Source organism: Ruegeria sp. AM9 (assembly GCF_056540565.1).
Genome location: NZ_JBQFWY010000010.1, coordinates 1 through 108,932, shown reverse-complemented (window position 1 = coordinate 108,932; position 108,932 = coordinate 1). Strand labels below are relative to the sequence as shown.

General features: G+C 61.3%; 113 protein-coding genes. 62 read left to right on the top strand and 51 right to left on the bottom strand.

The features are described 5' to 3' along the window. Window positions 1-44 precede the first annotated feature (44 nt). Together ACR0DO_RS15960 and dapD are read left to right on the top strand one after the other, a co-directional pair. Window positions 45-962 (top strand): threonine/serine dehydratase, encoded by a 918-nt coding sequence (locus ACR0DO_RS15960; RefSeq protein ID WP_480560180.1) that lies wholly within the window; start codon window positions 45-47, stop codon window positions 960-962. A 107-nt stretch (window positions 963-1,069) separates the two neighbouring features. Continuing rightward, complete coding sequence (gene dapD, locus ACR0DO_RS15955; RefSeq protein WP_480560178.1) at window positions 1,070-1,897, top strand: 2,3,4,5-tetrahydropyridine-2,6-dicarboxylate N-succinyltransferase; 828 nt, start codon at window positions 1,070-1,072, stop codon at window positions 1,895-1,897. Between the two features lie 52 nt (window positions 1,898-1,949). On the opposite strand, the gene ACR0DO_RS15950 is transcribed toward dapD, so the two are convergent. After that, window positions 1,950-2,285 carry a cupin domain-containing protein gene (locus ACR0DO_RS15950; RefSeq protein WP_421596740.1) on the bottom strand — a complete coding sequence of 112 codons (336 nt, stop codon included), beginning with the start codon at window positions 2,283-2,285 and terminating at the stop codon, window positions 1,950-1,952. Window positions 2,286-2,379: 94 nt separating this feature from the next. On the opposite strand from ACR0DO_RS15950, the gene ACR0DO_RS15945 reads away from it, so the two are divergent. Then, a complete protein-coding gene (locus tag ACR0DO_RS15945; RefSeq protein WP_480560176.1) occupies window positions 2,380-2,736 on the top strand; it encodes a hypothetical protein in 357 nt (118 codons plus the stop codon). 95 nt (window positions 2,737-2,831) lie between these two features. Here ACR0DO_RS15945 and ACR0DO_RS15940 read toward each other — a convergent pair whose 3' ends face one another. Next, window positions 2,832-3,890, bottom strand: coding sequence for a transporter substrate-binding domain-containing protein (locus ACR0DO_RS15940; protein ID WP_170447139.1), 1,059 nt, complete (start codon window positions 3,888-3,890; stop codon window positions 2,832-2,834). A gap of 199 nt (window positions 3,891-4,089) precedes the next feature. On the opposite strand from ACR0DO_RS15940, the gene dapE reads away from it, so the two are divergent. From dapE to rnr, 3 genes are read left to right on the top strand one after another with little or no spacing between them, the layout of a single operon-like run. Next, a complete protein-coding gene (dapE, locus tag ACR0DO_RS15935) occupies window positions 4,090-5,229 on the top strand; it encodes a succinyl-diaminopimelate desuccinylase (RefSeq protein ID WP_480560173.1) in 1,140 nt (379 codons plus the stop codon). 3 nt (window positions 5,230-5,232) lie between these two features. Further along, entirely contained in the window at window positions 5,233-5,808 is a 576-nt protein-coding gene (locus ACR0DO_RS15930; RefSeq protein WP_480560172.1) for a TIGR04282 family arsenosugar biosynthesis glycosyltransferase, read from the top strand. 47 nt (window positions 5,809-5,855) lie between these two features. Further along, window positions 5,856-8,114, top strand: a complete 2,259-nt coding sequence (rnr, locus tag ACR0DO_RS15925) for a ribonuclease R (RefSeq protein WP_480560170.1) — start codon at window positions 5,856-5,858, stop codon at window positions 8,112-8,114. Here rnr and ACR0DO_RS15920 read toward each other — a convergent pair. Continuing rightward, a complete protein-coding gene (locus ACR0DO_RS15920) occupies window positions 8,105-8,491 on the bottom strand; it encodes a DUF1801 domain-containing protein (protein WP_480560168.1) in 387 nt (128 codons plus the stop codon). The two genes, rnr and ACR0DO_RS15920, sit on opposite strands and share 10 nt — an antisense overlap. 111 nt (window positions 8,492-8,602) lie before the next feature. Between ACR0DO_RS15920 and ACR0DO_RS15915 the strand changes: the two genes are divergently transcribed. Then, window positions 8,603-9,901, top strand: coding sequence for a lytic murein transglycosylase (locus ACR0DO_RS15915; RefSeq protein ID WP_480560166.1), 1,299 nt, complete (start codon window positions 8,603-8,605; stop codon window positions 9,899-9,901). Between the two features lie 768 nt (window positions 9,902-10,669). On the opposite strand, the gene ACR0DO_RS15910 is transcribed toward ACR0DO_RS15915, so the two are convergent. Both ACR0DO_RS15910 and ACR0DO_RS15905 read right to left on the bottom strand, forming a co-directional pair. Next, window positions 10,670-12,067, bottom strand: a complete 1,398-nt coding sequence (locus ACR0DO_RS15910; RefSeq protein WP_480560164.1) for an aspartate aminotransferase family protein — start codon at window positions 12,065-12,067, stop codon at window positions 10,670-10,672. 75 nt (window positions 12,068-12,142) lie between these two features. Continuing rightward, window positions 12,143-12,826 (bottom strand): GntR family transcriptional regulator, encoded by a 684-nt coding sequence (locus ACR0DO_RS15905; protein WP_480560162.1) that lies wholly within the window; start codon window positions 12,824-12,826, stop codon window positions 12,143-12,145. A gap of 140 nt (window positions 12,827-12,966) precedes the next feature. Between ACR0DO_RS15905 and ACR0DO_RS15900 the strand changes: the two genes are divergently transcribed. The 5 genes from ACR0DO_RS15900 to ACR0DO_RS15880 all read left to right on the top strand — a co-directional run bounded on the left by ACR0DO_RS15900 (window position 12,967) and on the right by ACR0DO_RS15880 (window position 18,250). Then, window positions 12,967-14,052 carry a polyamine ABC transporter substrate-binding protein gene (locus tag ACR0DO_RS15900; protein ID WP_480560160.1) on the top strand — a complete coding sequence of 362 codons (1,086 nt, stop codon included), beginning with the start codon at window positions 12,967-12,969 and terminating at the stop codon, window positions 14,050-14,052. A gap of 67 nt (window positions 14,053-14,119) precedes the next feature. Further along, window positions 14,120-15,247, top strand: coding sequence for an ABC transporter ATP-binding protein (locus tag ACR0DO_RS15895; RefSeq protein ID WP_480560235.1), 1,128 nt, complete (start codon window positions 14,120-14,122; stop codon window positions 15,245-15,247). Continuing rightward, on the top strand, window positions 15,247-16,137 hold the full coding sequence (locus ACR0DO_RS15890) for an ABC transporter permease subunit (RefSeq protein WP_170447223.1): 891 nt from the start codon (window positions 15,247-15,249) through the stop codon (window positions 16,135-16,137). Before ACR0DO_RS15895 ends, ACR0DO_RS15890 begins: the two co-directional genes overlap by 1 nt. Next, the gene (locus ACR0DO_RS15885) at window positions 16,134-16,952 is read left to right on the top strand and encodes an ABC transporter permease (protein ID WP_170447117.1); all 819 of its coding nucleotides are present in this window, start codon (window positions 16,134-16,136) and stop codon (window positions 16,950-16,952) included. Before ACR0DO_RS15890 ends, ACR0DO_RS15885 begins: the two co-directional genes overlap by 4 nt. Beyond that, entirely contained in the window at window positions 16,949-18,250 is a 1,302-nt protein-coding gene (locus ACR0DO_RS15880; RefSeq protein WP_480560158.1) for an NAD(P)/FAD-dependent oxidoreductase, read from the top strand. Before ACR0DO_RS15885 ends, ACR0DO_RS15880 begins: the two co-directional genes overlap by 4 nt. Window positions 18,251-18,253: 3 nt before the next feature. Here ACR0DO_RS15880 and ACR0DO_RS15875 read toward each other — a convergent pair whose 3' ends face one another. From ACR0DO_RS15875 to ACR0DO_RS15865, 3 genes are read right to left on the bottom strand one after another with little or no spacing between them, the layout of a single operon-like run. Then, the gene (locus ACR0DO_RS15875; RefSeq protein WP_480560156.1) at window positions 18,254-19,120 is read right to left on the bottom strand and encodes a phosphotransferase family protein; all 867 of its coding nucleotides are present in this window, start codon (window positions 19,118-19,120) and stop codon (window positions 18,254-18,256) included. A 53-nt stretch (window positions 19,121-19,173) separates the two neighbouring features. After that, window positions 19,174-19,839: a flagellar hook capping FlgD N-terminal domain-containing protein gene (locus ACR0DO_RS15870; RefSeq protein ID WP_480560154.1), complete on the bottom strand. Its 666-nt coding sequence runs from the start codon at window positions 19,837-19,839 to the stop codon at window positions 19,174-19,176. 2 nt (window positions 19,840-19,841) lie between these two features. Then, window positions 19,842-21,074: a flagellar hook-length control protein FliK gene (locus ACR0DO_RS15865; protein WP_480560152.1), complete on the bottom strand. Its 1,233-nt coding sequence runs from the start codon at window positions 21,072-21,074 to the stop codon at window positions 19,842-19,844. Between the two features lie 111 nt (window positions 21,075-21,185). Between ACR0DO_RS15865 and ACR0DO_RS15860 the strand changes: the two genes are divergently transcribed. The 6 genes from ACR0DO_RS15860 (at window position 21,186) to ACR0DO_RS15835 (ending at window position 24,873) form a co-directional block, all read left to right on the top strand. Further along, window positions 21,186-21,467 carry a rod-binding protein gene (locus ACR0DO_RS15860; RefSeq protein WP_170447111.1) on the top strand — a complete coding sequence of 94 codons (282 nt, stop codon included), beginning with the start codon at window positions 21,186-21,188 and terminating at the stop codon, window positions 21,465-21,467. Then, window positions 21,451-21,810, top strand: coding sequence for a flagellar biosynthesis protein FlgN (locus ACR0DO_RS15855; protein WP_480560150.1), 360 nt, complete (start codon window positions 21,451-21,453; stop codon window positions 21,808-21,810). Before ACR0DO_RS15860 ends, ACR0DO_RS15855 begins: the two co-directional genes overlap by 17 nt. 210 nt (window positions 21,811-22,020) lie before the next feature. Beyond that, complete coding sequence (locus ACR0DO_RS15850; RefSeq protein WP_170447107.1) at window positions 22,021-23,232, top strand: flagellin N-terminal helical domain-containing protein; 1,212 nt, start codon at window positions 22,021-22,023, stop codon at window positions 23,230-23,232. Window positions 23,233-23,309: 77 nt separating this feature from the next. Continuing rightward, window positions 23,310-23,684: a flagellar biosynthesis regulator FlaF gene (flaF, locus tag ACR0DO_RS15845; protein ID WP_480560149.1), complete on the top strand. Its 375-nt coding sequence runs from the start codon at window positions 23,310-23,312 to the stop codon at window positions 23,682-23,684. Further along, window positions 23,684-24,085 carry a flagellar biosynthesis repressor FlbT gene (gene flbT / locus ACR0DO_RS15840; protein WP_480560147.1) on the top strand — a complete coding sequence of 134 codons (402 nt, stop codon included), beginning with the start codon at window positions 23,684-23,686 and terminating at the stop codon, window positions 24,083-24,085. Before flaF ends, flbT begins: the two co-directional genes overlap by 1 nt. Further along, window positions 24,082-24,873 (top strand): DUF1217 domain-containing protein, encoded by a 792-nt coding sequence (locus ACR0DO_RS15835; protein WP_480560145.1) that lies wholly within the window; start codon window positions 24,082-24,084, stop codon window positions 24,871-24,873. The genes flbT and ACR0DO_RS15835 overlap by 4 nt, the downstream gene beginning before the upstream one ends. 42 nt (window positions 24,874-24,915) lie before the next feature. Here ACR0DO_RS15835 and ACR0DO_RS15830 read toward each other — a convergent pair whose 3' ends face one another. The 3 genes from ACR0DO_RS15830 to ACR0DO_RS15820 all read right to left on the bottom strand — a co-directional run bounded on the left by ACR0DO_RS15830 (window position 24,916) and on the right by ACR0DO_RS15820 (window position 27,554). Next, window positions 24,916-26,487, bottom strand: coding sequence for a DUF427 domain-containing protein (locus ACR0DO_RS15830; RefSeq protein WP_480560143.1), 1,572 nt, complete (start codon window positions 26,485-26,487; stop codon window positions 24,916-24,918). Between the two features lie 106 nt (window positions 26,488-26,593). Further along, window positions 26,594-27,295, bottom strand: a complete 702-nt coding sequence (locus tag ACR0DO_RS15825) for a winged helix-turn-helix domain-containing protein (protein ID WP_480560141.1) — start codon at window positions 27,293-27,295, stop codon at window positions 26,594-26,596. Continuing rightward, complete coding sequence (locus tag ACR0DO_RS15820) at window positions 27,267-27,554, bottom strand: hypothetical protein (protein ID WP_480560139.1); 288 nt, start codon at window positions 27,552-27,554, stop codon at window positions 27,267-27,269. Before ACR0DO_RS15820 ends, ACR0DO_RS15825 begins: the two co-directional genes overlap by 29 nt. 176 nt (window positions 27,555-27,730) lie before the next feature. Here ACR0DO_RS15820 and ACR0DO_RS15815 point away from each other — a divergent pair, with 176 nt between their 5' ends. From ACR0DO_RS15815 to ACR0DO_RS15800, 4 genes are all read left to right on the top strand, one after another. Beyond that, a complete protein-coding gene (locus ACR0DO_RS15815; RefSeq protein WP_170447094.1) occupies window positions 27,731-28,219 on the top strand; it encodes a hypothetical protein in 489 nt (162 codons plus the stop codon). Between the two features lie 110 nt (window positions 28,220-28,329). Then, window positions 28,330-28,947, top strand: a complete 618-nt coding sequence (locus ACR0DO_RS15810) for a ribonuclease HII (RefSeq protein ID WP_480560137.1) — start codon at window positions 28,330-28,332, stop codon at window positions 28,945-28,947. A gap of 107 nt (window positions 28,948-29,054) precedes the next feature. Next, window positions 29,055-30,155 carry a site-specific DNA-methyltransferase gene (locus ACR0DO_RS15805; RefSeq protein ID WP_170447090.1) on the top strand — a complete coding sequence of 367 codons (1,101 nt, stop codon included), beginning with the start codon at window positions 29,055-29,057 and terminating at the stop codon, window positions 30,153-30,155. A 144-nt stretch (window positions 30,156-30,299) separates the two neighbouring features. Beyond that, window positions 30,300-31,688, top strand: coding sequence for an adenylate/guanylate cyclase domain-containing protein (locus ACR0DO_RS15800; protein WP_480560135.1), 1,389 nt, complete (start codon window positions 30,300-30,302; stop codon window positions 31,686-31,688). A 78-nt stretch (window positions 31,689-31,766) separates the two neighbouring features. On the opposite strand, the gene ACR0DO_RS15795 is transcribed toward ACR0DO_RS15800, so the two are convergent. Further along, window positions 31,767-32,903, bottom strand: coding sequence for an alkane 1-monooxygenase (locus ACR0DO_RS15795; protein ID WP_480560133.1), 1,137 nt, complete (start codon window positions 32,901-32,903; stop codon window positions 31,767-31,769). Window positions 32,904-32,962: 59 nt separating this feature from the next. Then, entirely contained in the window at window positions 32,963-34,018 is a 1,056-nt protein-coding gene (mutY, locus tag ACR0DO_RS15790; protein WP_480560131.1) for an A/G-specific adenine glycosylase, read from the bottom strand. Between the two features lie 81 nt (window positions 34,019-34,099). Here mutY and ACR0DO_RS15785 point away from each other — a divergent pair, with 81 nt between their 5' ends. Together ACR0DO_RS15785 and ACR0DO_RS15780 are read left to right on the top strand one after the other, a co-directional pair. Next, window positions 34,100-34,606: a DciA family protein gene (locus ACR0DO_RS15785; protein WP_170447083.1), complete on the top strand. Its 507-nt coding sequence runs from the start codon at window positions 34,100-34,102 to the stop codon at window positions 34,604-34,606. A 14-nt stretch (window positions 34,607-34,620) separates the two neighbouring features. Beyond that, entirely contained in the window at window positions 34,621-35,283 is a 663-nt protein-coding gene (locus ACR0DO_RS15780) for a DsbA family protein (RefSeq protein WP_170673099.1), read from the top strand. Window positions 35,284-35,322: 39 nt separating this feature from the next. On the opposite strand, the gene lpxK is transcribed toward ACR0DO_RS15780, so the two are convergent. Genes lpxK through ACR0DO_RS15760 form a run of 4 tightly spaced genes read right to left on the bottom strand, consistent with a single transcriptional unit; the run spans window position 35,323 to window position 39,673 of the window. Further along, window positions 35,323-36,321 (bottom strand): tetraacyldisaccharide 4'-kinase, encoded by a 999-nt coding sequence (lpxK, locus tag ACR0DO_RS15775; protein WP_480560129.1) that lies wholly within the window; start codon window positions 36,319-36,321, stop codon window positions 35,323-35,325. Beyond that, window positions 36,308-37,543, bottom strand: a complete 1,236-nt coding sequence (locus ACR0DO_RS15770) for a 3-deoxy-D-manno-octulosonic acid transferase (protein ID WP_480560127.1) — start codon at window positions 37,541-37,543, stop codon at window positions 36,308-36,310. Before ACR0DO_RS15770 ends, lpxK begins: the two co-directional genes overlap by 14 nt. Further along, window positions 37,540-38,340 carry an inositol monophosphatase family protein gene (locus tag ACR0DO_RS15765; protein ID WP_480560125.1) on the bottom strand — a complete coding sequence of 267 codons (801 nt, stop codon included), beginning with the start codon at window positions 38,338-38,340 and terminating at the stop codon, window positions 37,540-37,542. Before ACR0DO_RS15765 ends, ACR0DO_RS15770 begins: the two co-directional genes overlap by 4 nt. Further along, the gene (locus ACR0DO_RS15760) at window positions 38,327-39,673 is read right to left on the bottom strand and encodes a TldD/PmbA family protein (protein ID WP_480560123.1); all 1,347 of its coding nucleotides are present in this window, start codon (window positions 39,671-39,673) and stop codon (window positions 38,327-38,329) included. Before ACR0DO_RS15760 ends, ACR0DO_RS15765 begins: the two co-directional genes overlap by 14 nt. Before the next feature lie 213 nt (window positions 39,674-39,886). Between ACR0DO_RS15760 and ACR0DO_RS15755 the strand changes: the two genes are divergently transcribed. Further along, on the top strand, window positions 39,887-40,567 hold the full coding sequence (locus ACR0DO_RS15755; protein ID WP_480560121.1) for an FkbM family methyltransferase: 681 nt from the start codon (window positions 39,887-39,889) through the stop codon (window positions 40,565-40,567). A gap of 44 nt (window positions 40,568-40,611) precedes the next feature. Here ACR0DO_RS15755 and ACR0DO_RS15750 read toward each other — a convergent pair whose 3' ends face one another. Further along, window positions 40,612-42,135, bottom strand: a complete 1,524-nt coding sequence (locus tag ACR0DO_RS15750; RefSeq protein WP_170673111.1) for a DUF2125 domain-containing protein — start codon at window positions 42,133-42,135, stop codon at window positions 40,612-40,614. A gap of 139 nt (window positions 42,136-42,274) precedes the next feature. Here ACR0DO_RS15750 and ACR0DO_RS15745 point away from each other — a divergent pair, with 139 nt between their 5' ends. The 3 genes from ACR0DO_RS15745 to ACR0DO_RS15735 are packed head-to-tail and all read left to right on the top strand — an operon-like array spanning window position 42,275 to window position 44,357. Further along, window positions 42,275-43,018: an SDR family oxidoreductase gene (locus ACR0DO_RS15745; protein ID WP_480560119.1), complete on the top strand. Its 744-nt coding sequence runs from the start codon at window positions 42,275-42,277 to the stop codon at window positions 43,016-43,018. Beyond that, a complete protein-coding gene (locus tag ACR0DO_RS15740) occupies window positions 43,015-43,623 on the top strand; it encodes an enoyl-CoA hydratase/isomerase family protein (RefSeq protein WP_480560117.1) in 609 nt (202 codons plus the stop codon). The genes ACR0DO_RS15745 and ACR0DO_RS15740 overlap by 4 nt, the downstream gene beginning before the upstream one ends. Beyond that, window positions 43,620-44,357, top strand: a complete 738-nt coding sequence (locus ACR0DO_RS15735; protein WP_480560115.1) for a VOC family protein — start codon at window positions 43,620-43,622, stop codon at window positions 44,355-44,357. Before ACR0DO_RS15740 ends, ACR0DO_RS15735 begins: the two co-directional genes overlap by 4 nt. Here the strand turns inward: ACR0DO_RS15735 and ACR0DO_RS15730 are convergent, their stop codons facing one another. Next, a complete protein-coding gene (locus tag ACR0DO_RS15730; RefSeq protein ID WP_480560113.1) occupies window positions 44,358-44,654 on the bottom strand; it encodes an HNH endonuclease in 297 nt (98 codons plus the stop codon). It lies immediately after the preceding gene. 48 nt (window positions 44,655-44,702) lie between these two features. Between ACR0DO_RS15730 and ACR0DO_RS15725 the strand changes: the two genes are divergently transcribed. Next, on the top strand, window positions 44,703-45,887 hold the full coding sequence (locus ACR0DO_RS15725; protein WP_480560111.1) for a TIGR03862 family flavoprotein: 1,185 nt from the start codon (window positions 44,703-44,705) through the stop codon (window positions 45,885-45,887). Here the strand turns inward: ACR0DO_RS15725 and holA are convergent. The 4 genes from holA to ACR0DO_RS15705 all read right to left on the bottom strand — a co-directional run bounded on the left by holA (window position 45,879) and on the right by ACR0DO_RS15705 (window position 50,477). After that, window positions 45,879-46,907: a DNA polymerase III subunit delta gene (holA, locus tag ACR0DO_RS15720; RefSeq protein WP_480560109.1), complete on the bottom strand. Its 1,029-nt coding sequence runs from the start codon at window positions 46,905-46,907 to the stop codon at window positions 45,879-45,881. The genes ACR0DO_RS15725 and holA overlap by 9 nt on opposite strands. Beyond that, window positions 46,904-47,395 (bottom strand): LPS assembly lipoprotein LptE, encoded by a 492-nt coding sequence (gene lptE, locus ACR0DO_RS15715; RefSeq protein WP_170447057.1) that lies wholly within the window; start codon window positions 47,393-47,395, stop codon window positions 46,904-46,906. The genes holA and lptE overlap by 4 nt, the downstream gene beginning before the upstream one ends. Continuing rightward, complete coding sequence (leuS, locus tag ACR0DO_RS15710; RefSeq protein ID WP_480560107.1) at window positions 47,382-49,916, bottom strand: leucine--tRNA ligase; 2,535 nt, start codon at window positions 49,914-49,916, stop codon at window positions 47,382-47,384. The genes lptE and leuS overlap by 14 nt, the downstream gene beginning before the upstream one ends. A 72-nt stretch (window positions 49,917-49,988) precedes the next feature. Further along, window positions 49,989-50,477, bottom strand: coding sequence for a DUF3576 domain-containing protein (locus ACR0DO_RS15705; protein WP_480560105.1), 489 nt, complete (start codon window positions 50,475-50,477; stop codon window positions 49,989-49,991). Window positions 50,478-50,761: 284 nt separating this feature from the next. On the opposite strand from ACR0DO_RS15705, the gene ACR0DO_RS15700 reads away from it, so the two are divergent. Together ACR0DO_RS15700 and ACR0DO_RS15695 are read left to right on the top strand one after the other, a co-directional pair. Next, window positions 50,762-51,823 (top strand): porin, encoded by a 1,062-nt coding sequence (locus ACR0DO_RS15700; protein WP_480560233.1) that lies wholly within the window; start codon window positions 50,762-50,764, stop codon window positions 51,821-51,823. A 103-nt stretch (window positions 51,824-51,926) separates the two neighbouring features. After that, complete coding sequence (locus tag ACR0DO_RS15695) at window positions 51,927-52,586, top strand: YggS family pyridoxal phosphate-dependent enzyme (RefSeq protein ID WP_480560103.1); 660 nt, start codon at window positions 51,927-51,929, stop codon at window positions 52,584-52,586. Here ACR0DO_RS15695 and ACR0DO_RS15690 read toward each other — a convergent pair. After that, complete coding sequence (locus tag ACR0DO_RS15690) at window positions 52,570-53,070, bottom strand: L,D-transpeptidase family protein (RefSeq protein WP_480560101.1); 501 nt, start codon at window positions 53,068-53,070, stop codon at window positions 52,570-52,572. The two genes, ACR0DO_RS15695 and ACR0DO_RS15690, sit on opposite strands and share 17 nt — an antisense overlap. Next, window positions 53,067-54,161, bottom strand: coding sequence for a GTP cyclohydrolase II (ribA, locus tag ACR0DO_RS15685; protein ID WP_480560099.1), 1,095 nt, complete (start codon window positions 54,159-54,161; stop codon window positions 53,067-53,069). Before ribA ends, ACR0DO_RS15690 begins: the two co-directional genes overlap by 4 nt. 161 nt (window positions 54,162-54,322) lie before the next feature. On the opposite strand from ribA, the gene ACR0DO_RS15680 reads away from it, so the two are divergent. Continuing rightward, on the top strand, window positions 54,323-55,009 hold the full coding sequence (locus ACR0DO_RS15680; RefSeq protein ID WP_170447042.1) for a response regulator transcription factor: 687 nt from the start codon (window positions 54,323-54,325) through the stop codon (window positions 55,007-55,009). Window positions 55,010-55,185: 176 nt separating this feature from the next. On the opposite strand, the gene ACR0DO_RS15675 is transcribed toward ACR0DO_RS15680, so the two are convergent. Then, window positions 55,186-55,725: a hypothetical protein gene (locus ACR0DO_RS15675; protein WP_480560097.1), complete on the bottom strand. Its 540-nt coding sequence runs from the start codon at window positions 55,723-55,725 to the stop codon at window positions 55,186-55,188. A 127-nt stretch (window positions 55,726-55,852) separates the two neighbouring features. On the opposite strand from ACR0DO_RS15675, the gene ACR0DO_RS15670 reads away from it, so the two are divergent. From ACR0DO_RS15670 to ACR0DO_RS15655, 4 genes are all read left to right on the top strand, one after another. Then, complete coding sequence (locus ACR0DO_RS15670; RefSeq protein WP_480560095.1) at window positions 55,853-56,641, top strand: exodeoxyribonuclease III; 789 nt, start codon at window positions 55,853-55,855, stop codon at window positions 56,639-56,641. Between the two features lie 76 nt (window positions 56,642-56,717). Further along, a complete protein-coding gene (locus tag ACR0DO_RS15665) occupies window positions 56,718-57,635 on the top strand; it encodes a tetratricopeptide repeat protein (protein ID WP_480560093.1) in 918 nt (305 codons plus the stop codon). A 27-nt stretch (window positions 57,636-57,662) separates the two neighbouring features. Continuing rightward, window positions 57,663-58,304: an LON peptidase substrate-binding domain-containing protein gene (locus ACR0DO_RS15660; protein ID WP_421596793.1), complete on the top strand. Its 642-nt coding sequence runs from the start codon at window positions 57,663-57,665 to the stop codon at window positions 58,302-58,304. Further along, window positions 58,301-58,486: a Trm112 family protein gene (locus ACR0DO_RS15655; RefSeq protein WP_170547011.1), complete on the top strand. Its 186-nt coding sequence runs from the start codon at window positions 58,301-58,303 to the stop codon at window positions 58,484-58,486. Before ACR0DO_RS15660 ends, ACR0DO_RS15655 begins: the two co-directional genes overlap by 4 nt. Here the strand turns inward: ACR0DO_RS15655 and ACR0DO_RS15650 are convergent. Next, a complete protein-coding gene (locus ACR0DO_RS15650; RefSeq protein ID WP_480560091.1) occupies window positions 58,483-59,709 on the bottom strand; it encodes an FAD-dependent monooxygenase in 1,227 nt (408 codons plus the stop codon). The two genes, ACR0DO_RS15655 and ACR0DO_RS15650, sit on opposite strands and share 4 nt — an antisense overlap. An 88-nt stretch (window positions 59,710-59,797) precedes the next feature. Between ACR0DO_RS15650 and ACR0DO_RS15645 the strand changes: the two genes are divergently transcribed. From ACR0DO_RS15645 to ACR0DO_RS15630, 4 genes are all read left to right on the top strand, one after another. After that, window positions 59,798-61,126, top strand: coding sequence for an amidase (locus tag ACR0DO_RS15645; RefSeq protein ID WP_480560089.1), 1,329 nt, complete (start codon window positions 59,798-59,800; stop codon window positions 61,124-61,126). Window positions 61,127-61,235: 109 nt separating this feature from the next. Beyond that, on the top strand, window positions 61,236-62,417 hold the full coding sequence (locus ACR0DO_RS15640; RefSeq protein ID WP_480560087.1) for an aminotransferase class I/II-fold pyridoxal phosphate-dependent enzyme: 1,182 nt from the start codon (window positions 61,236-61,238) through the stop codon (window positions 62,415-62,417). A gap of 14 nt (window positions 62,418-62,431) precedes the next feature. After that, complete coding sequence (locus ACR0DO_RS15635; RefSeq protein ID WP_480560085.1) at window positions 62,432-65,320, top strand: DNA translocase FtsK; 2,889 nt, start codon at window positions 62,432-62,434, stop codon at window positions 65,318-65,320. 39 nt (window positions 65,321-65,359) lie between these two features. Next, on the top strand, window positions 65,360-65,956 hold the full coding sequence (locus ACR0DO_RS15630) for a LolA family protein (protein WP_480560084.1): 597 nt from the start codon (window positions 65,360-65,362) through the stop codon (window positions 65,954-65,956). A gap of 12 nt (window positions 65,957-65,968) precedes the next feature. Here the strand turns inward: ACR0DO_RS15630 and ACR0DO_RS15625 are convergent, their stop codons facing one another. Continuing rightward, complete coding sequence (locus ACR0DO_RS15625; protein WP_170447022.1) at window positions 65,969-66,550, bottom strand: transglycosylase SLT domain-containing protein; 582 nt, start codon at window positions 66,548-66,550, stop codon at window positions 65,969-65,971. 264 nt (window positions 66,551-66,814) lie between these two features. Between ACR0DO_RS15625 and hspQ the strand changes: the two genes are divergently transcribed. Further along, window positions 66,815-67,141 carry a heat shock protein HspQ gene (gene hspQ, locus ACR0DO_RS15620; RefSeq protein ID WP_170328114.1) on the top strand — a complete coding sequence of 109 codons (327 nt, stop codon included), beginning with the start codon at window positions 66,815-66,817 and terminating at the stop codon, window positions 67,139-67,141. Window positions 67,142-67,166: 25 nt separating this feature from the next. Here hspQ and ACR0DO_RS15615 read toward each other — a convergent pair whose 3' ends face one another. From ACR0DO_RS15615 to ACR0DO_RS15605, 3 genes are all read right to left on the bottom strand, one after another. Next, window positions 67,167-68,744, bottom strand: coding sequence for a gamma-glutamyltransferase family protein (locus ACR0DO_RS15615; protein ID WP_480560082.1), 1,578 nt, complete (start codon window positions 68,742-68,744; stop codon window positions 67,167-67,169). Window positions 68,745-68,955: 211 nt separating this feature from the next. Next, entirely contained in the window at window positions 68,956-69,396 is a 441-nt protein-coding gene (locus tag ACR0DO_RS15610) for an ATP-binding protein (protein ID WP_480560080.1), read from the bottom strand. A gap of 32 nt (window positions 69,397-69,428) precedes the next feature. Beyond that, window positions 69,429-69,767, bottom strand: a complete 339-nt coding sequence (locus tag ACR0DO_RS15605) for an STAS domain-containing protein (RefSeq protein ID WP_480560078.1) — start codon at window positions 69,765-69,767, stop codon at window positions 69,429-69,431. A gap of 102 nt (window positions 69,768-69,869) precedes the next feature. Between ACR0DO_RS15605 and ACR0DO_RS15600 the strand changes: the two genes are divergently transcribed. Together ACR0DO_RS15600 and ACR0DO_RS15595 are read left to right on the top strand one after the other, a co-directional pair. Continuing rightward, on the top strand, window positions 69,870-71,042 hold the full coding sequence (locus ACR0DO_RS15600; protein ID WP_480560076.1) for a thiolase family protein: 1,173 nt from the start codon (window positions 69,870-69,872) through the stop codon (window positions 71,040-71,042). 72 nt (window positions 71,043-71,114) lie between these two features. Next, window positions 71,115-71,564 carry a GAF domain-containing protein gene (locus tag ACR0DO_RS15595; RefSeq protein WP_480560074.1) on the top strand — a complete coding sequence of 150 codons (450 nt, stop codon included), beginning with the start codon at window positions 71,115-71,117 and terminating at the stop codon, window positions 71,562-71,564. Window positions 71,565-71,580: 16 nt separating this feature from the next. On the opposite strand, the gene ACR0DO_RS15590 is transcribed toward ACR0DO_RS15595, so the two are convergent. Beyond that, complete coding sequence (locus tag ACR0DO_RS15590; RefSeq protein WP_480560072.1) at window positions 71,581-71,856, bottom strand: DUF1294 domain-containing protein; 276 nt, start codon at window positions 71,854-71,856, stop codon at window positions 71,581-71,583. Window positions 71,857-71,973: 117 nt separating this feature from the next. Here ACR0DO_RS15590 and ACR0DO_RS15585 point away from each other — a divergent pair, with 117 nt between their 5' ends. The 9 genes from ACR0DO_RS15585 (at window position 71,974) to rarD (ending at window position 82,516) form a co-directional block, all read left to right on the top strand. Next, complete coding sequence (locus ACR0DO_RS15585) at window positions 71,974-72,543, top strand: XRE family transcriptional regulator (RefSeq protein ID WP_170447008.1); 570 nt, start codon at window positions 71,974-71,976, stop codon at window positions 72,541-72,543. Window positions 72,544-72,620: 77 nt separating this feature from the next. After that, the gene (locus tag ACR0DO_RS15580; protein WP_170673175.1) at window positions 72,621-73,001 is read left to right on the top strand and encodes a GFA family protein; all 381 of its coding nucleotides are present in this window, start codon (window positions 72,621-72,623) and stop codon (window positions 72,999-73,001) included. A gap of 16 nt (window positions 73,002-73,017) precedes the next feature. After that, on the top strand, window positions 73,018-75,465 hold the full coding sequence (locus ACR0DO_RS15575; RefSeq protein WP_480560070.1) for a GcvT family protein: 2,448 nt from the start codon (window positions 73,018-73,020) through the stop codon (window positions 75,463-75,465). 17 nt (window positions 75,466-75,482) lie between these two features. After that, complete coding sequence (locus tag ACR0DO_RS15570; RefSeq protein ID WP_480560069.1) at window positions 75,483-75,959, top strand: cupin domain-containing protein; 477 nt, start codon at window positions 75,483-75,485, stop codon at window positions 75,957-75,959. Window positions 75,960-75,971: 12 nt separating this feature from the next. Beyond that, on the top strand, window positions 75,972-77,024 hold the full coding sequence (locus ACR0DO_RS15565) for a zinc-binding dehydrogenase (protein WP_480560068.1): 1,053 nt from the start codon (window positions 75,972-75,974) through the stop codon (window positions 77,022-77,024). A gap of 13 nt (window positions 77,025-77,037) precedes the next feature. Beyond that, entirely contained in the window at window positions 77,038-77,931 is an 894-nt protein-coding gene (locus ACR0DO_RS15560) for a homocysteine S-methyltransferase family protein (RefSeq protein WP_480560066.1), read from the top strand. A gap of 10 nt (window positions 77,932-77,941) precedes the next feature. Beyond that, window positions 77,942-78,907 (top strand): helix-turn-helix domain-containing protein, encoded by a 966-nt coding sequence (locus ACR0DO_RS15555; RefSeq protein WP_170446998.1) that lies wholly within the window; start codon window positions 77,942-77,944, stop codon window positions 78,905-78,907. Window positions 78,908-78,996: 89 nt separating this feature from the next. Continuing rightward, window positions 78,997-81,450 carry a GcvT family protein gene (locus tag ACR0DO_RS15550; RefSeq protein ID WP_480560064.1) on the top strand — a complete coding sequence of 818 codons (2,454 nt, stop codon included), beginning with the start codon at window positions 78,997-78,999 and terminating at the stop codon, window positions 81,448-81,450. Between the two features lie 133 nt (window positions 81,451-81,583). Further along, complete coding sequence (rarD, locus tag ACR0DO_RS15545) at window positions 81,584-82,516, top strand: EamA family transporter RarD (protein WP_480560062.1); 933 nt, start codon at window positions 81,584-81,586, stop codon at window positions 82,514-82,516. Here the strand turns inward: rarD and ACR0DO_RS15540 are convergent. Both ACR0DO_RS15540 and ACR0DO_RS15535 read right to left on the bottom strand, forming a co-directional pair. Beyond that, the gene (locus tag ACR0DO_RS15540) at window positions 82,507-83,211 is read right to left on the bottom strand and encodes an SGNH/GDSL hydrolase family protein (protein WP_480560060.1); all 705 of its coding nucleotides are present in this window, start codon (window positions 83,209-83,211) and stop codon (window positions 82,507-82,509) included. The genes rarD and ACR0DO_RS15540 overlap by 10 nt on opposite strands. Window positions 83,212-83,213: 2 nt before the next feature. After that, a complete protein-coding gene (locus ACR0DO_RS15535; RefSeq protein WP_421596817.1) occupies window positions 83,214-83,624 on the bottom strand; it encodes a nuclear transport factor 2 family protein in 411 nt (136 codons plus the stop codon). A gap of 98 nt (window positions 83,625-83,722) precedes the next feature. Here ACR0DO_RS15535 and ACR0DO_RS15530 point away from each other — a divergent pair, with 98 nt between their 5' ends. Next, entirely contained in the window at window positions 83,723-84,370 is a 648-nt protein-coding gene (locus ACR0DO_RS15530; RefSeq protein ID WP_480560058.1) for an RluA family pseudouridine synthase, read from the top strand. 3 nt (window positions 84,371-84,373) lie between these two features. On the opposite strand, the gene ACR0DO_RS15525 is transcribed toward ACR0DO_RS15530, so the two are convergent. Further along, window positions 84,374-84,559 (bottom strand): hypothetical protein, encoded by a 186-nt coding sequence (locus tag ACR0DO_RS15525; RefSeq protein ID WP_480560056.1) that lies wholly within the window; start codon window positions 84,557-84,559, stop codon window positions 84,374-84,376. A gap of 103 nt (window positions 84,560-84,662) precedes the next feature. Between ACR0DO_RS15525 and ACR0DO_RS15520 the strand changes: the two genes are divergently transcribed. From ACR0DO_RS15520 to ACR0DO_RS15510, 3 genes are all read left to right on the top strand, one after another. Beyond that, a complete protein-coding gene (locus ACR0DO_RS15520; protein ID WP_480560054.1) occupies window positions 84,663-85,355 on the top strand; it encodes a helix-turn-helix transcriptional regulator in 693 nt (230 codons plus the stop codon). 118 nt (window positions 85,356-85,473) lie between these two features. Further along, window positions 85,474-86,145 (top strand): YiaD family glycine zipper/OmpA-like lipoprotein, encoded by a 672-nt coding sequence (locus tag ACR0DO_RS15515; RefSeq protein ID WP_480560052.1) that lies wholly within the window; start codon window positions 85,474-85,476, stop codon window positions 86,143-86,145. Between the two features lie 116 nt (window positions 86,146-86,261). Then, on the top strand, window positions 86,262-86,804 hold the full coding sequence (locus tag ACR0DO_RS15510) for an NADPH-dependent FMN reductase (protein ID WP_480560051.1): 543 nt from the start codon (window positions 86,262-86,264) through the stop codon (window positions 86,802-86,804). A 34-nt stretch (window positions 86,805-86,838) separates the two neighbouring features. On the opposite strand, the gene ACR0DO_RS15505 is transcribed toward ACR0DO_RS15510, so the two are convergent. After that, window positions 86,839-87,285, bottom strand: coding sequence for a GNAT family N-acetyltransferase (locus ACR0DO_RS15505; protein WP_480560049.1), 447 nt, complete (start codon window positions 87,283-87,285; stop codon window positions 86,839-86,841). Between the two features lie 26 nt (window positions 87,286-87,311). Next, the gene (locus ACR0DO_RS15500; protein ID WP_480560047.1) at window positions 87,312-88,352 is read right to left on the bottom strand and encodes an NAD(P)/FAD-dependent oxidoreductase; all 1,041 of its coding nucleotides are present in this window, start codon (window positions 88,350-88,352) and stop codon (window positions 87,312-87,314) included. A gap of 49 nt (window positions 88,353-88,401) precedes the next feature. On the opposite strand from ACR0DO_RS15500, the gene mnmC2 reads away from it, so the two are divergent. Beyond that, complete coding sequence (mnmC2, locus tag ACR0DO_RS15495; RefSeq protein ID WP_480560045.1) at window positions 88,402-89,067, top strand: tRNA (5-methylaminomethyl-2-thiouridine)(34)-methyltransferase MnmC2; 666 nt, start codon at window positions 88,402-88,404, stop codon at window positions 89,065-89,067. Continuing rightward, a complete protein-coding gene (locus tag ACR0DO_RS15490) occupies window positions 89,064-89,933 on the top strand; it encodes a DMT family transporter (protein WP_170446972.1) in 870 nt (289 codons plus the stop codon). The genes mnmC2 and ACR0DO_RS15490 overlap by 4 nt, the downstream gene beginning before the upstream one ends. Here the strand turns inward: ACR0DO_RS15490 and ACR0DO_RS15485 are convergent. Then, the gene (locus ACR0DO_RS15485; RefSeq protein ID WP_480560043.1) at window positions 89,907-91,871 is read right to left on the bottom strand and encodes a lytic transglycosylase domain-containing protein; all 1,965 of its coding nucleotides are present in this window, start codon (window positions 91,869-91,871) and stop codon (window positions 89,907-89,909) included. The genes ACR0DO_RS15490 and ACR0DO_RS15485 overlap by 27 nt on opposite strands. Before the next feature lie 133 nt (window positions 91,872-92,004). On the opposite strand from ACR0DO_RS15485, the gene dapA reads away from it, so the two are divergent. Then, window positions 92,005-92,877, top strand: a complete 873-nt coding sequence (gene dapA / locus ACR0DO_RS15480) for a 4-hydroxy-tetrahydrodipicolinate synthase (RefSeq protein ID WP_480560041.1) — start codon at window positions 92,005-92,007, stop codon at window positions 92,875-92,877. Between the two features lie 73 nt (window positions 92,878-92,950). On the opposite strand, the gene ACR0DO_RS15475 is transcribed toward dapA, so the two are convergent. The 7 genes from ACR0DO_RS15475 to pdxR all read right to left on the bottom strand — a co-directional run bounded on the left by ACR0DO_RS15475 (window position 92,951) and on the right by pdxR (window position 102,927). Then, entirely contained in the window at window positions 92,951-93,838 is an 888-nt protein-coding gene (locus ACR0DO_RS15475; RefSeq protein ID WP_480560039.1) for a dimethyl sulfoxide reductase anchor subunit family protein, read from the bottom strand. Beyond that, window positions 93,838-94,587 (bottom strand): 4Fe-4S dicluster domain-containing protein, encoded by a 750-nt coding sequence (locus tag ACR0DO_RS15470; RefSeq protein ID WP_480560037.1) that lies wholly within the window; start codon window positions 94,585-94,587, stop codon window positions 93,838-93,840. The genes ACR0DO_RS15475 and ACR0DO_RS15470 overlap by 1 nt, the downstream gene beginning before the upstream one ends. After that, window positions 94,584-97,403 carry a molybdopterin oxidoreductase family protein gene (locus tag ACR0DO_RS15465; protein WP_480560035.1) on the bottom strand — a complete coding sequence of 940 codons (2,820 nt, stop codon included), beginning with the start codon at window positions 97,401-97,403 and terminating at the stop codon, window positions 94,584-94,586. The genes ACR0DO_RS15470 and ACR0DO_RS15465 overlap by 4 nt, the downstream gene beginning before the upstream one ends. 27 nt (window positions 97,404-97,430) lie before the next feature. Beyond that, window positions 97,431-98,462 (bottom strand): YeiH family protein, encoded by a 1,032-nt coding sequence (locus ACR0DO_RS15460; RefSeq protein WP_480560033.1) that lies wholly within the window; start codon window positions 98,460-98,462, stop codon window positions 97,431-97,433. A gap of 71 nt (window positions 98,463-98,533) precedes the next feature. Continuing rightward, on the bottom strand, window positions 98,534-99,556 hold the full coding sequence (gene pta / locus ACR0DO_RS15455; RefSeq protein ID WP_480560031.1) for a phosphate acetyltransferase: 1,023 nt from the start codon (window positions 99,554-99,556) through the stop codon (window positions 98,534-98,536). A 5-nt stretch (window positions 99,557-99,561) separates the two neighbouring features. Then, the gene (gene xsc / locus ACR0DO_RS15450; protein ID WP_480560029.1) at window positions 99,562-101,340 is read right to left on the bottom strand and encodes a sulfoacetaldehyde acetyltransferase; all 1,779 of its coding nucleotides are present in this window, start codon (window positions 101,338-101,340) and stop codon (window positions 99,562-99,564) included. A 126-nt stretch (window positions 101,341-101,466) separates the two neighbouring features. Beyond that, a complete protein-coding gene (gene pdxR, locus ACR0DO_RS15445; protein ID WP_480560027.1) occupies window positions 101,467-102,927 on the bottom strand; it encodes a MocR-like pyridoxine biosynthesis transcription factor PdxR in 1,461 nt (486 codons plus the stop codon). 135 nt (window positions 102,928-103,062) lie between these two features. Between pdxR and ACR0DO_RS15440 the strand changes: the two genes are divergently transcribed. Both ACR0DO_RS15440 and ACR0DO_RS15435 read left to right on the top strand, forming a co-directional pair. Next, window positions 103,063-103,371, top strand: a complete 309-nt coding sequence (locus ACR0DO_RS15440; RefSeq protein WP_058283064.1) for an ArsR/SmtB family transcription factor — start codon at window positions 103,063-103,065, stop codon at window positions 103,369-103,371. Next, window positions 103,364-104,395: a permease gene (locus ACR0DO_RS15435; RefSeq protein ID WP_480560025.1), complete on the top strand. Its 1,032-nt coding sequence runs from the start codon at window positions 103,364-103,366 to the stop codon at window positions 104,393-104,395. The genes ACR0DO_RS15440 and ACR0DO_RS15435 overlap by 8 nt, the downstream gene beginning before the upstream one ends. Window positions 104,396-104,433: 38 nt before the next feature. On the opposite strand, the gene ACR0DO_RS15430 is transcribed toward ACR0DO_RS15435, so the two are convergent. Together ACR0DO_RS15430 and ACR0DO_RS15425 are read right to left on the bottom strand one after the other, a co-directional pair. Then, a complete protein-coding gene (locus ACR0DO_RS15430; RefSeq protein WP_480560023.1) occupies window positions 104,434-104,877 on the bottom strand; it encodes a hypothetical protein in 444 nt (147 codons plus the stop codon). Further along, window positions 104,877-105,638 carry a DUF1013 domain-containing protein gene (locus ACR0DO_RS15425; RefSeq protein WP_170446947.1) on the bottom strand — a complete coding sequence of 254 codons (762 nt, stop codon included), beginning with the start codon at window positions 105,636-105,638 and terminating at the stop codon, window positions 104,877-104,879. The genes ACR0DO_RS15430 and ACR0DO_RS15425 overlap by 1 nt, the downstream gene beginning before the upstream one ends. Before the next feature lie 130 nt (window positions 105,639-105,768). Between ACR0DO_RS15425 and ACR0DO_RS15420 the strand changes: the two genes are divergently transcribed. Then, entirely contained in the window at window positions 105,769-106,410 is a 642-nt protein-coding gene (locus tag ACR0DO_RS15420; protein ID WP_480560021.1) for a ribonuclease T2 family protein, read from the top strand. On the opposite strand, the gene ACR0DO_RS15415 is transcribed toward ACR0DO_RS15420, so the two are convergent. From ACR0DO_RS15415 to ACR0DO_RS15400, 4 genes are all read right to left on the bottom strand, one after another. Beyond that, a complete protein-coding gene (locus ACR0DO_RS15415; protein ID WP_480560019.1) occupies window positions 106,407-106,907 on the bottom strand; it encodes a hypothetical protein in 501 nt (166 codons plus the stop codon). The genes ACR0DO_RS15420 and ACR0DO_RS15415 overlap by 4 nt on opposite strands. Further along, a complete protein-coding gene (locus ACR0DO_RS15410; protein ID WP_480560017.1) occupies window positions 106,904-107,647 on the bottom strand; it encodes a hypothetical protein in 744 nt (247 codons plus the stop codon). Before ACR0DO_RS15410 ends, ACR0DO_RS15415 begins: the two co-directional genes overlap by 4 nt. A gap of 138 nt (window positions 107,648-107,785) precedes the next feature. After that, a complete protein-coding gene (recR, locus tag ACR0DO_RS15405) occupies window positions 107,786-108,379 on the bottom strand; it encodes a recombination mediator RecR (RefSeq protein WP_170446939.1) in 594 nt (197 codons plus the stop codon). Between the two features lie 64 nt (window positions 108,380-108,443). Further along, window positions 108,444-108,788 carry a YbaB/EbfC family nucleoid-associated protein gene (locus ACR0DO_RS15400; protein ID WP_170446937.1) on the bottom strand — a complete coding sequence of 115 codons (345 nt, stop codon included), beginning with the start codon at window positions 108,786-108,788 and terminating at the stop codon, window positions 108,444-108,446. Window positions 108,789-108,932: the final 144 nt, after the last annotated feature.

Sequence of the window (108,932 nt, the reverse complement as noted above, 5' to 3'; positions counted from 1 at the left end):
GCTATAGGGTTCGCGGCCAGAGCGCCAGTCACGGAAGAACAACAATGAATTGGAAGAGCGAAATTTCAGCCGCCGCCAACCGGATCACCGGGTATGCGCAGGTGACGCCGGTGATGGAAAGCACGGCCTTGGGGCTGAGCTATCCGGTCGGGATGAAGCTGGAGCATCTGCAACACACCGGCAGTTTTAAAGCGCGTGGGGCGTTCAACACGTTGCTCAGTATGGACGTGCCCGAGGCGGGCGTTGTGGCCGCATCGGGCGGCAATCATGGTGCGGCGGCGGCCTTTGCGGCGCGGTCCTTGGGCTATCCGGCGAAAATCTTCGTGCCGGAAATTGCGGGGCCGTCCAAAATCGCCCTGATCGAACAGACCGGTGCCAATCTGAGCGTGGTGCCGGGTGAGTATGCCAACGCACTGACCGGGGCGCAGCAGCACGAAGAGGCGACGGGCGCAATGCAGATCCATGCCTATGACGCGCCCGCCACCGTGGCCGGGCAGGGTACCTGTTTCGCCGAGTGGGAGGCGCAGGGCCTGCGGGCCGACACCGTTCTGATCGCCGTTGGCGGCGGCGGATTGATCGCCGGGGCGCTGGGCTGGTTTCAGGGCGCACGCAAGGTTGTTGCGGTTGAACCCGAGACCTCCTGCGCGCTGAACGCGGCCTTGCAGGCGGGGGCGCCGGTGGATGTCACGGTCTCGGGCATTGCCGCCAATGCGCTGGGCGCGCGGCGGATCGGGTCGATCTGTTTCGGGCTGGCGCAGGGGGTGACTTCGGTTCTGGTGCGGGATGAAGCCATCGCCGGGGCGCAGCAAGCCCTGTGGCAAGCGCATCGGATTCTGGTGGAACCGGCAGGTGCGACGGCGCTGGCGGCGCTGCTTTCGGGGGCCTACCGGCCTGAACCGGATGAGCGGGTGGCGGTGCTGATCTGCGGCGGCAACATCTCTCCGGACCCGCTGGGCGCTTAAAATCGCCGCAAACAGCCGCAAAGCGCGCGTTCTGCGTCGCATTGCAGCCAGTTCTTCGCTTGCGTATAGGCAACACCAACGCAAACAGATTCTGCAGGGAGCCGCAAATGTCCAACGCGCAACTGGAAGCCGCCATCGAAGCCGCCTGGGAGGCGCGCGACACCATCACCCCCGCCACCACCGGCGAGACCCGTGAAGCGATCGAAGACACGCTGAACGCGCTGGACAGCGGCTCGCTGCGTGTGGCCGAAAAGCTGGACAGCGGTGACTGGTACGTGAACCAGTGGGCCAAGAAAGCGGTTCTGCTGGGCTTTCGCATCAAGGATATGGAAATCCAGCACGGCGGTCCTCAGGCTGGCGGCTGGTGGGACAAGGTGGACAGCAAGTTCGCCGGTTGGGGTGAGAACCAGTGGCAGGCCGCTGGCTTCCGCGCCGTTCCGAGCTGCGTGGTCCGCAAATCGGCTTACATCGCGCCGGGCGTGGTGCTGATGCCGTCTTTCGTGAACCTGGGCGCCTATGTTGACGAAGGCACCATGGTTGATACATGGGCCACCGTGGGGTCCTGTGCGCAGATCGGCAAGAACGTTCACCTGTCGGGTGGCGTCGGTATCGGCGGTGTGCTTGAGCCGATGCAGGCAGGTCCGACCATCATCGAAGACAATTGCTTTATCGGTGCACGCTCCGAAGTGGTCGAGGGCTGCATCGTCCGCGAAGGCTCGGTTCTGGGCATGGGTGTGTTCATCGGCAAGTCGACCAAGATCGTCGACCGCGAGACCGGTGAGGTCATGTATGGTGAAGTGCCGCCCTATTCGGTGGTGGTCGCCGGGTCGATGCCGTCCAAGAACAATGTCAGCCTGTACTGCGCGGTGATCGTGAAGCGGGTGGACGAGAAGACCCGCTCGAAAACCGGCATCAACGAGCTGCTGCGCGACTGATCCGAGCGCAGATCAGACAGGGGCCGCAGCATCGCGCTGCGGCCTTTTTTGTTTACCCTTTGACCGGGTAGCGGTCAGGCTCCTCGAACACGTCGATCACCCGCGTTCCGGCCTTGATCTTGCCGCCATGCTCTACACCGGACGGGATCGAGTAGCTGTCGCCGGGGCGATAGGTTCTGGTCTCATCCCCAATGGTCAATTCCACCGCACCCTCGATCACCGTACCCCATTGTGCCTTGTGCGAATGCGCGGGCAGTTCGAAATCCTTGAGGAAGGTAAAGAACGCCACCAGCCCCGCATCCGACCGGATCACCGCGGATTGCACCACGTCCTCGGGGAAGGGTACATCAAGGCTGGGAAAGTCGGTGATGAAATCCGGGTACGCCATGGAAAGGTCCTTTGCGGTTTATATCCGGGCACTATGAACGCGCAGGCGACGTCCTGCAATTGCCGACCGCTTGACCGTGGGCGGGCGCGCGGCTATGGCCCCCAACATGGAAAAGCAAAAGAAACCCTCTCGTCAGCAGGTTTACACCCTGCTTGTGCAGATCGGCCGCAAGGATGGCGACGGCCTGCCCGAAGGCGCAACCGGGGCGGCGCTGATGTGTTTCGCCAGCGGTGTGGACGAGGCCGAGGCGGTGCGCGAAACCGTGGCCATCCTGAAACAGGCCGATACCGCGCCGCTGGATGTCACCGGCTATGGCACCCTGGCCGAGCGCGAGGCGCAGGGCCATGATATCGACCCCGATGAACGGGCGCTGATGCAGCGGGCCTTGGATGAAAACGCGGTAATCGTCGCGCAGATGACGCCGTTTTTCGGGGATGAAGAACAGGCCTAAGGCGTTTTGCGTTTGCAAAGCATCGAAATACGCTGCCTCTCTTTTCGGTCGAACGCGCATTTCAATGAGATTGTGTCAGCGAAACCGCTAAACGCCTAGTTCCGCACCCCGAACCACTTGCGGTAGATCTCGTCATAGGTGCCGTTTTCGCGCAGCGACAACAGCGCCTGGTTGACCTCTTCAACCCGAGGCGAACCGGTCGGGAAGGCAATTCCATAGCTTTCGCGCAGGAAGACACCGCCGGTCATAGTGGCGATCCGGCGCCCCTCGTGCGAGGCATAATAGGACAGGATCGGCGCGTCAAAGACCGCAGCGTCCAGTTCCTTGTCCTCGAAGGCGGCCAGCATCTCATCAAGGCCGGAATACCCGACGAATTCGATCTCGCGCCGGTTCAGGAAACTGGCGGCGGTGGAATCCGTGATCGTACCGACCTGCTTGCCGTATAGATCGTTGACCGAGTTCACGCTGCCGCTGATCGCATCCACCGTCATGACCGAAGTGATGCGCGCCGTGAACACCGATACGATGAACAGGGATGAGACCACCAGAATGACCCCCAGCAGGCGACCGAACGGGGTGCGAGGCATCCGTTCTTCGAACCCGCCATTCACCACCAGGTTCAGCGCCCACCAGAAGGATGGGAACCAAGCCTCGTTCAGCTTGCGGTCGAAATAGGGCTGCGAGCGGCGTTCGAACGTCCACATCAACATGCCGCCGCCCAGCAAAAGGGCAAAGGCCAGGCCGATGGCGATGAACAATTCGCGCGACAGCAGCGCATGCAGCAGCGACGGCTGGCGCGTGGCCTCGGACGGAACCATGATCTGCAATCCGGCCTCGAAAATCGGCTGGCTGAAGTCCATCTGCGTTTCACGCGCAGCGGTGATCGAGATGTTGGCGATGGCCAGATCGGCGGACCCGTCCTGCACCGCGCCCAGCATGTCGTTGAAGGTCCCGACCCGGTCGACCGAATACTCCCAGTTCAGTGCCTCGGCCAGCGCCTCGAGCAGGTCCATGGAAAATCCGGTCTGGGCCCCGTCTTCGACATAGGAAAACGGAGGGCGGGTCACCGTGGTGACATCCAGCGTCTGGGCCCGGCTTTGCTGTGCAAGAACGGCGAAGGTCAGCCAGACCAATGCGAAAAGCGCGCGTATCATCTTCAAATCACCTGTTTCGCGGGGCTCTAACGCAGATTTGAACGGTGCAGCAAGGTGGTCGCAGGGTAAAGACCTGTGTTTTGTTCAGGTGTCAGGGTGATATGCGGGGAAAAAAGCCCTCAGATTTGGGCGGGCAGGGGTTGGCAATTGGCTCAATTCGTTGAATCTGTGCGCGCAAACGAACCAAAGGGGCCTTGCCATGACAGATCCGGTAGAATTGACAGCGGCCCTGACCCGTTGCCCATCGGTCACACCCGAGGAGGGTGGCGCCCTGGTTCTTTTGGAACAACTGCTGTCCGATGCGGGGTTCGACTGTACCCGCGTCGACCGCGGCGGCATCAGCAACCTGTTTGCACGCTGGGGCGAAAAGGGCCACGCGCGCAGCTTTGGGTTCAACGGCCATACTGACGTTGTGCCGGTTGGCGACGAGGCCGCCTGGACGATGCCGCCCTTTGGCGCCGAAATCCGCGATGGCGTGATGTATGGGCGCGGCACCACCGACATGAAATCCGGCGTCGCGGCATTTGCGGCGGCAGCCGTGGATTTCGTGCGTGATACGCCGCCCAACGGCGCCGTGATCCTGACCATCACCGGTGATGAAGAGGCCGATGCACTGGACGGCACCACGGCGCTGCTGGATTACATGGCCGAAGCCGATGAGAAGATGTCGGTTTGTCTGGTGGGCGAGCCGACCTGCCCGAATACCATGGGTGAGATGATGAAGATCGGCCGCCGCGGCTCGATGACCGCGTGGTTCACCGTGACCGGCGTGCAGGGCCATTCGGCCTATCCGCACCGGGCGAAAAACCCTTTGCCTGCAATGGCGCGGCTGATGGACCAGCTGGCCAGTCACGAACTGGATCGCGGCACGGACCATTTCGACGCCTCGACGCTGGCGGTTGTGAATATCGACACGGGCAACGAAGCGACCAATGTGATCCCGGCGCAGTGCAGCGGGGCGGTGAATATCCGGTTCAACGATCTGCACTCGGGCGCAGGCCTCAGCGAATGGCTGCGGACCGAGGCGCAAACCGTGGCCGAAACCTATGGTGTTGAGGTCGGTGTGCGCATCAAGATCTCGGGCGAAAGTTTCCTGACCCCGCCCGGCCCGCTGTCTAATCTGGTGGCGCAGGCGGTTGAGGCGGAAACCGGTATCCGGCCCGAGATGTCCACGACGGGTGGCACTTCGGATGCGCGGTTCGTGAAAAACCACTGCCCGGTGGTTGAATTCGGCCTGGTCGGTCGCACGATGCATCAGGTGGATGAATGCGTTGAGGTGGCGCATATCGAACAGCTCAAGGCGATCTACACGCGCATCCTGCGGGACTATTTCGCCTGAGTGATGCAGCGCACTCTGGTCATCATGGTCAAGGAGCCACGCCCGGGGCGGGTGAAAACCCGGCTGGGCCGCGATATCGGCATGGTCGGTGCGGCGTGGTGGTTCCGGCAGCAGACCCGGTCGCTGATCCGACGGCTGCGTGACCCGCGCTGGCAGATCGTGCTGGCGGTGTCCCCGGATCGCGAAGGGCTGACCAGCCGCATTTGGCCTGCTGACCTGCCCCGCGCGGCGCAAGGGCGCGGTGATCTGGGTGACCGGATGGCACGGATGCTGCGCGGTATGCCAAAAGGACCGGTCTGCCTGATCGGTGCCGATATTCCGGGTATCACGCGCGGGCATATCGCGCGGGCGTTCAAGGCCTTGGGGCGGGATCAGATGGTGTTCGGCCCGGCTCCGGATGGGGGCTATTGGCTGGTCGGGGCGCAACGATACTGTGCGCTGCCTCAGGGCCTGTTCCGCAATGTGCGCTGGTCGACCGAACACGCCCTGGCCGACACGTTGGCCTCTGTCCCCGGCACGCGCGTGGCCCTGCTGGATCAGTTGCGTGATGTCGACACGCTGGCCGATCTGAAACCCTGATCCTTTTTAGTCATGACGCGGTCGCATCCCCGTGCTAGGCCGGAATCATGACTCGCATCCCCACCAAGCAAGAGGTCCTCGACTGGATCTCGGCGAACCCCACCCTGACCTCGAAACGCGATATCGCCAAGGCCTTTGGCATCAAGGGCGCTGACCGGATTGATCTCAAGCGTATCCTCAAGGAACTTGAGGCCGAAGGGCATCTGGAAAAGCGCAAGCGCAGCTATCGCGACCCGGATCGCCTGCCGCCTGTCAGCGTGTTGCAGGTGAAGGCACCGAATGCGGATGGCGACCTGTTTGCGCGCCCGCTGGAGTGGCATGGCGAGGGGGTCGAGCCCATTGTCCTGATCATCGCCCGTGCCAGCGATCCGGCGCTGGGCGAGGGCGACCGTATTCTCGCTCGCCTGACAGTGGTGCATGAGGAAGACCACAACTACGAAGCCCGCCTGATCCGCCGGATCGGAACCAACCCGCGCAAGATCGTGGGCATCTTCCGCAAAGGGGCCGAGGGCGGGCGCATCGTGCCAATCGACAAGACTGGCCAGACCGAGTGGCTGGTCGCCGATGGGGCCGTTCTGGGGGCCAAGGACGGTGAGCTGGTCGAGGCCGAACAGGCAGGACCCAAGAACCGCATGGGCCTGCCGCGCGCGCGGATCGTGGAACGGTTGGGCGACCCGTCTGCGCCCAAGGCCGTGTCCCTGATCGCAATTCACCAGCACGGCATTCCCGATGATTTCCCGGACAAGGTGATTGCCGAGGCCGACAAGGCCAAACCCGTCGGCCTGAAAGGCCGCGAAGACCTGCGGGACATGCCGCTGCTGACCATCGACCCCTCGGATGCGCGCGATCATGACGACGCCTGCTATGCGCATGCCGATGACGATCCGAAAAACCCCGGCGGTCATGTGATCTGGGTCGCCATTGCCGATGTCGCCGCCTATGTGCAGCCCGGCACCGCGCTGGACCGAGAGGCGCGCAAGCGCGGCAATTCCAGCTATTTCCCCGATCGCGTGGTGCCGATGCTGCCGGATCGTCTGTCGGGCGATTTGTGTTCGCTGCACGAGGGCGTTCCGCGCGCCTGTATCGCCGTTCGAATGCAGATCGACGCGGATGGCAACAAGATCGGCCACCGGTTTGTGCGCGGCCTGATGCGGTCTGCCGCTTCGCTGCACTATGCCGAGGTGCAGGAGGCCATCGACGGCACCCCCAACGACCGCACCGGGCCGCTGCTGGAACCGGTGTTGAAACCCCTCTATGCCGCTTACGCCGCGCTGAAAACCGCGCGGGCCGTGCGGCAGCCGCTGGACCTGGACCTGCCGGAACGTCAGATCGTCCTCAGCGATGCGGGTGAGGTGACCAGCGTGGCCTTCCGTGAACGTTTGGACGCGCATAAACTGATCGAGGAGTTCATGATCCTCGCCAATGTGGCCGCCGCCGAGACGCTGATCGCCAAACGCCGCCCACTGTTGTTCCGCGTGCACGAAGAACCCGCGCCCGAGAAACTGGAAAGCCTGCGGGAAACGGCGCAGGCGGCGGGGCTGAACCTCGCCAAGGGGCAGGTGCTGCAAACCCGCCACCTGAACGCGCTGCTCAACGCCGCCGCCGGGACCGAAGACGCCGAGTTGATCAACCTGACCACCCTGCGGTCGATGGCACAGGCCTATTACAACCCCGAGAATTTCGGCCATTTCGGACTGGCGCTACGGAATTATGCCCATTTCACCTCGCCTATCCGCCGCTATGCCGACCTGATCGTACACCGCGCGCTGATCTCGGCCCATGGCTGGGGCGAGGACGGGCTGACCGAGGACGAAATCGGGCGGCTGGACGAAACGGCCACCCATATCTCGGACACCGAGCGCCGCTCGATGATGGCCGAACGCGACACGACCGACCGCTACCTGGCGGCCTATCTGAGCGAACGTGTGGGCAATGAATTCTCGGGCCGCATCAGCGGGATCGCCCGGTTCGGCGCCTTCGTGAAGATGGACGAAACCGGCGCGGACGGGCTGGTGCCTGTGCGATCATTGGGGCGCGAGTTCTTTCATTTTGACCGAGAGGCCGGAACCCTGATGGGCTCAGACACCGGTCTGATCATCGCCATCGGTCAGCGCGTCACAGTTCGATTGACCGAGGCCACACCTGTGACCGGCGGGCTGGAGCTGGAATTGTTGTCCATCGATGATCAGGCGCTGCCCCGTGGGCGTGCACCGAAAGGGCGGCCAACGCGGCGCAAGGCGGTCAGTACCAAGCGCAAGAAAGACAAGATCAAACGCAAGGTCGAGCGCAAACGCCGTCAGAGGTGATAGGTTAGCGCTCGCGCAATCAGCCAGCCGTGGCGCGCCGGGTCGATCTGCGCGGGCTCGCTGAATAGCACGGCCCGGTTGCCATCCAGCTGATCGTCACCCGGAAAGGCCGAGGTGAAATCGCCCATCAACCGGCTTTGGCAATGCACGAACAGTGCAAAACACGCGGATTTATGCGCGCCGACCCGGATCGTCGAACCCTTCGGGGCCAGATAGGCGGGCTGCCCCCAACGCAGCGCCTCTTGCAGCGGCTGCGCAGCGGGCAGGGATGCGGCGGTGTCAAAGATCAACTCGCGCAGGATCAGCGCGCCGGCACGGGCGTTCTCGGGCAGGCTATCATAGGCGGCAGCCACTTTGGGATCGGTAAAAGGTGTCATGTCAGCAGCTTATCCGGTTTGACCCGGCAGGTCAGAAGTTTCGGCCTGAGTACTTTGTGAATCCCGCATTTTGCGCTATTCTGGCCCCGAGCAGTAATCAGGAATTTCGGAATGCGTAAATGCACAAGTGGCGTTATTGCCGCTGCATTATGGGCATCCATTGTGCAGGCGGAATCCCTCAATACAGCGGATGGGTCTCAGACCTTTCAGCTGGCCTCGGCCGATCTGACTGTGTCGTTGCGACCGGTTCTGCGGCCCTCAGCGATGGAGTATCGGGTGTCGACCGAAGGAAACGCGCGATTTCAGGCGTGGCTGGGGGCGTTTCGGGACCGGGCGCTTGCGCAGGGCATTTCCACCGATACGCTGGATCGGGCGCTGGCCGGTCTAACCTATGACAAGAAGATCATCGAACGTGACCGCAATCAGGCCGAGTTTTCGAAACCGATCTGGGAGTATCTGGATTCTGCCGTCTCGGACACGCGCGTCGCCAATGGCCGCGCCGGGCTGGAGCGCTACAACGCGACCCTGACCCGGATCGAGGCGCGGTATGGCGTGGAAAAAGAAGTCGTCACCGCGATCTGGGGCCTTGAGACCGCGTTCGGTACGTTCCGGGGCAGTGATCACACCATCCGCTCGCTGGCGACGCTGGCCTTTGATGCGCGGCGGGCGCCGTTCTTTGAAACCCAGCTGGTCGCTGCGTTGCAAATCATTCAGGCGGGGGATGTCAGCCCCGGTCACATGGTCGGCAGCTGGGCGGGTGCGATGGGTCACACGCAATTCATGCCAACCTCATACCTGGATCATGCGGTGGATTTTGACGGTGACGGGCGGCGGGATATCTGGTCGGACGATCCGACCGATGCGCTGGCCTCGGCCGCTGCGTATCTGGCGCGGCACGGCTGGACCAAAGGCCAGCCCTGGGGCGTTGAAATACGCCTGCCCGAGGGGTTCGAGTATGCCACCGCCAAACGAGACCATACATTGCTGCCGTCGGACTGGGCCAAACGCGGCGTGGTCGGGCGTGACGGCAAACCGGTCCCGGATTACGGGCACGCCGCCATCCTGCTGCCTGCGGGCGGGCAGGGCGTGGCGCTGATGATCTTCGACAATTTCCGCGTGATCGAGGCATATAACGGCGCCGACGCCTATGTGATCGGCATCGGCCACCTGTCCGACCGTCTGGCCGGGCGCGCGCCGTTTCAGGCCGACTGGCCCCGCAGCGACCGGGTGCTGAGTTTCACCGAGAAAAAGGAATTGCAAACCCGCCTGACCGAAGCCGGTTTTGATACGCAAGGTATCGACGGGCGCACCGGGCCAAACACGACCGACGCGGTGCGGGCGTACCAATTGGCGCAGGGCTTGCTGCCGGATGGTTATGCCAGTTTGAAGCTGTTGCAGCGGCTGCGGTGATTTAGCGAGGACTGTCTTTAGGGACGCTGCTAGCTACCAGTAGAGAGAGCTGCGCTATCTGCATATAGACCCATGCTTGTCCCCTTGCCGGAGATGATGATCGTATCGCCACGCCTGACGGTAGTGACGAGTTCTTCAGGCAAATTGCAGAATCTCTGCCATGGCGACGGAACTCCATCTAAATAGATTGAGTACGGGCACCGACCTTCCGATCTCGGGTTGCCACCCCAGTCTGCAACATATGACAGTTCTATGTCCTGCCCAGCGAGTTTGGCAACTATCATAGGGACACCATAAGTGATTGGCCCCATGCCGCTAAGTAGAACAACAAAAATCGGCAGAATACTCAGACTAATCCCGTCCCAGAGGACTTTGGATCTTTCGGACGGAGAGCTCTGTTTTTTCCACAGCCTGAACCACATTGCGCCTAAAAAGCAGGACATAGCAATGCCAAGAGCAATGTCCAAAGAGCGAGCCTTGGTAACCCAGTCGGGAGACGGGAAATACTGAACTCCAAAGTAACCTTGGAAGATGTTTAGTCCGCACAGCAACACAAAACTGGCATATACAACAGTGACCCATAGCGGAGGGCGGGGTCTGCGTTTGCGTGGCGGAGGGGTGTCAGGCATCAAAAACCGGAGCTAACAAGACTGCTTCCGAGGTAAGTCAACCATATGGGTTTTGTAAAGCGCTGAGTACAGTGTTGGGTTGAAAAAGGGCAGTTGTTGAACCAACCGCCCGTGCGATCTTCTTATCCAGGCCGATGACCTACGCTGCCGCCTTCATCAGCCCCTGCGCTGTGATCTCGGCCTGTGCCTCGTCCAGCGATTTGTGGATGCGCACGAACATCTCGTCGATATCCGCAGAGGTCAGGACCAGCGGCGGAGAGATGATCATCCGGTCGCCCACATGACGCATAATCAGGTTGTTGGCAAAGCAGCGCTCACGGCAGATATAGCCGACCGTGCCGGGCTCGGAGGCGAATTTGGCGCGGCTGGCCTTGTCCGGGGTCAGGGCGATGGACGCCATCATGCCGACGATCTTGGCCTCACCCACCAGCGGGTGATCGACCAGCGCCTCCCATTTCTGTTTCAGGTAGGGCGCAGCCACGTCGCGGACGTGATCGACGATCTTTTCTTCTTCGAGGATGCGCAGGTTTTCCAGCGCCACGGCGGCGGCGACCGGGTGGCCGGAATAGGTGTAGCCGTGGTTGAACTCGGTGCCGCCGATAACCTCGGCGATCTCGTCATTGACGATGGACCCGCCGATCGGCGCATAGCCCGAGCTGAGACCCTTGGCGATGGTCATGATATGCGGCCTGATGCCCACGGTTTCTGACCCGAACCAGTTGCCGGTCCGGCCAAAGCCGCAGATCACCTCATCGGCGATCAGCAGGATATCGTATTTGTCGCAGATGCGCTGAACTTCGGGCCAGTAGCTGTCGGGCGCCACGATCACGCCGCCTGCGCCCTGTACGGGTTCGGCGATGAAGGCCGCGACGCGGTCCTCGCCCAGCTCCAGAATGGCCTCTTCCAGCTCGCGCGCACGGGCTAGGCCGAAGTCCTCGGGCGTCATGTCGCCGCCTTCGGCCCACCAGTTCGGCTGGTTGATGTGGTGGACATTCGGGATCGGAATGCCGCCCTGCGCGTGCATCCCGGCCATCCCCCCCAGCGAGGCCGACCCCACGGATGAGCCGTGATAGGCATTGTGGCGGCTGATGATGATGTTCTTGTCGGGTTGGCCTTTTTCAGCCCAGTAGGTGCGCACCAGGCGGATGTTGGTGTCGTTCGCCTCGGACCCGCTGCCGGCGAAGAACACGTGATTCAGATCGCCCGGCGCCAATTCGGCCAGCTTTTGGGCCAGCGCGATGGCGGGTACATGCGTGGTTTTAAAAAAGGTGTTGTAGTAGGGCAGTTCCCGCATCTGGCGGGCGGCGGCCTCTGCCAGTTCGTCGCGGCCGTAGCCGATATTGACGCACCACAGGCCGGCCATGGCGTCCAGAATCTCTTCGCCTTCGCTGTCGGTCAGGTAGACGCCTTTGGCACGAGTGATGACCCGCACGCCGTCTTGCCCAAGCTCGGCATTGGTGGAAAACGGGTGCATGTGGTGGGCGGCATCCAGTGCCTGCAATTCGGCGGTGGGCATGTGATTGGTGATGGTGGACATCCGGAAACCTCCTGAAAGAGCGGTCGGCACTCACAATATGATCAAATTTTTTTCTGTCAATCGAATCGCATGAATCTAGCCCTGGCTCAGGGCGTCGACCATCAGTTCCATACCCTGTTCAATGTCCTTCGCAGTGGCTTTTGCCACCCCTTCGGCATCCTGGGCGCGCAAAGCGGCAAGGATATCCTTGTGCCAATCCGGCAGGCTCTGCGTGCCAAACCGGCCACAAACCACCCGCAGAGACGGCCCGAATCTGAGCCACAGCCGCTCGGTCAGATCACTGAGGATCGGGGCGTTCGCGTGGGAATAGAGTGTCTCGTGGAAGCTGTGGTTCAGACGCAGATAGCCGCTGACGTCCCCGTCGGCGATGGTGCGGTCCAGCTGCTGGTCGAGGCGTTCAAGACTGTCGATATCCGCACTGCTCATATTCGTGGCTGCGCGTCTGGAAAGTTCTGATTCCATTGACAATCTGGCAAAAATCATCTGCTCGACATCGCCCGCTGAGAGCAATGGAACGCTGACCCTGCGATTGCCCTGAAACACCAGCGCGCCATCCGAGATCAGGCGTCGAATCGCCTCGCGCACCGGGGTCATTCCGACCCCCAGAGATTCAGTCAGACCCTGTATGGTGACCGGCTGCCCCGGCACCAATTCGCCGAACATGATCTGTGCTTTCAGGGTTTGGTACACCTGCTCATGCGCGGGTCGTTTTTCACCCTCTGCCTTCGTTCCTGATGCCTTATTTTTGATCAAATCCAATTGGTTTGCCCTGTTTCCGATGATGTTAACTTGCCAGGTGCCTGACCTTTTGAAACCATACGCTGGATCGGGGGAAAACGCAAAACTTGATCAAATCCAAAAAAACGGGAAAATACCCGTACACTTGCAGGGAGAAAAAAATGTCAATCAAAACGCTGACGATGACCGCGGTCATCGCATTGGGGACTTCGGCGGCCTTCGCCGAAGAGGTGCGTGTCTACAACTGGTCCGACTATATCGACGAGGATCTTCTGAAGAAATTCGAGGAAGAGACCGGCCTGACGCTGATCTACGATGTGTTCGACAGCAACGAGGTTCTGGAAACCAAGATGCTGGCCGGGGGATCGGGCTATGACGTGGTGGTCCCGACCGGCAGCTTCATGAGCCGCCAGATCCAGGCGGGTGCGTTTCAGGAACTGGACGCGGCCAAGCTGTCAAATATCGGTAATGCGTGGGATGTCATTGCCGAACGCGTCGCGCAATTCGATCCCGACAACAAGCATTCGGTCAACTATATGTGGGGCACCACCGGGTTGGGCGTGAATGTCGGCAAGGTCAAGGAAGTGCTGGGCGAGGATGCGCCGCTGGATTCGATGGAGTTGATCTTCAACCCCGAGAACATGGAGAAACTGGCCGCGTGCGGCGTCTATTTCCTGGACGCCCCGGATGAGATGGTACCGGCGGCGCTGGTCTATGCGGGCCTCGACCCGAATTCGCATGAAAAAGACGATATCGCCAAGGCCGAAGAGGTTTTTGCCGCCGTCCGGCCTTACGTGAACAAATTCCACAGCTCGGAATATATCAACGCGCTGGCCAATGGGGATATCTGCGTGGCCGTCGGGTTCTCGGGCGACGTGCTGCAGGCGCGGGACCGTGCGGCCGAGGCCGATAACGGGGTCGAGATCGCCTACAACGCGTTCAAGGAAGGATCGCAGATGTGGTTCGACCAGCTGGCGGTGCCGGTTGATGCGCCGAACCCGGACGGGGCGCATAAGTTCATCAACTTCATGCTGGACGCCCAGAACATGGCCGCCGCATCGAACTATGTTTACTACGCCAACGGCAACAAGGCGTCGCAAGAGTTTCTTGCGGAGGATGTGATCGGTGACCCCGCCGTCTACCCGTCGGCAGAGGCTATGGCGAACACCTATATCAAGGGGCCTTACCCGCAGAAAACCCAGCGCGTCGTGACGCGCATGTGGACCAAGATCAAATCGGGCACCTGATCCGATTACGCGCAGGGCGGTTGGGACCGCCTTGCGCCTTTTTCAGCTTGTCGAAACGGGGGCCGCTTTGAACTCTGACGTCTTTGCGCCGTGGGAAGACCCACAGGCGAAACCTTTGATCCAGTTCCAAAATGTCACCAAGCGGTTTGGTGATTTCACGGCCATCGACAATCTGTCTCTGGGCATTTTCGAGCGCGAGTTCTTTGCCCTGCTGGGGCCGTCGGGTTGCGGCAAGACCACCATGATGCGGATGCTGGCCGGGTTCGAAAAGCCGACCGAAGGCCATATCATACTGGGTGGTCAGGACATCGACCCGATCCCGCCGAACAAGCGGGCGGTGAACATGATGTTCCAGTCCTACGCGCTGTTTCCGCATCTCAGCATCTGGGACAACATCGCCTTTGGCTTGCGCAGGGACAGCATGCCCAAACATGACCTTGAGGACCGTGTCGAGGAAATGCTGCGCCTGACCCGGCTGGAGCAATTCGCCCGCCGCAAACCGCACCAGATTTCCGGCGGGCAACGTCAGCGGGTGGCGCTGGCGCGGTCTCTGGCCAAGGCGCCGAAGCTGCTGTTGCTGGACGAACCGCTGGGCGCATTGGACAAGAAATTGCGGCAGGACACGCAGTTCGAGTTGATGGATATTCAGGAAAAGACCGGCACAACTTTCGTCATCGTCACCCACGATCAGGAAGAGGCGATGACCGTCGCCAGCCGCGTGGCCGTTATGGATCAGGGCAAGCTGATGCAGGTCGCGACGCCGGATCGTATCTATGAGAACCCGAATTCGGTCTATGTCGCGGATTTCATCGGTGACGTGAACATCATCGAGGGCCGTGCCTCGTCCGGTGGTGAGGATACCTATCAGATCGAATGGGCCGAAGGGCAGTCGCCCTTGACCGCGACCTCGGCCCGCGATTTTTCCAACGGACAAACTTGCCATATTGCGATCCGGCCCGAGAAGGTGACGATCTCGGCAGATCGTCCGGCAGACGCGATCAACGCGGTGCAGGGCAAGGTGCATGACATCGCCTATCTGGGCAATCTCTCCACCTATCACGTCGAATTGCCGAACGGCACGATCATCAAGGCGCAGACGGCCAACACCCGCCGCATCTCGCGCCGGTCGTTCACATGGGAAGACCCGGTCTGGCTGTCCTGGACAGCAACGGCTGCGGTTCTGCTGGCCAACTGATGCGCCGCGCGTTTCTGATTGCCGTTCCCTATGTCTGGCTGTTGGCGCTGTTTCTGGTGCCGTTCTTCATTGTCCTGAAAATCTCTTTGTCGGACAGTGAATTGGCGATCCCGCCTTACACCCCGACACTGGACCTGTCGCAGGGCTGGGCCGGGATCAAGGATTTCTTCAGCCAGCTGGATTTCGAGAACTTCGTCTGGCTGACCGAGGATGATCTGTATTGGAAAGCCTACCTCTCCAGCGTAAAGATCGCGGTGATCTCGACCTTTTTGACGTTGCTGGTGGGGTATCCCATCGCTTATGGCATGGCACGTGCGCCTGCGGAATGGCGGCCGACGCTGATGATGCTGGTAATTCTGCCGTTCTGGACCTCGTTCCTGATCCGGGTTTATGCGTGGATGGGCATCCTGTCGAACGAAGGCTACCTGAACCAGTTTTTGCTGTGGACGGGCATCATCTCGACCCCGTTGACCATCCTGAACACGCAATGGGCGGTCTACATCGGCATCGTCTATACCTACCTGCCCTTCATGATCCTGCCGATCTATTCATCGCTGGAGCGGATGGACGGATCGCTGATCGAAGCGGCTGAAGACCTTGGCTGCTCGCGCCTTGAAGCCTTCTGGCTGGTGACCATCCCGCTGTCGCGCCCCGGCATCATCGCGGGTTGCTTTCTGGTGATGATCCCAGTGATCGGCGAGTTCGTGATCCCCTCGCTGCTGGGCGGTTCGGGCACATTGATGATCGGCAAGGTGCTGTGGGAGGAGTTCTTCTCGAACCGCGACTGGCCGGTGGCCAGCGCCGTAGCCGTGGTGCTGCTGCTGATCCTCGTGATCCCGATCGTGCTGTTCCAGCGCAACCAGCAGAAACAGGCGGAGGCAGAGCAATGAACAGGATGAGCTGGTTCAACGCCGTGTCCCTGACGCTGGGGTTCGCCTTCCTCTATATCCCGATGATCATTCTGATCATCTTCAGCTTTAACGAAGGCAAGCTGGTTACCGTCTGGGCCGGGTTTTCGACCAAATGGTATGGCGAAGTGGTCCAGAACCAGGCGTTTCTGGACGCGGCATGGGTAACAGTGCGCGTTGCAGTGTTCTCATCAACGCTGGCGACCATTCTGGGTACCGCTGCGGCTTATGTGCTGGTGCGCGGCGGGCGGTTCTTTGGCCGCACGCTGTTTTCCGGCATGATCTATGCGCCGCTGGTGATGCCCGAGGTGATCACCGGCCTTTCTTTGCTGCTGTTGTTCATCGGCATCGGGCTGGATCGGGGCATCCTGACCATCGTGCTGGCCCATACGACCTTTTCGATGTGTTTCGTTTCGGTTGTCGTCTCCTCGCGCCTCGTGACCTTCGATCAGTCGCTGGAAGAGGCCGCGCTGGACCTGGGCTGTTCTCCGGCGCAGGCGTTCCGGCTGGTGACCTTGCCGATTATCGCGCCCGCGGTGATTTCGGGCTGGCTGCTGGCCTTTACCCTGTCGCTGGATGATCTGGTGATCGCGTCCTTTACCTCGGGGCCGTCGGCCACGACCCTGCCGATCAAGATATTCTCGGCTGTGCGTCTTGGGGTTAGCCCCGAGATTAACGCGCTGTCCACGATCATGATCGGGATTGTGACGGTGGGGGTCATCACCGCGTCGCTGATCACGAAACGCGCGATGATGCGGCAAAAGCAGGATGAAATGGCCGCCGCGCGCACCGAATGAAACGGCTGTTTTCCGACTATGCCTATGGCCCCGGTCCCCGGACCAATTGTTGGTGGGATGAAACGATTGCCAGCCCGGATTGGCCGGTGTTGCACGGCGGTCTGAGCACCGACGTCGTCATCATCGGCGGCGGTTTCACAGGCCTCTCGGCGGCGCTGCATCTGGCTGCGGCCGGCGTGTCGGTCGCTGTGCTCGAAGCCGAGACGCCGGGTTGGGGCGCATCCGGGCGCAATGGAGGGTTTTGTTGTCTGGGCGGGTCAAAGCTGAGCCATGACGCGATGACCCGCCAGTTCGGAGAAGCTGCCGCAAAGAGCTATGCCCAAGCCGAAGAAGACGCCGTTCACCTTGTCGCTGATCTGCTCAAGACCCATCGTATTGATGCCGACGTTCATTCGCAGGGTGAGACCCAGTTGGCCCACACTGCGCGCGCGATGGAGAAATTGCGGCGGCAGGCCGAGGCATCGGGCACGCTTCATGAACCGGGTGATCTGCCGGGGCTTGGCTTTGGTGAGGGGTTCCACGGCGGCTACACCAACCCGGTCGGATTTGCCCTGAATCCCAGAAAATACCTGTTCGAACTGGCGCAGGCGGCCCGGTCCCGCGGCGCGGATCTGTTCCAGCAAAGCGCCGCGCAATCTGTCCTTAAAACGCAATCCGGTTTCGAAGTTCAGACCGACTCGGGTCGGATCAGGGCGCAAAGCGTGCTGATCTGCACCAACGGCTATTCCAGCGAGGACATCCCGCCCTGGATGGCGGGTCGTTATTTGCCCGCCCAGTCCACGGTACTGGTGACCCGCCCCCTGTCCGAGGCTGAGGTGCAGGCGCAGGGCTGGACCTCGGATCAGATGGTCTATGATACCCGCCATCTGCTGCACTATTTTCGTTTGATGCCCGACCGACGGTTTCTGTTTGGAATGCGCGGAGGGCTGCTGTCCTCTTCAGGGGCCGAGGCTGCCATTCGGCGCAAGGTCATAAGGGATTTCAGGCGGATGTTTCCGGAATGGTCGGGCGTTGAAGTGACCCATATGTGGTCGGGCATGGTCTGCCTGTCGCGGGGTCTTACGCCATATGCCGGTCCTGTGGCGGACAAGCCGGGGATGTTCGCCGGGTTTGCCTATCACGGAAACGGGGTGGCGATGGGCACCTATTGCGGGCGCGCGCTGGCCCGGATGGTTCTGGGGCGGGATGCTGGGTTGCCGGCCCCCGTTGCACATGAGCCGCAGCGGTTTCCGCTTGGGCGTTGGCGTCGTGCTTTGATGCCACCCGCTTATGCTGTGATGGCGCTTGCGGATCGGTGATGGTCAGAGCGTTGCCAGCTCCAACTCCAACCCTTCGGCATAGTCGGCCGCGCCATTTTCGATCCGCCACAGGCAATAGGCCGCCATTCGCCATGCGTACCATCGGCGCAGTGTCTGATACCGTTCCAGCGTATCCGTGTGGCCGTAGGCGGACAAGAACTCACGCTCTTCTTCCCGCGTCAGAGCCGCGCCCCGGTAAAGGTGTTGCATCGCCGGGGACAGGAACAAAGCCAGGTCCTCACAAGGATCACCCTGCGCCGGGCACTGCCAGTCGATAAGGGTCAGGCCGGACGGTGAGGTCAGAATGTTCCCGGCAACCGGATCGCCGTGGATCAGGCAGGTGTTGGTGGTCGGTGGCACTTGCCCGTCGGGCTGTAATTGGTCCAGCCGAAGCCGTGTTGGTGAAAGGCATCCATCAAGAATATTCTGCCCATGTCGGGCCAGATCAGCGCTGCCGTTACACCCTTTCGGGGCCTGTACCGGCAGGTCGAGCGCGTGAAGTTTGCGCAGCAGCTTTCCCACTTCAGCCGCCCCCTCGCGCCACGGAGAACCCGGCGCATGATCGTAAAACACCCATCGGCCATACTCATGCTGACCGGCTGCGCGCAGGCGCGGGGCAAAACCGGTGGGTTCCAGGGCGGTCAGGCACTGCGCCTCCAACTCGGCATCGTTGCGAAACAGCGGATTGCGCAGCCCGTCACGATATAGTTTCAGCACCTTGCCGCCGTTTTCCTCCAGCACCTTCCAGACCTGATTGGTGCGCCCGCCATACAGGGTCTGAAACCGCGCGCCTCCGGCAATCAGACCCTGATCGCGCAGGTCCTCAACTAGATCCAACGGAGGGGTAATCGGGTCAGACAGAGGGGCCACCGGTAAAATGCGAGTCGCAGGTTGCACAGGTTTGGCCCGTCGCGCCCGGCAGATCAAGCTCCGGCGCGAACCGCTGTTACCATTCCTACCGGTACGACCTGACCGCTTTCCAGCGTCAGCAAGACCGAATCTTCCCCGACTTGAGCCTCAACCACCTGATTGTAGGCCGCGACGGGTTGGGCTGACAGCAGGTCATCCCCGTCATAGCTTTCCAGCGTTGCCGTATAGCTGCCGGTCGGCAACGGGCTGCCGTCACTTGCTGTTCCGGCCCAGACAAAATCGGTTTGGGTCACGGGGACGGAAACCCGCTCAATCTCGGTGCCGTTGCTGTCACGGATGACCATCACCGCGCCATCCGCCGCCGTCGCAGCCTGCGCGGACAGGGTCACAGGCTCACCGTCAAAGTGAAACGCTGCGGTGGTGCGGACATCCATGCCGATCCAATTGGCCAGCTCTTCCAGCTTGACGCCACCCAGCGACAGCACCAGTTCGGACAGCGCCTCGTTGGTTTGCACCTGCTGTTCGACCATCGAAAACTGCGCCAGTTGTGAGGCGTATTCGCTGGAATCCATCGGCTCCAGCGGGTCCTGATTCTGTGCCTGCGTGGTCATCAGCAACAGGAACGTGTCGAAATCGGATGCCACGGATGCGGCTTGGGAACTGGACGCCGCCTGCGCGGGCGTGTTGGCCTGAGTCGTCGATTGCGTTGGGGTGATCATGGTCAAAGCCTCATGTCGATTCGCCCATCAAGGGCAATGTTTGGACGCGCCGGGCCAGCCTCGGCGACGTGCTCGGGCTGAGGAGAGGAGAACTCGGTGCCCTCACCCCCATCAGAGTCCTCATGTTGCGCATCGGCAGATGTACCCAGATCAAAAGACAGGTCGCCAAGGCCGAAGTTCTGGAACTCAGCCTCAAGAACCGAGAGGTGCCGCCGCATCATGTCCAGCGTTTCGGGGCGTTCCGCGCTGATTGTCAGATGCAGGCCATCGTCCCGACCATTCAGAACGATCGAAACGCGCCCCAGTTCTTCGGGATTCAGCGCAACCTCGATGGCGCCGGAATGCGGCCGCACATTGATGGCGGTCGCCATCTGCGATGCGATGGCGCGCGCCGTTTCTGCGCGGGCGGTGGCTGTCATGGCCTGAACCGCAGGTCCCGATTCGCGCGTGGCTGACGGCGTCGGAGCTTCTCTGGCGGCCTGCATGTCCTCGACTTCGGGAATCGGCTGTGTTTCGGCCTGAACTTGCGCTTTGTCGGATGCCAGAAACTGCGCCTGCACAAGTGTCGGTGCGCGATCAGCTGTTCCGGGATGGTTCGGCTTCGGTTCAGCTGCGGATGCGGCATGCGTCGCGCCCCGATCCGGGTCGGTAAAGGCCGACAAAACCGGCATCTCTTTCGGGCGCGGGTCCGCTATGATTGACCCCATCGGCAGGCTCTTTGGCGTAAGAGCGTTTTCAGATGGTCGCCTCGGCTTGTCACCCCCTGAAATCAACGCTTGAAAGACCGGCGGAACCAACCGTTGCGCGGAGCTTTCAGCAGTTCGCGGCAGTTCAGCCTGTGGAAGGCCCGGTTGCTTGTGCCCGGTCGTTTCGGCGTCAACCTGATCGATCGAAGCTGTCACGGACGGCTCCTTGGGCGTCGTTTTCGATGCAGGGTTTGGATTCGCCTCGGCAGCAACAGGGCGGATTTCGGCAGGCGGCTGGTCATCCGGTGCAACAACGATGCCTGTCGGCTCGACCTCTTCCGTGATGGCCTCCAGCTCTGACGCTGCATCCGGGTCCTGAATCATAAGGTCAGTCGTGTCAGCATCATCGGATTGCGGCCCGGTGTCCTGGTCCATGACCGTTTGAAAGGACATGCCGCCCTTGGATTCGCGTGCCTCTCGCGCGGTCGCGTCGGGTTTCGCGGTGGCGGCGGTTGGTGAGGATATCACCGCTGAAAGAGGGTTGGGCATTTTGCTCCGGCTCCTTTTGTGTAACCGGAAATCTGCCCGCAGGAAGTTACGTTTATTTTAACCGCTTTCGCCTTTGATCGAGAAAGTTCGATGCAAATTTCGGAGAAAGCAATGAAGGTTTCTGCGACCCCTCCCGTCCCGCAACCACCAACGGCCCGTCAGAAAGTACGGGCCGCCGCTGTCGAGTTGGAGGCGGCGTTTCTGGCTGAAATGCTCAAGGCCTCTGGATTGGGCAAGGCGCGCCAATCCTTTGGCGGAGGCACGGGGGAGGACCAGTTTTCCTCATTCCTTGTGCAGCATCAGGCGCGCGCTCTGGCCGAATCCGGTGGCGTCGGCCTGTCCGAAATTCTGTTCCAGTCCATGATGGAGAAAACCAATGCCGACCAAAGCTGACACCGACCTGATCAAGTCCTTGGAAGAAGTGCTGGACCTTGAGCGTACCGCGCTTGTCGATGGTGATCTGGACCGGCTCAATCAAATGGCGCCGGAAAAGGAAAAGCTGATCGGGGCGATCAATGAGCTTCGGGTCTTTGACAGTGCCGAATTGATTCGCCTGCAGGAAAAGGTCGAACGCAATCAGGCATTGCTGAACAGCGCGGCCGAGGGAATTCGCGCCGTGGCCAGCCGCATGGCCGAACTGCGCCGCGTGCGGCAGGAATTCAGCACCTATGGCGCCGACGGTCAGCGCAACGGATACACCGTGCGCCACCATGCAAAGCTGGAAAAACGGGCATAGCGGCGGGTTTGATTCAAATCCGAATTTTCTGGCTTGGACGCTTTAGCACTCCGTTAGGGGATCAGGGGCAAAGGTGGTCGGGCACCTGGAAACAGCAGGTGGCGCGAACAGCCCGACGGCGGATCGCACTGATCAGAAAGACGTCAAAGCCCGCATGTGATGCGGGGTAAGCATGGGCGCAAAGGGCCCGAACGGAAAAGGAAGAAAGCTATGTCCAGCATTCTGACCAACAATGGCGCAATGGTTGCGCTGCAAACTCTGAAATCGGTCAACAAGAACCTGGCGCAGACCCAGAACGCGATCTCGACCGGTAAGGACGTTGCAACTGCCAAAGACAACTCGGCCGTCTGGGCGATTTCCAAAGTCATGGAATCCGACGTAAAGGGCTTCAACGCAATCAAGGACAGCCTGGCGCTGGGTGAATCGACCGTTGCAGTGGCCCGGAACGCCTCGGAAACCGTGACCGATCTGCTGACCCAGATGAAAGGCAAGATCGTCGCTGCGCAGGAAGACAACGTGGATCGTGGCAAGATCAACGACGATGTGACCGCTCTGCGGGACCAGATCGCCGCAGTGGTGGGTGCCGCTCAGTTCAACGGTCTCAATCTGGTCAACGGCTCGACCGGTTCGGCCTCGATCCTGTCCTCGCTCGACCGGGACAACACTGGCAATGTAACGGCATCGTCGATCTCTGTTGCCGGTCAGGATCTGTCGGTTGGTGGTTATACTGCCAATGACATTTTCTCGGGCAGCTCGGCAGGTGCGTCGGCGAACGGCGATACTGTTGCAATCGCGCTGGATAACGGTGGCGGTAACGAACAGATCGAGATCGCGGAGAATGGCACTGCGTTTGCTGCCGGTGACAGCGTCAGCCTGACTGTTGGTGACGAAACCGTCTCTTATACGGTGACGGCAGACGATGCAGCGGCAACAACCACGGCTGATATCGTCGCGGTTGCGCTCAAGGCCAAGGTTGACGAGCTGGGTGTCGCAGGTCTGACCGTCGACTATGACAGCGGTACGCCCGGTACGCTGAACTTCACCAACGCCGGCGGCAATGACCTGACCGTCAGCGGTCAGTTCGCCAATGCCGGCTCGGGTGGTCTGGGTGCATTGTCTTCGATTGACGTCTCCACCGGCGCCGGTGCAAACGCGGCGTTGGCAACCGTTGAAACGCTGATCGATACCGCAATCGACGCCTCGGCTGCATTCGGTTCGGCACAAGGCCGGATCGAGACCCAGCAAGAGTTCATCTCGAACCTGGCCGACTCGTTCAAATCCGGTATCGGGTCGCTGGTTGATGCCGACATGGAAGAGACCTCGGCCCGTCTGCAGGCCCTGCAGGTGCAGCAGCAGCTGGCCACCCAGTCGCTGTCGATCGCCAACCAGGCGCCGCAGTCGATCCTGTCTCTGTTCCGTTAATCTCCGGAACCTGGTCGGGGCGTGGAAGCGCGCCCCGGCCCTGACCGCCAAAAGACGGATTATTGGAAGGATTTCAAGTGACACCGCACACTCTTGCACAGCGAGCCTATGCACAGACCGCCGCCCCTACGCGCACACCGCGCGACACCGAATACGAGGCGATTTCAAAAATCACGCACCGGCTTAAGGCTGCCGCCGCCCGGCAAAAAACAGATTTTGGCGGGTTTGTTCAGGCACTGCACGAAAATCGCCGTCTTTGGACCGTATTGGCCAGCGGTGTCACGGATTCGGACAACGCCTTGCCCAACGAGTTGCGGGCACGGATTTTCTATCTGGCCGAGTTCACCGAACAGCACAGCAGCCAGGTTCTGGGCAACAAGGCGACCGTGGAACCTCTGCTTGAGATCAACATGGCCGTTCTGCGTGGCCTGCGGCAAATGGGGGCGACCTGATGGGCGGGCTGGTTCTGAAACTGGCACCGAAAGAGAGGGTGCTGATCAACGGCGTGGTTGTGGAAAACGGGGATCGCCGCAGCCGGTTTTCGATCATGACGCCGGATGCTAACGTCCTGCGCTTGCGGGACGCCATCCATCCGGATGAGGTGAACACCCCGGTACGGCGGGTCTGCTATGCCGCCCAGCTTGTGCTGTCCGGCGACATGGAGCCGGAACGGGCCCGTCAGCAACTGTTGCGCCGGGTTGAGGAATTGAGCCAGGTCTTCACCGACTCGGACAGTCGTCGCGTGCTTTCCGAGGCCACCGAGGCCTTGCTGGCCGAGCAGTATTACAAGTGTTTGAAGGCCCTGCGCGCGTTGTTGCCGCGTGAAGAACGGTTGATGGCGTATCAGCAATGACGTTCCAGCCTGTCATCCCTACGGGCGGCCTCGTGGGCTGGCGGTTTCTGCAACGCACCTATGACGCGCAGCTCGACAGTTTTTCGTCATCATCCGTCAACGAGAGGGAGCGGCAGTATTTTCTGGAAAACATCGGAAAGGTTCAAACGGCTGAGGATCTGGTGTCGGACCGCCGCTTGCTGCAGATCGCGCTGGGCGCTTTCGGTTTGGAAGGTGATATAAACAACCGTTACTTCATCCAGAAGGTGCTGTCCGATGGCACCAGCGCCGATGATGCGCTGTCGAACAGGTTGTCTGACGGCAGGTACCGGGAGTTTTCCGAGGCGTTTGGTCTGGGGCCGGGTGAAATACGCCGGACGGGGCTGGTAACCTTCATGGAAGACATCGCGCGGGACAACGACGTGTCCCGGTTCGAAATCGCGGTGGGCGAGTCCGACGAAACCATGCGTATTGCGCTGTATGCGCAACATGCCCTGATTGATCTGGCCGGGCAAAGGGGCAGTGCGGACACCAAGTGGTTCGATTTGATGAGCCTGCCGCCGCTGCGCAGTATTATGGAAACGGCACTTGGCCTGCCGTCCAGCTTCGCCCAGTTGGATATCGACCGGCAACTTGAGGTGTTCAAAGACAGGCTGTCCGGTGTGACCGGGTCAGATGATCTGTCTCAGTTTACGGATGAGGCGGCGGTGGCGCAGCTAACGGATCGGTATCTTGCCCGCAGCCAGATTGCACAGTTGCAGAGCACGATTTCACCTGCTCAGACCGCGCTGATCCTGCTGGGGGCGTGATGGAAATACGGGTCGGCGCCCCCCTGATCGCTACACCGGTCGTCAGCCGCTCAAAACCGCATCTGCTGAGGTTCGGAGGGCGAAGGAAGTGACCGGCAGGGACACGTTGTGCAGTTTGACATCCCCCAGCGGCACCGCGTTGGCGCAGGCTGGCTGAATATCGGCCGAGACGACAATACGGTGGCCGACCTTTTTGCCATATTCTCCCAATCGGGCTGCCACGTTTGCGGCTTGTCCGATGACGGTGAAATCCAGCCGTTCGCGTGATCCGACATTGCCATAGGTGACACGCCCATAGGCTACACCGATCGAACAATCACAATGGATGTCAGAGCCGGACTGGCGCAGCTCGCCCAGTTTTTCGACGATTTCGATGGCGGAACGTTGGGCATTCCAGCGCGCCGATTCAGCGTCGTCTCCGGCCGGGAACACCGCCAGTACAGCGTCGCCGATGAACTTTAGAACCTCACCGCCGTTTTCATGCACGATGCCGGACACGGTCTCAAAGAACTCGTTCAGCAGGTTGATATAGGCGGTTCGACCCAGCTGTTCTTCCAGACTGGTGGAATTGCGCAGGTCGCAGAACATGATCGCGGCGTCGATCTCATCGCCGTCCCCGCGCCGGATTTCACCCCCCAGAACCCGCGCGCCGGAGCGTTTGCCCACATAGGTTTCCAACAACACCTGCGCGTTTTCACGCTGCATGAAGACCTCGTAAAACCGGGCAATGACCGAGGAGCATTCGAACACCAGCCCCAGATTTTCGGTGGTGAACCCGTCCGGGTGGTCGCAGGTCAGGGTCAGAACGTTGGTCCGCCCGTCTGAAAACGGCAGCGGCATGGCGACGTAATCGGTTGCCCCCTTGGCGCGCAAATCTTCCATGATCGGAAAGCTGTTTTGCGGATTTTCGTCGTTCAGCCGCTGACGCACCCCGCCCAGCCCGTTCGACACGTGGCGCAGGGGGCTGTTGATATAGGCCGGGTGGTCGTGGATTTCATAAGTGGGCACATTGGTCGAAATCTCGGCCTCGCCCTTTTCCCAGATATAGTGTTTGCCCGCGATCAGCGGATGCAGGGACCAGGCCAGAATGCTGAGCCGCTGGATGGCGATGCCGTGCTCCAGCATCTTTTCAGCCAGGGCTTTGGTAAAGGCTTCGGGGGTCTGGTTCTCGGACGCGCCGCGCATCAGCCAGTCGATCAGGGGGCCGCTGATATTGCCATCTTCGGGATCGCGCAGATTGTTCTTGCCCAGATCGATCCGCGTATAGGCGTCAGACATAAAGCCAATGTGGCCCTGTATGGCAGTGCTTTCGGGCAAGGCGTCTTCATACGCCCAGACAGAATTAGCCAGCCGCTGACCATCCAGAATGACATCGTGATAGGTCGCGGTGCCTTTGAAGGGGCAAAAGGTCTGCAATTCGGTTTCGTCGCCAAGATCGATGCAGACGTCATCCCGCGGGATATAGATCGTGGCCGGCAGCCGCGTTTCGTACATGACCTTGGCGTTGGTGCTTTCGGCCAACAGGGTGTCGTCGCGGTAGATCGCAACCCGCCCGGTCAGTTCTTCGACCGAGATGCCGTAACCTTTGGTCTTTGGGGTGGTGTGCACATTCATCATCAGACTCCCTGACGCGAGTCTTTATAGGATGGGGCTTTGACCGTCGCATTCCAAGGGGTGTCACCGGCATTTTACCGCACGTGTCCTGTGCGGTGCGGTCGGATCAGACCATCTGAATCACATCCTTTTCGATCGACAGCATATAGCCCTTTTTGGCGATGTTCTTGACCAGCAGCTCGCTGACCATCTGGTTGCCAAGGGCATCGCGCAGCCGTTTGATCCGGGTGGCGCCTGCGGCCTCGTCACAATCGGCGGCGTCCTTGCCGGAAATCATCGCCTCGATCTGCACGCCCGAAAGAACCTCGTCATCCAGACGGGATTCGGCCAGCACCGACAGGGTTTCCATCGCCGCCGGGGTCAGTTTGAAATCCATATTGTTGAGGTAGACGGTATTTTCCTCGCGGCTGATCAGCAGAGAGGTCACCTGAATCCCAGTGCGTTCGATCTGGGCCATCCGCCGGTTCAGCATCACCAGCATCACCAGAAATACCAGCGCGGTCACCAGCATGGCGCTGGCAAAGACCAGCAGCACGAAAATCACCATGCGATAGCTGGACAGCGTGTCGGCAAAGGCCGTGCCGGATTGCGCCAGAATCTCCAAAAGGCGGATTTCGGTCTGCGAGGTCAGGTCGCTTTCGATGAACAGCCGCTCGACCCGCGCGTTGAAGGCATTGGCGTCGGGCAGGGTCCAGAACAGAAAGATCGCCGCCGTCACCAGAATCAACACGATCGCCGCGATGCCCGCGCCGACCAGTCTGACACCGGACCGGCGGGCCTCAGTAACGGAGATAGAATTGTCCGGCATTGGCCTTCCTTTTCTCCAACCCTTCCGGTCCGAACACGGACATGACGTTCAGCAGGGTCCAGCCCGCGCCCTTGAGGCGCTGGGCGACTTCACGTTTTGCCTGCCCCTTGTCGCAGGCCGATACCTGCATCACGCCATAGTGCAGGCGCAGCGGATTGTCCTGTTTGGCCTTGTAATCCGCATAGCAATCGGCCGCCGCAGCGGCAGAGCCAAGCGATATCAGGGCCAGCAGGGTCAGAGAAGAGAGGATCTGTTTCATAGGCCGCATCCTGCGCATGGGTTGCCACGATATTCAATAACCCAAGGGGTTTGGCAGGGCTGATATCGGATAACACGGGGCCGTTATTGCTTGTCTGGACAGCGAGCACCCAGTGTCAGGGCATCGAACACACGGCCCGCCTCCGGGCCCCCTGAGACTTCTGAAGGACAAGCACCATGCATAAGAAATTCATCGCCCTGATCGTGGCCTCTGCGGTTGCCATCACCGGAATTTCGGCGTCGCAGGCGCGGGCGGCCGATGTCGAAGATATCCTTGGTGGATTGGCAGCTATCGCGCTGCTGGGCGTCGCGGTGAAGCATTTGAACGACGAAAACAAGAAGAAGACCGTTACGCAAAACTACAATCACATATATAAGGCGCCCCAGGACCACGTGTACACAAAGCCAAAGCACAGGCCGCATCACGTACGCCCACTGCCGGAACGGGTTGCGCGCTATAGCCTGCCGCAACGATGCTTGCGCACCTTCCGTGGGTTCTCGCCCGATCAGCCGCTGTTGGGCAGGAACTGCCTGAGCAAGCATTACAAATACAGCAATAGCCTGCCGGACCAGTGCAAGGTCAGGTTCTGGAATGGCAAAAAGGTCAAGCGGGCGTACCACCCTGGCTGCCTGAGCCAGAAAGGATACCGCGTAAGTTACAAGTAACGGTTTTCGAGCAGGAGCGGCGCCGCAGAAGTGCCGTGCAGGGAGAGGGTGGCGCAAGCTGCCCTCTCTTTTTTCTTGCGGTGGGCGGTTAAACGCGGTTTTCCGGGGGTATGACGAAACCGGATTATGACATTGAGAAAGCCGCCGCAGCGCAAGGATATCTGCGCATCGCGGGCGTGGATGAGGTGGGCCGCGGGCCGCTGGCCGGGCCGGTGGTTGCGGCGGCGGTGGTTCTGAACCCCGAAGACATTCCCCAAGGGTTGAACGATTCCAAGAAGCTGACCGCCAAACGCCGCACCGCGTTGGAGGCCGCCCTGCGCGACCGGGCCGAGGTCGCGGTGGCCGAGGCCTCGGTGGCCGAGATCGACGAACACAATATCTTGCGCGCCTCGCATCTGGCGATGGAACGCGCGGTGGCGGCGCTCGACCCGCCGCCGGATTACCTGCTGATCGACGGCAACATGATTCCGCGCGGGTTGACGATCCCGGCGCAGGCGGTGGTGAAAGGTGATGCGCATTCGGTGTCGATTGCGGCGGCGTCGATCATCGCCAAAAACTGGCGCGATCAACTGATGGTGGATTTGGCGCAACAGCATCCCGGCTACGGCTGGGAGACAAACGCGGGTTATCCGTCGAAACAACATCGCGAAGCCCTGCAAAATCTTGGGGTGACCCCACACCATAGACGTTCGTTCAAGCCGGTACACAATATCTTGTATCAAGAGTAAATCGTAACCTGCTGATTCAAAAAAGAAATTGACGGCGAATCGTCTTTGACTCATCCTTGTCTCAACCAAATGAGCGCAAAAGCGCCGTGGATACTTGAGGCAGTAAAATGACAACAACCACCAAAAAGGGCGCAAAAGCGCTCCCTTTAAACACGATTCTATCCGGGGACTGCATCGAAGTGATGAACAGTCTGCCCGAGGCGTCGGTGGACCTGATCTTTGCGGATCCGCCCTATAATCTGCAGCTGAAAGGTCAGTTGCACCGCCCAGACAACAGCCAGGTAGACGCGGTCGACGATCACTGGGATCAGTTTTCCAGCTTTGGCGCCTATGACCAGTTCACCCGCGAGTGGCTGAAGGCGGCGCATCGTTTGCTCAAGCCGAACGGCGCGATCTGGGTGATCGGCTCGTACCACAATATCTTCCGCGTGGGCTCGGCCCTGCAGGATGCGGGATACTGGATTTTGAACGACGTTGTCTGGCGCAAGTCGAACCCGATGCCGAATTTCCGCGGCAAGCGCTTCACCAACGCGCATGAGACGATGATCTGGGCCTCGAAGCGTGAAGGCGCGAAATACACGTTCAACTACGAAGCGCTGAAGGCCCTGAACGAAGGCGTGCAGATGCGCAGCGACTGGGTGCTGCCGATCTGCACCGGGCATGAGCGTCTGAAGGACGAAAACGGCGACAAGGCGCATCCGACGCAGAAACCGGAATCGCTGTTGCACCGTGTCCTGATCGGCTCGACCAATCCGGGCGATGTGATTTTGGACCCGTTCTTTGGCACCGGCACGACCGGCGCTGTCGCCAAGATGCTGGGCCGCGAGTTCATCGGGATCGAGCGCGAGGAAAACTATCGCAAAGTGGCCGAAAAGCGCATCGCGAAGGTGCGCAAATTCGACCGCGAGGCGCTGGAAGTCAGCGCCAGCAAACGCGCCGAGCCGCGCGTGCCCTTCGGTCAGTTGGTCGAACGCGGGATGCTGCGTCCGGGCGAGGAACTCTATTCGATGAACCAGCGCCACAAGGCCAAGGTTCGCGCCGACGGCACGCTGGTCGGGCAAAACGTCAAAGGCTCGATCCATCAGGTGGGTGCGCATCTGGAAAACGCGCCGTCCTGCAACGGCTGGACCTACTGGTGTTTCAAACGCGACGGCAAGACGGTGCCGATCGACGTTCTGCGCCAGCAGATCCGGGCCGAGATGAACTGATTTCACAAATACCGCCGGTGCCTGTGGCCTGACACAAGGCACTACGCCTTGCCCCGCCGACCTCGGCGGGGTCTTTTGTTTTCCAGGTGTCTGGTGTCAAAACACGCCTCCTGTATCCTTCGGCGCAGTGAAGGAGCCCCAGCGATGTCGGATACCACAGCCAGCCCATCCCGATTTGACCGGTTCTTTGTGACCCGCCCGGATAACTACGATCTGGACAACAAATACACCGAAGCCGCGCTTGAGCGTCACAAACGCGAAGGGTTGGAACTTGCCGTCCGCGCCCGCTGGATCGCGATGGGACTGACTGCGGTTCTGCTGGTTTTCCTCAACCCGCAATGGGAGGTGATGTGGTACCATTTCATCCTGTTGCTGATCTGCGCTAATGGCTGGTTGATCCGGCGTGCGGGCCGCGTGGGGCAGTCACGGGCCGAATTGCTGCTGATTTTTGCGGATCTTCTGATCATGACGTTGGGAATGATTGTTCCCAACCCGTTCAGCGACGATGTGCGGCCGCTGGCGATGCAATACCGGTTCGATAATTTTCAGTATTTCTTCATCATTCTTGCGGCCGGAACGCTGGCCTATTCCTGGCGCACCGTGATTGCGATGGGATCATGGACGGCGGCGATGTGGACCGTAGGTTGGATCATCGCCTGGTGGATTGCGACGCCGATGCCCGGTCTCAGCGAGCGTGTGGCTGAGGCATTGGCAAGCTATCCGGATGTGGCCGAGCTGTTGGACCCCAACAGCTTTCGGCCTCAGTTGCGGGTTCAGCAGATTGTCGTTTTCATGATGGTGGCGGTCACGTTGGGTGTGTCGATGCGGCGGCTCAACCGGTTGCTGATGACGAATGCCGGTCTGGAACGCGAGAGGGCAAACCTGTCGCGGTATTTTTCGCCGAACGTGGTGGACGAGCTGAGCCAGAATGACGAGCCGCTCAAGCAGGTGCGCAAAGAGAACATTGCGGTTCTGTTCATCGATATCGTCGGGTTCACCAAATATGCCGCCGGGCGCGATCCTTACGAGGTGATTGAGGTTCTGCGCGGCTTCCATGCCCGGATGGAGGCCGAGGTGTTTCGGCATCATGGGACGCTGGACAAATATCTGGGTGACGGGCTGATGGCGACCTTTGGAACGCCGGTGCCAACGCCCTTGGATGCCAGCAATGCGGTGGCCTGTGCCCGGGCAATGGTTGCGGTGATCGACCGGTGGAACATCGAGCGCCGCCGGGCGGGAGAGCCCGAAATCCGTGTCGGGATCGGTGTGCACTACGGCGCTGTTGTCTTGGGTGATATCGGGGCCAACCGGCTGGAATTTGCGGTGATCGGGGATGCGGTGAACGTGGCTGCCAAGCTGGAGGCGCTGACCCGGGAGTTTCAGGCAAGGGTCGTCATCAGCGATGCGGTGCGGGGGCAATTGCTGGAGGAAGGCACAAACGCGCCGGAGTCGATGACGGGATTCGCGAAACACGAACACCACACGGTCCGGGGGGTAGAGGCCCCGATGGATGTGTGGGTGATGAAAAAGTAGGTGCTCCCGCCGATCTGCCCTGCATCAGAGATGCAAGGCGGATCGTTGGGCCGGGCAGCGCGCTGGCGCGCGCTGCGGTCACGGCTGAGGTGTGGGGTTTTCTGCGCGGTTGTAGGGCGCCCAATCGGTGACATCGGGGTAGTATTGGCGGCGCCAGGCGCGGACGCGGGGGTTCATGACCCGGCGCCAGAGGGGCGGGATCATCGCGGCAACCGTCATCACCGGATACCCATAGGGCAGTTGCGGTGCGGCGTCCTCGGAATGGTGCTGCAGCAGCGGAAATCGCCGGTTGGGTTTGTAATGGTGGTCCGAGTGGCGCTGCAGGTTGATCAGCAGCCAGTTCGAGGCCTTTTGCGAGGCGTTCCACGAGTGGCGCGGCAGGACGTGTTCATATTTCCCCTCGCCCAGATGTTTGCGGGTCAGGCCATAATGTTCGACGTAGTTGACCAGTTCCAGCTGCCAGATGGCCGTGCCCGCCTGGATCAGGAACAGGGCGAGGCCGGCCAGGCCTCCGATTGCAAAGGCAAGGGCAAGCATCGCCGTTTGCAGGGCCCAATAGCGCCAGAAGGGGTTGGAGCGGTCGGCCCAGGGGCGGTCCTTGCGGGCCAGTTTTTCGCGCTCGGCCCGGAAGGCGGAAACAAGGCATTGTTTCAGGACGCGCGGGTAGAAGCGATGGAAGCCTTCGTTGTAGCGCGCGGTGACCGGATCGCGCGGGGTGCCGACATAGCGGTGATGAACCAGCAGGTGTTCCGAGCGGAAATGCGAATACAGCACCATCGCCAGAAGGATATCGCCCAACCAACGCTCGAACCGGCCTTTCTGATGCATCAGCTCGTGGCTGTAGTTGATCCCGATGGTGCCGGAAATGGTGCCCATGCCGAAGAACAATCCGATCGTGGCTGGTGTCGACAGATGGTCGGTATGGGTGGCGTACCAGATCAGCCCGTAGAGGGTCAGGAATTGCACCGGAACCCAGGCCTTGGTCAGCAGGATATACCAGCGCAGCACGGTGTCTGGTGTGTCAGGGTCGGCGTTGCTCAGTTCCAGCCCGGCCAAACGGTCCAGAATGGCAAAGGCCCACCATGTCGACATCGGGACAAGCAGCACCCACCAGCCGCCAACTGTCGCCGTGGTCCAGATCACCGGGATCAGCAGGAACGAGATCCAGAAGGGCAGTGCCGATTGCCAGCGGGACAAGGACTGGGATGCGATCATGGGAGGGCTCCGAACGATTGCGCATAGACTAGTCACAGTCCATTGGCGTGCACAACGGACTATCGGTCGCGCCAGAGATCGTGCGCCTTGCGCATCACCGTGGGCAGGTCGCCCGGGCGGAAGGCATGTTTTTCCAGTACAATCAGGCCATCGGGCGCGCTTTCGGCAGGCAGCGGAGCCGTCCAGATGCGCAGGATCAGGTGGAAATGTGTGAACGTGTGTCGCACCTCTCCGGTCAGCATTTGCCAATCCGCCTCGAACGGCGGCGATTCATCCGGCGCGTCCGACCAGTCCGAGCCCGGCCAGCCCAGCATTCCGCCCAGTAGCCCCTTGTCGGGGCGGCGCTCCAACAGAAGTGCACCGTTGTCGCTTTGGGCGATATAGACATGGCCGTAGCGCGTGGGTTTGGGCTTTTTCGGGGTCTTGCGTGGCAGGTCGGGCTGCGTTCCGGCTGCGCGGGCCTGACAGGGGTCGCGCAGGGGGCAGATTCCGCAGGCCGGAGATTTCGGTGTGCAGATCGTGGCGCCCAGATCCATTACCGCCTGCGCATAATCTCCGGGCCGCGTGTCCGGCGTCAGCGCAGCGGCCTTGTCCTTTAGCAGAGGTTTTGAACCGGGCAGGGGGGCGTGAATGTCGTAAAGGCGGGCCATGACCCGTTCGACGTTACCGTCCAGCACCGTCTCGGGTTGGTCGAAGGCGATGGCTGATATGGCGGCGGCGGTATAGGGGCCGATGCCGGGCAGTTTTAGCAGGGCCTCGTAAGTGTCGGGGAAAGTACCGCCATGGTCATCAGCGACAACCCGCGCGCATTTCAGCAGGTTGCGGGCGCGGGCGTAGTAGCCCAGCCCGGCCCATTCACCCATGACCTGATCATCCGGGGCGGCGGCCAGTTCCCGAACCGTCGGCCAGCGCGATGTGAACCGCATGAAATAGTCGCGCACAGCGGCCACGGTTGTCTGTTGCAGCATCACCTCGGACAGCCAGACGCGATAGGGATCCGGCATCACCCCTGCGGCCCGGTCCGCCGGGCCGACGCGCCAGGGCATTTCGCGGGCGTGGCGGTCGTACCAGTCCAGCAGAGCACCGCTCAGGCCTTGTTGAATAGAGTCACGCAAGTTTTATCTATCTCCCTGTCGGGTTTCGCTGGCGCCCGGTGTCACGCCCTTTACAATAGCGGCGCAGGAGTTGGAAACCAGATGCAGCGCAGACGTTCTTCGACCCGCGGGTTCAAACGCACCGCGACATTGCTGAACGGACAGATTCGGCGCGCCGGGGAAAGCCGGGGCTTTGCCGTGTCGCGCCTGCTGACCCACTGGGCCGAGATTGTGGGCCAGGACCTGGCCTCGATCGCGCGCCCCGTAAAGGTGGGTTATGGCCGGGAAGGGATCGGCGCGACGCTGACCGTTCTGACCACCGGCCCGCAGGCCCCGATGCTGGAAATGCAAAAGGAACAGCTGCGCGGCAAGGTGAACGCGGTTTATGGCTATAACGCCATCAGCCGGGTGCGCATCACCCAGACCGCTCCGACCGGATTTGCCGAGGGGCAGGCCAGTTTCGATCACAAACCGAGACCGGCGAAACCCAAGATTGACCCAGAGATCGAGGCCGAGGCTGGCCGGACCGCTCGCGACGTTCACGACGGTGATCTGCGCGCGGCCCTTGAACGTCTGGGCCGCAATGTTTTATCCAAACAAAAACGCTGAGAAAGGGCTGAGAAATGAGCCGTATCGCAACTGGAATCTGCGCGGCGGTCGCCATCGCCGCAGGCGGCTATTGGCTGTCGCTGTCAAATTCCTCTCCGTCTTATCCGCTGATCGGTAGTGCCGAGGCGCAAGAGGCCGATCTGGACACTTCGACCATCGTAGAGATGGTGCAGGGCGCCGAGGATGCGCCGGTCGAGATCATCGAATATGCCTCGTACACCTGCCCGCATTGCGCCACCTTCCATCAGGGCGCCTACAAGCAGATGAAGAAGGATTTCATCGACACCGGCAAGGTCAAGTTCATCTACCGCGAGGTGTATTTCGACCGCTACGGCCTGTGGGCCTCGATGGTGGCGCGCTGTGGCGGCCCCGAAAAGTTCTTTGGCATTTCCGACCTGATCTTTGAAGGCCAGTCCGAATGGGTCAAAGCCGGCGGTCCGGCCGAGATCGTGGAAGAGCTGCGCAAGATCGGCCGTCTGGCCGGTATCGACAATGACCAGCTTGAGGCCTGCCTGCAGGACGGCACCCGCGCCCAGACGCTGGTGGCCTGGTATCAGGAAAACGCCGAGCGTGACGGCATTCAGGCAACCCCATCCTTCATCGTGAACGGCAAGAAGGTCGACAACATGTCCTATGCCGATTTCAAGACGCTGATCGAAGCAGAGCTGGGCAGCTAACTGGCTTATGCGACCGGCTCAATCCGGGCCGGTCGCCTTTCACGGCGACGGGGCAATTTGCTTCAGCATCTGCCGGACCTTGTCGGCCTCATCCACGTTCAGACGAACAGGTAGCGTCACGACTTTGCTGCGGAACGCGGCGGGCAGGCGCACGGCATCTTTTTCCGTTGTCACCATCTGCGCGCCCAATAGCCGGGCTTCGTTTTCCAGTCGCGTCATCAGCGCCGGTGTCAGCGGCTGATGATCGTCCAGCGCCTCGGCCCGCAGCAGCTTTGCGCCTTGCTGGCGGAGGGTGCGAAAGAATTTTTCAGGGTACCCGATGCCTGCAAAGGCCAAAACGGGCGTGTCAGTCCAATCCATACCGGTCTGCAAGGGTGCGACCTCACCCGTGACATGGGGCACCGTCAGAGCCGCGCTCCAACGATCTGTGAACTGCGCCTGAGACGCCGCATCCCCCAGTGACAGCACCAGATCGGCGCGTTGCAATCCAACATCGACGGGTTCGCGCAAGGGGCCAGCGGGCAGGCACAGGCCATTGCCAAAACCGCGCGCCGCATCCACCGCGATGACCGAGAAATCCTTGGCGACCGACGGGTTCTGAAACCCGTCATCCAGTACAATCACCGTGGCCCCGGCCTCGGCGGCGGCACGGGCTCCGGCGGCGCGGTCCTTGGCCACCCAGACCTCGGCGAATGCGGCCAGCAGCAGCGGCTCGTCCCCGACCTGCGCGGCGCTGTGCTTGGCAGGATCAACGCGCACTGGGCCTTCCAGTGACCCGCCATGGCCGCGCGTCACCACATGGGTTGTGTGCCAGGCGTCGCGCAGCTGTTCGATCATCCAGATCACGGTCGGGGTCTTGCCGGTTCCACCCGCGTTCAGGTTGCCGATGCAGATCACCGGAACGCCGGGTTTGACACCGGGGTCCGAGGCCACCCGGCGCGCGGTTGCGGACGCATAGATACGCCCCAGCGGTGCCAGCAATCTGGCGCGCAGGTCCAGCCGGTCGGGTGCGGTATTCCAGAAATCAGGTGCCCGCATTATCTGTCCCCCGCTGATCCAGACAGTCCTGCACCATGTCAATCAGCTGATCCGTCTGTGGTGCGCCCTCGGATACGATCTGCCACCCCGCCAGCGCCATGTCCGCAGCGCGATCCGGCGACAGCATCTCGACCACGGCGTCGCCCAGTTCGGTTGCGGTTTTGACCCTGCGCGCGGCGTCGGCGCGATCCAGCTGATCGTATATCTGCTGATGGCGATGCACAAACGGCCCGTGGATGATAGACGAACCGAGCGCTGCGGCAACAAGCGGATCGTGTCCACCCGCGCCGCGTTCCAGCGAACTGCCCATGAACGTGACGGGTGAAATCCGGTGCCACAGGCCCAGGTCCTCGGGTTCGGCCGACAGGATGACCTGCGTGGTGTCTTCGACCTGCCCGTCGGTGTCCCAGTTGGCACAACGCAGGTCCATCGACTCAAGGCGCCGGTGTAAGGGCTCGGCCTCGGCCGTGTCCGCGACATGCAGCACCAGCGTCAGCCGGGGCAGGATTCGCAGCGCCTGACGATGGGCGCTGAGGACCGAGATGAACTCTTTGTCCAGCACGCAGGCGGCCAGCCAGACCAGTCGACCCGCCAGGGCATGAGTGGTTTCGATCAACTCGTCTTCGGGCCAGGGCTTCGGGTTCGGGCTGACATGCAGGGGCGGAGATTCACGGACCTTGCTCGATGCAACGCCAAGGCGGCGGATCGTGCGGGCGGTCTCGGATGTCTTGGTCAGAATCGATTGGAAACAGTCCAGCGTATAGCGGGTGATATCGGGCAGCCAGCGTGCCCCGCGCGCGATCTTGATGTCGATCTGCGCCTCGATCAGGATCAGGGCAATGCCACGTTCCTCGGCACGGGTGATCACGTTGGGCATCAGCCCGCCCCCGACCCAGAGGCCGATATCGGGGCGCCAGTGATCCAGAAAGGCCCGCGCGGCGCCGGTCTGTTCCAGGGGCAGGTTCACCAGCGGGTAATCTCCCTGATCCCAGCGCCGCAGATCGGCCTCGGGCGGGGCCGTCAGCAGCACGTTCAGGGACGGGCGGGCCTGTTGCAGTCGACGGCAGAAATCGGTCACCGCGCGTTGACGGTGCTGGGTGCTGATATGCACCCAGATCAGCTCGCCCTCGGGGCGGGGCACGTTGGGCTGACCGACCGTGTTGGGCACGCCCCAGGACAGCACCCTATACGCCGCAAGGCTGAGAGAGCGCGGCTTGCTCATGGGTGGATACCGGTACTGTCCGGGTCAAGCCGTGCGCGCAGGGCATCGTGCAGCGCCGGACCCGCCGCGATCACGCCGTTCAGGCGCGGATGGGCGTTGTTGAACCGCAAGGGCTGGCTATGGCGGTCCGAACAGGTGCCGCCCGCCTCGCGGATGATCAGGTCTCCGGCGGCGATATCCCATTCCCAGCTGGGTCTGAGCGTCAGCATCCCGTCAAACCGCCCCTGGCCAACAACGGCCATGCGATAGGCCAGTGAGGGACGGTAGACCCGTTGGAATTCGGGTACCTGACCATGCAACCAATGGCGCGGGTCCAGATTGGGTTTGGCAGCCAGAATTTCGGCCGTTTTCAAAGCCGAGACCCCGGACACCCGGATCGCCGCACCGTTCAGCGTCGCACCTTCGCCTTTGGCGGCGGCATAGAGCAGGTCGCGTTGCGGCAGGTAAATCACTGCGGCAGTGACTTCGCCCTCGTTGGCGACGGCAAGGGAATGCGCCCAGGTACGAGAGCCTTCGGCAAAGCTACGGGTGCCGTCGATTGGATCGATGATGAACACGCGGTCGCGGGTCAGCCGGGCGGTGGAATCCTCGGTCTCTTCGCTCAGCCAGCCATAGCCGGGCCGGGCCGAGGGCAGGCGCTGTTCCAGCATGGCATTAACTGCCAGATCGGCCTCGGTCACCGGGCCTGCCCCATCGGGTTTGTCCCAGCGCTGCGCCGTGGTGCCCGAGTATCGGGTGGCGATTTTTCCGGCCTCTAACGCCGCGTCAATCAGAAGGTGCAGGTCAGTTGCCGGCAAGTGTCATTCCTTCGATCAGCACCGAAGGCACCACCCGCGACAGGTAGGGCCGCGCATCATTTGCCGGGATGATCCGTTTCAGCATGTCGCGCAGATTACCGGCGATGGTGCATTCATTGACCGGGTGGGTGATCTCTCCGTTTTCCACCCAGAACCCCGAAGCGCCGCGCGAATAGTCGCCCGTGTTGGGGTTGATGGTGGACCCGATCATTGACGTCACCAGCAGCCCTGTACCCATGTCGCGCAGCAGGTCCTCGCGGCTTTGGGTGCCCTGCGTCAGACTTAGGTTCCAGTTGCTGGGCGAAGGCGGCCCGGACACGCCGCGCGCCGCGTTGCCGGTTGATGTCATGTCCAGCTTGCGTGCGCTGGCCAGGTCCAGGGTCCAGCCGGTCAGAACGCCGTTTTCGACAATCGCACGCCGCTGCGTCGCCAGCCCTTCGGCATCGAAAGGACGCGAGCCTGCGATGCGTGGGCGGTGCGGGTCTTCGATCAGCGACAGATGCTCGGGCAGCACCTGTTCGTCCAGACAATCCTTCAGCCACGAGGCACCCCGGGCAATGGCGGCCCCGTTGCTGGCCGCCAGCAGGTGACCGATCAGCGAGGATGAAATGCGTTCGTCAAACAGCACCGGGAAGGTGCCGGTCGCGGGCTTTTGCGCGCCTATCAGGGACACGGCGCGTTCGCCTGCGGTACGGCCGATCTCGGCAGGGTTGCGCAGGTCGCTTTGGAAGGTGCGGCTGTCACCGTCATAGTCACGCTCCATCCCGGTGCCTTCGCCCGAGATCGCCACGCAAGAGGTCGAGCGGCTGCTGCGGGCATAGCCGCCGGAAAACCCGTTGGTCGCCGCCAGATGCACGCGATGGGTGCCATAACCCGCCGCCGCGTCAGAGACCTGTGACACCCCCTGAACCGCCAGTGCTGCGGCTTCGGCCTCCAGCGCGTCGCGCATCAAGTATTCGGCCGCCGGTTCCGGGGTCGGGTCGAACAGTTCCAACGCGGGCAGGTCCCAACTGCTTGCCAGTTGCTCTGCATCGGCCAAACCGGTGAACGGGTCCTCGGGCGCTTCACGCGCCATAGCCACGGCGCGTTCGGCCATCGCGGTCAGGGTCTCAGGCCGGCTGTCCGAGCTGGACACGATGGCCTGCCGCTGGCCCAGGAACACCCGCAGGCCCAAATCGGTGCCTTCCGAGCGTTCGGCATGTTCCAGCGCGCCGCCCCGTACCTCGACCGAGACCGAAGAGCCGTCGATCACGATGGCATCCGCCGCATCCGCCCCGGCTGTGCGGGCTGCGTCCAGCAGGGATTGGCTGATCTCTTCAGGTGTTCGGGTCATGCGGCCTCCGGTCTTTATGCATTGGACCTAGCCTTGGACCGTCCGACCCGCAAGACCTGCGACTGTTTTGTCTTTGTCGCACACACGCTGCAGAGGTAAAATAATTCCCGATTTCCAATCAATCCTGCTGCGGTGGCGACAGCCTTGATCTAAAAGGTCCTGCAAGGCGATAACGTTAAAGCTGATTAACGGGGCACACGGGCAGGATACTTCATGAGTGACTTTCACGAACTGCGGGGCGTCAAGCTTCCGGATGATCCGAGTATCATCACGCCACAGGTCAAACGGGCCATTCTGGCGGGGCGCTATGAAAAAGGCGAAGTCGAAGGCCTGCCGAAGTTTATTGAACCAGACGATCGCGTGGTCGAACTCGGTGCCGGGATTGGTTTTATCTCATCTTTTCTTGCCACACAGCTGGGTGTTCGATCCGTGATGTGTGTGGAGGCGAACCCAAGCCTGTGCGAATTCATAACGCGGGCCCATGCCGCAAACGGGATTTCAAACGTCGACGTGCTGAATGCGGTTGCCCTGAGCGATTCCCAGAGCCCGGGCACCTCTACATTTTACGTTCGAGAGCCCTTCTGGTCTTCGTCTCTGGACCCCAAGCCGGATTATGTCAAAGAGGTCAGTGTGCCCGAGCGGTACCTGTCGGAAATACTGGACGAGTTTGATGCCAACGTTCTGATCGTCGATATCGAAGGTGGCGAGAAAAACCTGTTCGACGGGGCCAATCTGGCGCGGGTTCAGAAAGTTTACCTTGAAGTCCACACGCGTAAAATCGGCCTTCGCGGGATAAAAGCCTGTTTCGATCATTTGTCGGCGTTGGGATTTGCCTATGATCAACGTGTCAGCAGGGGCGGGTCCGTTCTGTTCCGCCGCATTGGCCGCCGATAGGTCTGTTTGTCGGGAAGGCAGTCAAACCGCCTTCCCGATCGATTTTATTTGATGCGCTGACCATTGGCCAGAATCTGGCCGTCTTCGGTGAATTCGATTTTCGAATTCAGCGTGTCGGGCTCATCCCCCGGAACCGCCATCAGGCCCATCATCATCCGGGCACCCATCGCGTCGCTTTCCTGAAGCAGGCCCATGCCGATCAGTTTGTCGATCAGCGCATTGGCCCCCACCAGTTGCAGGTTCGCCACGCCCGAAGGTGCAGGCATTCCGTCAAACTCTTCGGTATTTGAATTGTCGAAGGTAAAGTCCGCGTCACCGGTCAGTTTCGCACCAACCAGCGATACCAGCAATTCGTTGATCTTCAGCGAGTTCAGCTCACCCGGCGCGTCACCGGATTCCTCCATCGCCTCGATCGAGGCCGGATCGAAGAAGTTGGTCAGGATCTTGGCCGTGCCGGTGGTGTCCAGTGCAATGGTGGCGGGGTCGCGCGGCAGCGCTCCGGCGGGGTCGAAAATGCTCCACAACACGTCCGACATGGTGAAGTCCGTCAGGTTCAAGGCGAACCCAAAGGGCTGCTCTTCCTCGGATTGCTTCAGTGGGAACTCGAAGCTCACACCGGTCTTGGCCATCGCGATTTCAATCGGGAACGGCAGGTCGGCCGTGGTCACCGCCAGTTTTGCGTTGTTCTGTTCGATGTCATAGGCCAGGCGCTGTTCGTCCAGACTGGCGCCGAACCGCCCGCCCTGGGATTCGCTGCCCATCGAGAACGCCTGACCTTCGCTGGTCCCGTCAATGGCGGTGTTGCCCGAGCCATAGGTGAACAGGCCCGAGAACGAGGTGTCGCCCTGGAAAAAGCTTGCCGGGTCCGAGCCATCGAAATCAGACGGGATCACGCTGAGGCCTTCAAAGGTCAGTGTGTCCATCGATCCAACGATCTTGCCGTCATCCGATCCTTCGGGGTCATTGAACACCAGGTCATAGGTCAGGCCATCGGCGGTGAATTTCTGATCGACCTTGCGGTTTTCGCCGATTTTCATCTGCGAACTGCCGGCAAGGTTGCTCAGTTCGAAATCCATATCCAGAAGGTCTTCGGGCGCGGATTCTCCGTCAACTGTCAGGCCGCCCAGTTTCACGCCCAGGGTGGGTGCGGAATAGTCATAGGTCATGTCGTCCGGATCGCCCGAAACAAGCATTTCCAGCCCGGTGTGATAGTATTCGATGTCGACGGCAAACGCCTCGCCCTCTTCTTCACCCGTTACGGTCATGGGGAAGTTTTCGGGCAGGCCGATGCTGACCGTACCGTCGCCGTTTTCGGTCAGGGTCATTTGCGGCACGGTGACCTGGAATGCACCGTCGCTGTCCGGCACCGTCATGGCCACGTTCATATCCGAGATGGTGGTCACATTGCCCGATACGGACTGTTCGGCCGAAACCGCGTACCCCATCTGGGTCAGATAGGCCTGCCAGTCATCCCAGACCTGCTGTGCGGTGACATCGGCAAGCGCCCCTTGGGTGACAACGGCATAAGCCAGAACTGCGCCGCAGCTGCGGCGAACGAAAACGGACATTTGAGAACCCTTCTTGATCAATTTTGCGGGCATCGTCGTGTCTGCGGCGCCGGGCGTCAAGGGGCAAGGGCTGGACCCGTTCCCCGTTGGCGCGGTACAGATTCACACAATCTCAAAACTACGGAGCTACAGAGGTCACATGCAGGGGAAAACCGTACTGATAACAGGGGCCAGCCGCGGCATCGGGGCCGAAGCAGGGCGCGTATTTGCCGCAGCCGGTGCCAATGTCGCTTTGGTCGCACGCAATCGTGATCAGATCGGGGTGTTGGCCGACGCGTTGGGCGGAAACGCCATCGCGCTGCACTGTGATGTCAGCGATTTCGCGCAGGTCGAACAGGCGGTGGCGGATTGCGTCGACCGGTTCGGCGGGCTGGACGTTCTGATCGGCAACGCAGGCGTCATTGATCCGATCTTCCACCTGTCCAGTGCCGATGTCGCGGCATGGGGCGCGGCCATCGACATCAACCTCAAAGGCGTTTTCTACGGAATGCGCTCGGCCCTACCCGTCATGCGCGCCGCAGGCGGGGGCACGGTGATCACGGTGTCCTCGGGGGCGGCGACCAACCCGATTGAGGCCTGGAGCCACTATTGCGCCTCAAAAGCGGGGGCCAAGATGCTGACGGAATGCCTGCATCTTGAGGAATCCATTCACGGCATCCGCGCCATGGGCTTGTCACCGGGCACCGTGGCCACGGATATGCAGCGTGTCATCAAGGCCAGCGGCATCAACGCGGTCAGCCAGTTGGACTGGAGCGATCACATCCCCGCTGATTGGCCGGCGCGGGCGCTGCTGTGGATGTGCTCGGCGGATGCGGACGAATTCCTGGGCACCGAAATCTCGCTGCGGCGTGAAGATATCCGGCAAAGGGTAGGGCTGACGTGATCGAGCTGACCAAGGATGACGGGTTGTGGACTGTCACGCTCAACAACCCGCAAAAGGCCAATGCTTTGACCGAAGCGATGCTGACCGAACTGGCCGAGATCGCCGAGGCCGCCACCGAGGCGCGCGCCCTGATCCTGACGGGTACAGGCAAGGTGTTCAGCGCCGGGGCCGATCTGGACGAGGCGCGCGCCGGGTTAGCGACCTCGGACGTGTGGGAGAGGCTTTCGGGCGCTATCGCCGCTCTGCCATGCCTGACAGTCGCCGCCCTGAATGGAACGCTTGCGGGCGGGGCCAACGGGATGGTGCTGGCCTGTGACCTTCGCATCGCGGTGCCGCAGGCCAAGTTTTTCTACCCGGTCATGAAGCTGGGCTTTCTGCCGCAACCATCGGACCCGGTGCGCATGACCGCCCTGATCGGGCCGGCGCGGACCAGAATGATTTTGATGGGTGGGCAGAAGATCACCGCGGATGAGGCTTATGCCTTCGGTCTGGTTGACCGCGTGGTTGACCCCGACAGGCTGATGCCGACGGCGCATGAGCTGGTGGCGGACAGCCTTGCCGCCGACCCCCCGATTGCCGCCGGTATTGCAAGGATGTGCCAATGAGATTGTCTGCTGTACTGTTACGCGTCGCCGACCCGGACCGGCTGACCGCCTTTTACGCGGATGTTCTGGGCATGTCCGGGCGGGCCCAGGGATCGAACCGCCGTGTTGGCTATGGTGGTCAGGACGCCGATCTGCTGCTGATGCCGGGTGGCGGGGGCTACACCCATGACGGTGGACAGAGGTATTGGAAGATCGGGATCACCGTGCCGGATGTCGATCTTGCCGCCGCGTATCTGCGCCGGAAAGGGGTTGAGGTCTCGGATTCGAAACAGTTCCTCGACATCGGCTATATGTGCCATCTGAAAGACCCCGAAGGTTTTGTGATCGAGTTGCTGCAACATGACTTTCAGGACAACCGCCCCGAAAATGCGGCCGACCCGGCCGACCCGTTTGCCAAGGCCTGTATCGGTCAGATCACCTTGCGCACCGGGGATATCGCGGCCGAGGATGCGTTCTGCCGCGCGCAGGGAATGCGCCTTTTGTCAGTGCAGGAAGTGGATCAGTACGGGTTCGACCTGCATTTCTATGCGTTCACAGACGAGGTGCCACCGAACCCGGACCTCTGGTCGGTCGAAAACCGCGAATGGCTGTGGAAACGCCCCTATACCACGTTGGAATTCCAACATCTTGCGGGCGCGCAATTTGCCCCGGCGCCGGATTATAGGGGGTTGGAGGTTCAGGGGCTGGCGGCGTCCATCCGGGATGCCTTTGGCGACCCGGTGCGCCCCGGCTGATCACAGCCCTCGCCGCTTGCCCGGCACTTTCGAGCGAAACCCGGGCGGGCGTTTGCGGACCCAGCTCAGGAATTTCTCCAACCGCGGATGGGCGCGTAGGGCGTCAACCGTATTGAAGCTGCGGGCCAGTTCGGCCTCGGACAGGGTGGCGTGCACCTCTTTGTGGCAGATGATGTGCAGCAAAACCGTGGGTCCGCCCTTGCCCCCTTTGAGTTTTGGGATCAGATGGTGCAGGCTGCCGCCCCCATCCGGGATGGGGCGGTCACAAAGCGGGCAGATCGGTTCGTCGGTCGACATGGCAGGGACTAATTTGCGCCGGATGGCGCAGAAGGCAAGAGGACGGCAATGGCGCAGGCAGTGGTAATCGGGGCCGGACCCGCAGGCCTGATGGCGGCAGAGGAACTGGCTGCTGCGGGTCATAACGTGCTGGTGGCCGAGGCCAAGCCTTCTGTTGCGCGCAAGTTCCTGATGGCCGGAAAATCGGGCCTGAACCTGACCAAGGACGAACCGCTCGAGACTTTGATGCACGCCTATGGTGACGCCTCGGACTGGCTGCGCCCGATGCTTGCCGGGTTCGATGCCGCCGCTGTGCAGGACTGGGCGCGCGAACTGGGGCAGGAGGTGTTCACAGGGTCGACGGGGCGGGTGTTTCCCACGGCGATGAAAGCCTCGCCTTTGTTGCGCGCGTGGCTGAGGCGGCTGGAATCAGCGGGCGTTCAAATCAAAACCCGCTGGCGTTGGTTGGGATGGGACGGCGATGCGCTGTTGTTCGAAACCGTGGACGGCCAGAAAAGCACCACACCGGATGTCACCGTGCTTGCACTGGGCGGGGCCAGCTGGGCGCGGCTGGGATCGGATGGCCAGTGGGCGCAAACCTTGCAGGAGAAAGGTGTGGAGCTTGCACCGTTTGCTCCGGCGAACTCGGCCCTGTCGGTCGATTGGAGCCCTCACATGCAGCCCCATTTCGGTGCGGCGTTGAAATCGGTGCGCTGGAGGGCCGGAGAACTGGACAGTCGCGGCGAGGCCACGATATCGGCGACCGGGCTTGAAGGTGGCGGGCTGTACTCTCTGACCCCGGCCCTGCGCGAGGGAGCCGATTTCTTTGTTGATCTGGTGCCCGATCTGGACGCGGCTTCTCTGCAGCAGCGGCTGGCCGCAAAGAGTTCAAAGACCACGCTGTCGCAATGGATGAAAAAGTCATTGAAACTGCCGCCGCAAAAGATCGCGCTGTTTTACGAGATGATAAAGCGTTGTGCGCTTCCCAAGTCGCATGAGGCAACAGCAATCAAACGCCTCCCTATCGTTGGTGCAAGGCTTCGCCCGATGGATGAAGCGATTTCAACGGCTGGCGGTGTCCGGCAATCCGTCGTGGATGACGGTCTGATGCTGACCGTGATGCCCGGCGTGTTCTGCGCCGGTGAGATGTTGGATTGGGAAGCGCCAACCGGGGGCTATCTGCTGACCGCCTGCATGGCGACGGGGAAATGGGCCGGGCGCTCTGCAGCGGAATGGGTGAGCCGTTCAGCGTGACCGGGCCAGCATCGCCAGACGGATCATGGCCCGTTCAACCAGCGCCATCGCAGGGGCGGTTTGCCCCGCCGATCGCAACGACAGGTCGGTATCGGTGAGGACGGTCAGAGCCGTTTGCAGTTTTGGAGCGCCCCAGCCCTGCGCCTGCCGCAGAATCCGGTCGCGGCGTTTGCCGTAAACCGGCGGTCGCAGCTTGCCGATGCCCTGCGCCGCGCCACCCGGGTCGGACGCGCAGGCGTATAAAGTGCGGAAATGCCGGGTTGCGCCGATGCACAGGCTGACCGCGTTGGTGCCCTGCGATTGCAGACGCCGGATCAGTGGGCCGATCTCGCCCGCGCGGCCCTCAGCGACCACGTTCAGAACATCGTCCAGCGCCGCCTCGGTCGAGCGGGGGGCGCAGGCTTCGATATCCTCGATAGTCAGTTCCGAACTGTCGCCACGTTTGTAGAGCGACAGTTTTTCAATGGTTTGCGTAAAGTCCCCGGGGCTGATTCCGGTGGCCAGCTCTGCAAGGGCCGACATCGAATCGCGGGGGATGGTCTGCAAACCGGCCTCGGTCAGGATCCGCTCGATCTCAGCGCGCGAAGGCGGGTCGTCGTAGATGCCGACCGCATAGGCCGCCGGATGCGCCTCGAACGCCTTGCGGATTTTCGAGCTGGGTTTCAGCTGCCCGGCAGTAACGATGATCTGAGCGTCGCCCGGAGCCCAATCCTCGAACGCGGCGAGGATCGCGGGGGCGGCGGCATCGGTGGTGTCTTCGACGAACACGGCGCGCGGGCCGGGGAAGAAGCCAACTGCCTTGACCGCGTCCAGCAACAGGGCCGGGTCACCGCGCAAATCTGCACCCGGCATGCGGGTCAGGCGCATTTCCTCTTCGGCGTTGGGACCCAGAAGTGCAGCCAGAACCTGCTGCCGCTTCAGCGCCACGCGCATCGCATCCGCGCCATAGATCAGCAGCCCGACCTTGCCGGCATCTGGCCGGGCGAAATACCCTTCAGCCTCGCGCGGGCTGAGCTTCATGTGCCAAGGCCCGGCGCGGCGTACAGCTCGGCTATGATCTGATCCGAAAGAATCACCATCAGCCGTTCTCTGGCGTCGCGCTCGTCGGCCAGTGTGGATACGGTCGAACCGGCCGCCGAATAGCCGACGAAATTGCTGACCGTGCCGGAGGCAATGACCTGACCGGTCGCATTCGACCGCAGGGCGTAATTCGCGCTGCCTTCGATAGTGTATCGGTTGGTCTCGTTCGTTGTGGTGATCGCAGCGGACCGGAATGCGGTCGAAACCCTCACATCCAGGTTGTATTCGCCGCCCGACGTTGCGCTGCGCCCCAGACGCTGTTCCAGATTCTGAACCAGCATATAGCTGTCGACCGAATTCGGAGCCGACACGGCGACCCTGCCATTCAAGGCCGCGCCCGAACCGCCGGGCGCGTAGACCGGTTCAAAGCCACAGGCCGCGAGGGCGAACGGCATCAACAACAGGGTTCTGCGATTAAACAACGACATTCACGATCCGGCCCGGGACAACGATTACTTTCTTCGGCGCATTGCCATCCAGCGCCTTTTGCACAGCTTCGGTGCTGAGCGCGATTTTTTCAACCTCGTCCTTGGCCAAATCCTTGGCCACGCTGATTTCCGCGCGACGCTTGCCGTTGATCTGGATCGGCAGGGTGACAGTGTCATCGACCAGCATTGCCTCGTCGGCGACGGGCCACGGGGCGGTAGCGACCAGACCTTCGCCGCCCAGCAGCTGCCACAGTTCTTCGGACAGATGCGGGGTCATCGGCGACATTAGCTGCGCCAGCGTCTTGGCGGCTTCGCGTTTCACGGCGGTGCCCGCCTTGGATTTCGCCAACGTGTTGGTGAAGGCATAGAGCTTGGCAATCGAGGCGTTGAAGCCAAAGGATTCGACTCCACCCGACACATCATGGATCGCCTTGTGCATCTCACGCAGCAGAGCCGCATCCTCGGCATTGGCCGGTTCATCGGAAGCGGCGATTTCCGACGCGATCCGGTGCACGCGGCTGAGGTGCTTGAACGCGGCCTCGGCTCCGGCTGCGGTCCATTCCACATCCCTTTCCGGCGGCGAATCGGACAGAACAAACCAGCGCGCGGTATCTGCGCCAAAGGCTGAGATGATGCTGACCGGGTCGACCACATTCTTCTTGGATTTCGACATCTTGGCCGAGGGGATGATTTCGACCTCGGTGCCGTCGGCCAGTTTGCCGTCGGTCACGTCCTCGGGCAGGTGATAAACCGGGCGGCCATTGGCGTCGCGGGTCTGGTAGATCTCATGTGTCACCATGCCTTGGGTGAACAGCGCATTGAACGGCTCGATCGCCTTTTTCGGCAGGTGGCCGGTGATCTGCATCGCCCGTGCAAAGAAGCGGGAATAAAGCAGGTGGAGAATCGCGTGCTCGATCCCGCCGATATACTGGTCGACATTCATCCAGTATTCGGCCTCGGCCAGATCGGTCGGGGTGTCGGCACGCGGGGCGGTGAAACGGGCGAAATACCACGACGAATCGACAAACGTGTCCATCGTGTCGGTTTCGCGCTTGGCAGGGGCGCCGCAGTTCGGGCAGGAACAGTCACGCCAGGTCGGGTGGCGGTCCAGCGGGTTGCCGGGTTTGTCAAAGGTGACGTCATCGGGCAGGCGAACCGGCAGATTCTCTTTCTTCTCGGGCACGACGCCGCAGGCATCGCAATGCACCACGGGAATCGGGCAGCCCCAGTAACGCTGACGGCTCAGGCCCCAGTCGCGCAGGCGGTATTTGGTGACGCCTTCGCCCCAACCGGCTTTCTCGGCGAAATCGACGGTGGCGTTGATCGCCTCGTCGCCTGTCGCCTCGGTCAGGCCCGCGAAATGGTCCACCCAGCGGACTTTTTCGGTTTTCGGCGGCACAAATGCGATCTTGTCGACCGGCGTGTCATCATCCAGCGCAAAGAACGTATCGACCACGGGCAGGCCGTATTTGCGGCAGAAATCAAGGTCGCGCTGATCATGGGCCGGGCAGGCAAAGATCGCGCCGGTGCCGTAATCCATCAGGATGAAGTTGGCGATCCAGACCGGCAGTTCCCAGTTCGGGTCCAGCGGGTGACGCACGCGGATGCCGGTGTCATAGCCCAGCTTTTCGGCGGTTTCGATGGCCTCTTCCGTGGTACCGCCCTTGCGGCATTCAGCCACGAATTCAGCCACTTCGGGGTTTTCGGCCTCCAACGCCTTGGCAATTGGATGATCCGGCGAGATACCGACGAAGGATGCGCCCAGCAGCGTATCGGGCCGAGTCGTATAGACGGTGATCGGATCGCCGCCATCGGTGCGTTCAAAGCCGAATTGCAGACCGCGCGACTTGCCGATCCAGTTTTCCTGCATCAGGCGCACCTTGGCGGGCCAGTTCTCCAGCGTGTCCAGCGCATCCAGAAGTTCCTCGGAATAGTCCGAGATTTTGAAGAACCATTGTGTCAGCTCGCGGCGTTCCACCAACGCGCCCGAACGCCAGCCGCGTCCGTTTTCCACCTGTTCGTTGGCCAGAACGGTCATGTCGACCGGGTCCCAGTTCACCACGGCGTTCTTGCGGTAAACCAGCCCGGCCTCAAGCATATCCAGGAACAATGCCTGTTGCTGGCCGTAATATTCCGGGTCACAGGTGGCGAATTCGCGCGACCAGTCGATCGACAGGCCCAGCGGTTTCATCTGCCCGCGCATGTCGGCGATGTTGCCATAGGTCCAGTCCTTGGGGTGGCCGCCAATGGCCATCGCAGCGTTTTCCGCAGGCATCCCGAACGCGTCCCAGCCCATCGGGTGCAATACGTTATGGCCGGTCGCCAGCTTGTGCCGCGCGATCACGTCGCCCATCGTATAGTTGCGCACATGCCCCATATGGATTCGGCCCGAGGGGTAGGGGAACATCTCAAGCACGTAGTATTTCGGCTTGTCCGCCGTGCGGTCGGCGGTGAAGATTCCGGCCTTGTCCCAGGCCTCTTGCCATTTTGCTTCGATTTCGTTGGCCGAATAGCGAGACATCGTGCGGTCCTTCGTGAATGAAAACGCCGGGCATGAACCCGGCGTGGTAATATTGTGATTTTCTGCGGGTGGCTAGAGCTTGTTGTCCGCAATGCGCAACTGCCGTGCGCGGGACAAGATCGCATCCTCGATCGCGCGCGCCGTGGCTGCGCTGACCGGTGCGCCGCCGCTGGTTTGCAGCGACACTGACAAAGAGCGTGCCGCCAAGGCCGGGTCGCTGATATGTACGGTCGCGCGGTATTGGCGCCCGCCACCCGGAGGCGTGCCGTAACCCGTTACGATCACACCGGTAAACGGATCGACCTCCTGCACAGGCAGGAAATTCAGCACATCCAGCGAGGCCGCCCACAGATAGCGATTTACATTTGTGACCTGCTCGACATCTGCGGTGTTGAACACATCCCAGATTGTGGAACGGTTCGGATCGTTAAGTTCGAGCTCTTCGCCACGGGTACCGGTGCCGACCGTCGGACTAACAGTGGGTGTAGCGTTTCTATTCTGTCCGCAAGCCGACACGGTAGCAGTTAATATGATCAAGCCGAAAATCGTCTGCAGGCGCATTGTCGATTGGTCCTGTTCATTATGGTCAACGTTGTCGATTGTTACTCCTAGACAAGGACCCGTTCAGCAACAACCCCATTGTTGTCACATATCGGTGGAAATGGGGACGCTCGAGCCTGCGAAACAGACTGTGGCATCCTTGCACCATTTTGCGGCCAATGCAGTCACCTCATATACGCCAAGCTTGCGTGTCGGGGGCAAAAAGAGCGAAACGGTTCCCGTGCTGAGACATGTGCTGAGGCATGTGTCGAGTAGATAAACTTTTTGAAACCGAGGGAAACAAGATGAAAAAAGTTCTCTTCGCATCGACCGCTCTGATCGCAACCGCAAGTGTTGCCGCGGCTGATATTAAATTTAGCGGCTATGGTCGTTTTGGTATTGGTTACCAGGAAGATCGCACCGCGACCCGCCCGATTAGTGCCGAAATCACCACGGTCACGGCAGACGGTGCAACAGTAACCGTTGACGTTGACGCAGATGTGACTGACCCGGATCCTGACGACACGATCCTGATTTCGCGTTTCCGTCTGAACATTGACGGTACAGCGGAAACCGATGGTGGTGTTGAGTTCTTCGCACGTGTTCGTTTGCAAGCAGACGAAAACAGCAACGGCGAAGCCGGAGAAGCAGGCCTGAACGGTGCGCTGTTCTCGGTTATCTATGGCGGCCTGCGTGTTGACGCCGGTAACGTTGCCGGTTCGTTCTCCAACTTGCCCAACTACTTCGGCTTTGAACCAGGCCTGGAGCAGTTCTCCAGCCAGTACTCTGGTGTGGATTTCACCATTCTGGACTACACCTCGACCGGTGCAGGCGCCAACGCGGTGTTCTTCCAGTATGCAGTTTCCAATTTCACCTTCAGCGCGGCGTATGACCAGCAGCGTGAAGCGGTTGTTGACACCACTGCCACACCTTCGACCATCGGGTTTGAGGACGGCGACTACTGGGATATCGGTGCATCTTACACCTTCGACAACATTACTGTTGGGCTGGCTTACGGTCAGGACGACTTCGGCGACGGTGGCAAAGACACTCTGACTGTTCTGACCGTGGGTGCAGAATTCGGTGACTTCTCTGGTACTCTGTTCCTGGCGGACGATGACACAGAAGCCGATGACACGAACGGCACCGCTTGGGGTCTGTCGGCTTCCTACAACGTTGGCGCAGCGACCACCCTGCAGGCTGTCTATGGTGACGGTTCGGCGGACGAAGATACACGCAACATCGGTATCGGCGCGATCTATGATCTGGGCGGCGGTGCATCGCTGCGCGGTGGTGTAGGCGAAGCCAAAACCGGTGACGGCGACGGTCGCATCCGTGCTGACTTCGGTGCGCAGTTCAACTTCTAAGTTGATCTGAAACCGCAAGGTTTTAGGGCAGGTCGTCGGGCCTGCCCTTTTCTTTTGTGCCGACATGGTGTTTTTCTGCGCTCAAAGCAGATTGAGGAACCCAATGTCGCTGCAAGATATCACTGCCCGTATCGCCAAAGCTGAAACCGCCGCAGGGCGGGCTGCGGGGTCTGTCAAACTGATCGCGGTGTCCAAGGTGCAGCCGGATGAGCGTGTGCAGGCCGTTCTGGATCAGGGGCATCGGTGTTTCGGTGAAAACCGGGTGCAAGAGGCCGCTGGCAAATGGCCGGACTTTACTGCGCAATTCCCGGATGTCGATCTGCATCTGATCGGCCCGCTGCAAACCAACAAGGCCCGGCAGGCGATGGAGCTGTTCAGCACCATCCACTCGGTCGATCGGCCCAAGCTGGCCAAGACACTGGCCCGGCTGGCGCAAGAGATCGGTTCCTGCCCGGACCTGTTCATTCAGGTCAATACCGGGGAAGAGGAGCAAAAGGCAGGTATCCTGCCTGCCGATGCCGACGCCTTCATCTCCGAATGCCGGGAATTGGACCTGCCGGTTCGGGGGGTGATGTGCATCCCTCCGGTTGACGAGGAACCTGCTCTGCATTTTGCCCTGCTGGCCAAGATTGCCGGGCGCAATGGTCTTCGGGGTCTGTCGATGGGCATGAGCAGTGATTTCGAAAAGGCCATCGCGCTGGGAGCAACCCATGTACGCGTCGGTTCTGCCATTTTTGGCGAACGGGTCAGACCTCAGGAATAATCAGCCGCGTACCCAGCGACACCTTACTGGCAATCCAGTGCAGGTGGTCGCGGCGGAAGGCGACGCAGCCTTCGGTCGGATAGCCGGGGCGCCGCCACTGGTGGATAAAGATCGCCGATCCGTGGCCGGGCACGGCATTGGGCCAGTTCCAGTCGGTGACAAGCACCAGATCATACAGGGGATCGGCGCGGCGCAGCTTTTCATGGCTGAAGGCGTGGGGCGCAGTGACCAGATTGTTGTAGTGGTCGTCCCGGACATCATCCGACCACAGATCGCGCGGACCGATGGGACTCGCCCATTCGCACGGTTTCGCAATCCGGTCCGGCCGATAAAACATGCCGACAATATGATGCACGCCGGTGGGGGTGGCGCCGTCGCCCTCGCGCTTGGTATTGCTCAGCCCGCCTTTTCCGATGGAGCAGGGAAAGACCCGACCGGCAAACCGAACGCCACGCGGGGTCAGCACCAGATCGGCAGGCGTCACAGCAGATGCCCTGACTTGGCCGCCTTGGTAGCCAGATACCCGCGGTTATGGGCGGTTTCGCCGACCTTCAGGGGCACACGTTCGGTCACGGCGATACCGGTTTTCTCCATCATCGCTATTTTCGCCGGATTATTGGTCAGCAACCGAACCGAGCTGAACCCCAGCGATTTCAGAATGTCCGATCCCAGCCGGAAATCACGCTCATCATCCTCAAAGCCCAGCCGGTGATTGGCCTCGACCGTGTCAAAGCCCTGATCCTGCAGGAAATAGGCACGCATCTTGTTGGCCAGGCCGATCCCGCGCCCCTCTTGGTTGAGGTACAGCAGCACTCCGGCCCCTTCCGATCCCATCTGCGCCAGCGCGCCCCGCAGCTGAGGGCCGCAGTCGCATTTCAGACTGCCCATCAGGTCACCGGTGAAGCAGGCCGAATGCAGCCGCGCCAGAACCGGCTTGTCGCGATCAGGACGGCCGATTTCAACGGCGTAATGCTCTTCGCCGCCATCTTCGGGGCGGAAGACGTGCAGCCGTCCGGCTTCGGACACTTCCATTGGCAGGCGGGCGGCAACCACCGCGTGCAGTTCGCTGCGATCCGCCAGATGCGGCGCGGCGCGGGTGTGGTCGATGCATGTCAGCCCATGTGCAACAGCAAAGCTGTGCCCGTCCTCGATGGGCAGAACAACGGCTGCAGGCAGCAACCGCGCCGATTTGGTCAGGGCGACGGCGATGCGGTGCAGGTTGGCGTGACCCTGCCGCTCGGTCATCAGGGGGCCTTTCATCGGCGCATTCAGATCGTCAGACGGGTCGGCCACGGCCTGAACCCAGGCAATATCCGCGTCGGCCGGAATGATCACCCGGGCCAGATCACCGTCATAGGCCCGCGCCTTCAGCGTTTCGGCCCGGCGTACGGTGACGGCGACCACCGGCTCGCTGCCAAGGCTGCGCAGATCCGCAAGCCGCTGGGCGCTCAGCGTTTCGGTGGCAATCGCCAGCACGCTGAAGCCGATGTCATCGGTCAGGGCAACCGGAACCCCCATGCGCAGGTCCGCGCGGGCCCGCGCCAGCAATTCTGAAATATCCGGGATCAGACTCATCTATGTTACCCTGTAACGTTCTGGCCTTCCTGTAGCCTGATAGAACGGAAATGTGAAACATTTCCTCCGCCTCGGACACGAGGGCGTGAGACTATTGCAGTAAACCTTGTTGATTGCATCTTCCGCGCGCAAGTGGTGGAAAAGGCTTAGGAGGACCGGACATGGCTCAGCTCAAGAAAATCCTGCTGGTGGATGACGACGAAGACCTGCGCGAGGCGCTCAGCGAGCAACTTGTGATGACCGAGGATTTCGACGTGTTCGAAGCCCATGACGGTGCATCCGCGATGGAACGCGCGCGCGAGGCGATCTACGATCTGGTCATTCTGGACGTCGGCCTGCCGGATACCGACGGTCGCGAGCTGTGCCGCCTGATGCGCAAGCAAGGTGTTAAAAGCCCGATTCTGATGCTGACAGGTCATGACAGCGACGCGGATACCATTCTGGGTCTGGATGCGGGTGCCAACGACTATGTCTCAAAGCCGTTCAAATTTCCGGTTCTGCTGGCCCGCATTCGTGCCCAGCTGCGTCAGCACGAACAGTCCGAGGATGCAGTGTTCGTTCTGGGGCCGTACACGTTCAAGCCTGCGATGAAGATGCTGATCACCGAAGAGGATCGCAAAATCCGGCTGACCGAGAAAGAAACCAATATTCTCAAGTTCCTGTACCGTTCGACCGATGGCGTGGTCGCCCGCGACGTATTGCTGCACGAGGTCTGGGGCTATAACGCCGGGGTCACCACCCACACGCTGGAAACGCACATCTACCGCCTGCGCCAGAAGATCGAGCCCGATCCGTCCAATGCCCGCCTTTTGGTCACAGAATCGGGTGGATATCGACTGGTTTCTTAACTCGTTGTGGATTGACGTAGATCAAAGTGATACTCTGGATGTGTAATTAGATATCTCCCAACCCGCGCATGTCCGGGTTATGACATGCACCTCCCTGTTGGACTGCCGGGCCTTTGGCCCGGCTTTTTTTTGGAAATGGTTGAAGCGAAGGTAAATCTACCGCCTCGGGGAATAGGTTAACTGGTTCCATCTTTCTCCAGGACAGTACCGTAGGTCATACCACTGCGGAGACTGCGGAAATCAGCGTAGATCTTGCCATCTTCAAAGGTGGCATCAATCAGTCCGTTCACTTTGCGGTCTTCACCAGTGCGGCTTTCGACCATGGCAATCGTGCCCGAACCATCGCGGCTGATTGTTCCCGTCACCTGACCTTCGTTCCAACGGTCCGAGCCGATGCGGCTCCATTTGCTGGTACCCCAGAATGCATTGTCCTGTTGTTCTTTGATCTCCAGAACCCATTCGGACTGGTTGAAACGCGGTGCCCCGTCGCTGTGTTCGTTGGGCAGGGCGGCTATTGTGTGAATGCCGCTCCAGACTCCGCGCAGGTCGGGTGCGTTATCGGCGGCCGCAAGGGTGGCAAAAGCAAAGGTGCTGGCCAGAGCGGCGGCGCCAAGTGTCTTAAATCTGGTCATGATCTCCTCCGTTTTCTTTCCACAGATGTTGGGGGTGGAAGCTGCGGTTTCCATGTGGGTGTTGAAAAATAAAGGTGAATTCATCTACGCTTCATATAGGGGAAATCGCGGTCACGGCGTGGGCTTCAAAACACAATTGCCAATGTCATTTCCCATGGTGCCGGGCGAAACGTCACGCTAATCTGCGCCAACCGCGACAGAGGAATCCCCCATGCCCTTTACCCTTGCCACCTGGAACATCAACTCGGTCCGCCTGCGCGAGCCCATCGTGCTGAAATTGCTGCAGGAAGAAGCGCCGGATGTGCTGTGTTTGCAGGAGTGTAAATCTCCGGTCGAAAAGATTCCGACCGAGGGGTTTGCCGAGCTGGGCTATACCCACATGGTTGCGCGCGGGCAAAAGGGCTATAACGGCGTCGCCATCCTGTCGCGCCTGCCGATGGAGGAGGTGGGTGACAAGGATTTCGCAGGTCTCGGCCATGCCCGCCACATCGCCGGGCGGTTGGAGAACGGCGTCACGATCCACAACTTTTACGTCCCCGCAGGCGGTGACATCCCGGATCGGGAAAAGAACGAGAAGTTCGGCCAAAAGCTGGATTACCTCACCGATATGCGCGACTGGTTCCGCGCGGAAAAGCCCGAGAAATCCATTCTGGTTGGTGATCTGAACATCGCCCCGCGCGAGGATGACGTGTGGTCGCATAAACAACTGCTCAAGGTCGTCTCGCACACGCCGATCGAGGTTGAACAGTTGGCCGAGACGCAGGATGCAGGCGGCTGGGTCGACATCACCCGGCAGGATATCCCCGAAGGGCAGCTCTATAGCTGGTGGTCCTACCGGGCGCGTGATTGGGATGCGGCCAACAAGGGGCGGCGGCTGGATCATGTCTGGGCCACGCCCGATATCTCGAACGCCGGTCATTCCAGCCGCATCCTGCGGGACGCGCGCGGGTGGGAGAAACCCAGTGACCACGCACCCGTTTTTGCCAGTTTCGATCTGTAAAGCGGCAACTCTGCCCTTGGTTTCCGCAGCCAGCGGTTGCATATAGGGCGCAAGTTCGAACCGGAGAGTGAATGCCATGGACCTTCTGAACGCCGCAGGTGCCCCTGAGACCACCGATCTGATCAAGGACGGAACCGAGGCCACGTTCATGGCCGACGTGGTCGAAACCTCGCAGGACATCCCGGTCATCGTCGATTTCTGGGCGCCCTGGTGTGGCCCCTGCAAGACCCTGGGACCGTTGCTGGAAGAGGCCGTGACCGCCGCCAAGGGCGCGGTGAAGATGGTCAAGATCAACGTGGACGAGGCGCAGATGATCGCCGGTCAGTTGCGCGTCCAGTCGATCCCGACCGTCTATGCCTTTTTCAAAGGTCAGCCGGTGGACGGATTTCAGGGCGCGTTGCCGGGGTCCGAGATCAAGGCCTTTATTGACCGCGTGATCGAGGCCGCAGGTGGCGAAAGCCCCGGTGGGCAATTGGACGACGCCGTTCAGGCCGCCGAAGAGATGCTGGCCGAAGGCGCGGCCAGTGACGCCGCCCAGACTTTCGCTGCCATTCTGGGTGAAGACCCCAACCATGCCGGTGCATATGGCGGGCTGGTCCGCGCCCATATCGCTGCCGGTGATCTGGAACAGGCCGAGGCTATTCTGAACGGCGCACCGGCTGAAATATCCTCGTCGCCCGAATTGGAAGCCGCCCATGCACAGCTGGAATTGGCCAAACAGGCCGCCGATGCCGGCCCCGTGGCCGAACTGACCGCAGCGGTCGAAGCCGAACCCGGCAACCATCAGGCGCGGTTTGATCTGGCGCAGGCGCTGCACGCCAATGGCGATGTGGAAGAGGCCGTCGCACAGCTGCTGGACCTGTTCCGTCGTGACCGCGAATGGAATGACGGTGCCGCCAAGACGCAGCTGTTCACCATCTTCGATGCGCTCAAGCCCAACGATCCGATTGTTCTGAACGGCCGCCGCAAGCTCAGCTCGATGATATTTGCCTAATTCCGGATCAGAGCTACACTCGGGTACATGATGCATCCCGCTGATCTGCCGGAAACGGTATCCGTTTTTCCTTTGCCGGGGGCGCTGCTGCTGCCTCGTTCGCGCCTTCCGCTGCATATATTCGAGCCGCGCTATCTTCAAATGCTGGACGATGCCCTGAAAACGCAGGAACGCCTGATTGGCATGGTTCAGCCGAACCCCTGTCAGAGCGATGAGGACAAACTGCACCAGATCGGTTGCGCCGGGCGGGTGACGCAGTTTTCCGAAACCGAAGATGGCCGCTATCTGATCACGCTGACCGGTATTTCCCGGTTCCGCATCACGTCGGAACTGGACGCATTTACCCCTTATCGGCGCTGCGCCGTGTCATGGGGCGGGTTTGACCGCGATCTGGGCAAGGCCGAGCTGGACGGCGGGTTCGACCGGTCCCGGTTTCTGGATCTGCTGGAGCGTTTCTTCGCCTCGCGTCAGCTGTCGACGGATTGGGACACGCTGAAAGACGCCGACGATGAGTTGCTGGTCAATTCACTGTCGATGCTGCTGGATTTTGACCCTGAAGAGAAGCAGGCATTGCTGGAGGCGCCTTGCCTGCGTACCCGGCGCGAGACTTTGGTGACATTGATAGAATTCGCCATGCGCGGCGGAACGAACGAGGAAAAACTGCAATGACCGACCCCGAACACCCCTTTGACCGCCACATGCTTGAGGCACTGATCTGCCCGCAGACCCATACCACGCTGCACTACGACGCCGAAAAGCAGGAATTGGTGTCCAAGGCGGCCAATTTGGCCTTTCCGATCCGCAACGGTATCCCGGTAATGCTGGTGGACGAGGCGCGCCAGCTGGATTAAATCGGGCGGCCCTGTAGCAGTTTCGGCAGGTCTCCGGTCAGCCCGGCGGCCTCGCGCACAAAGCCGCGGCGCAGACCGGGCAGAGAGCCGACGATCCCCATCCCGATATCACGCCCCATGCGCAGCAGCGGATTGTCGTTGGAAAACAGTTTGTTGAACACATCCGTCGCCATCGCCAGCGCGGCAGTGTCAAAGCGGCGCCATTCCTGATAGCGCTCCAGCACCAGGGCCGAGCCGATATCTTCGCCGCGCCGCCCGGCCAGCGTCAGCACCTCGGCCAGAGCACCCACGTCACGCAGGCCCGCGTTCAGGCCTTGCCCGGCGATGGGGTGCATTCCATGAGCGGCGTCTCCGACCAGAGCCATGCGGTCGCCGATAAAGGAATTGGCGATGGTCAGGTTCAGCGGATAGGTGAACCGGTCGCCTTGCAAGCGGATATCGCCCAGAAAATCGCCGAACCGGGGGCGCAGAACCTGCAGATACTCGGCCTTGGGCAGGGCGTTGATGCGTTGTGCGGCCTCAGACCGTTCGCTCCAGACAATCGAGCTGCGGTTGCCGGTCAGCGGCAGGATCGCCAGCGGGCCGGGCGGCATAAAGAACTGATGCGCGACGCCGTGATGCGGCAGGTCGTGTTCGATGGCGCAGACCAGCGCTGTCTGGCCGTAATCCCAACCGGTGCGCTTGATGCCCGCGCGCGCTGCGGTGCCGCTGCGGCGGCCGTCGCAGCCCACCAACAGGCCACCGGTGACGGTGCTGTTATCGTCCAGCGTCAGGGTTACGCCGGTTGCGTCAGCCTCTTGCGCGATGACCGTCCGGCCGCTGATCTGGGTGACGCCCTTTTCCTTGGCCATAGCGTCCAGAAAGGCGCGGCGCAGGTGGCGGTCCTCGACCATATAGCCCATCGGACCTTCTTCGATCTCGGCGTGGTCGAAATGCATGAAGAACGGCGACGGCCCCGCGCCCGCATGGCCGTCGGTGACTTTGATCTCTAACATCGGCTGGGCGTGTTCGGCGACCCGCTCCCATACCCCGATCGCGTCCAGCAGGCGTTGTGACGCCAGCGCCAGAGCATAGGCGCGCCCGTCAAAGGCCGCGTTCTTGCGCACCGTCTCGGCCAAGGCGTCGATCACGGTGACGGAATGCCCCGTCTGCGCCAGAGCCAAGGCCAGGGCCGGGCCGTTCAGCCCGCCGCCAACGATCAGGATATCGGTCTTCTGTTCCATGCCCCGCAATATGCGCGGCCATTCGGGATTGTCCATGTGCGGTCCTGTCGCTACCGTCCGATAACGCGATTTTCCAAAGGGGGCAGGGATGCAGGACTGGCTGACCATGACGGCGTGTGATCTGGGCAGGGGTATCGGCATGGGCCGGATTGATCCGGTGGAGCTGACCGAGACCTATCTGTCCGCCATCGATGCCCACCCCCACCGCGACCGGATCTACGCCCGCGTGACCCACGACCGCGCCCGGGCCGAGGCCAGGGCGGCGCAGGAACGTGCGAAGCTGGGCCTGCGCCTGTCCCTGTTGGATGGCGTGCCGATCAGTTGGAAAGACTTGTTTGACAGCGCCGGAACCGCGACCGAGGCCGGATCGGCTCTGTTGCAAGGCCGCGTGCCCGAAGCCGACGCAGTTGTGCTGCGCAACGCCACCGCGCTGGGGGCCGTCTGCCTGGGCAAAACCCATATGAGCGAACTGGCTTTTTCCGGGCTGGGCCTGAACCCGATCACCGGAACCCCGCCTTGCATCGATGACGAAGCGGCAGTGTCCGGTGGTTCATCCTCGGGGGCTGCGGCATCGGTGGCCTGGGGCCTGGCGGCTGGCGGCATCGGCTCGGACACGGGTGGATCGGTGCGTATCCCGGCAGCGTGGAACAATCTGGTCGGGCTGAAAACCACTGCCGGGCGGGTCAGTCTGGAAGGGGTCGTGCCCTTGTGCCTGCGCTTCGACACTGCTGGTCCGCTGGCGCGTTCGGTCGAGGACGCGGCGCATCTGCTGGCGATGATGGAGGGGAACGCACCGGCCGATCTGCGCGGTGCTAGCCTGAAAGGCCGCCGCTTTGCTGATCTGCAAAACGTGGCAAAGGACGATCTGCGGGACGCGCCGCGCAAGGCTTTCGACGATGCGCTGGACCGTCTGCGGGATGCGGGGGTTGAAATTGTGCCCCTTGAAGTCCCCGAACTGAACGAGGCGATGGGCCTGTCCGGTATCCTCTATACAACTGAGGCGTACGGGCTGTGGCGAGATGTGATCGAGGCCAACCCGGGCGCGATGTATCCAGAGATTCTGGAACGCTTCCGTGCGGGCAAGAACGCCTCTGGTCCCGACTATATCGCCGCCTGGTCCAAGCTGAAGGCCAGCCGCGCCGCGTGGGACGCGGCCACCGCAGGGTTTGACGCGGTTCTGGCCCCGACCGCCCCCATTCTGCCGCCAAACCTGGACCGTCTGATGGCCGACCACGACTATTATGTCACCGAGAACCTGCTGGCCCTGCGCAACACGCGGATTGGCAACCTGATGGGGTTGGCCGCGCTGACATTGCCCACGTCAACGCCGGGTTGTGGGGTGATGATGATGGGCTATCCGGGGTCCGAAGAGGCCCTGCTGAGGCTAGGATCAGCCGCCGAGGCCGCTTTGGCCTGAATGCCACAATCCCCTGATTCGGCGCCTCTTTGTCTGGACGAAGCGGGGCGCGGCCTGTAATCTGCCAAAAAAACGGGGCGAAAATGATCCCGGTATTGAGGCAACAGTTATGAATTTCCCCGAGCGGTTTTCGAACCTACCGGAATACGCATTCCCGCGTCTGCGCACCCTGTTGGACCATCACCAACCGGGCGGGGACGTGATTCACATGACAATCGGTGCGCCGATGCATGATTTTCCGGCTTGGGTCACCGAGGTAATCACCGAAAATGCCGCCGGGTTTCAGGGGTACCCGCCGAATGAAGGCTCGCCCGAGCTGCGCGGCGCGATCACCGACTGGATCAGCCGCCGCTATGGCGTGCAGATGGACCCGGAAACCAATGTGATGGCCCTGAACGGCACCCGCGAGGGGTTGTATAACGCCGCCATGGCGCTGTGCCCCGAGGAAAAACACGGTCAGAAACCGGTCATCCTGTGCCCGAACCCGTTCTATCAGGTCTATATGGTCGCTTCGATCTCGGTCCGGGCCGAGCCGGTATTTGTACCCGCCACAGCCGCAACAGGCCATCTGCCAGACTATGCAGGCTTGCCCGAGGACGTTCTGAACCGCACCGTCGCGGCCTATATCTGTTCGCCTGCCAACCCACAGGGTGCGGTGGCTTCGCACGACTATTGGGTCGAACTGATCCAACTGGCCGAGAAATACGATTTCCGCATCTTCGCTGACGAATGCTATTCCGAGATCTACCGCGATGACGCTCCCACGGGGGCGCTGACCGTGGCGCAAGAGCTAGGTGCCGACCCAGAGCGGGTGACGCTGTTCAACTCGCTGTCGAAACGGTCCAATCTGGCTGGCCTGCGGTCCGGCCTGATTGCCGGTGGCCCCGAGACGATCAAACGGGTCAAACAGCTGCGCAGCTATGCAGGCGCACCGCTGCCGCTGCCTTTGCAGGCCGCTGCGGCCCGGGTTTGGGCCGACGAAGAACATGTGACCGAGAACCGCGCGCTCTATCAGGAAAAATACGCGATTGCCGATGAGGTCTTCGCCGGCATTCAGGGCTATATGCCGCCCGAGGCCGGGTTTTTCCTGTGGCTGCCGGTCGAAAACGGCGAAGAAACTGCATTGAAAGTCTGGAAGCAAACCGGTGTTCGGGTGCTGCCGGGCGCATATCTTTCTCAAGGTGATCCGGGGCAAAACCCGGGCGAGCAATTTATCAGGGTCGCTCTGGTGGCCCCAAAAACAGAGTTGCGGCCGGGGCTGATCAAGCTCCGCGACTGCATCTATTCGTGAGGTACGAGGGCAAAATGGCATCATATAACGCGCGCAACCGCGATCCATTGCTGGACAGCACGACGCAAGCCGCCATCGAGCGGCGCAGCAAGGAGTTGATCGGGATCGCCCTGATCCTGCTGGGGCTGGCCGCCGCAGCAATGATCTGGTCCTACACGCCGGATGATCCGAACTGGATGGTGTCGACCGATGCGCCGGTGCAGAACTGGATGGGGCGGATCGGTGCCTCGATCGCGGCGCCGTTGTTCATGATTGTCGGTTGGGGCAGCTGGAGCATCGCATTGGTGCTGATCGGCTGGGGCGTGCGTTTTGCCGGGCATTTCGGCGAAGAACGCGCGGTTGGTCGTCTGATCTTTGCCCCGATTTGGATTGCTATTGTCTCAGTCTACGCGGCAACGCTGGTGCCGGGTGAGGCTTGGCGCGCGACCCACAGCTTTGGTTTGGGTGGGTTGTTTGGTGACACCGTGATGGGTGCGCTACTGACGCTGCTGCCGATCTCCTCGCATTTCATGGTCAAGCTGATGTCGCTGGCGATGGCCGCCGGAATGCTGACGCTGGGTGTCTTTGTTCTGGGGTTCACCAAGGCCGATGTGCGCAAGGGTTTCCGCGCCTTCTTGTTGGGTCTGGTGATGTCCTACGACATGCTGATGAACCTGCTGGGCCGTGGTGCCGCTGCCACCGCGCAGGCCGCGCGCGACCGTCGCACGCAGTGGGAGGAACGCAAAACCGCCCGTGCCGACGCCGTTTTCGATGATGAAATCGCCTTTGAAGACCCGGTCTTTGAAGAACCGGAGCTTGACGAGCCCGAGCCGGTAAAAACCGGTCTGCTGGCACGGATGCCCAGCCTGATCCGTCGCCCTGATCCGATGCCCGAACCCGAACTGGTCGATCCCGAACCCGTTGCAGGCTTTGACGAAATGCCGGGCGAGGATCGCATCCGGTCCAAAATCTCTGCCGCTGTGCGCAACCGCAAGGTCGCCGCAGGCGAGATGGCGCCCGAACATGATCCGAACCTGCCGCTGACCAAGGGGCGGGGCCGCGGTCCGGACCCGCTGATCCTGAACGCCAGAGGTGGCGAAGACCTGCCGCCTGAACCGCCGATGACCTCGGCCGGTCTGCCGCCGGAACCGATGCTGACGGCTGAGCCCGCGCCGGACTGGCAGCAAGACCCGCTGCATGAGGATTTCGCGCCCGAGCCGGATTTCGAAGACGAGGCCGTGTTCGAGGACGCTCCCGAACCCGAGCCGCAGCCGCGTCCGGCGATGAAAATCCCGGTGGCCGAGCCGCGCAAACCGGTGGTCGCCCAACCCGTGCGCCGCACCCCGCCGCCCTCGCGCCGGGCCCAGGCCGAGGCACAGCCTGCGCTGTCCTTTGAGGACAAACATGCGGATTTCGAGTTGCCTCCGCTGGGCCTGCTGTCGAACCCGGCCAGCATCCAGCGTCATCACCTCAGCGATGAGGCGCTGGAGGAAAACGCGCGGATGCTTGAAAACGTGCTGGATGACTATGGCGTCAAGGGTGAGATCGTCAGCGTCCGCCCCGGCCCCGTGGTCACCATGTACGAACTGGAGCCTGCTCCGGGCCTGAAGGCCAGCCGGGTGATCGGTCTGGCGGACGATATCGCGCGCTCGATGTCCGCCTTGTCGGCGCGGGTTTCGACCCTGCCGGGCCGATCGGTGATCGGGATCGAACTGCCGAACGAAAACCGCGAAATGGTGGTGCTGCGTGAAATCCTTGCAAGCCGCGATTTTGGCGATGGCAACCACGCGCTGCCTTTGGCGCTGGGCAAGGATATCGGCGGTGAATCTGTTGTGGCGAATCTGGCGAAGATGCCCCACCTGCTGATCGCGGGGACCACGGGGTCCGGTAAATCGGTGGCGATCAACACGATGATCCTGTCGCTGCTCTATAAGCTGACGCCGGATGAATGCCGCCTGATCATGATCGACCCCAAGATGCTGGAACTGTCGGTTTATGACGGCATCCCGCACCTGTTGTCGCCCGTTGTGACCGACCCGAAAAAGGCGGTCGTGGCCCTGAAATGGGTCGTGGGTGAGATGGAGGATCGTTACCGCAAGATGTCCAAGATGGGCGTGCGCAACATCGCCGGCTACAATGGCCGCGTGAAGGACGCGCAGGCCAAGGGCGAGATGTTCAGCCGCACGGTGCAGACCGGCTTTGACGACGAAACCGGCGAACCGATGTTCGAGACCGAGGAATTCGCACCAGAGGCGATGCCCTATATCGTCGTCATCGTTGATGAGATGGCCGACCTGATGATGGTCGCGGGCAAGGAAATCGAAGCCTGCATTCAGCGTCTGGCGCAGATGGCGCGGGCCTCGGGTATTCACCTGATCATGGCGACGCAGCGGCCTTCGGTCGATGTGATTACGGGTACGATCAAGGCGAACTTCCCCACCCGTATTTCGTTCCAGGTGACGTCGAAAGTCGATAGCCGCACCATTCTGGGCGAAATGGGCGCCGAGCAATTGCTGGGGCAGGGCGACATGCTGTATATGGCCGGTGGCGCCAAGATCACCCGTTGTCACGGCCCCTTTGTCTCGGACGAAGAGGTCGAGGAAATCGTCAACCACCTGAAACAGTTCGGTCCGCCCGATTACATGAGCGGCGTGGTCGATGGCCCGGCCGAAGAAAAGGCCGACAATATCGACGCCGTTCTGGGTCTGAACACCGGTGGCAACACCAACGGAGAGGATGCTCTGTACGATCAGGCGGTGGCGATTGTGATCAAGGATCGCAAATGCTCGACCTCCTATATCCAGCGGAAACTCGCCATCGGCTATAACAAGGCCGCTCGGCTGGTTGAGCAGATGGAGGACGAAGGCGTTGTTTCGGCGGCAAATCACGTCGGTAAGCGGGAAATCCTCGTCCCCGAGCAGTAGGATATTTAATAACAAGGGCAGAGCGCATATCTGTGTCACATGAAACAGATTGCTTTTGCCCTTGCCCTGACCCTGGCCGCACCTGCCGCCTGGGCGGCCGATAAACTGCCGCTGTCGCAGATTTCCAACTATCTGAACGATCTGAAAGCCGTTCAGACAACATTCACTCAGGTCAACGACGATGGCTCGCTGAGCACCGGAAAACTGTGGATGCAGCGGCCGGGCAAGATGCGGTTCGAATATGATCCGCCAAGCAGCGCCGTAGTGCTGGCCAACGCGGGCGCGGTGCAGATCTTTGACCCGAAATCGAATCAGCCGCCCGAGCAATACCCGTTGAAACGCACACCGCTGTCGCTGGTGCTGGCGCGCAATGTGAATCTGGGGCAGGCGAATATGGTTGTGGCGCATGATTTCGACGGCACCGCGACGGTCGTGACCGCGCAGGACCCCAAAAACCCCGAGTCCGGCCGGATTGAGCTGATGTTCACTGACAACCCTGTCGAACTGCGCAAATGGGTGATTCACGACAATGCGGGCACCCAGACAACCGTGTTGCTGGGCCAGCTGGACACGGATGCCAACCTGAGCCGGGATTTGTTCACGAAATCGAACAGAAGCGGGTCAGGCAATCGCTGACCCGCTAACCTGTCAGTAGCGGCAACCGGACAGTTGCGCCTGATACAGCTTGGCGCGTGCGTCCACGTCATTGGCGACGTTCAGCAGCCACGTCTTGCCGTAGTGGCTGCCGCGGGCGTAACCGGTGTGCCCCTCGTGATAGGCGAGGTACTGGTTGCGCGTGTCGCTGGGGTGAATGCCGTTCCGTTCGTAGCTTTTGTTCATGTACCAGCCGATGAAATCCGACGCGTCGCGGATGCGGTCCCGCTTGGCGCGGCGTTTGCCGGTTTCTTTCTGGTATTGCTCCCAAGTTCCGTCCAACGCCTGGCTGAAGCCGTAGGCGCTGCTTTGGCGGCCCATCGGTATCACACCCAGAACGTATTGGTGCGGCGTGCGGGCATCGTGCTTGTACCGGCTTTCCTGATAGATCGTCGCCATTTGCACGTGGACCGGGACGCCCCATTTCCGTTCGGTGCTTTTGAAGGCCTTTATGTATTCGGGCCGTTCGCGCGCAATGCTGCACGCGTCATTCAGTTTGCTGGGCGGTTGCTTGGAACCACCCCCACAGGATGCCAGAAGCAGCACCCCGAAGAGTACGAAAAGAATTCTGCTCATGTGCCTCGTGCCTTTTTCTTTCATTCTAGCGCAGATTGAGCGTTTAGGAAATCACATTCGTTGCGGAACAATAGCTCGAATTGGAGGTAAAGCTCCTGCGGACAGGGGAATTGAGATCATGAATCACTTTGGCCAAAGCGACGACACGGGCTGCGAATCCCGGCACTGTCGGCCAGAGGTTCACAGACTGTTTCCCTAAATTTCGGATCAATGATTGGCTTTTCGGCCCGGAAACAGGTAGTAAGACCATTGGGGGCAGAAACAATGCTGAAGACACATGCAAAGTATCGCCTGGGTCAGGTGGTTCGTCATAAAAAACATCCCTTCCGAGGGGTCATTTTTGACGTGGATGCAGAGTTTTCGAATACCGAAGAGTGGTATCAGGCCATCCCCGAAGACAGCCGCCCAATTAAGGATCAGCCGTTTTACCACCTGTTGGCGGAAAACGACCAATCCTTCTATGTTGCTTATGTTTCAGAACAAAATCTGGTTGCGGATCAGTCGGGCGAACCGGTTGAGCACCCGGATATCCCCGACATGTTCGGGCCGTTCGAAAACGGGTCCTACCCGCTGCATTTCCACCTGAATTGAGCTTCTCTGACCGCGCGTTCACTGGTCAAAACCCGAGGGCGCAACCGTCCTTTCGCGGGTCACTTGCGCCCTTCAGAACGCCATTTTCACAGATTCGAATGGCCTGTGCTCCGCCCATGGGCGTTTCTGGAATCTCAACAGTGTGGCCAATTTCACACAATTGTTGAGCCACCTTGGGCGAAATTCCGCGTTCAAGCTTCAATATGCCGTTTTCTGCAAAAGCACGTGGAGCGTCAATGCTGGCCTGCATGCCCAGCCCGTGGTCGGTCAGGTTTGACACGAACCGGGCATGACCGGTCGGCTGATAGGCACCGCCCATCACTCCGAACGGCATCAAAACCCGGCCATTCTGTTTCAGGAAGCCGGGGATGATGGTGTGCATCGGACGTTTGCCACCGCTCAACTCATTGGGGTGGTTTGCCTGGAGGGTAAAGCCAGCCCCGCGGTTCTGCAGCAGAATGCCGTATTTTTCTGACGCGATCCCCGAGCCGAAGCTGTGGAAGATGGAATAGATCAGCGAGACCGCCATCCTGTCCCGGTCCACCACGGTGATATAGACGGTGTCCTTGTGAATGGCCTCTGTCAGCGGGGCCGCAGCAGGCATCGCGCGCTTCGGGTCGATCAGTGCCGCCAGCCTGTCGGCCACGTCCTGATCCAGAAACCGATCCGCATGTGTTGTATGATCGGGATCAGCGATGAACCGGTTGCGGGCGTCATAGGCCAGCTTTGAGGCCTCGGCCTCGATATGCAGACGTTCGGCCCCGAACGGATCCATGCTGGCAAGGTCGAAATTCTTGAGGATGTTCAGCAGCAATATGGCCGTGGCGCCCTGACCGTTGGGCGGATGTTCGACCAGTTCCAGACCGTTATATGGGCTGCCGACGGGTTGCGTTTTGGTGCAGGCGGTGGCCAGAAAATCCTTGGCCGTGTGGGTGCCGCCCCGATGGGCCAGCGCTGCGATCATGTCCTCGGCGATGTCGCCGGAGTAAAACGCGTCCCGCCCGTCCCGGGCAATCCGGCGCAGAACCTCGGCCTGACCGGGGGATCGGAAAAGCTGCCCGACCTCAGGCGCCTTGTCGTTGATCAGGTAATGCGTCCGCGCCGCGCCTTGCAGGGTGGCTGCCCCGGTCGCCCAGTCCAACGCAACCCGCGGCGCGACCGGCACACCGGCCTCGGCATAATGGATGGCGGGCTGTAGGATGGTGTCCAGCCCCAGCCTGCCCTCGGTTTCCGCCAGATGGCAGAACGCATCGACCGCGCCAGGGATAGTTACCGCGTCCGCCGTATTCAGCGGCACGGCCATCAACCCTTGTGCTCGCAGTTTCTCGGCATTGGCGGCGGCAGGCGCGCGGCCCGAACCGTTCAGGGCACGGATTTCGTCCTCTCCGGCCCGGTTGTAAAGGATAAAGCAATCGCCGCCCAGCCCGGTCATCTGAGGTTCGCAAATGCCCAGCAGGATCGCACCGGCAATGGCCGCATCCATCGCGTTGCCACCACGCGCAAGAATGTCCACGGCCACTTTCGCGGCCAGAGGGTGCGACGTCGCGCACATCCCTTCGGTCGCCAGAACTTCGGACCGACCCGGAGTGTGAAAATCCCGCATGATGCTTTTCCCGATTTGAACGCGCCGAAGGTATCGCGCGGTCAGAAGTTGTCCAGTCACATGAAGGAGAAGGTCCTCGGCGCCGTTCACTGGGTGGGGGCTGTGACACTTGGCGCCGAGGGAAGCTATCTGAGCTACAGGTATCTTTTTGTCGGTTGTTTGCGGCGCCACAATGGTTCGATCTGGGCCTTATTGTGACGTTTTCTGGCCGTCAGGCAGGATCGGGAAAGTCAAATCGCAGCGACAGCCGGTTGCAGCCGTCAGAGCGTTCATAGCGGATGTCGCTGGTCAATTCGTGGATCAGGAACCAGCCAAACCCGCCTTCGGGCAGGTCTTCGATCGTTGATCCCAACGGTGCGGGTACGCCGTCCGGCACCCGAAACCCGGGCAAGGGGTTGCCGGTGTCCGAGATCAGGATATCCAGCCAGTTCCGGTGCAGGCGGCACCGCACCTTGACCTTGGCCGGTGTCACATCGGCATAGGCGTGTTCCACCACATTGTTGATCGCTTCGGCCAAAGCAATCTTCACGTCCCCCGCCTTGTGCTGCGGCAGCCCCTGTGTCGCCAGGCATCTGCTGAGCTGCGCAATACCGGCGCTGGCCTCAGACTCGGTCGCTGCAAAGCTCAGATCCAAACATTTGCCGTTACACATGGGCATTGGGCCTATTCAGGTGGTCAGGAGGGTCAGCCGGCCGCGGCCGACAGGGCATCATCCAGCGTCGGGTACAGTTTGAACACCGTGTCCATGCGGGTCAGCCGGAACACCTTTTCGACAAAGGGATGCAGCCCGGCCAGATCCAGCCTGCGGTCGTTACCAAGCTGCTTCATCGAGGCGACGATGGCGCCCAGCCCGCTTGAATCGATGAATTCAACGCTGCTCAGGTCCAGCACCACACGAATGGCGCCGCCTTCGGCCTCGTTGCGCATGTCTTCCTTGAACTGGATAGCCATGGCTGCATCAATCCGGTCTGAATGTACTTTGATAATCTGGGTTTCGTCGGTCGTTGTGCTGGTCAGGGCCATGCGCGACGGTCCTCTAATCTGAAAATCGCTGGTAGAAATACGCTAGACTGCAAATCTTACCATTCGGTATCCATCCAATGGAAAAAGAGGAGGATCATGCCGATGAAACAGGTCGTTATCGCCGGGGCCGCGCGCACACCCATGGGAGGGTTTCAGGGAATGTTCGACGGCGTGGCCGCCGCCGAACTGGGTGGAACCGCCATCCGTGCCGCCTTGCAGGGCGCAGGCGCGGATACGGTGGATGAGGTGCTGATGGGCTGCGTTCTGCCCGCCGGTCAGGGTCAGGCGCCTGCACGACAGGCCGGTTTCGCGGCAGGTCTTGGCGAAGAAGTGCCCGCGACGACCCTGAACAAGATGTGCGGATCGGGGATGAAGGCGGCGATGATGGCGTATGATCAGATCGCCCTGGGTCATGCGGATACGATGATCGCGGGCGGGATGGAGAGTATGACCAACGCCCCATATCTGCTGCCCAAGATGCGCGGCGGTGCGCGGATCGGACACGGTCAGGTGGTCGACCACATGTTTCTCGACGGGCTCGAGGACGCCTACGACAAAGGCCGCCTGATGGGCACCTTCGCCGAGGACTGCGCCGAAGCCTATCAATTCACCCGCGAGGCACAGGACGAATACGCGCTGAAATCGTTGTCCAACGCCCTGTCCGCCCAAGAAAACGGGGCGTTCGAGGGTGAGATCACGCCAGTGACCACCCGCACCCGCAAGGGCGAGGTCACCTTTGCCGAAGACGAACAGCCGCAATCCGCGCGACCCGACAAAATTCCGACTCTGAAACCCGCATTCCGTAAGGACGGTACGGTGACGGCGGCCAACTCCTCATCGATTTCTGACGGAGCCGCTGCGCTGGTCCTGGCCTCGGCCGACGCTGCCGAGGCTCAGGGCCTGACGATACGCGCCCGGATCGTCGGTCACGCCAGCCATGCGCAGGCACCCGGCCTGTTCACGACCGCCCCGGTCCCGGCGGCGCAAAAGCTGCTCTCGGCTATCGGCTGGTCCAAAGACGACGTGGACCTGTGGGAAGTGAACGAGGCATTTGCCGTTGTCCCCATGGCCTTCATGCATGAGATGGGCCTGCCGCGGGACAAGGTGAACGTGAATGGCGGCGCCTGCGCTTTGGGCCACCCGATCGGCGCGTCGGGCGCGCGCATCATGGTCACCTTGTTGAATGCGTTGGAAAAGCGAAACCTCAAACGCGGCATTGCGGCCATCTGCATCGGCGGCGGTGAAGGCACGGCCATTGCCATCGAACGGGTTTGACGCTTCATCTTTTTCCAAATACTCCGGGGGTTCGGGGGCAGCGCCCCCGCCCAGCACGAAAAAAGACTGACCATGACCGTTGACTACGACACGCTTGCCAAGACCATTTCCGCCCTGACCGAAGGCGAAACCGATCAGGTCGCCCTGATGGCCACAATGGCCTGCGAAGTGCACCACGCCGACGACCGCTTCGACTGGACCGGGTTTTACCGGGTGACCGAGCCTGGCCTGCTGAAGATCGGCCCCTATCAGGGCGGGCACGGCTGTCTTGTCATCCCGTTCGAGCGCGGCGTCTGTGGCGCTGCGGCGCGCACCGGCGAGGTGCAACTGGTGCCCGATGTGGATGCGTTTCCGGGTCACATCGCCTGTGCGTCATCCACCCGGTCCGAACTGGTGCTGCCGGTGCGGAATGCCGCGGGTGATGTGATCGCGGTGTTTGATATCGACAGCGACCAGCCGGATGCGTTCACCCAAGAAGATGCAGAGCGGCTGGCCCGCATCCTCGTGCAGGTTTTCGCCTAAGCGGGCAACGCGGACATCAGGCCGCGTGCCAAAGCTGCCATGTCGCAAAGCAAGTCGCTGCCTGCAGGCAGACGATAGCGAACAGCCACGTGGAAAACCCGCGTTTGCGGGTCTTGTGGTTGAATATCCACCGCCCCACCACTGCGCCAGGGCTACCGCCCAGGGCCGCCAGCCATAATAATCTACGCTCGGGGATGCGTCCTTTACGACGTCGTGCGCGCAGTTTGTCCCAGCCAAAAGCCAGCAGGCTCAGGATGTTAATTGCCCACAGGTAAAGCACAGCGATCCACATGCCGGAGGGATATCCACGCCGGGCTGCAATATCAAATGAAAAAAGGCTTGGAATTTTCACTGATTCGAGTCATCGTGAAAAACAGGGAGAAAATTTCACGACAATCAGGAGCGATCGGTGAACACACAGGCCCCTCAAAGCGCGACGCTTGGTGCGGATATCCGCGCCCTGCGCAAGGCGCGCGGTCTGACGCTGACTGAAATTGCCGAACGTCTGAACCGCTCTGTCGGGTGGCTCAGCCAGGTTGAACGGGACATGTCGGACCCGTCGATTTCGGACCTGCGTCAGATTGCCGAATGCCTGGGTGTGCCGATGTCGATGCTGTTCGCGCATTCCTCGGTGCCAGTGGCCGAGCAGGGTTACGTCGTGCGCGCCGGATCGCGCCGCCCGATGGGCTCGGGCGAAGAGGGGCTGATCGAAGAGCTGCTCTCGCCCGATCTGACCGATGACTTCGAAATGGTGCATTCCACGTTCGAGCCGCATTCAAAGATGCAGACGCCGGCAGACCGCCCAACGCAAGAGGTCGGTTATATGGTGTCAGGTCGTTTGGACCTGGTGATCGGGGGCCGCGCGTTTTCGGTTGGTCCGGGGGACAGCTTCCGCATCAAAAACGAACCCTATCAATGGTCCAACCCGTATGATGAGCCTGCGGTGGCCGTCTGGGTCATTGCGCCGCCGGTGTACTGACATGACGGAGTCCGCATTCAACATTTGCGGGGTTGGCAAAGCGCTCACCCATGCGCCAGCAGCAAGGAGATAATCAAATGCATACCGGTTCCTGCCTCTGCGGCGCTGTTTCGTTTGCCATCGACGGTGACCTGTCGCTGCCATCGGCCTGCCATTGCGGCCAGTGTCGCAAACAGTCGGGACATGTCTGGGCCTCGACCACGACCCATCAGGACAATCTCAGCTTTGCCGCCAGCGATGCGCTGCGCTGGTTCCGGGCCTCGGACATCGCGCGGCGCGGCTTTTGCAGTGCCTGCGGGTCTTTCCTGTTCTGGCAGCACAATGACGAGGACACGATTTCCATTTCCATGGGCGCCCTGAGCGAACCCACCGGACTGCACCTCGCCCGGCACATCTTTGTGGCCGACAAGGGCGATTACTACGACATCACAGACGATCTGCCCCAGCGGGCACAGTAAAAGAGGATCAATGCACATGAGCGATTTTCCAACCAAGGCCCGTGTGGTCATCATCGGCGGTGGCGTCGTTGGCTGTTCGTCCCTGTATCATCTGGCCAAGAAGGGCTGGACCGACTGCGTGCTGCTGGAAAAGAACGAACTGACCGCAGGTTCGACGTGGCATGCGGCGGGCAACGTGCCGACGTTTTCGACCTCGTGGGCGATCATGAACATGCAGCGCTATTCGACCGAGCTGTATGCGCGTCTGGCCGACGAAGTTGACTATCCGATGAACTACCACGTGTCGGGGTCGATCCGTCTGGCGCACAGCAAGGAACGGATGCAGGAATTCGAGCGCGCCATGTCGATGGGCCTGTATCAGGGCATCCCGATGGAGATGTGGACCCCGGAACAGGCGAAAGAGCGTTACCCGTTCCTCGAAACCCATGACCTGGAAGGCGTGCTGTACGACCCGACCGATGGTGACATCGACCCGGCGCAGCTGACTCAGGCCTTTGCCAAGGGCGCGCGCGACCTGGGCCAGAAGATCATCCGGTTCTGCCCGGCCACCGACGTCACCCAGCACGATGACGGCACCTGGACCGTGCACACCGAAAAAGGCGACATCGCCTGTGACTATGTTGTGAATGCCGCCGGTTACTATGCCCAGCGTGTGGGTGAGATGTTCAAGGCGTACGGCGGCCGCACCGTGCCCGCGATGGTCATGAGTCACCAGTACCTGCTGACCGACGAAGTGCCCGAGGTCGAGGCGTGGTCGAAGGAAAACGGCGGCAAGCTGCCGCTGCTGCGCGACGTGGATATCTCGTACTACCTGCGTCAGGAGAAGAACGGCTTCAACCTCGGCCCCTATGAGCCCAACTGTAAGGGCGAATGGATGACCGAAGACGATCCGATGCCCGAGGATTTCTCGTTCCAACTGTGGAATGACGATCTGGATCGGATCGAAGACATCGTCACCGACGCGATGGAGCGGGTTCCGCTGATGGCAACCTCGGGTGTGGGCCGCGTCATCAACGGTCCGATCCCCTATGCGCCCGATGGTCTGCCGCTGATTGGCCCGATGCCGGGAGTGACAAATGCGTTCGAAGCCCACAGCTTTACCTTCGGCATCGCGCAGGGCGGTGGTGCAGGCAAGGTGCTGGCCGAATGGATCGTCGATGGTCACACCGAATGGGATATGTGGGCCGTCGATCCGCGCCGCTACACCGACTATACCGATCAGGACTACTGCAACCAGAAAGGCATGGAGGTTTACGGCAACGAATACGCCATGCACTTCCCGCACCACGAATGGCCTGCGGCGCGGGACAAGAAGCTGTCTCCGGTCCATGCCAAGGTCAGGGAACTGGGCGGCGTGATGGGGGCCTATAACGGTTGGGAGCGCGCCAACTGGTTTGCCAAGCCGGGCGACGACACCTCTGAGGGCGCCACCCATACCTGGGGCCGGTTCGGGCCGTGGGAACAGCGCATCAAGGAAGAGTGCGAAGCCGTCCGCGACAATTGCGGCGTGCTCGACCTGCCGGGCTTCTCGCGCTTCATGGTCAAGGGTGAAGGCGCTGCTGAGGCGCTGCGCGGCCTGATCACCGGTGGTCTGCCCAAGGTTGGCCGCATCAACCTCGTCTATATCTCGGACGACCGGGGCCGCATCCTGACCGAGATGTCCTGTGTCCGCCTGGGCGAGGATGACTTCATGATGATCACTGCCGCCACCGCACAGTGGCATGACCGTGACATCCTGACAAAGGTCATGCCTGCCAGCGTCTCGGTCGAGGACGTCACCACCACCCGCGACACGCTGATCGTGACCGGCCCGAAATCGCGTGAGATTCTGTCGGGTCTGACTGATGCGGACCTGACCGCCGGGTGGCTGACCCATCAGGCGGCCACCGTTGCAGGTAAATCGGCCTTCCTGATCCGTGTTTCCTTCGCCGGTGAGCTGGGCTGGGAAGTCCACGCCCTGAACGAGGACATGCCCGCGATCTACGAGGCGATCCTCGACGCAGGCGCAACGCCGTTCGGAATGTATGCGTTGAACGCGCTGCGGATCGAAAAGGGCTACCGCACCTGGAAGGGCGATCTGTCCAGCGATTACTCGCTGCTGGAAGGGGGGCTGGAGCGGTTCGTCAAGCTGGACAAGCCGCAGGACTTCCCCGGCAAGGCCGCGATCCAGAACGAAAAGCAGCAAGGGGTGAAGAAATCCTTTGTCACGCTGACCGTTGAGGCTGGTGATTGCGATGCGCCTTACATGTCCTGCATCTCGCAGAACGGTGAGATCGTGGGCGAGACCACGTCGGGCGCTTGGGGCTATCGCGTCGGCAAATCCATCGCGCTGGGCATGGTCAAGACCGAAGCAGCCAACCCGGGCACCGAGCTTGAGGTGGAAATCTACGGCCAGAAATACCGCGCTGTGGTACAAGAGAACCAACCGCTCTGGGATCCGGCGAACGAGCGGCTGCGCGCGTAACCCCGGACGGAGGTGCCATGAGCAAGCGATACGCCAAATTGGGGCCCGGTGAGGGCCTCAACTATGACTGGGAAAACGACCATACCTTCGTCAAGGTGTCCGGTCAGGACTCAGGCGGTGCCTATACGCTCATGGAAGACAACCTGAAGGCCAGCTTTGCGCTTGGCCTTCATCGCCACGACAGCCATGCTGAAACTTTCTACTTTCTGGACGGTGAGGTGGATTTCTTCGTCGATGGCGACTGGCACCGGTGCACGGCGGGTACAACGATGCATGTCCCTGCGGGCGTGCCACATGCGTGCCGCGTGGCCGGGGGTGAACCGGCGCGGATGCTGATGATCTTTCAGCCCTCGGGGTTCGATGGCTTCCTTGCCGAGCTTGCGACAATGAGCGAGACCGATTTTGCGGATGAGGCTAAGATGGCCGCGCTGAATGCCCGTTACGACATCATCCCGATGGGGCCGGTTCCGGCGCATCCGGACGATCAAACCTGAAGGCCGCATCGGATGACACTCCCCAAAACCATGTCCGGTGTGCACCTGACCCAACACGGCGGGCCAGAGGCGCTGCAATGGCGCGAGGATATCCCGATGCCCCAGCCCGGGCCGGGTCAAGTACTGGTTCGGGTTCTGGCCGCTGGGGTGAACAACACCGATATCAACACGCGGGTCGGCTGGTATTCCTCTGACGTGACAGGTGCGACCGATGCCGTTGATCAGGATGTCGAGGCCGGAGGCTGGGGTGGTGCATTGCACTTCCCGCGCATTCAGGGCGGTGATCTGTGCGGCGTTGTTGAACTGGCCGGGCCTGAGACGGGTTTCCAGCCCGGTCAGCGCGTCACTTGCCCGATCAACCTGCCGCGCCCACGTCCGGGTCATCCGACCGGGTTCATTGCGTTGGGGTCCGAATTGGACGGCGCCTTTGCGCAATATTGTCTGGTCGAGGCGGATGATCTGTATGACGTGACCGCCTCGCCCCTGTCGGATGTCGAAATCGCCGCCATCCCCTGCGCCTTTGGAACCGCCGAAAACCTTCTGACCCGTGCGGGCGTGACCTCGGGGCAAAAAGTGTTGATTACGGGTGCGTCCGGCGGTGTGGGTCTGGCCGCTGTGCAACTGGCGGCGCTGCGGGGCGCAACTGTCTGGGGCGTGAGCAGCCCGGCCAAGGCCGAGGTGGTCAAAGGGCAAGGCGCGGTCGAGACCTTTGCACGTGATGCCACGCTGCCAGCGGATATGTTTGATGTGGTGATCGACGTTGTGGGCGGACCCGCATGGCCCGGCCTGATCCTGGCCTTGAAGCCGGGTGGCCACTATGCTGTGTCGGGCGCAATCGCGGGACCGATCGTTCAGGCCGATCTGCGCGACATCTATCTGCGCGACATTACCATCCACGGCTGCACCCATCAGGCCTTTGAGGTGTTCGGGAGGTTGGTCGAGATGATCAATGCCGGCCGGATCAGGCCCTTGATCTCAAAGACTTATCCGCTAAGGGACATTGCGGCGGCGCAGGCGGATTTTCAATCCAAGGCGTTCCCGGGCAAACTTGTTCTTATTCCGTGAAAGGGTTGGGAAAATGGCAAAAATCACTCTTCTGGATGGCTCAATTGGGCAGGAACTGGTCAAGCGCAGCGGTGACCGGCCGACGCCTTTGTGGTCGACTCGGGTGATGATCGATCGCCCCGAACTGGTCGGCGAGGTCCATGCAGAGTATTTCCGTCGCGGCGCGACGGTTGCTACCACGAATACCTATGCCTTGCATCGGTCACGGCTGGTGCGGGAAGGGATGGAAGATCAGCTTTACAATCTGATCGACGCTGCAGTTTCGCAGGCCGAGCAAGCGCGCGGCTCAAACGGAGGGCGTATTGCCGGGGTGTTGGGACCGCTTTTGGCCTCGTACCGGCCCGACCTGAAACCCGACGTGGATGAAGCGGCCGAGAAGTTTGCTGAATTGGCGCAGATGATGGCGGATCGTGTGGACTTTTTCCTGATCGAAACCGTGTCCTCGGTTCAGGAGGCCGAAGGCGCCCTGCGGGGTGCAGCGGAAGGCGGCAAGCCCGTCTGGCTGGCGCTGACAGTGATGGATGACGACGGCACGCGCCTGCGCTCGGGCGAGCCGCTGTCCGATATCGCGCCGGTAGTGGGCCGTTTTGCACCCGAGGCCGTGCTGATAAACTGCTCGCGCCCCGAGGCCATTCCCAACGCCTTGGACATCATAGCTGAATTCGGCCGGCCCTACGGGGCCTATGCGAACGGGTTCACCGGCATCACCCAGAAGTTTCTGGAAGACGCGCCCACCGTAGATGCGCTGGAACAGCGTCAGGATCTGGGACCCGAGGCCTATGCCGATCACGCGATGGCATGGGTTGCGCAAGGCGCGACCATTTTGGGCGGCTGCTGCGAGGTTGGTCCGGATCACATCGAAACTCTGGCCAACCGGTTGCGCGCCGCCGGTCACCAGATTGTCTGAGGTACACAGGATGCGGAACCCGGCGGACAATTCGGCCCAGCTGCATTTCGATATCCTGGTTGCGCCCGGATATGTGCTGTTGGAACTGGCTTCGCTGGTCGAGGTGCTGCGGCTGGCCAATCGTGTGTGTCCGTCGCCTCCGTTCAGCTATTCTTATCGGTCGCTGAAAGGCGGCCCGATTGCCAGCAGAAGCGATGCGGTGGTGCAAACCGAATCTGTGCCAACCCAACCCAAGGCGGATTACCTGTTCGTAATCGGTAATTCCGACCCCGATCACCCGGATCTGTCCCTGGGGCGCGTGGTCTCGGATTACACATTCCGCGGGGCCAAGGTGTTCCTGCTGGCCGAAGCCGCCAGCCGCTATATCGATGAACAAGGCACCGACGATATGGCAACACATTGGGAAAACGCTTCGTTCCTCCGAGAGCGCAGGGCGCGGTTCGAGGCCAAGCTGTCAATTGCAACGGAACAGGGCGCGGTGGTGACCTGCGCGGGGATGGAGGCGACGACGGATGTGGCGTTGGCAGTGATCGGGCGCCATATCTCGGGCCCGGCCAAGATGACGGTGGCCGACATCATGCTGCATGAAAACATCCGCGACTTTTCCTCGATGCAGCCGTTTTCCGGGGCCAAGCTGACAGCTACGGGCGATGCCAAGCTGGATCAGTGCATCAAGCTGATGCAGGCCAATATCGAAGACCCTTTGCCGATCCACCAGATTGTCGAATCGCTGCACCTGTCGAACCGCTCGTTGGAGCGGAAATTCAAAAACTACTTTGGAACCACGCCGAATGGGTTTTACCGCGAAATGCGGCTGGCGAAGGCCAACAACCTGTTGCTGAACACCACCATGAGCGTCCGCGAAATCGGATTGGCCTGCGGATTCCCCAACGGGTTTTCCTCTGTTTACAAGAGCTTTTTCGGCGTCACCCCCTTTGTCGTCAGGCGGGAAAAGCGGGCGGCGGCACATAGGTGAAAATTGCCGACACTGTGACGTTTTTGGTGCATTTATTGTCGATCTTCCATGTCATTTTGCCCCAAACCTGACACAGCGGAGATTTCAGGATGGTTGATCTTCCCAGCAAGGCCCGAGTGGTCATCATCGGCGGCGGCGTTATCGGATGCTCGGTCGCGTATCACCTGACCAAGAAGGGCTGGAGCGACGTGGTGCTTTTGGAGCGCAAGCAACTGACCAGCGGCACCACATGGCACGCGGCCGGTCTGATCGGGCAGTTGCGCGCGTCTTCCAACATGACCAAACTGGCGCGCTATTCCGCAGAGCTTTATCTGGGCCTCGAGGAAGAAACCGGTGTCGCCACCGGCCTGCGTCAGGTCGGCTCTGTTTCGGTCGCCCTGACCGGTGAGCGGTTGGAGGAGCTGTACCGAAATGCGGCAATGGCCCGGGCGTTTGGCGTGCCGGTCGAAGAGCTTTCACCGACGGAAGTCAAAGAGCGATATGCGCATATCAACCTCGATGGCGTGGCAGGTGGCGTTTGGTTGCCAACGGATGGTCAGGCGGATCCAGCCAACATTGCCTTGGCGCTGGCCAAGGGCGCGCGTCAACGCGGCGGGGTGATTAAGGAACGGGTGAAGGTGACCGGGATTTCCCGGCAAGGACGCCGTGTGACAGGTGTCGACTGGACCAGTGATGACGGGCAATCCCAAGGGCATATCGCCTGCGATATGGTTGTAAACTGTGCGGGAATGTGGGGCCACGAGGTTGGCAAGATGGCCGGCGTGAATGTGCCGCTGCACGCCTGTGAACATTTCTACATCGTTTCTGAACCTATTGAAGGCTTGAGCCAGATGCCGGTTCTGCGGGTGCCGGATGAATGCGCCTACTACAAGGAAGATGCAGGCAAAATGATGTTGGGCGCATTTGAGCCCAATGCCAAACCGTGGGCCATGAACGGGATTCCAGACAGTTTTGAGTTCGACCAACTGCCCGAGGATTTCGACCATTTCGAACCGATCCTCGAAGCGGCCTGCAACCGGATGCCGATGCTGGCTGAGGCGGGTATTCACACCTTCTTCAACGGCCCGGAATCCTTTACCCCCGACGACGCCTATCACCTGGGGTTGGCGCCCGAGACGGACAATGTCTGGGTCGCGGCTGGGTTCAACTCGATCGGTATCCAATCCGCCGGTGGCGCAGGCATGGCCCTGGCCGAGTGGATGGATAGTGGTGAGAAACCCTTTGATCTGGGTGACGTGGATATCGGTCGGATGCAGCCGTTTCAGGGCAACAAGACATACCTTTTCGAGCGCTCGAAAGAGACGCTGGGTCTGCTCTATGCCGATCACTTCCCCTATCGGCAAAAGGCGACCGCGCGCGGGGTGCGTCGCACGCCGTTCCATCATCACCTGCTGGAGCAGGGCGCCGTCATGGGCGAAATCGCCGGTTGGGAGCGCGCCAACTGGTTCGCCAATGAAGGGCAGGAGCGTGAATACCAGTATAGCTGGAAACGCCAGAACTGGTTCGAGAATTCGGCGGCTGAACACCGCGCGATCCGCGAAAACGTCGGCATGTATGACATGTCGTCCTTCGGAAAGATCCGCGTGGAAGGGCCGGATGCCGAGAAGTTCATGAATTACATTGGCGGCGGCGACTATTCAGTGCCCAATGGCAAGATCGTCTATACCCAGTTCCTGAACCGCACCGGCGGGATCGAGGCGGATGTGACCGTCACCCGCCTGACCGAAACCGCCTATCTGGTCGTCACACCGGCGGCGACGCGCCCGGCCGACCAGACCTGGATGATGCGCCACGCGGGCAACTTCAACGTGGTCATCACCGACGTGACCGCGGGCGAAGGGGTTCTGGCCGTCATGGGCCCGAATGCACGTGCGCTGCTCGAGAAGGTCTCGCCCAACGATTTCTCGAACGCGGCCAATCCGTTCGGCACCGCGCAAGAGATCGAGCTGGGCATGGGCCTCGCCCGTGCCCACCGCGTGACTTACGTGGGCGAGCTTGGGTGGGAGATTTATGTTTCCTCCGACATGGCTGGCCACGCGTTCGAAACGCTGCACGAGGCGGGACAGGGCATGGGGCTGAAGCTGTGCGGTATGCACATGATGGACAGTTGCCGGATCGAGAAGGGCTTCCGCCATTTTGGTCACGATATCACCTGCGAGGACCACGTGGTGGATGCCGGGTTGGGCTTTGCGGTCAAGGTCGATAAGGGCAGTGATTTCATCGGCCGCGAGGCGGTGATTGCACGCAAGGAAAGCGGTCCCAAGAACCGTCTGGTGCAATTCAAACTGACCGATGCCGAGCCGCTGCTGTTCCACAATGAGCCGATCATCCGGGATGGCGAATATGTGGGCTATCTGAGCTCGGGCAACTATGGCCACACGCTGGGCGCTGCCATCGGTCTGGGTTACGTGCCGTGCGAGGGCGAAAAGGCGGCGGATGTACTGGCCTCGACCTATGAGATCGACGTCTGCGGCGTAAAGGTCAGGGCCGAGGCATCGTTGAAGCCGATGTACGACCCGAAATCGGAACGTGTTAAAGTATAATCAAATTGTCGGGGCGCTGCGGCGCCCCGGCTCTTTTCTTGGGGTTGCCGGTGGTAACCGCGAAGTATCAGAATTCCTGATCGCCTGCTTCACAGTTTTCGCAGTTCCCAACTAGGTCTGATTTGCCGTAGAGATGCCCGATATCAATCGGAGACCCGCCGTGGCAGATACCCCCGTCCCGCCGAACAGAGAAGATACGCCCAAAGGGTTGGCATTGGCCGTGACGGCTTATGTCCTGTGGGGTTTTCTGCCGCTCTACATGAAGGCGATGTCTCATGTTGGACCAATTGAACTCGTTTCTCACCGCGTCATCTGGTCGGTTCCGGTGGCAGGGCTGCTGCTGGTGGCCTTGGGACGTACGCGAGATCTGAAGGCGGCATTGGCGAACCCGAAGATGCTGGGGATGGCTTGCATAACGGCCGCTCTGATTTCGGTGAACTGGGCAATATATGTCTGGGCCATTGCCAATGACCGGGCGCTGGACGCGGCGCTGGGCTATTACATCAATCCGTTGTTCAGCATTGCTCTGGGCGCGGTTCTGCTGCGCGAGCCGTTGACGAAGACGCAACTGGCGGCGGTGGCCATTGCGGCGCTGGGCGTTTTGGTTCTGGTTGTCGAGGCAGGCAGCCTGCCGTGGCCTGCGCTGGGGCTGATGGTCAGCTGGGGATTCTATGCGTTTTTCAAGCGGTCGCTGCCGATTGGGCCAAATCAGGGGTTTCTCCTTGAGGTTCTGATCCTGCTGATCCCGGCGCTGATGTATGTCACGTGGCTGGGGGTGCAGGGCACGGGGCATTTCGGCGTTGGGGCCTCGGACACCATGTTGCTGGCCTGTGCAGGTGTTGTCACGGCTGTGCCGCTGCTGGTTTATGCCAACGGGGCGAAACTGGTGCGGCTGTCGACGATGGGCATTCTGCAATACATCGCGCCGACCATGATCTTCATCACTGCGATCACTGTGTTCGGCGAACAGATCGACCGGGGGCGTATGATCGCGTTTCCGCTGATTTGGACGGCGCTGGTGGTGTACTCGATCCCGATGATCCGGCAGATGCGGGCTCAGACCTGACGCAAGAGGCGGGCGGCCTGGTCGGCCCAGACCGCATAGGTTTTAGGGCTCGGGTGGTAGCCGTCAGGCGCGGCCAGGGCCGGGTCGTTGGGTAAATCCAATTGCAGATGTCTTGCTTGTGGGAAACTGGCCGCGACCTGTTGCAAACCGCGATCCAGCCGTGCGGCCTGACATCCCAGAACCCACGCCAGAGGTTGCGGCAGGGCCGGGAAAAGGTGCATCTGCGGCACAGCCGTAACCACCAGCCGCCGCACGCCCAGAGGGCCGGTCAAAAGCTCCAGCAATCGGGTCTGGTGGTCGACGAACCGCCGGCGTGTCACGCCGCGCGTCACGTCATTCACGCCAAGAGCGGTGACGGCCATGTCGAACTGGCCACTCAGGCCGTGCAGTCGGTCAATCGTGTCCTGTGTTGTATGCCCGGTCGTGGCCTCAAGTCGCCATTCGACCGTATAGTGCTTGGCCAGCCGGGCCACGAGGTAGCCTGACAGCGCCTGCGCTTGTGTCCCGGCACCGACCCCCGCAGCAGAGCTGTCGCCCGCGATCAGAAGACGCCGCCGCGGTCCGCGCCCCGCGCGCCCTTCGCGTGGCCCGGTGGGTTCCGGCAGCATCTGGGCGTTGCGGCGTACTGACAGGCCCTGAGCCGCCAGAACTGGTAATAGTGGCACACGCAGCAGCTGATCGGCGGCAACAGGCATGGTCAGCTGAGCGCGTTCTTGTATTCAAGGAATCGCGGATCGGTCATGACGCGGGCCATCATCGCCTCGCGCAGGGCGCCGATGGTTTTGTAGGGGCGCATGACGACCTCGAACTCCTGAATCAGCCCGTCATCGTTCAGCGTGATCAGATCGACCCCAACGGCGTCCAGATCGCCGACCTTGCACTGGAATTCCAGCGCCCAGTCCTTGCCCTCACCCATCACGCGGCGATAGCGGAAATCCGAAAACACTTGCCCCACATGGCCCAGCACAGCCGCCACCGGTTCGCGTCCGGTCCAGGTGCTATAATAGGTGGGTGGGGAAAAGCGCACATCCTCGGCCAGCAATTCGTGGATCAGGCTTTCATCGCCCTTGGCGACCACCTCCTGCATGCGTTCGATCGTGGGGTGCATGGGTTCTCCTCTCCGCTTTGGGGGCAGAGTTGCTGAACCGATCCGTTCAGGCAAGCGCGACGTTGCGGGAGGTCGCGCGCTGCGATAGGCAGGCGCGCATGAGCGAGACCTATGATCCCCCCAAGACCCCTCTGGACGTGCTGCATGAAGACGCGCAGCTGATTGTGGTGAACAAACCCTCGGGGCTGTTGTCGGTGCCGGGGCGGGGCGAGCATCTGGCCGATTGCCTGCTGAGCCGGGTGCAGGCAGCGTTTCCGCAGGCGTTGCTGGTACATCGGCTGGACCGGGATACCTCGGGGGTGATGGTCTTTGCCCAGGCGCCCCATGCGCAGCGCCATCTGAGTATGCAGTTCGAGAACCGCCAGACCCGCAAGACCTATGTGGCGCGGGTTTGGGGGCAGGTTGAGGAAAAGACCGGAACCGTTGATCTGCCACTGATCGTGGATTGGCCCAACAGGCCGCGCCAGATGGTGTGCCACGAGACCGGCAAGCCTGCCGTCACCGACTGGCGTGTCATGAAGTATGAGGGCCGCACGACCCGTCTGCGCCTGTTCCCGAAGACGGGTCGGTCGCATCAGTTGCGGGTGCATATGCTGGCGCTGGGCCACCCGATTCTGGGTGACCCGTTCTATGCCGAAGGCGCGGCGCGGGATTTCCCGCGTCTGATGCTGCACTCCGAGGAACTGCGCCTGAAGAACCCAGACGGTGGGGCGTCGATGAAGTTCCGCGCCAAGGCGGATTTCTGAACCTTACGCCGTACTGGTCCACAGCATCTTGAGGTTGCCCAGCGAAAACCGCCTGCGGCGTTTGCGCGGGGCGCGGGGTTGACGGGCGGCCATGATCTCACGTTCGATCTCAAAGCCGCGCAGGGTGTGATCCTGCGCCCAAGGGCCCAGTTTCAGGGTCATCATCACATGATTGTCGAGGCTTGGCATCGGTGATCTCCTTTTCGTCTGGTACCAAGTCTCGCCCATCACTCCTGACACCACCCTGTCAGGGGGGTGTGCTAGGGTGTCAGCAGTTGACCCGGAGAAACGTATGCGCCGATCCACCCGCCTGTTCGAAATCATCCAGATTCTGCGTGCCGCCGAGGCGCCGGTCACGGCTGAAACGCTGGCTCAAAAGCTGGAAGTGTCCGCGCGCACGGTCTATCGCGATGTCGCCGCCCTGCAGGCGCAGCGTACGCCCATCGAGGGCGAGGCGGGCGTCGGGTACCTGATGCGGCGCGGCTATGACCTGCCGCCTTTGAATTTTGACGCCGAAGAGGTCGAGGCGCTGTGGGTCGGCCTGTCGATGCTGGCGCGCACCGGCGACAGCACGTTGCAACAGGCCGCCGACCGGGTGTGCCGCAAGATCGAAGCGCTGCGCGAGCCCGCCGACTGGCTGCAGGTGGCCCCCTGGGGGGCTCCGATGGACGATCCTGAAAAAGGCTGTGTGCCGGTTGTGAACTATCGCGAGGCGATCCGGAATGAGCGTAAGATCCGCATCACCTATGTGAATGCCGAAGGTGTCCGGACCGACCGGATCGTTCGCCCTGTTGCGCTGATCTATCACATCGAATGCACCCTGTTGGCCGCCTGGTGCGAGCTGCGCAAAGGGTTCCGCCATTTCCGTACCGATCGTATCTGGGCCTGTGACCTGACCGAGGATCATTTTTGCGGGCAGGGCGAATCTCTGCGTGCGCTCTGGCAGGAGCAGAACCAATGGGATGCCTCGGCACGGGCGTCTTAAGTGGCGGGTATTCGCCGATTTCACCGGATTGTTGCTTGAGAACACCTGCGGGCGGCGCGATATACTGCGCCAAACAAAACGCGTCCGGTAAACGGGCGCCGGAGCAGAAGGTGATATCATGACGATTTCCAAATTTGTTTTGTCCGCCGGGCTGGGCTCGGCCATGTTTCTTGGGGCCTGTACGGATCCCGGCACGCTGAACCTGCCGTCCGATCCCAATCAGAACGCCAAACAGGGCGCGCTTTTGGGTGGTCTGGTCGGGGCCGGTGTTGGCGCGATTGCCAATAACTCGAACCCGGGTCTGGGTGCATTGGCCGGGGCCGCGGTGGGGGCCGCCGGTGGCGGTCTGATCGGCAACCAGCTGGACCGTCAGGCGGCCGAACTGCGCCAGCAACTGGCCAATCAGGGCATCACCGTCACCAATGCGGGCGACCGGCTGATCGTCACCGTGCCGAACGATATCTCGTTTGACACCGACAGCGCGACCGTGCGCCCGGCGCTGCGCGCCGATCTGGTGCGGGTGGGGCAGAACCTGACGCGGTACCCCAACTCGAGCGTTCAGGTCATCGGTCATACCGACAGCGATGGCGAGGCGTCCTATAATCAGGCCCTGTCCGAGCGCCGTGCCCGGTCCGTGGCCGATATCCTGCAGGCCAATGGCGTCAGCGGCGCCCGGATCAGTACAATCGGCCTGGGTGAGAACCGCCCCGCCGCCTCGAACCTGACGCCCGAAGGCAAGGCCCGCAACCGCCGGGTCGATATCGAGATCATTCCCAACGGTCGCACATAAGCTGAGGGGGCACCTGCGGGTGCCCCTTTTTTGCACATTGACTGCGCGTCACCAGGGCTTTGGCTGGCGCGGGTCTCGGGCTAACTTCGGGAAAAACACCATGACGGAGTTCCCCGATGTCCGAACCGATCCTGCTGAGCCTTTCGGGCTCGTTGCGCCAAAACGCCACCAACCGCAAACTTCTGCGCGAGGCGGCGCGGCTGTTCAACCCCGGCACTCATATCGAGGCTGATCTGAACCTGCCGCTTTATGACGGTGATCTGGAAGACGGCGAAGGCATTCCGCAGGCGGTCCAGACGCTTGCCGATCAGATCGCGCAGGCCCGCGCGGTGATCATTTCCACACCGGAATACAACAAGGGTCCGTCGGGTGTGCTGAAAAACGCGCTGGACTGGGTCAGCCGGACCGAGGGCCGCCCGTGGGCCGACAAACCGGTTGCCGTAATGTCGGCGGCCGCTGGGCGTGCGGGCGGGGAACGGGCGCAGATGGTGTTGCGCAGCTATATGGTACCGTTTCAGCCACGCATTCTGCAGGGGCCGGAAATCCATCTGGCCAACAGCTCGAACGAGTTCGACGAGCAGGGGAAACTGTCCAGCGACCGCTATGAAAGAAGTTTGCGTGTGCTGATGGAGAAACTGCGGGCCGAGGCGGGATTTTGAACTACTCCAGAAGCAGTTTCTTTGGGTCGGGGCATCAGTCCAGCCGCTTCCGCATCGTAAGTGATGTTGTTCGATCATAACCGGGGTGGGTTGTCTCGCCGGTTACCACGAATCCCAGACGTGCAAAGGCCGCATGATTTTCGACAAGTTCGATCCGGGTTTGCAATTCCAAGGCCCGAAACCCTTTGGCACGGGCCCGTTGTTCGGCCATTTCCACCAGACGTCGGGCCAGCCCCTGACCGCGTTTGTTTCGGGCAACGGCGAGTTTGGTCAGATACAAGCAGTCCGGCTTGGGCGTCAGAAAGACGACTGCATCGGGCCGATCTCCTATCCCCCAAATCTCACCGTCACGCGCCTGACGTTTAAGCTCTTCCATGGTCAGGCGATGCATTGAAGAGGGCGGGTCAATGCGGCCCTCCATATAGGCAAAAGTCTCGCGGATCAGCTGCAAGACTTCTGTCAGGCGCGTGCTGTCTGACATCAGGCGTGAAGGGGTTTTATCGGCGTTCACAAAGACGCCTCGGGCCGAAATTCGTCGGGGATCAAATCGCGCCCGTCCAGCATCAGATCGGCCACGACTTCGGCCACTTTGGGGGCCATGCCGAAACCGATCTTGAAACCACCATTGGCGATGAACTGCCCCTTGTGCAAAGGATGCGCGCCCAGCATCGGGGCGCGGCTTTTGCTGCGGGGGCGGACCCCGGCCCACCGTTCGATCACCTCGGCCCCATGCAGCACCGGCACCGCCTGCGTGGCGCGCTCCAGCACGTCGTCCAGCGCATCATCGGTGCTGGATGGGTCGTCATAGTCCCGTTCCGAGGTCGAGCCGATCGCCAGCGTGCCATCTGCGTGAGGCACGATATGGATCGCATCGGCAAACAGTTGCGGAACCTCACCCGCATCAAAGCGCAGCAGTGCGGCCTGCCCCTTGACGCCATTGCCGACAGTTTTGCCAAAGGCCTGGCTCAGCTCCTGCAACCCGGCCAGACCGGTGGCGTGAACGACCTGACCCTGGTCCGGTGCTTCGGCTGCCACGTCCACTCCCATCACCGCCAACGCCGAAACCAGCGCGGCACAGGCGCGGCGGGGATGCATCCGGGCGCTCAGCGTGTCGTGGATCACGAAACCGGTCGGGCTGGGCGGGCACCATGACCCGAGCGCCCCGGCCTCGACAACCCGCCATTCGGCGCGGCCCTGCCAGAGTTCGGCAGCGGTGGCCGCGCGGGCATGGGCAAGCTCCAGCGTACGGGCATCCGCGATGGGCTGCAACCGGCCCAGCCGCGCATATCCGGGGGAAACGCCCCCTGTGGCTTCGACCTGCTTCCAGAACGGCTCGGCCATGATCAGGCTGTCGAACTGAAAGGCTTTCTTGGCGTTCCAGTTCTCGGGCACATGCGGGGCCAGCGCACCGACCAGCCCGTTGCTGGAGCCTGCGCCGGGGCCGAAGGGGTCGACGACCTGCACCTTGGCGCCGCGCCGGGCGCAGGTCCACGCAATGGAGAGGCCAAAGATGCCCGCACCGCGCACCGTTACATCGACCATTGCCATTCCCCTTTTCCTTGTTCAGTGTCGCGCCGCTTAGCTACAGGATTCCCCGATGGCAGACCAGCGCGCTGAACTGACATGGACCGAGGATCAGATTCCGGTCTCGGACCGTTTCGACGATCCGTATTTCTCGCTGCAAAACGGGCTTGAGGAAACGCGCCACGTGTTTCTGGCGGGCAATGATCTGCCCGCACGGTTTGCGCCGGGGTTCCGCATTGCTGAACTGGGGTTCGGCACCGGCCTGAACATGCTGACCGTGTGGTCCGAGTGGGAGAGGGCGGGCCAGACCACGCCGCTGACCTTCACCAGTTTCGAGGCCTTCCCGGTGGTGCCCGAGGACATGGCCCGCGCACTGGCGGCCTTTCCCGAGCTTGCGCCTTGGGCCGACCGTTTTCTGGCCCGGTGGCAGGGCGGGCGTTGTGATCTGGGCACCCTGCACCTTGAGGTGATCGAGGGCGATGCGCGTCAGACATTGCCCGCATGGCAAGGCGCGGCTGATGCTTGGTTTCTGGACGGGTTCTCTCCGGCCAAGAACCCCGAACTTTGGGGCGCGGACCTGATGCAGCAGGTGGCCGCCCATACGGCGGCTGGTGGCACGGCCGCGACCTATACCGCCGCCGGATTTGTGCGGCGCGGGCTGGAGGAGGCGGGTTTTGCCGTCACCCGCACCCCCGGATATGGCCGCAAGCGCCATATGACCCGGGCGATCCGGGAATGACCCAACAGAACAACACCCGGGCCGGTATCGCGCTGATGGTCGCGGCAACGGTTGTGTTTGCCTTGCAAGACGGCATCTCGCGCCATCTGGCGGGGACCTACAACACCTACATGGTCGTGATGATCCGCTATTGGTTCTTCGCCGCCTTTGTCATCGCGCTGGCGGCGCGCGCGCCCGGAGGATTAAGCGCCGCGACCCAGACGAGCCAACTGGGCTTACAGGTGTTCCGAGGAGTACTTCTGGCGACCGAGATTTGCGTCGCCGTCTATGCCTTTACCGTGCTGGGCCTGATCGACAGCATGGCGGTGTTCATCTGTTACCCGTTGCTGGTCGCAGCACTCAGCGGGCCGGTTCTGGGCGAGCAGGTCGGTTGGCGGCGCTGGGTGGCGATCGGCGTGGGCTGCATCGGGGTTCTGATCATCCTGCAACCGGGTGTGGGTGTGTTCAACCCATGGGCCATTATCCCGCTGATTTCGGCGTTTTTGTTCGCGCTCTATGGTCTGCTGACCCGCTATGCCGCCCGCAAGGATACCGCGGCCACCAGTTTCTTCTGGACTGGCGTTGCCGGGGCGGTGGCGATGACGCTGGTGGGCATGTGGTTCTGGGAGCCGATGGCGCGCGCGGATTGGGCGTGGATGGCGCTGCTCTGCGTTAGTGGCGTACTGGGGCACTGGCTGCTGATCAAATGCTATGAAATGGCCGAAGCCAGCGCCGTGCAGCCCTTTGCCTATTTCCATCTGGTCTGGACGGCCATCATCGGCATTTCCGTCTTTGGTGAGGCGTTGCGGCCCGCAGTTATCCTCGGGGCCGCATTGGTTGTGGCTGCGGGCCTGTTCACCCTATGGCGCGAACGAAGCCAGGGTTGAGCCGACCAGCTCCTGCGAGAACGGAACCGGCAGTGCGGGCTGACCCAGGCGGGCGCGATAGACCGGCAGGCTTTCCGCCACCCGCATCACGTAATTGCGGGTCTCGCTGAAGGGGATGGTCTCGATCCAGTCGACCACGTCGATCTCACCGGCGCGGGGGTCGCCGTATCGGCCCATCCATGAAATCGGGCGCCGCGGCCCGGCGTTATAGCCTGCCGCCATCATCACCACGTTGCCGTTGAAATCCGCCGCCAGTCCGGACAGGTAATTTGCCCCAAGCTTGGCGTTGTACTGCCAGTCCGACGTCAGCTTCAGCGTCTTGTGGCCACTGAGGATACCCAGCTCCTTGGCGACAAGCTTGGCCGTGGCGGGCATCACCTGCATCAACCCGCGCGCGCCTGCACCGCTGATCACCACCGGGTCGAACTCGCTTTCGCGGCGGGCGATGGCCAGCGTCATCTCTTTTGCCATGGGAAGTCCCATATCGGCGACCGGGTGCACCGGGTAATAGGCGGCGGGCAGCACGATGCCGGTTTTCGCGGCACGTTTGGCAATCATCACCGCCAGATGCGGCTCCTTCAGTTCGATCACCAGATCGCCCAGCTGCGTGGCCTGCACTGGATCCAGCTCTTCGACCAGATGGGTCAGGAAACGCTCGGACAGGTTGTTTTCCCCGGCACGCAGCAACAGCAGCCCGGCCTCCAAAACGCTGGAATTGGCGAAATCGGCCTGTCTCCAATGCGGTGCCCGGCGCGGATTGGCCAGCTCGCTGTCAAAGGGGCGCCCGATCCGCTCGGCCGCCAATAGCCCATAAAACGAAGTCTGATAGTCCGCGCCTTCCGCGTAGGCGTCATAAGCTTTGTCGGCATCTCCCTGCGCCGCATAGGCCCGGCCCAGCCAATAGCCACCGCGCCCTTTCGAGATGGGCGATTCCACCGCGCCCGAGAAGTTCTGGAAATGCCGCACCGCCGTGGCGGGGTCATTCAGCTTGCGCAGCGCAAGGAACCCGGCGAGCCATTCCAGATCCGCATAGGCATAGCCCATCTCGGGCGTCATATGGTGGGCGGCAGCGATCTTATACGCGCGGCTGACATCGCCATTGCGCATCTCAAGCCGGGCCAGACGACGGCGGCCCTCGGCCCATTTGTCCGGTTCACCCAGCGCATCCGGCCCGGTCGAGCGCGCCAGCATCAGATCAATCGCGCTGTCGTCCAGTTCCTTCCGGTCGCGCCAGACAAACCGGTCAAAGGCCAACCCCGGAGACTCGGCCAGCGATTTTGGAACTGCGGCAACCTTTCCATCTACACCGGGCTGGCGCTTTTGCAGGGCAATCCGCGCCTCGGCCAGCTTTCGCTGATCGGTGCTGACCAGCGGCAGCATCTGCGCGGCGCTGACAAGGTGCCCATCCCACAGCATCCGGTCCAGCCGGGCGGCGTGATGGGGTTTCAGCAGCTTGCCAAAATTCTCAAGATAGTCCTTTTGCAGCCCGGCCCCCATCGGCATGGTGCGCCAGGCGGTCACGATATCGGCCTCGGCATCCCCCGGACGTCCTTTTGCCCTCAGCGCCACGGCATAGTTCAGTGCGCCTTCCGCGGTTTGCGGCGGGTTGCCAGCATAGAATTTCAACACCCGGTCGGGATCGGCACCGGTGAAGGCGGGCTCGCTTTTGTGCCGCAACCAGGCCAGCCCGGGCCAGTCCGGGCGACGGTCCAGAAACACCAGCACATCACCCGAGCTGCCAAAGCCCTGCCGCAGCCAGTGCCAGACAATGATATCGCGGCTGACAGACCCCCGCTTACCCGACACGCGCAGGGCCGCATTCCAGTCGCCCTTGCGCATTTCGTTCATCCCGGCGCGCAGGTCGCCAACGGCGTCGGCTTGCGCCTGCCCGATTGAGCCCAGAATCACCGCTATCAAAAGCGCCAGAACGCGTGTCATGCCTTGCATTTCCCAACCAACCAAGGATACAGCCACTCAGGATAAACCTTGTGCTGCCGGGATCAACTCACATCGCGACGATTGTGATGGCCCCAAGCGCAAAAATTGCTAACCGCACACCAAGGAGCGTGCCATGTTCAAAGGCTCGATGCCAGCCCTCGTCACCCCGTTCACAAACGGCGAGTTGGACCTGAAGACGCTCAAACACTTGGTGGAATGGCAGATTCAGGAAGGCTCGACCGGGCTGGTTCCCGTTGGCACCACCGGTGAAAGCCCGACGCTCAGCCATGAAGAGCATGAAACCGTGGTGGAAGAGGTCGTCAAGGCCGCTGCCGGTCGTGTGCCGGTGATCGCGGGTGCGGGTTCGAACAACACGGTTGAAGCGATCCGGTTTGTGCGATTCGCAGAACGGATTGGTGCGGATGCGGCGCTGGTGGTGACGCCTTACTACAACAAGCCGACCCAAAAGGGCCTGGTCGCGCATTTCCGCGCGCTGCATGACTGCGCCGATATTCCGATCGTCATCTACAACATCCCCGGCCGGTCGGTCATCGACATGACCCCTGCAACGATGGAAGAGCTGGCCAAGCTGCCGCGCATCGTAGGGGTAAAGGACGCCACCGGCGATCTGGCGCGGGTCAGCCAGCAGCGCGCGTCCTGCGGGCCGGACTTCTGCCAGCTGTCGGGCGAGGATGCGACGGCGCTGGGCTTCAACGCGCATGGTGGCGTTGGCTGCATCTCAGTCACCGCAAACGTTGCGCCGAAACTATGCGCTGAATTCCAGCAGGCCACACTGGCGGGCGATTATGCCAAGGCGCTGGAGTATCAGGACCGTCTGATGCCGCTGCACGAGGCGATCTTTATCGAACCGGGTCTGGTGGGCGCAAAATACGCGCTCAGCAAGCTGGGCCTGTGCAGTGAAGAGGTGCGCTCGCCGCTGACACCGCTGGACGACAGCACCAAAGCCGCCATCGACGCGGCAATGGCCCATGCTGGTCTGATCTGACTTTATAACAATAAAAATGAATGGGCTGCCTCTGATCACAGATGGCCGCCCATTTTCGTTTTAACGCTAAGCTTCAACGCTTGCCGTAATACAGCCCGACCACATGTTCCGCCTGCGCAAAGAACAGCCAGCGCGACACTACAACGCCGGTCAGATGCGACAGCACCGCCAGCAGGGCAAAGATATGCTTGATCGCGACGCCCGAGACCGGGATCAGGATCAGCAGCAAGGGCAGCACAAAGGCCAGACCAAAGGAAATCACCCGCAGTTTCTGCGCATGTTTGCGACCCACCACATGGACGAATTCACGCAGCAGATAATTGGTGCCCGTATGCGGTGGTTCAAAGGCACGGACGGCACCTCGGCCACCCAACCCGGTGGCGGTGCCCAAACTGGTGCCAGAGCTGGCAAACGCGCCGTCGCCCTTGGCCCAATAAGCGAGCTGCACCAGCCCTGCGAGGGCCAGCAGCCACGGGGCCAGGGCCTCGGCGCCAGCCAACAGCGCACCCCCGGCCAGACTGAAGGACAGGAACATTGCCGGTGTCAGGTTCATGTTCCAGCGCGGGATGGTCCTGAGCTGCGTATAGATCATCGAGGTGGTAAACACTGTCGCCAGGCTGAGCAGCGCCCCGATCCAACCTATGACCGTCCAGTGGCTGCCTGCAAACACGGCGCCAAGCGCATAAAGCCCCATGATAAGCAGCGCAGCAACCGCGCAGACCCCCTCACGGCTGAGCCAGCTGGACCTCCATTGGCTGAACGCTTTCCACGCACGTTCTGGGTGACCCAGGTGGAAGGTCGAGGCCAGCAGCCCGCCCACAGCCAGTGCATAGGCGATGGCATAGAACACGAAGGCGACGAAACCGGTCACTTCGGGCTGGCCTAGGCCAAGGAAAAACAGCAACCCGAAGCCCAGCCCGGAGCAGGTTGTGAAGATGATGACAGAGGGGGCCGGATGCATCAGAGCTTCTCCAGTGTTTTGTCGAGCCAGCCAAGGAACCCTTTGGGCTCTTCGGCAACAGGGGCAAGCAGCGGGGCCAGAATGTCGATCTGGTCCTCAAGCTGGTCCTTGGGCCGTGGCGGCAGGTATTTGTTGACGGGTTTGGTGCCCATTTCAGGCATCAGGTCCATACCCTCGCGTTCAGCGACCAGTTTGCTGACATCGCTGTCAGGGTCGCCCAGATCGCCAAAATGGCGTGCTCCGGCCGGGCAGGTGCGCACGCACGAGGGCACGCGGTCCACCTCGGGCAAGTTCTCGTTATATATGCGATCGACACAAAGGGTGCATTTCTTCATCACGCCTTCCGCCACATCCAGTTCCCGCGCGCCATAGGGGCAGGACCAGGCGCAGAGGCCGCAGCCGATGCAGTCGCTTTCATTGACCAGCACGATACCATCCTCGACCCGCTTGTAGCTGGCTCCGGTGGGGCAGACGGTGACGCAGGGCGCGTCCTCGCAATGCAGGCAGGACTTGGGGAAGTGAATCAGTTGGGCGTGGCCTTCGGCAGGCGTGACCTCGTAGGAATGCACCCGGTTCAGGAAAGTGCCCGAGGGGTTGCCGCCATAAGCGTCCTGATCCGACAAGGGCGCGCCGTAGTTTTCGGTGTTCCAGCCTTTGCAGGAAATCACGCAGGCATGGCAGCCGACGCAGGTATCCAGATCGATGACCAGACCCATCTTGCGCTCGGTGGATTGGGGGAGTTGAGTCATTTGCCTACCTTCCACGCAAGATCTTTCGGGCCGGTGCCAACGGGTGACTTGATCGGGCCAAACTCGGGCTGGCTTTCTGCATCACCCGGGGCGTTGGTTTTTTCGATTTTCACTTTCAGGTCGAACCATGCGGCCTGTCCGGTGATCGGGTCCGAATTGGTCCAACGTTGCCCGTCCCCTTTTGGCGGCAGCAATTCGTGGATCAGGTGGTTCAGCAGGAAGCCCTTGGTCGCCTCGGGCGCGTCCTCTTGCAGCGCCCAGGCGCCTTTGCGCTTGCCGATGGCGTTCCATGTCCAGACGGTGTTGTCGTTCAGCGCGGCCATCTCCATCACCGGGACGGTGATTTCCCCGTGCGGAGAGGTGACCTTGGCCCAGTCGCCATCCTTCAACCCGTGCTCGCGCATCAGTTTGGTCGGGACATAGAGCGGGTTGCGCCCGTGCAACTGGCGCAGCCACGCATTCTGGGTGCCCCAGCTGTGATACATCGCCATCGGGCGCTGGGTCAGGGCGTTGACGGTGAAGCCTTCGTTGCCCTGCTGATCGGTTTCGTACCAGATCGGCAGCGGGTCCATCGTGTCCTTGATGCGCTGGCGCAGGTGGTCGGGGGGCTGGCGGTCTCCATGGCCTTCGGCGGCAAGTTGGAATCGGCGCATCGGCTCGGAGTAAAGCTGGAACAGATAGGGTTGCGGGCTGTCATAAATCCCCATGCCCACGGCCCAGTCCTGATAAGCCGTGTTCCATGGTTTGTAGTAATCCGCACCCTCAGGAATATGCGCGACGTAGAAACCGCCGTTTTCGATATAGCGGTTCAGTTGGTCCGGATTGACCTCACCACGCCCTTCCTTGTCGCCGTTTTCACCCCGGAATCCGGCCAGAGGGCCGATACCCGGTTTTCGCTGGTGGTTGACGATATAGTCGGCGTAGTCCTTCCACTTGGGTGTGCCGTCCTCGTTGGTGAAGCCGGGCAGGCTCATGCGGTTCGCAAGTTCGATCAGCACCGATTGGAAGCCGCGCACATCGCGGTCAGGCTCGACCACCGGCCAGCGGATGGCGTCGGCGGCCGCGTCGGCCTCGCAGATCGGGCGATCCAATAGCGAGATGCAGTCGTGCCGCTCCAGATAGGTGGTGTCGGGCAGGATCAGATCGGCATAGGCCACCATTTCCGAGGAATAAGCGTCGGAATAGATGATGCGCGGGATGGTATATTTGCCGTCCTCATTTCGGGCGGTCAGCATCTCCATCACGCCTTTGCTGTTCATCGACGAGTTCCACGACATATTCGCCATATACATGAACAGCGTGTCGATCTTGTACGGGTCACCTGCGGCGGCGTTCGAGATCACCATATGCATCAGCCCGTGGGCGGACATCGGGTTTTCCCAAGTGAACGCCTTGTCGATGCGCTGGGCGGTGCCGTCTTCGTTCAGCAACAGGTCCTCGGGGCCGCGTGGGAAGCCAAGGTGAGGGCCTTCCAGCGGGCGGCCCGGTCGGCGGTCTCCGTGTGGGGTGGGGTGGGCCTCGATGGGTTTGGGGTAGGGCGGTTTGAAGCGGAAGCCGCCGGGGACCTCGACCGTGCCCAGCAGGATTTGCAGGACGTGCAAGGCCCGGCAGGTCTGGAACCCGTTGGCATGGGCCGAGATACCGCGCATGGCGTGGAAGCTGACCGGGCGGCCTGTCATTTTGCTGTGTGTCTCGCCCCGGAAGTCGGTCCATTCGTGGTCCAGCTCGATCGCTTCGTCAAAGGCCACGCGGGCGATTTCAGCGGCGATGGCGCGGATGCGTTTGGCAGGGATGCCGCAGCGCTCGGACACGTTTTCGGGGGCGTGCTCGTCGGACAGGTATTTCTCGGCCATCAGGTGGAAGACCGGGCGATGGGTCACGCCGTCTTTGTTGTACGTGGCCGACAGGTCCGGGCGCACGCCGGGTTTGTCGAAGGCGGCAGGTTCTCCGGTCACGCGGTCGATCACCAGAGGTTTGCCGTCGGCGTCGCGCAGGAACAGGCCCTTCTGGGGGCCTTCGGCTGCATTTACCAGAATCGGCGCGTTAGTGTAGCGGGCAAGGTAATCCAGATCAATCTTGCCCGCCTTCATCAGCACATGGATCAGCGAGAGGATGAACAGGCCATCGGTGCCGGGTGTGATCCCGACCCAATCATCCGCCACCGCGTTATAGCCGGAACGGATCGGGTTCACCCCGATCACCCGCGCGCCGCGCGCCTTGATCTTGCCCAGCCCCATCTTGATCGGGTTGCTGTCATGGTCCTCGGCCACACCGAATAGCATGAACAGCTTGGTATGCTCCCAATCGGGCTGACCGAATTCCCAGAACGCGCCGCCCATCGTGTAGATGCCACCAGCGGCCATGTTGACCGAGCAGAACCCGCCATGCGCCGCGTAGTTGGGCGTGCCGAAGTGCTGTGCCCAGAAAGAGGTAAAGCTCTGGCTTTGATCGCGCCCGGTGAAGAAGGCCAGTTTCTGCGGGGCGGTCTCGTGCAGTTCGTTCAGCCAGCCGACCGCCGTGCTGATCGCCTCATCCCATTCGATCTCGCGGAATTCACCCGAACCACGCGGCCCGACCCGGCGCAGGGGCTTGCGCAGGCGGGAGGGCGCATTGACCTGCATGATCCCCGCCGAGCCTTTGGCGCACAGAACCCCCTTGTTCACCGGGTGATCGCGGTTGCCTTCGATATAGGCAACCTTGCCGTCCTTCATGTGAACGTTGATGCCGCAGCGACAGGCGCACATGTAACAGGTGGTGCGCCGGACCTCGTCCGAGACTTTGGGGCTGGTGTCGATCTTCGGTTGCTGGATGGTCATCTGGCGTCCTTCTGTCGGGGCGGCGGATCAGGTCAGGAATGTTATTCCGGCGAGGATAACTCCTGCAATGAAAAGAGTTTCTACGACGATCAGGGCGATTGCAGCGCCGCCGACCGACAGGATCTGTTTCAGGTTGGTCTTCATGCCGACCGCGGCGATGGCGATCAGCAGCAACCAACGCGAGATCTGGCTGAGCAGGTCCGAGACGAAGGGTGGGATCAGCCCGAACGAGCTGGCCCCGGCCAGAACCAGAAAGCCCACCACAAAGCTGGGCAGGATCGGGGGGCGCTTTCCCGCCTCGTCCATGTCGGTGACGCCACGGATGATCAGCGAGGCGACCAGAACCACCGGCGCCAGCATCGCCACGCGGAACAGTTTTACCAGTGTCGCGGTGTCGCCGGTCTGTTCCGAAATCGAGAATCCAGCGCCCACCACCTGCGCTACGTCGTGGATCGTGCCGCCCAGGAATACGCCGCCTGCCACGTCGCTCATGCCCAGCATGCGTACCAGAATGGGATAGGCGATCATTGCGATGGTCGACAGCACAGTAACGCCCAGAACGGTGAAGATCAGCCGTTCCTCGGACCGTTCGTCCTTGGGCAGGATGGCGCTGATCGCCATCGCCGCCGATGCCCCGCATATCGCAACCGACCCTGCGGTCAGAAAGGCAAAGCGCCATTTATGGCCAAAGAACCGTGCGATCAGCAGGCCAAAAGCAATCGTAGCCAGCACGCCACCAACGACCAAAGCGATCAGGTCCCAACCCAGACCCATCATCAGCGTCATCGATACGCGCACGCCCAAAAGCGCCACGCCCAGACGCAACAGCGATTTCGCGGCAAAACCGATGCCGGGAACGGTTTTGCCCTCTTCCCCCAGAAAGCTGAGCGCGATGCCCAGCAACAGCGCCATCAGCATGGCAGGCGTAGCGTAGTGTTCTGACAGGAACTTGGCGGTCACGGCAACGGTCATTGCCACCAGCACGCCGGGAAACAGGGTGCGGATTGCCTGCGATGCGTTTGCGTCTAAAAGAGACGTAAATTCGGTCTTTGCCAGCATCTACCCGACAGGCCTTCTGGAAAAAGTTGCGGTAACGGCGGGCAGGCCGCCGGGGTTGTTAGGTGGCAGGGTCAACGCGTCTCCGGCTTGGATTTGGCGTGTTGAGCCTGCACGGTCGTCACGGCGATCATGTGCAGAATGTCTTCGGCGGAGCAGCCGCGCGACAGGTCGTTTGCCGGTTTGGCCAGCCCTTGCAACACCGGGCCGATCGCCTCGACCCCGCCGATGCGCTGGGCGATCTTGTAGCCCAGGTTTCCGGCGTTCAGGCTGGGAAAGACAAAGACATTCGCCTCACCTTTCAGGGGCGAGTCCGTGGCCTTCTGTGCCGCGATCTCGGGCACAAAGGCTGCATCGAACTGCAACTCTCCGTCGATCAGCAGCGCCGGGTCCTTTTCGCGCGCGATATGCGTGGCTTCGACGACCTTGGAAACCTTGGCATGTTCGGCGCTGCCAGAGGTGGAAAAGGACAACATCGCAACGCGCGCGGTGTCGCCGGTCAGGGTCTCGTAAGACGCGGCCGACGCGCGGGCGATCTCGGCCATTTCCCGTGCGTCCGGGTCAACGACCAGGCCGCAATCGGCAAAGATGCGGGCGCCTTTGACCTCGTGATGATCCTTGCAGAACAGCATCAGGAAAAAGCTTGAGACCATCGCCGCATCCGGCGCGGTGCCGATGATCTGCAACGCGGCGCGCACGGTGTCGGATGTGGTTTCAACCGCACCGCCAACAGTGCCGTCGGCAATGCCCTGCTGCACCAGCATGGCGGCATAGGTCAGCCGGTCCGTGATCTGCTGCCGCGCGTCTTCCAGCGTCATCCCCTTGTGCTTGCGCCGTTCGTACAGCGCCTGCGTCAGATCGGGCGTTAGTTCAGATTTGGCAGGATCGTGGATTTCGATCCGTTCAGGATCGTAGCCCTCGTGGGCCTCCAACAAGGCTGAAACTTCGGCTTTGTCGCCAATCAGGATGATCCGCGCGACGTTCTCTTTCACAGCCATGACCGCGCCTTCGACAACGCGGGGATCATCGCCCTCTGCCAGGGCGATGATCTTGTCAGAGGCGCTTGCCGTCCCGAGAATGGCGCGCAGAGGCTTCACGCCGATTAGGCCCCGGCCTGTGGGGTCATGTCGCCCGCGCTGATACCGGCAACCTCGACAGGCCTCTTCATCGCGTCACGGCGGAAGGGCTCGCCCAGTTCCTGGTTGATCATGGCCTCGATCAGGGTGGTGATGCCGTTCTTTTGATCCTCGATGGCCTGATTCAGGGCTGCGGTCAGCTCGTCCTGAGTGCGGGCAACGACGCCTTTCAGTCCACAGGCCTGCGCGATACCGGCGTAAGAGACCTTGGTGTCCAGCTCGGTGCCGACGAAGTTGTCGTCAAACCACAGGGTCGAGTTCCGCTTTTCCGCACCCCATTGGTAGTTGCGGAAGACGATCTGGGTCACGGCGGGCCATTCGTCGCGGCCGATCGCGGTCAGTTCGGTCACGGCGATGCCAAAGGCGCCATCGCCCGAAAAGCCAACCACGGGCGTGTCCGGACAGCCGATCTTGGCGCCGATCACCGACGGCAGGCCATAGCCACAGGGGCCGAACAGGCCGGGGGCCAGGTATTTGCGGCCTGCCTCAAAGGACGGGTAGGCGTTGCCGATGGCGCAGTTGTTGCCAATGTCGGACGAGATGATCGCCTCTTTCGGCAGCGCGGATTGAATCGCGCGCCATGCCATGCGCGGGCTCATCCAGTCGGGCTTGGCGGCACGGGCGCGTTCGTTCCAGGTGGTGCCCGGATCGTCCTGCTCGTGGTCCATCGAGGTCAGCTCCTGCGCCCAACGCGACTTGGTTTCCGCGATTTTCGCCTTGCGGGCGTCGCGGCCTTCGTCGCCTGCGGTGTCGGAAAGCTGTGCCAGGATATTGGTCGCAACGGTGGCCGCGTCGCCAACGATACCGACCGAGACCGTCTTGGTCAGGCCGATGCGATCCGGGTTGATGTCGACCTGAATGATCTTCGCCTCGGTCGGCCAGTATTCCAGACCGTAACCGGGCAGGGTCGAGAACGGGTTCAGACGGGTGCCGAGGCACAGAACAACGTCGGCCTCCTTGATCAGCTCCATCGCGGCTTTCGAGCCGTTATAGCCCAGCGGACCGGCAAACAGCGGGTGCGAGCCGGGGAAGGCGTCGTTGTGCTGGTAGCCGACGCACACCGGGGCGCCCAAACGCTCAGCCAGTGCTTTCGACGCTTCGATGCCGCCCGCAGACAGAACCGTACCGGCGCCGTTCAGGATAACCGGGTTCTTGGCACCCGACAGCAGCGCGGCGGCTTCGGTAACGGCAGCGGCGCCGCCAGAGGGCAGCTCGAAATCGACAACGGCGGGCAGTTCGATGTCAACGACCTGAGTGAAGAAATCACGCGGCACGTTGATCTGCGCCGGGGCCGAGGCGCGCTTGGCTTTGGTGATCACGCGGCTGAGGACTTCGGCCATCCGCGACGGGTCGCGTACTTCTTCCTGATAACAGACGCAGTCCGCGAACATGCGCATCTGCTCCATCTCCTGGAAACCGCCCTGGCCCATGGTCTTGTTCGCGGCCTGCGGTGTGACCAGCAGCAGCGGGGTGTGGTTCCAATAGGCGGTTTTCACGGCGGTGACAAAGTTGGTGATGCCGGGGCCGTTCTGCGCGATCATCATCGACATCTTGCCGGTGGCGCGGGTGTAGCCGTCGGCCATCATCCCGCCCGAACCTTCATGCGCGCAATCCCAGAACGTGATGCCAGCTTTCCCGAAAATATCCGAGATCGGCATCATGGCCGAACCGATGATGCCAAAGGCATGTTCGATCCCGTGCATTTGCAGAACCTTAACAAAGGCCTCTTCCGTGGTCATTTTCATCTGACTGTTCTCCGCGCATAGCTAGGTTGAGCCGGGCCATCAGCCCGACGTTTGAATACGGTTTAGGCGCAAGGGACCCGGCGGCGTTAGGGCCAGAATTTGCGGCGGAATAGGTCCAGAATTGTCTCAACTGGCGCGAATGGCGTCGGCGATCAGCGTCACACCCGGCGCGATGCGGTCCTGCGGGATCGAGGAATAGCCCAGGCGATAGAAATTCTGCGGACGGTCCGGTCCGGAAAAGAACGGCGCGCCGGGCTCGATATGAACGCTTTGGCCTTGCAAGGTGCGGGCCAGCCCCGCCGTGTCGATATGTTCGGGGGCCGACATCCACAGCGAGGACCCGCCCAGAATGCCACGCCCGGCCACGGTCAGGCCGTGCTCTTCGATGGCGCTGTCCAATGCTTCGCGCCGTTGCGCCAGAACCTTGGACATGCGCCTGATCTGCGCGTCGTAGTGGCCCAGCGACAGGAAATAGGCTGCCGTACGCTGGATATGGCCGGGGGGGTGGCGCAATACCAGAGACCGCAGTGCACGCGCCTCGCGGATGAACGGCTCGGACCCGACCATGTAGCCAAGCCGCAATCCTGGAAACAGCGATTTCGAGAAGCTGCCCACATAGATCACCCGCCCATCCCGATCCATCGACTTCAACGCAGGGGACGGCGCGCCCAGAAAGGCCATTTCGAACTCATAGTCGTCCTCGACCACCATCGCATCCAGTTCACGCGCCCTCTCCAGCAGCTTGTGCCGGCGGTCGACCGGCATGGTCGAGGTCGTCGGGCTTTGGTGGCTGGGCGTGGTGAAGATGACGTCGGTGTCCTCGGGCAGTGCATCCGGGGTTAGCCCGTCGCGATCAACCGGCAGCGGGGTGACGTCGCAATCCCAACATTCCAAAAGACTGCGCAGGGCGTAATAACAAGGGTCTTCGATCACTGCCGTCCGGTTGTGGGTCAGCAAGATGCGCGACGCCAGCCACAGCGCGTTCTGCGCGCCCATGGTGATCAGAATTTCTTCGGGGCGGGCGGCTATACCGCGGCGGGGCAGGGTGTGGCGGGCGATGAACTCGACCAGCAGCGGGTCGTCCTGATCGACGTAATCGGCGGTCAGGGAATCGAAATCCTTGTGGCCCAGCGCCCGCACGGCACACAGGCGCCAGTTGGCATGATCGAACAGGGTGCGGTCGGCCTGTCCATAGATGAACGGATAGCGATAGTCGCGCCAGTCGGCCGGTTTCGACAGCACATCGCGCCCCGAGAACCGCCGGGCCAGCGCTGCGTCCCAATCCACGGTTTCAGTGCCCCGCTGAACAGGGGAGTATTTCGGCGGCACCGGCGCGTTTTGCGAGACATAATACCCCGACCGGCCTTTGGCCGTCAGGTAATCGTTGGCCAGCAGCTCGGTATAGGCCAGCGTCACCGTGATCCGGCTGACGCCCAGATGCGCAGCCAGTTTGCGGGACGAGGGCAGCTTTTCCCCGACATGAAACCTGCCGGACAGGATGCCTTCGGCGATCATCTGCTGGATTTGCGCCTGCAGCGTGCCTTGCCCGTTCAGCTCAAGAAAGAAAGTGTCGACCGATATTGCCATAGGCCCTTATAGATTGGACTTATGGGGTGAGCAATCTGGACTTAAGCAATTCTCGAGAATTCGTGATGCGGATGGTTGACCCTGTGGCTTGATTAAACTAAATAACCAGAAATCTAGTTTAATGGAGTAAGCGAGATGTGGGAAACCGCTGCAGCAGGATTTTCGGCCATGGGCTCCGAGGCGCGGCTGAAGGTTCTGAGAACGCTGGTCCGGGCCGGACAGGCCGGTCTGACAGTTGGCGAGATACAGGAACGGACGGGGATCGCCCCGTCGACCCTGGCGCATCACCTGCGGTTTCTGGCCGCCGGTGGTGTGGTTGAACAAGAGAAAGTCGGGCGCAGCACGATCAACCGGGCCTGCTATGACGAGTTGAGAAATCTGGCGCAGTTCATTCTTGCCGAATGCTGCGCGGACGAAGTGGGAAAGGCGGCGAACGATGGCTGAGCTGACACAAAACCCCAAGGTTTCGGCCAGAACCGCGCTGGACCTGATCAAGACCCCCTGGGCGCTGATCGTGGCGATCCTGGCGGCTGTCGCCGTTCTGGACCCTGGCAACTGGACCGAGGTCGTGACCTTTGCCGGCAAGGCGCTGGCGCACACCGGCCAGTACATCCTGTTTGCCGTATTGCTGCTGTCCTACCTCAAGGCAACCGGGGCCGAGGTGATGGTCGCGCGCGCCTTTGAAGGGCGCGAAACGCGGATGATCCTGCTGGCGGCTCTGTTCGGCGGGTTGGCCCCGTTCTGTTCCTGCGAGGTCATCCCGTTCATCGCAGGGCTGTTGGCATTGGGCGCGCCGCTGTCAGCGGTGATGGCGTTCTGGCTCAGTTCTCCGCTGATCGACCCGCCGACCTTGCTGATTACGGCGGGCGCATTGGGGTGGCCTTTTGCCATCGGCAAGGCCGTTGCCGCCGTTGCGTTGGGGCTGTTCGGAGGGTTTGTCGTGCGGGGCCTGATGCGCTCGGGTGCATTTGCCCAGCCCCTGCGCGAATACAAACCGGCAGGGTGTTGCGGATGCGGGCCGAAACAGGATGACAAACCGGTCTGGCGGTTTTGGCAGGAACCCGAACGCCGTCAGCGGTTCCGGACCGAGTTTGTTCACAACGGGCTGTTCCTGCTGAAATGGCTGGCGCTGGCCTATGTGCTCGAGGCGCTGCTGGTCAGCTATGTCCCGGCGGACCTGATCGCCCGTGTGGTCGGCGGTGAAGGCATCGTGCCCATCGTGATTGCGGCGCTGGTCGGGATGCCGGCTTATCTGAACTCATATGTCGCGCCGCCGCTGTTGGCCGGGCTGACGGAGCAGGGGATGAGCGCAGGTGCGGCGATGTCGTTCATGATCGCAGGCGCGGTCAGTTCGATCCCGGCGATGGCGGCGGTCTGGTCGCTGGTCAAACCCCGGGTCTTTGCAACCTATCTGGGGTTGGGGATCACAGGCGCCATCATTGCGGGCATCCTGTTTCAAATGATCTGAAGGAAAAACCGCCCGGTGTGACCACCGGGCGGTTTTGCTTATTGGTTGGCCTCGCAAAGGCTCGGCATTTTGAACCGATACCGAGGCTCACCGCTTTCCACATAGACCCGTTTTTCGATGCAGGCGCTGGTGCCAACGGTTTGTGACACCCGGCCTTCGGTCGATGTAATCGACGTGGCAGACCCATCCGGCAGCTGGACCGAGGCGACGACGCCGTTGCTGAGATCGCCATTGATCGGGGTCGCAGACAGAACCGCGACGGTGATGAACGAATCATGCTCGTGTGCACCATTGTCATTCAACACCAAAAGCGCCGTTGCGATCGAGATCGTACCAACAACCGCCACGACCAGCAGGCCCCATGTCTTCAGGAAGGCATAGATCGATACGGCACGGTGTGGGCCGAAGAATTTGGACAGGATGGTCAGCATGGTATTTCCGCAAAAAGCCCCGGTCTGATCGAACCGGGGCTGTCTGTGCATCAGGGGCGCAGATCGTCTTCGTCTTCATCCTCGGCCCCGCCTTTGGGCAGGTTGAAGAAGCTGTCGGCGTCGATGATCGGCTCTTCCTCGGCCTCTTCTGCCGGGTCGTCGGACAGCGAGAACGTCTCCAGACCTTCGATGGCGGTCGGGATCTTGGGTGCAGCGTCCATTTCAAGCGACTGTTCGGTCGAGACCAGTTTGCGGCGCTCGTCATCGCTCATGACGCCACCTTCGGCGGCCTTCTTGGCGGCGGCTTTCTGCACAATAGCGTCCAGTTCGGACTGTTTGCACAGGCCCAGAGCCACCGGGTCAATCGGCTGCATGTTGGAGATGTTCCAGTGGGTCCGCTCGCGGATCGACTGGATGGTGGGCTTGGTGGTGCCGACCAGCTTGGCGATCTGACCATCGCTGAGTTCGGGGTGGAACTTGACCAGCCACAGGATCGAGTTAGGACGGTCTTGGCGCTTGGACAGCGGCGTGTAACGCGGGCCACGGCGCTTTTCCTCGCCAGCAGCGGCGGCGTTGAACTTGAGCTTCAGCTTGTGCAGCGGGTTGTTCTGCGCTGCGTCGATCTCTTCCTGGGTCAGTTGGTTGTTGGCGATCGGGTCAAACCCTTTCACGCCTGCGGCCACGTCACCGTCTGCGATGCCCTGCACCTCAAGCTCGTGCATGCCTACGAAATCCGCGATCTGCTTGAAGCTGATCGTGGTGTTGTCCACCAGCCATACGGCTGTTGCCTTGGCCATAAGCGGTTTTGCCATCAGCCCGTCTCCTATAAATACATCTGTCCCGTCGCCGGAATTCGGCGGCCCCGTGGTCTTGGGGCAGGTTTCCGTTGTCGGGGAACTTGGGGCCTATATAGTCGCGGCACGGCAAGAAGGGAAGAGGCGAATGCGCTGCGCGGTTTTGGGGCTGATTTTGTGGGTGTTCGGCGCGATTGTGGCGCTGGCCGATGGCGAAAAGGCAGGCGAGTTCGACTATTACGTCCTGTCGCTCAGCTGGTCGCCCAACTGGTGCGCCCGCGAAGGTGATGCGCGCGGGTCGGACCAATGCGATGCGCGGCACGATCACGGGTGGATCCTGCACGGGCTCTGGCCGCAATACCATCAGGGTTGGCCCGCCTATTGCCGCACGCCCGAGGCGCCGCCGTCGCGCGGCATGACCCGCGATATGGCCGATATTCAGGGCTCATCCGGATTGGCATGGCATCAATGGAAAAAACACGGCACCTGTTCCGGCCTCAGCGCGCCCGACTACTTTGCGCTGTCGCGGCAGGCCTATGAGGGCGTTCAGCGTCCGCCTGTGTTTCGCAAGCTGGACGCGTCGGTCAAACTGCCCGCTTCGGTGGTGGAAGAGGCCTTTCTGAAAGCCAATCCCGCGCTGGAGCGGGACATGATCACAATCACCTGCAATCAGGGCTACATCGAAGAGGTGCGCCTGTGCCTGTCGCGCGACCTTGAACCGGTGCCCTGTGGCCGGGACGTGATCCGCGACTGCGCGGCCAAGGATGCGCTGTTCGATCCGATTCGTTAGAGTTCCCGGTTCTGGCACTCGCGGGCGTATTCCAGCGCCTTGGCGGTGCCTTTGAGATCAATCGCCATCACCACTTCGCCCGCCGGGTTGTAAACGGTCATCGTCTTGTTCTGAGCGATCGCTTGGACGAAACTCCGGTCGGTGAAGAACACGGTCGCCCCCGGCACATCGCGCTGGTTGAACCCGATGGCGGTGGCATCAAAGCTCTTGCCGTCCAGTTCGAACCGGATCGGATAGCTTTTGCCTTGTTCGATGTCGCCCCAGGCCTTGTTGTAGACGGCGAAATATCCGCGATTGTCCAGCGCGTCATAACCGATGCGCACCACCGAGAGGTCCTGATACACCGTCTGGATCAGACACCCGTTGCCAAGCGCGGGGTCCATCATGATGTTCCAGCCTTCGACAAAGCCCTTGTCGATGAGTTCCTGAGACAGGGCAGCGGTGGCGGTGAAGGCGGTGAAGGCGGTAAAGGCGAGGGCGAGGAGGTTGTGTTTCATAGAAAACTCTCAGTTCTTTGACACGGAAGATAAGGGTCGACGATTTCCTTGAGGAAATAGGCCAGCTTAACGTTCTTCGAACTCAGCCGTATCGAAAGCTCGGAAAGTGCTGAGATGTCCCGAGGCTGCAACGGATAGTTTCTCAGTATCTCAGACAAGTCATCAGGCCCGAGTTTGTCGCCCCAAGCCATAACAATGGTAGGTGCTGCTTCACCTCCGTGGAGACTCGCAAATCCCAAAGACAATATTGCAGCGATGTAGTCCTCCGCCTCGCCGACGACTTCTAAACATGCCTCCGCAATACCTTCGCTATTTTCTGCATACCATCCTTCCAGCGCAGCGAGAGTTTTCATGTCCTCGCTGGTCAAGCGGGATGGGGTGGGTAACCAACTGTGCTGATGGTCGCTTAATTTCAGCGATAGGCCATTATAGCTTCTTCCTGAGTTCACGTGGTCTCGATCCTTTGAGGAAGATATTGCGCGACTCATCGTTAACGAAAAGAATTCCAGCACATCATTGGAATCCGTTGAATCCCTGCCCGAGAATTCCCAGAGCCATGGAAAAGCGGCATATGTCACGGGGTACAGGTCTTCCTGATGATGCAGCTGCTCCCAGAAAAGGTCCATGGCGGTTTCCGCGTCCCAGGATTTTTCAAGTTTGGCTAAAGCACCAGCTACATCTTGAACGCCATAAGGACCATAAAGTCGGGACCAAATCGGGTCAGAAAATGGAATAAGCAAAGGTTGCCCCGAAAAAACGCTGTTTAGGGAAGGTTAAGGGCACAACTGCTGCAATTCCAGTATTTTACCTCCTCGAGGGGTGAGATTTGGGGTTTGCGACCTGAAGAAATGCTATATTCAGAATGCGTTGCGGAAAATCTACAACTCCTTCCGCGCCCTGAGCGCCGCCGTAATCGTCCCGTCATCCAGATAATCCAACTCTCCGCCAATAGGCACGCCCTGCGCCAGTGAGGTCAGGCGGACCTGTCCCTCCAGTTGATCGGCAATGTAATGGGCGGTGGTCTGGCCATCGACGGTGGCGTTCAGCGCAAGGATGATCTCAGTGATCCCTTCGCCCATGACCCGGTCTTTGAGGCGGGGGATGCGCAGCTCGTCCGGGCCAACTCCGTCGAGTGCCGACAACGTGCCGCCCAGAACGTGATAGCGGCCTTTGAACACGCCTGCGCGTTCCATCGCCCAGAGGTCGGCGACGTCCTCGACGACGCATAACTCACCGGTCGCGCGGGCCTCACTGTCGCAGATGTCGCAGATATCGGTGGTGCCGACATTGCCGCAGTTCAGGCATTCGCGGGCGGTGATGGCAACCTGCTGCATCGCATCCGATAGCGGCGTCAGCAGCAGGGCGCGTTTGCGGATCAGGTGCAGTACCGCGCGGCGGGCCGAGCGCGGGCCGAGGCCCGGCAGCTTGGCCATCAGGTCGATCAGGTTGTCGATATCGCTGTTCGAACTCACCGGGGATGCTCCTGCAAAAGGGCCGGGCAGGGGTGCCCGGCTGGTATTCCGTCAGGAGTGTGTATCAGAACGGCAGTTTGATGTCTGCGGGCAGACCCATGCTTTCGGTCAGTTTTGCCATCTCGGCCTGCGAGCGTTCGGCCGCCTTGGTCTGCGCGTCCTTGATAGCGGCCAGGATCAGGTCCTCGACCACTTCCTTGTCGTCGCCGTTGAAGATCGACGGGTCGATGTCCAGACCTTTGAGTTCACCCTTGGCGGTGGCGGTTGCCTTGACGAGGCCAGCACCGGATTCGCCGACGACCATAAGGTTGTTCAGCTCTTCCTGCATTTCGGTCATCTTGGATTGCAAATCCTGCGCGGATTTCATCATCTTGGCCATGTCGCCCAGACCGCCGAGTCCTTTGAGCATCGTTTTTCTCCTGTGTATCGGTTTGCCGCCTAAATACGGATGCCAACCGCGCGGCACAAGGGCCGAGGATGCTCCCGCCCGTCGTCAAGGTCTTTGGCAAGACCTTTCCTCCCGTTGGGCCCGGCAGCGCGGGCAAAGCCCGCG

Excerpts from the sequence above, each read along its gene's own strand:
- ACR0DO_RS15960 (WP_480560180.1), top strand. The coding sequence starts at position 45 with ATGAATTGGAAGAGCGAAATTTCAGCCGCCGCCAACCGGATCACCGGG.
- dapD (WP_480560178.1), top strand. The coding sequence starts at position 1,070 with ATGTCCAACGCGCAACTGGAAGCCGCCATCGAAGCCGCCTGGGAGGCG.
- ACR0DO_RS15950 (WP_421596740.1), bottom strand. The coding sequence starts at position 2,285 with ATGGCGTACCCGGATTTCATCACCGACTTTCCCAGCCTTGATGTACCC.
- ACR0DO_RS15945 (WP_480560176.1), top strand. The coding sequence starts at position 2,380 with ATGGCCCCCAACATGGAAAAGCAAAAGAAACCCTCTCGTCAGCAGGTT.
- ACR0DO_RS15940 (WP_170447139.1), bottom strand. The coding sequence starts at position 3,890 with ATGATACGCGCGCTTTTCGCATTGGTCTGGCTGACCTTCGCCGTTCTT.
- dapE (WP_480560173.1), top strand. The coding sequence starts at position 4,090 with ATGACAGATCCGGTAGAATTGACAGCGGCCCTGACCCGTTGCCCATCG.
- ACR0DO_RS15930 (WP_480560172.1), top strand. The coding sequence starts at position 5,233 with ATGCAGCGCACTCTGGTCATCATGGTCAAGGAGCCACGCCCGGGGCGG.
- rnr (WP_480560170.1), top strand. The coding sequence starts at position 5,856 with ATGACTCGCATCCCCACCAAGCAAGAGGTCCTCGACTGGATCTCGGCG.
- ACR0DO_RS15920 (WP_480560168.1), bottom strand. The coding sequence starts at position 8,491 with ATGACACCTTTTACCGATCCCAAAGTGGCTGCCGCCTATGATAGCCTG.
- ACR0DO_RS15915 (WP_480560166.1), top strand. The coding sequence starts at position 8,603 with ATGCGTAAATGCACAAGTGGCGTTATTGCCGCTGCATTATGGGCATCC.
- ACR0DO_RS15910 (WP_480560164.1), bottom strand. The coding sequence starts at position 12,067 with ATGTCCACCATCACCAATCACATGCCCACCGCCGAATTGCAGGCACTG.
- ACR0DO_RS15900 (WP_480560160.1), top strand. The coding sequence starts at position 12,967 with ATGTCAATCAAAACGCTGACGATGACCGCGGTCATCGCATTGGGGACT.
- ACR0DO_RS15890 (WP_170447223.1), top strand. The coding sequence starts at position 15,247 with ATGCGCCGCGCGTTTCTGATTGCCGTTCCCTATGTCTGGCTGTTGGCG.
- ACR0DO_RS15885 (WP_170447117.1), top strand. The coding sequence starts at position 16,134 with ATGAACAGGATGAGCTGGTTCAACGCCGTGTCCCTGACGCTGGGGTTC.
- ACR0DO_RS15880 (WP_480560158.1), top strand. The coding sequence starts at position 16,949 with ATGAAACGGCTGTTTTCCGACTATGCCTATGGCCCCGGTCCCCGGACC.
- ACR0DO_RS15870 (WP_480560154.1), bottom strand. The coding sequence starts at position 19,839 with ATGATCACCCCAACGCAATCGACGACTCAGGCCAACACGCCCGCGCAG.
- ACR0DO_RS15865 (WP_480560152.1), bottom strand. The coding sequence starts at position 21,074 with ATGCCCAACCCTCTTTCAGCGGTGATATCCTCACCAACCGCCGCCACC.
- ACR0DO_RS15860 (WP_170447111.1), top strand. The coding sequence starts at position 21,186 with ATGAAGGTTTCTGCGACCCCTCCCGTCCCGCAACCACCAACGGCCCGT.
- ACR0DO_RS15855 (WP_480560150.1), top strand. The coding sequence starts at position 21,451 with ATGCCGACCAAAGCTGACACCGACCTGATCAAGTCCTTGGAAGAAGTG.
- ACR0DO_RS15850 (WP_170447107.1), top strand. The coding sequence starts at position 22,021 with ATGTCCAGCATTCTGACCAACAATGGCGCAATGGTTGCGCTGCAAACT.
- flbT (WP_480560147.1), top strand. The coding sequence starts at position 23,684 with ATGGGCGGGCTGGTTCTGAAACTGGCACCGAAAGAGAGGGTGCTGATC.
- ACR0DO_RS15835 (WP_480560145.1), top strand. The coding sequence starts at position 24,082 with ATGACGTTCCAGCCTGTCATCCCTACGGGCGGCCTCGTGGGCTGGCGG.
- ACR0DO_RS15830 (WP_480560143.1), bottom strand. The coding sequence starts at position 26,487 with ATGAATGTGCACACCACCCCAAAGACCAAAGGTTACGGCATCTCGGTC.
- ACR0DO_RS15825 (WP_480560141.1), bottom strand. The coding sequence starts at position 27,295 with ATGCCGGACAATTCTATCTCCGTTACTGAGGCCCGCCGGTCCGGTGTC.
- ACR0DO_RS15820 (WP_480560139.1), bottom strand. The coding sequence starts at position 27,554 with ATGAAACAGATCCTCTCTTCTCTGACCCTGCTGGCCCTGATATCGCTT.
- ACR0DO_RS15815 (WP_170447094.1), top strand. The coding sequence starts at position 27,731 with ATGCATAAGAAATTCATCGCCCTGATCGTGGCCTCTGCGGTTGCCATC.
- ACR0DO_RS15810 (WP_480560137.1), top strand. The coding sequence starts at position 28,330 with ATGACGAAACCGGATTATGACATTGAGAAAGCCGCCGCAGCGCAAGGA.
- ACR0DO_RS15805 (WP_170447090.1), top strand. The coding sequence starts at position 29,055 with ATGACAACAACCACCAAAAAGGGCGCAAAAGCGCTCCCTTTAAACACG.
- ACR0DO_RS15800 (WP_480560135.1), top strand. The coding sequence starts at position 30,300 with ATGTCGGATACCACAGCCAGCCCATCCCGATTTGACCGGTTCTTTGTG.
- ACR0DO_RS15795 (WP_480560133.1), bottom strand. The coding sequence starts at position 32,903 with ATGATCGCATCCCAGTCCTTGTCCCGCTGGCAATCGGCACTGCCCTTC.
- ACR0DO_RS15785 (WP_170447083.1), top strand. The coding sequence starts at position 34,100 with ATGCAGCGCAGACGTTCTTCGACCCGCGGGTTCAAACGCACCGCGACA.
- ACR0DO_RS15780 (WP_170673099.1), top strand. The coding sequence starts at position 34,621 with ATGAGCCGTATCGCAACTGGAATCTGCGCGGCGGTCGCCATCGCCGCA.
- lpxK (WP_480560129.1), bottom strand. The coding sequence starts at position 36,321 with ATGCGGGCACCTGATTTCTGGAATACCGCACCCGACCGGCTGGACCTG.
- ACR0DO_RS15770 (WP_480560127.1), bottom strand. The coding sequence starts at position 37,543 with ATGAGCAAGCCGCGCTCTCTCAGCCTTGCGGCGTATAGGGTGCTGTCC.
- ACR0DO_RS15760 (WP_480560123.1), bottom strand. The coding sequence starts at position 39,673 with ATGACCCGAACACCTGAAGAGATCAGCCAATCCCTGCTGGACGCAGCC.
- ACR0DO_RS15755 (WP_480560121.1), top strand. The coding sequence starts at position 39,887 with ATGAGTGACTTTCACGAACTGCGGGGCGTCAAGCTTCCGGATGATCCG.
- ACR0DO_RS15750 (WP_170673111.1), bottom strand. The coding sequence starts at position 42,135 with ATGTCCGTTTTCGTTCGCCGCAGCTGCGGCGCAGTTCTGGCTTATGCC.
- ACR0DO_RS15745 (WP_480560119.1), top strand. The coding sequence starts at position 42,275 with ATGCAGGGGAAAACCGTACTGATAACAGGGGCCAGCCGCGGCATCGGG.
- ACR0DO_RS15735 (WP_480560115.1), top strand. The coding sequence starts at position 43,620 with ATGAGATTGTCTGCTGTACTGTTACGCGTCGCCGACCCGGACCGGCTG.
- ACR0DO_RS15730 (WP_480560113.1), bottom strand. The coding sequence starts at position 44,654 with ATGTCGACCGACGAACCGATCTGCCCGCTTTGTGACCGCCCCATCCCG.
- ACR0DO_RS15725 (WP_480560111.1), top strand. The coding sequence starts at position 44,703 with ATGGCGCAGGCAGTGGTAATCGGGGCCGGACCCGCAGGCCTGATGGCG.
- holA (WP_480560109.1), bottom strand. The coding sequence starts at position 46,907 with ATGAAGCTCAGCCCGCGCGAGGCTGAAGGGTATTTCGCCCGGCCAGAT.
- lptE (WP_170447057.1), bottom strand. The coding sequence starts at position 47,395 with ATGTCGTTGTTTAATCGCAGAACCCTGTTGTTGATGCCGTTCGCCCTC.
- leuS (WP_480560107.1), bottom strand. The coding sequence starts at position 49,916 with ATGTCTCGCTATTCGGCCAACGAAATCGAAGCAAAATGGCAAGAGGCC.
- ACR0DO_RS15705 (WP_480560105.1), bottom strand. The coding sequence starts at position 50,477 with ATGCGCCTGCAGACGATTTTCGGCTTGATCATATTAACTGCTACCGTG.
- ACR0DO_RS15700 (WP_480560233.1), top strand. The coding sequence starts at position 50,762 with ATGAAAAAAGTTCTCTTCGCATCGACCGCTCTGATCGCAACCGCAAGT.
- ACR0DO_RS15695 (WP_480560103.1), top strand. The coding sequence starts at position 51,927 with ATGTCGCTGCAAGATATCACTGCCCGTATCGCCAAAGCTGAAACCGCC.
- ribA (WP_480560099.1), bottom strand. The coding sequence starts at position 54,161 with ATGAGTCTGATCCCGGATATTTCAGAATTGCTGGCGCGGGCCCGCGCG.
- ACR0DO_RS15680 (WP_170447042.1), top strand. The coding sequence starts at position 54,323 with ATGGCTCAGCTCAAGAAAATCCTGCTGGTGGATGACGACGAAGACCTG.
- ACR0DO_RS15675 (WP_480560097.1), bottom strand. The coding sequence starts at position 55,725 with ATGAATTCACCTTTATTTTTCAACACCCACATGGAAACCGCAGCTTCC.
- ACR0DO_RS15670 (WP_480560095.1), top strand. The coding sequence starts at position 55,853 with ATGCCCTTTACCCTTGCCACCTGGAACATCAACTCGGTCCGCCTGCGC.
- ACR0DO_RS15665 (WP_480560093.1), top strand. The coding sequence starts at position 56,718 with ATGGACCTTCTGAACGCCGCAGGTGCCCCTGAGACCACCGATCTGATC.
- ACR0DO_RS15660 (WP_421596793.1), top strand. The coding sequence starts at position 57,663 with ATGATGCATCCCGCTGATCTGCCGGAAACGGTATCCGTTTTTCCTTTG.
- ACR0DO_RS15655 (WP_170547011.1), top strand. The coding sequence starts at position 58,301 with ATGACCGACCCCGAACACCCCTTTGACCGCCACATGCTTGAGGCACTG.
- ACR0DO_RS15650 (WP_480560091.1), bottom strand. The coding sequence starts at position 59,709 with ATGGAACAGAAGACCGATATCCTGATCGTTGGCGGCGGGCTGAACGGC.
- ACR0DO_RS15645 (WP_480560089.1), top strand. The coding sequence starts at position 59,798 with ATGCAGGACTGGCTGACCATGACGGCGTGTGATCTGGGCAGGGGTATC.
- ACR0DO_RS15640 (WP_480560087.1), top strand. The coding sequence starts at position 61,236 with ATGAATTTCCCCGAGCGGTTTTCGAACCTACCGGAATACGCATTCCCG.
- ACR0DO_RS15635 (WP_480560085.1), top strand. The coding sequence starts at position 62,432 with ATGGCATCATATAACGCGCGCAACCGCGATCCATTGCTGGACAGCACG.
- ACR0DO_RS15630 (WP_480560084.1), top strand. The coding sequence starts at position 65,360 with ATGAAACAGATTGCTTTTGCCCTTGCCCTGACCCTGGCCGCACCTGCC.
- ACR0DO_RS15625 (WP_170447022.1), bottom strand. The coding sequence starts at position 66,550 with ATGAGCAGAATTCTTTTCGTACTCTTCGGGGTGCTGCTTCTGGCATCC.
- hspQ (WP_170328114.1), top strand. The coding sequence starts at position 66,815 with ATGCTGAAGACACATGCAAAGTATCGCCTGGGTCAGGTGGTTCGTCAT.
- ACR0DO_RS15615 (WP_480560082.1), bottom strand. The coding sequence starts at position 68,744 with ATGCGGGATTTTCACACTCCGGGTCGGTCCGAAGTTCTGGCGACCGAA.
- ACR0DO_RS15610 (WP_480560080.1), bottom strand. The coding sequence starts at position 69,396 with ATGTGTAACGGCAAATGTTTGGATCTGAGCTTTGCAGCGACCGAGTCT.
- ACR0DO_RS15605 (WP_480560078.1), bottom strand. The coding sequence starts at position 69,767 with ATGGCCCTGACCAGCACAACGACCGACGAAACCCAGATTATCAAAGTA.
- ACR0DO_RS15600 (WP_480560076.1), top strand. The coding sequence starts at position 69,870 with ATGAAACAGGTCGTTATCGCCGGGGCCGCGCGCACACCCATGGGAGGG.
- ACR0DO_RS15595 (WP_480560074.1), top strand. The coding sequence starts at position 71,115 with ATGACCGTTGACTACGACACGCTTGCCAAGACCATTTCCGCCCTGACC.
- ACR0DO_RS15590 (WP_480560072.1), bottom strand. The coding sequence starts at position 71,856 with ATGTGGATCGCTGTGCTTTACCTGTGGGCAATTAACATCCTGAGCCTG.
- ACR0DO_RS15580 (WP_170673175.1), top strand. The coding sequence starts at position 72,621 with ATGCATACCGGTTCCTGCCTCTGCGGCGCTGTTTCGTTTGCCATCGAC.
- ACR0DO_RS15575 (WP_480560070.1), top strand. The coding sequence starts at position 73,018 with ATGAGCGATTTTCCAACCAAGGCCCGTGTGGTCATCATCGGCGGTGGC.
- ACR0DO_RS15570 (WP_480560069.1), top strand. The coding sequence starts at position 75,483 with ATGAGCAAGCGATACGCCAAATTGGGGCCCGGTGAGGGCCTCAACTAT.
- ACR0DO_RS15565 (WP_480560068.1), top strand. The coding sequence starts at position 75,972 with ATGACACTCCCCAAAACCATGTCCGGTGTGCACCTGACCCAACACGGC.
- ACR0DO_RS15560 (WP_480560066.1), top strand. The coding sequence starts at position 77,038 with ATGGCAAAAATCACTCTTCTGGATGGCTCAATTGGGCAGGAACTGGTC.
- ACR0DO_RS15555 (WP_170446998.1), top strand. The coding sequence starts at position 77,942 with ATGCGGAACCCGGCGGACAATTCGGCCCAGCTGCATTTCGATATCCTG.
- ACR0DO_RS15550 (WP_480560064.1), top strand. The coding sequence starts at position 78,997 with ATGGTTGATCTTCCCAGCAAGGCCCGAGTGGTCATCATCGGCGGCGGC.
- rarD (WP_480560062.1), top strand. The coding sequence starts at position 81,584 with ATGCCCGATATCAATCGGAGACCCGCCGTGGCAGATACCCCCGTCCCG.
- ACR0DO_RS15540 (WP_480560060.1), bottom strand. The coding sequence starts at position 83,211 with ATGCCTGTTGCCGCCGATCAGCTGCTGCGTGTGCCACTATTACCAGTT.
- ACR0DO_RS15535 (WP_421596817.1), bottom strand. The coding sequence starts at position 83,624 with ATGCACCCCACGATCGAACGCATGCAGGAGGTGGTCGCCAAGGGCGAT.
- ACR0DO_RS15530 (WP_480560058.1), top strand. The coding sequence starts at position 83,723 with ATGAGCGAGACCTATGATCCCCCCAAGACCCCTCTGGACGTGCTGCAT.
- ACR0DO_RS15525 (WP_480560056.1), bottom strand. The coding sequence starts at position 84,559 with ATGCCAAGCCTCGACAATCATGTGATGATGACCCTGAAACTGGGCCCT.
- ACR0DO_RS15520 (WP_480560054.1), top strand. The coding sequence starts at position 84,663 with ATGCGCCGATCCACCCGCCTGTTCGAAATCATCCAGATTCTGCGTGCC.
- ACR0DO_RS15515 (WP_480560052.1), top strand. The coding sequence starts at position 85,474 with ATGACGATTTCCAAATTTGTTTTGTCCGCCGGGCTGGGCTCGGCCATG.
- ACR0DO_RS15510 (WP_480560051.1), top strand. The coding sequence starts at position 86,262 with ATGTCCGAACCGATCCTGCTGAGCCTTTCGGGCTCGTTGCGCCAAAAC.
- ACR0DO_RS15505 (WP_480560049.1), bottom strand. The coding sequence starts at position 87,285 with ATGTCAGACAGCACGCGCCTGACAGAAGTCTTGCAGCTGATCCGCGAG.
- ACR0DO_RS15500 (WP_480560047.1), bottom strand. The coding sequence starts at position 88,352 with ATGGCAATGGTCGATGTAACGGTGCGCGGTGCGGGCATCTTTGGCCTC.
- mnmC2 (WP_480560045.1), top strand. The coding sequence starts at position 88,402 with ATGGCAGACCAGCGCGCTGAACTGACATGGACCGAGGATCAGATTCCG.
- ACR0DO_RS15490 (WP_170446972.1), top strand. The coding sequence starts at position 89,064 with ATGACCCAACAGAACAACACCCGGGCCGGTATCGCGCTGATGGTCGCG.
- ACR0DO_RS15485 (WP_480560043.1), bottom strand. The coding sequence starts at position 91,871 with ATGACACGCGTTCTGGCGCTTTTGATAGCGGTGATTCTGGGCTCAATC.
- dapA (WP_480560041.1), top strand. The coding sequence starts at position 92,005 with ATGTTCAAAGGCTCGATGCCAGCCCTCGTCACCCCGTTCACAAACGGC.
- ACR0DO_RS15475 (WP_480560039.1), bottom strand. The coding sequence starts at position 93,838 with ATGCATCCGGCCCCCTCTGTCATCATCTTCACAACCTGCTCCGGGCTG.
- ACR0DO_RS15470 (WP_480560037.1), bottom strand. The coding sequence starts at position 94,587 with ATGACTCAACTCCCCCAATCCACCGAGCGCAAGATGGGTCTGGTCATC.
- ACR0DO_RS15465 (WP_480560035.1), bottom strand. The coding sequence starts at position 97,403 with ATGACCATCCAGCAACCGAAGATCGACACCAGCCCCAAAGTCTCGGAC.
- ACR0DO_RS15460 (WP_480560033.1), bottom strand. The coding sequence starts at position 98,462 with ATGCTGGCAAAGACCGAATTTACGTCTCTTTTAGACGCAAACGCATCG.
- xsc (WP_480560029.1), bottom strand. The coding sequence starts at position 101,340 with ATGAAAATGACCACGGAAGAGGCCTTTGTTAAGGTTCTGCAAATGCAC.
- pdxR (WP_480560027.1), bottom strand. The coding sequence starts at position 102,927 with ATGGCAATATCGGTCGACACTTTCTTTCTTGAGCTGAACGGGCAAGGC.
- ACR0DO_RS15440 (WP_058283064.1), top strand. The coding sequence starts at position 103,063 with ATGTGGGAAACCGCTGCAGCAGGATTTTCGGCCATGGGCTCCGAGGCG.
- ACR0DO_RS15435 (WP_480560025.1), top strand. The coding sequence starts at position 103,364 with ATGGCTGAGCTGACACAAAACCCCAAGGTTTCGGCCAGAACCGCGCTG.
- ACR0DO_RS15430 (WP_480560023.1), bottom strand. The coding sequence starts at position 104,877 with ATGCACAGACAGCCCCGGTTCGATCAGACCGGGGCTTTTTGCGGAAAT.
- ACR0DO_RS15425 (WP_170446947.1), bottom strand. The coding sequence starts at position 105,638 with ATGGCAAAACCGCTTATGGCCAAGGCAACAGCCGTATGGCTGGTGGAC.
- ACR0DO_RS15420 (WP_480560021.1), top strand. The coding sequence starts at position 105,769 with ATGCGCTGCGCGGTTTTGGGGCTGATTTTGTGGGTGTTCGGCGCGATT.
- ACR0DO_RS15415 (WP_480560019.1), bottom strand. The coding sequence starts at position 106,907 with ATGAAACACAACCTCCTCGCCCTCGCCTTTACCGCCTTCACCGCCTTC.
- ACR0DO_RS15400 (WP_170446937.1), bottom strand. The coding sequence starts at position 108,788 with ATGCTCAAAGGACTCGGCGGTCTGGGCGACATGGCCAAGATGATGAAA.